The organism is Saccharopolyspora phatthalungensis (assembly GCF_014203395.1).
Lineage (GTDB): Bacteria > Actinomycetota > Actinomycetes > Mycobacteriales > Pseudonocardiaceae > Saccharopolyspora > Saccharopolyspora phatthalungensis.
The window spans coordinates 3,701,964-3,813,205 of record NZ_JACHIW010000001.1 but is presented as its reverse complement, the minus strand read 5'-3'; the positions used below and the strand labels follow the sequence as shown (position 1 = coordinate 3,813,205).

General features: G+C 66.9%; 118 protein-coding genes, 1 tRNA gene and 5 pseudogenes (1 of these 124 only partly in view). 50 read left to right on the top strand and 74 right to left on the bottom strand.

All coding sequences use genetic code 11. The annotated features are described in order from the left end of the window. Window positions 1–135: 135 nt before the first annotated feature. A complete protein-coding gene (locus tag BJ970_RS17745; RefSeq protein ID WP_184727276.1) occupies window positions 136–657 on the bottom strand; it encodes an NUDIX domain-containing protein in 522 nt (173 codons plus the stop codon). A 508-nt stretch (window positions 658–1,165) separates the two neighbouring features. On the opposite strand from BJ970_RS17745, the gene BJ970_RS17740 reads away from it, so the two are divergent. From BJ970_RS17740 to BJ970_RS39510, 9 genes are all read left to right on the top strand, one after another. Then, a complete protein-coding gene (locus tag BJ970_RS17740; protein ID WP_184727275.1) occupies window positions 1,166–2,065 on the top strand; it encodes a phosphotransferase enzyme family protein in 900 nt (299 codons plus the stop codon). A gap of 269 nt (window positions 2,066–2,334) precedes the next feature. Next, the gene (locus BJ970_RS17735; RefSeq protein WP_184727274.1) at window positions 2,335–3,171 is read left to right on the top strand and encodes a 5'-3' exonuclease; all 837 of its coding nucleotides are present in this window, start codon (window positions 2,335–2,337) and stop codon (window positions 3,169–3,171) included. Window positions 3,172–3,372: 201 nt separating this feature from the next. Beyond that, window positions 3,373–3,696, top strand: coding sequence for a transposase (locus BJ970_RS17730; protein ID WP_184727273.1), 324 nt, complete (start codon window positions 3,373–3,375; stop codon window positions 3,694–3,696). Next, complete coding sequence (locus BJ970_RS17725; protein ID WP_184727272.1) at window positions 3,696–4,436, top strand: IS3 family transposase; 741 nt, start codon at window positions 3,696–3,698, stop codon at window positions 4,434–4,436. Before BJ970_RS17730 ends, BJ970_RS17725 begins: the two co-directional genes overlap by 1 nt. 85 nt (window positions 4,437–4,521) lie before the next feature. After that, window positions 4,522–5,604 (top strand): tyrosine-type recombinase/integrase, encoded by a 1,083-nt coding sequence (locus BJ970_RS17720; RefSeq protein WP_184727271.1) that lies wholly within the window; start codon window positions 4,522–4,524, stop codon window positions 5,602–5,604. Continuing rightward, window positions 5,573–7,477 carry a tyrosine-type recombinase/integrase gene (locus BJ970_RS17715; protein WP_184727270.1) on the top strand — a complete coding sequence of 635 codons (1,905 nt, stop codon included), beginning with the start codon at window positions 5,573–5,575 and terminating at the stop codon, window positions 7,475–7,477. Before BJ970_RS17720 ends, BJ970_RS17715 begins: the two co-directional genes overlap by 32 nt. Beyond that, window positions 7,474–7,773 carry a DUF6262 family protein gene (locus BJ970_RS17710; RefSeq protein ID WP_184722820.1) on the top strand — a complete coding sequence of 100 codons (300 nt, stop codon included), beginning with the start codon at window positions 7,474–7,476 and terminating at the stop codon, window positions 7,771–7,773. Before BJ970_RS17715 ends, BJ970_RS17710 begins: the two co-directional genes overlap by 4 nt. Window positions 7,774–8,086: 313 nt before the next feature. Then, on the top strand, window positions 8,087–8,569 hold the full coding sequence (locus BJ970_RS39515; protein ID WP_312864299.1) for a hypothetical protein: 483 nt from the start codon (window positions 8,087–8,089) through the stop codon (window positions 8,567–8,569). Next, window positions 8,566–9,090, top strand: a complete 525-nt coding sequence (locus BJ970_RS39510; RefSeq protein ID WP_312864298.1) for a site-specific integrase — start codon at window positions 8,566–8,568, stop codon at window positions 9,088–9,090. The genes BJ970_RS39515 and BJ970_RS39510 overlap by 4 nt, the downstream gene beginning before the upstream one ends. Window positions 9,091–9,128: 38 nt before the next feature. Here the strand turns inward: BJ970_RS39510 and BJ970_RS17700 are convergent. The 3 genes from BJ970_RS17700 to fbp all read right to left on the bottom strand — a co-directional run bounded on the left by BJ970_RS17700 (window position 9,129) and on the right by fbp (window position 11,707). Continuing rightward, window positions 9,129–9,203, bottom strand: a tRNA-Val gene (locus BJ970_RS17700). A 553-nt stretch (window positions 9,204–9,756) separates the two neighbouring features. Further along, on the bottom strand, window positions 9,757–10,557 hold the full coding sequence (locus tag BJ970_RS17695) for a lysylphosphatidylglycerol synthase transmembrane domain-containing protein (protein WP_184727269.1): 801 nt from the start codon (window positions 10,555–10,557) through the stop codon (window positions 9,757–9,759). Between the two features lie 34 nt (window positions 10,558–10,591). Then, a complete protein-coding gene (fbp, locus tag BJ970_RS17690) occupies window positions 10,592–11,707 on the bottom strand; it encodes a fructose-1,6-bisphosphate aldolase/phosphatase (RefSeq protein WP_184729182.1) in 1,116 nt (371 codons plus the stop codon). Between the two features lie 159 nt (window positions 11,708–11,866). On the opposite strand from fbp, the gene BJ970_RS17685 reads away from it, so the two are divergent. The 3 genes from BJ970_RS17685 to BJ970_RS40025 are packed head-to-tail and all read left to right on the top strand — an operon-like array spanning window position 11,867 to window position 13,743. Next, window positions 11,867–12,688 carry a universal stress protein gene (locus BJ970_RS17685; RefSeq protein ID WP_184727268.1) on the top strand — a complete coding sequence of 274 codons (822 nt, stop codon included), beginning with the start codon at window positions 11,867–11,869 and terminating at the stop codon, window positions 12,686–12,688. A gap of 47 nt (window positions 12,689–12,735) precedes the next feature. Further along, a complete protein-coding gene (locus tag BJ970_RS17680; protein WP_184727267.1) occupies window positions 12,736–13,560 on the top strand; it encodes a universal stress protein in 825 nt (274 codons plus the stop codon). Between the two features lie 12 nt (window positions 13,561–13,572). Then, on the top strand, window positions 13,573–13,743 hold the full coding sequence (locus BJ970_RS40025) for a hypothetical protein (protein ID WP_376775052.1): 171 nt from the start codon (window positions 13,573–13,575) through the stop codon (window positions 13,741–13,743). Here the strand turns inward: BJ970_RS40025 and BJ970_RS17675 are convergent. From BJ970_RS17675 to BJ970_RS17620, 12 genes are all read right to left on the bottom strand, one after another. Then, entirely contained in the window at window positions 13,673–13,903 is a 231-nt protein-coding gene (locus BJ970_RS17675) for a hypothetical protein (RefSeq protein WP_184727266.1), read from the bottom strand. The two genes, BJ970_RS40025 and BJ970_RS17675, sit on opposite strands and share 71 nt — an antisense overlap. Beyond that, window positions 13,900–14,787: a universal stress protein gene (locus BJ970_RS17670; protein ID WP_184727265.1), complete on the bottom strand. Its 888-nt coding sequence runs from the start codon at window positions 14,785–14,787 to the stop codon at window positions 13,900–13,902. The genes BJ970_RS17675 and BJ970_RS17670 overlap by 4 nt, the downstream gene beginning before the upstream one ends. Window positions 14,788–14,875: 88 nt before the next feature. Further along, the gene (locus tag BJ970_RS17665) at window positions 14,876–15,268 is read right to left on the bottom strand and encodes a universal stress protein (RefSeq protein WP_184727264.1); all 393 of its coding nucleotides are present in this window, start codon (window positions 15,266–15,268) and stop codon (window positions 14,876–14,878) included. Window positions 15,269–15,401: 133 nt separating this feature from the next. Beyond that, window positions 15,402–16,010: an Rv1733c family protein gene (locus tag BJ970_RS17660; RefSeq protein WP_184727263.1), complete on the bottom strand. Its 609-nt coding sequence runs from the start codon at window positions 16,008–16,010 to the stop codon at window positions 15,402–15,404. A 303-nt stretch (window positions 16,011–16,313) separates the two neighbouring features. Then, window positions 16,314–16,550, bottom strand: coding sequence for a hypothetical protein (locus BJ970_RS17655; protein WP_184727262.1), 237 nt, complete (start codon window positions 16,548–16,550; stop codon window positions 16,314–16,316). 210 nt (window positions 16,551–16,760) lie between these two features. Further along, window positions 16,761–18,161 carry a wax ester/triacylglycerol synthase family O-acyltransferase gene (locus BJ970_RS17650; protein WP_184727261.1) on the bottom strand — a complete coding sequence of 467 codons (1,401 nt, stop codon included), beginning with the start codon at window positions 18,159–18,161 and terminating at the stop codon, window positions 16,761–16,763. Between the two features lie 119 nt (window positions 18,162–18,280). Continuing rightward, a complete protein-coding gene (locus BJ970_RS17645) occupies window positions 18,281–18,523 on the bottom strand; it encodes a hypothetical protein (RefSeq protein ID WP_184727260.1) in 243 nt (80 codons plus the stop codon). A 581-nt stretch (window positions 18,524–19,104) separates the two neighbouring features. Further along, on the bottom strand, window positions 19,105–19,371 hold the full coding sequence (locus tag BJ970_RS17640; protein ID WP_184727259.1) for a hypothetical protein: 267 nt from the start codon (window positions 19,369–19,371) through the stop codon (window positions 19,105–19,107). A 313-nt stretch (window positions 19,372–19,684) separates the two neighbouring features. Further along, a complete protein-coding gene (locus tag BJ970_RS17635) occupies window positions 19,685–20,341 on the bottom strand; it encodes a hypothetical protein (RefSeq protein ID WP_246470897.1) in 657 nt (218 codons plus the stop codon). A gap of 459 nt (window positions 20,342–20,800) precedes the next feature. After that, window positions 20,801–21,055 (bottom strand): SHOCT domain-containing protein, encoded by a 255-nt coding sequence (locus BJ970_RS17630; RefSeq protein WP_184727258.1) that lies wholly within the window; start codon window positions 21,053–21,055, stop codon window positions 20,801–20,803. A 21-nt stretch (window positions 21,056–21,076) separates the two neighbouring features. Then, the gene (locus tag BJ970_RS17625) at window positions 21,077–21,961 is read right to left on the bottom strand and encodes a universal stress protein (protein WP_184727257.1); all 885 of its coding nucleotides are present in this window, start codon (window positions 21,959–21,961) and stop codon (window positions 21,077–21,079) included. Beyond that, window positions 21,958–22,917, bottom strand: coding sequence for a nitroreductase family protein (locus tag BJ970_RS17620; RefSeq protein WP_246470896.1), 960 nt, complete (start codon window positions 22,915–22,917; stop codon window positions 21,958–21,960). Before BJ970_RS17620 ends, BJ970_RS17625 begins: the two co-directional genes overlap by 4 nt. A 639-nt stretch (window positions 22,918–23,556) precedes the next feature. On the opposite strand from BJ970_RS17620, the gene BJ970_RS17615 reads away from it, so the two are divergent. Beyond that, window positions 23,557–24,267, top strand: a complete 711-nt coding sequence (locus BJ970_RS17615; RefSeq protein WP_221467210.1) for a hypothetical protein — start codon at window positions 23,557–23,559, stop codon at window positions 24,265–24,267. Between the two features lie 102 nt (window positions 24,268–24,369). Here BJ970_RS17615 and BJ970_RS17610 read toward each other — a convergent pair whose 3' ends face one another. Next, complete coding sequence (locus tag BJ970_RS17610) at window positions 24,370–25,710, bottom strand: phosphoribosyltransferase (protein WP_184727256.1); 1,341 nt, start codon at window positions 25,708–25,710, stop codon at window positions 24,370–24,372. Between the two features lie 673 nt (window positions 25,711–26,383). Here BJ970_RS17610 and BJ970_RS17605 point away from each other — a divergent pair. Further along, a complete protein-coding gene (locus BJ970_RS17605) occupies window positions 26,384–26,578 on the top strand; it encodes a ubiquitin-like protein Pup (protein ID WP_184727255.1) in 195 nt (64 codons plus the stop codon). Between the two features lie 279 nt (window positions 26,579–26,857). After that, window positions 26,858–27,076 (top strand): DUF3303 family protein, encoded by a 219-nt coding sequence (locus BJ970_RS17600; protein ID WP_246470895.1) that lies wholly within the window; start codon window positions 26,858–26,860, stop codon window positions 27,074–27,076. 147 nt (window positions 27,077–27,223) lie between these two features. On the opposite strand, the gene BJ970_RS17595 is transcribed toward BJ970_RS17600, so the two are convergent. Continuing rightward, window positions 27,224–28,201: a nitroreductase family protein gene (locus BJ970_RS17595; protein WP_184727254.1), complete on the bottom strand. Its 978-nt coding sequence runs from the start codon at window positions 28,199–28,201 to the stop codon at window positions 27,224–27,226. 182 nt (window positions 28,202–28,383) lie between these two features. Then, on the bottom strand, window positions 28,384–28,695 hold the full coding sequence (locus tag BJ970_RS17590) for a hypothetical protein (protein WP_221467209.1): 312 nt from the start codon (window positions 28,693–28,695) through the stop codon (window positions 28,384–28,386). Window positions 28,696–28,926: 231 nt separating this feature from the next. Between BJ970_RS17590 and BJ970_RS17585 the strand changes: the two genes are divergently transcribed. From BJ970_RS17585 to BJ970_RS17570, 4 genes are all read left to right on the top strand, one after another. Further along, complete coding sequence (locus tag BJ970_RS17585; protein ID WP_184727252.1) at window positions 28,927–29,334, top strand: Hsp20/alpha crystallin family protein; 408 nt, start codon at window positions 28,927–28,929, stop codon at window positions 29,332–29,334. 86 nt (window positions 29,335–29,420) lie between these two features. Next, window positions 29,421–29,708 carry a universal stress protein gene (locus tag BJ970_RS17580; RefSeq protein WP_184727251.1) on the top strand — a complete coding sequence of 96 codons (288 nt, stop codon included), beginning with the start codon at window positions 29,421–29,423 and terminating at the stop codon, window positions 29,706–29,708. Continuing rightward, window positions 29,677–30,507: a universal stress protein gene (locus BJ970_RS17575; protein WP_184727250.1), complete on the top strand. Its 831-nt coding sequence runs from the start codon at window positions 29,677–29,679 to the stop codon at window positions 30,505–30,507. The genes BJ970_RS17580 and BJ970_RS17575 overlap by 32 nt, the downstream gene beginning before the upstream one ends. A 16-nt stretch (window positions 30,508–30,523) precedes the next feature. Continuing rightward, complete coding sequence (locus BJ970_RS17570) at window positions 30,524–31,357, top strand: universal stress protein (RefSeq protein ID WP_184727249.1); 834 nt, start codon at window positions 30,524–30,526, stop codon at window positions 31,355–31,357. A 169-nt stretch (window positions 31,358–31,526) separates the two neighbouring features. Here the strand turns inward: BJ970_RS17570 and BJ970_RS40020 are convergent. The 6 genes and pseudogenes from BJ970_RS40020 to BJ970_RS17540 all read right to left on the bottom strand — a co-directional run bounded on the left by BJ970_RS40020 (window position 31,527) and on the right by BJ970_RS17540 (window position 41,559). Then, window positions 31,527–34,256 (bottom strand): annotated as a pseudogene (locus BJ970_RS40020) (AMP-binding protein). 226 nt (window positions 34,257–34,482) lie between these two features. After that, a complete protein-coding gene (locus tag BJ970_RS17560) occupies window positions 34,483–36,018 on the bottom strand; it encodes a DUF1254 domain-containing protein (protein ID WP_184727248.1) in 1,536 nt (511 codons plus the stop codon). 523 nt (window positions 36,019–36,541) lie between these two features. After that, complete coding sequence (locus tag BJ970_RS17555; RefSeq protein WP_184727247.1) at window positions 36,542–37,960, bottom strand: RtcB family protein; 1,419 nt, start codon at window positions 37,958–37,960, stop codon at window positions 36,542–36,544. 62 nt (window positions 37,961–38,022) lie between these two features. Further along, window positions 38,023–39,234 carry a site-2 protease family protein gene (locus tag BJ970_RS17550; RefSeq protein WP_184727246.1) on the bottom strand — a complete coding sequence of 404 codons (1,212 nt, stop codon included), beginning with the start codon at window positions 39,232–39,234 and terminating at the stop codon, window positions 38,023–38,025. A gap of 25 nt (window positions 39,235–39,259) precedes the next feature. Further along, entirely contained in the window at window positions 39,260–40,141 is an 882-nt protein-coding gene (locus BJ970_RS17545; protein ID WP_184727245.1) for a universal stress protein, read from the bottom strand. A gap of 80 nt (window positions 40,142–40,221) precedes the next feature. Continuing rightward, entirely contained in the window at window positions 40,222–41,559 is a 1,338-nt protein-coding gene (locus BJ970_RS17540; RefSeq protein ID WP_184727244.1) for a phosphoribosyltransferase, read from the bottom strand. 247 nt (window positions 41,560–41,806) lie between these two features. Here BJ970_RS17540 and BJ970_RS17535 point away from each other — a divergent pair, with 247 nt between their 5' ends. Continuing rightward, entirely contained in the window at window positions 41,807–42,634 is an 828-nt protein-coding gene (locus BJ970_RS17535; RefSeq protein WP_184727243.1) for a universal stress protein, read from the top strand. A gap of 35 nt (window positions 42,635–42,669) precedes the next feature. Here the strand turns inward: BJ970_RS17535 and BJ970_RS17530 are convergent, their stop codons facing one another. Further along, on the bottom strand, window positions 42,670–44,541 hold the full coding sequence (locus BJ970_RS17530) for a S9 family peptidase (protein ID WP_184727242.1): 1,872 nt from the start codon (window positions 44,539–44,541) through the stop codon (window positions 42,670–42,672). Window positions 44,542–44,829: 288 nt separating this feature from the next. Here BJ970_RS17530 and BJ970_RS37050 point away from each other — a divergent pair, with 288 nt between their 5' ends. From BJ970_RS37050 to BJ970_RS40015, 3 genes and pseudogenes are all read left to right on the top strand, one after another. Next, window positions 44,830–45,357, top strand: a complete 528-nt coding sequence (locus BJ970_RS37050) for a hypothetical protein (protein WP_221467206.1) — start codon at window positions 44,830–44,832, stop codon at window positions 45,355–45,357. A 44-nt stretch (window positions 45,358–45,401) separates the two neighbouring features. Beyond that, window positions 45,402–46,403, top strand: coding sequence for a sigma-70 family RNA polymerase sigma factor (locus BJ970_RS17525; RefSeq protein ID WP_221467205.1), 1,002 nt, complete (start codon window positions 45,402–45,404; stop codon window positions 46,401–46,403). After that, window positions 46,396–46,518 (top strand): annotated as a pseudogene (locus BJ970_RS40015) (ubiquitin-like protein Pup); the annotation flags it as partial. The gene BJ970_RS17525 and the pseudogene BJ970_RS40015, both read left to right, overlap by 8 nt. Before the next feature lie 64 nt (window positions 46,519–46,582). Here the strand turns inward: BJ970_RS40015 and BJ970_RS37930 are convergent. Beyond that, on the bottom strand, window positions 46,583–46,846 hold the full coding sequence (locus tag BJ970_RS37930; RefSeq protein ID WP_246471856.1) for a hypothetical protein: 264 nt from the start codon (window positions 46,844–46,846) through the stop codon (window positions 46,583–46,585). A gap of 38 nt (window positions 46,847–46,884) precedes the next feature. Between BJ970_RS37930 and BJ970_RS37925 the strand changes: the two genes are divergently transcribed. Next, entirely contained in the window at window positions 46,885–46,971 is an 87-nt protein-coding gene (locus BJ970_RS37925; RefSeq protein WP_312864454.1) for an Hsp20 family protein, read from the top strand. Between the two features lie 58 nt (window positions 46,972–47,029). On the opposite strand, the gene BJ970_RS17510 is transcribed toward BJ970_RS37925, so the two are convergent. Further along, window positions 47,030–47,965 (bottom strand): ribose-phosphate diphosphokinase, encoded by a 936-nt coding sequence (locus BJ970_RS17510; RefSeq protein ID WP_184727240.1) that lies wholly within the window; start codon window positions 47,963–47,965, stop codon window positions 47,030–47,032. A 368-nt stretch (window positions 47,966–48,333) separates the two neighbouring features. Between BJ970_RS17510 and BJ970_RS17505 the strand changes: the two genes are divergently transcribed. Then, window positions 48,334–48,630: a DUF3303 domain-containing protein gene (locus BJ970_RS17505; RefSeq protein ID WP_184727239.1), complete on the top strand. Its 297-nt coding sequence runs from the start codon at window positions 48,334–48,336 to the stop codon at window positions 48,628–48,630. 93 nt (window positions 48,631–48,723) lie between these two features. On the opposite strand, the gene BJ970_RS17500 is transcribed toward BJ970_RS17505, so the two are convergent. The 4 genes from BJ970_RS17500 to BJ970_RS17485 all read right to left on the bottom strand — a co-directional run bounded on the left by BJ970_RS17500 (window position 48,724) and on the right by BJ970_RS17485 (window position 51,120). Further along, window positions 48,724–49,173 carry a hypothetical protein gene (locus BJ970_RS17500; RefSeq protein ID WP_184727238.1) on the bottom strand — a complete coding sequence of 150 codons (450 nt, stop codon included), beginning with the start codon at window positions 49,171–49,173 and terminating at the stop codon, window positions 48,724–48,726. Window positions 49,174–49,279: 106 nt separating this feature from the next. Further along, the gene (locus BJ970_RS17495; protein ID WP_184727237.1) at window positions 49,280–49,666 is read right to left on the bottom strand and encodes a hypothetical protein; all 387 of its coding nucleotides are present in this window, start codon (window positions 49,664–49,666) and stop codon (window positions 49,280–49,282) included. Between the two features lie 194 nt (window positions 49,667–49,860). Continuing rightward, entirely contained in the window at window positions 49,861–50,661 is an 801-nt protein-coding gene (locus tag BJ970_RS17490; protein ID WP_184727236.1) for a ribosome hibernation promotion factor, read from the bottom strand. Window positions 50,662–50,691: 30 nt separating this feature from the next. Beyond that, window positions 50,692–51,120: a DUF2267 domain-containing protein gene (locus tag BJ970_RS17485; protein ID WP_184727235.1), complete on the bottom strand. Its 429-nt coding sequence runs from the start codon at window positions 51,118–51,120 to the stop codon at window positions 50,692–50,694. 211 nt (window positions 51,121–51,331) lie between these two features. On the opposite strand from BJ970_RS17485, the gene rtcA reads away from it, so the two are divergent. Together rtcA and BJ970_RS17475 are read left to right on the top strand one after the other, a co-directional pair. Then, on the top strand, window positions 51,332–52,378 hold the full coding sequence (rtcA, locus tag BJ970_RS17480; RefSeq protein WP_184727234.1) for an RNA 3'-terminal phosphate cyclase: 1,047 nt from the start codon (window positions 51,332–51,334) through the stop codon (window positions 52,376–52,378). 157 nt (window positions 52,379–52,535) lie between these two features. Then, on the top strand, window positions 52,536–53,375 hold the full coding sequence (locus tag BJ970_RS17475; protein WP_312864297.1) for a universal stress protein: 840 nt from the start codon (window positions 52,536–52,538) through the stop codon (window positions 53,373–53,375). Window positions 53,376–53,532: 157 nt separating this feature from the next. Here BJ970_RS17475 and BJ970_RS17470 read toward each other — a convergent pair whose 3' ends face one another. From BJ970_RS17470 to BJ970_RS17450, 6 genes are all read right to left on the bottom strand, one after another. Beyond that, window positions 53,533–54,462 (bottom strand): alpha/beta fold hydrolase, encoded by a 930-nt coding sequence (locus tag BJ970_RS17470; RefSeq protein ID WP_184727233.1) that lies wholly within the window; start codon window positions 54,460–54,462, stop codon window positions 53,533–53,535. A gap of 243 nt (window positions 54,463–54,705) precedes the next feature. Next, the gene (locus tag BJ970_RS17465) at window positions 54,706–56,058 is read right to left on the bottom strand and encodes a wax ester/triacylglycerol synthase family O-acyltransferase (RefSeq protein ID WP_184727232.1); all 1,353 of its coding nucleotides are present in this window, start codon (window positions 56,056–56,058) and stop codon (window positions 54,706–54,708) included. Between the two features lie 19 nt (window positions 56,059–56,077). Continuing rightward, a complete protein-coding gene (locus BJ970_RS17460) occupies window positions 56,078–58,198 on the bottom strand; it encodes an adenosylcobalamin-dependent ribonucleoside-diphosphate reductase (protein WP_184727231.1) in 2,121 nt (706 codons plus the stop codon). A gap of 59 nt (window positions 58,199–58,257) precedes the next feature. Then, window positions 58,258–59,322 carry a putative PEP-binding protein gene (locus BJ970_RS37920; protein ID WP_312864296.1) on the bottom strand — a complete coding sequence of 355 codons (1,065 nt, stop codon included), beginning with the start codon at window positions 59,320–59,322 and terminating at the stop codon, window positions 58,258–58,260. Further along, the gene (gene ppsA, locus BJ970_RS37915) at window positions 59,288–60,697 is read right to left on the bottom strand and encodes a phosphoenolpyruvate synthase (protein WP_246470892.1); all 1,410 of its coding nucleotides are present in this window, start codon (window positions 60,695–60,697) and stop codon (window positions 59,288–59,290) included. The genes BJ970_RS37920 and ppsA overlap by 35 nt, the downstream gene beginning before the upstream one ends. A 25-nt stretch (window positions 60,698–60,722) precedes the next feature. Beyond that, on the bottom strand, window positions 60,723–61,142 hold the full coding sequence (locus BJ970_RS17450; RefSeq protein ID WP_184727230.1) for a CBS domain-containing protein: 420 nt from the start codon (window positions 61,140–61,142) through the stop codon (window positions 60,723–60,725). A gap of 842 nt (window positions 61,143–61,984) precedes the next feature. Between BJ970_RS17450 and BJ970_RS17445 the strand changes: the two are divergent. After that, window positions 61,985–62,584, top strand: a pseudogene (locus BJ970_RS17445) (hypothetical protein). Window positions 62,585–62,605: 21 nt separating this feature from the next. Here BJ970_RS17445 and BJ970_RS17440 read toward each other — a convergent pair. The 3 genes from BJ970_RS17440 to BJ970_RS17430 form a co-directional block, all read right to left on the bottom strand. Further along, window positions 62,606–63,292: a hypothetical protein gene (locus BJ970_RS17440; RefSeq protein WP_184727229.1), complete on the bottom strand. Its 687-nt coding sequence runs from the start codon at window positions 63,290–63,292 to the stop codon at window positions 62,606–62,608. Further along, entirely contained in the window at window positions 63,289–63,543 is a 255-nt protein-coding gene (locus tag BJ970_RS17435; protein ID WP_184729177.1) for an SHOCT domain-containing protein, read from the bottom strand. The genes BJ970_RS17440 and BJ970_RS17435 overlap by 4 nt, the downstream gene beginning before the upstream one ends. Window positions 63,544–63,813: 270 nt before the next feature. Then, window positions 63,814–64,167, bottom strand: a complete 354-nt coding sequence (locus BJ970_RS17430) for a carboxymuconolactone decarboxylase family protein (protein ID WP_184727228.1) — start codon at window positions 64,165–64,167, stop codon at window positions 63,814–63,816. A gap of 231 nt (window positions 64,168–64,398) precedes the next feature. Here BJ970_RS17430 and acsA point away from each other — a divergent pair, with 231 nt between their 5' ends. The 7 genes from acsA to BJ970_RS17395 all read left to right on the top strand — a co-directional run bounded on the left by acsA (window position 64,399) and on the right by BJ970_RS17395 (window position 73,090). Further along, the gene (acsA, locus tag BJ970_RS17425) at window positions 64,399–66,171 is read left to right on the top strand and encodes an acetate--CoA ligase (RefSeq protein WP_184727227.1); all 1,773 of its coding nucleotides are present in this window, start codon (window positions 64,399–64,401) and stop codon (window positions 66,169–66,171) included. After that, entirely contained in the window at window positions 66,168–67,160 is a 993-nt protein-coding gene (gene pdhA, locus BJ970_RS17420; RefSeq protein ID WP_184727226.1) for a pyruvate dehydrogenase (acetyl-transferring) E1 component subunit alpha, read from the top strand. Before acsA ends, pdhA begins: the two co-directional genes overlap by 4 nt. Next, entirely contained in the window at window positions 67,157–68,137 is a 981-nt protein-coding gene (locus BJ970_RS17415) for an alpha-ketoacid dehydrogenase subunit beta (protein ID WP_184727225.1), read from the top strand. The genes pdhA and BJ970_RS17415 overlap by 4 nt, the downstream gene beginning before the upstream one ends. Further along, complete coding sequence (locus tag BJ970_RS17410; protein ID WP_246470890.1) at window positions 68,100–69,437, top strand: dihydrolipoamide acetyltransferase family protein; 1,338 nt, start codon at window positions 68,100–68,102, stop codon at window positions 69,435–69,437. The genes BJ970_RS17415 and BJ970_RS17410 overlap by 38 nt, the downstream gene beginning before the upstream one ends. Then, window positions 69,437–69,691, top strand: coding sequence for a phosphopantetheine-binding protein (locus tag BJ970_RS17405; RefSeq protein ID WP_184727224.1), 255 nt, complete (start codon window positions 69,437–69,439; stop codon window positions 69,689–69,691). The genes BJ970_RS17410 and BJ970_RS17405 overlap by 1 nt, the downstream gene beginning before the upstream one ends. Window positions 69,692–69,729: 38 nt before the next feature. Continuing rightward, on the top strand, window positions 69,730–72,075 hold the full coding sequence (locus tag BJ970_RS17400; RefSeq protein WP_184727223.1) for a heavy metal translocating P-type ATPase: 2,346 nt from the start codon (window positions 69,730–69,732) through the stop codon (window positions 72,073–72,075). Window positions 72,076–72,193: 118 nt separating this feature from the next. Then, a complete protein-coding gene (locus BJ970_RS17395; RefSeq protein ID WP_184727222.1) occupies window positions 72,194–73,090 on the top strand; it encodes a universal stress protein in 897 nt (298 codons plus the stop codon). Window positions 73,091–73,118: 28 nt separating this feature from the next. On the opposite strand, the gene BJ970_RS17390 is transcribed toward BJ970_RS17395, so the two are convergent. The 7 genes from BJ970_RS17390 to BJ970_RS37910 form a co-directional block, all read right to left on the bottom strand. Further along, the gene (locus BJ970_RS17390) at window positions 73,119–73,403 is read right to left on the bottom strand and encodes a DUF1540 domain-containing protein (protein WP_184727221.1); all 285 of its coding nucleotides are present in this window, start codon (window positions 73,401–73,403) and stop codon (window positions 73,119–73,121) included. Between the two features lie 90 nt (window positions 73,404–73,493). Further along, entirely contained in the window at window positions 73,494–73,763 is a 270-nt protein-coding gene (locus tag BJ970_RS17385) for a DUF1876 domain-containing protein (RefSeq protein ID WP_184727220.1), read from the bottom strand. Window positions 73,764–73,777: 14 nt separating this feature from the next. Next, complete coding sequence (locus BJ970_RS17380; RefSeq protein ID WP_184727219.1) at window positions 73,778–74,044, bottom strand: DUF3040 domain-containing protein; 267 nt, start codon at window positions 74,042–74,044, stop codon at window positions 73,778–73,780. A gap of 96 nt (window positions 74,045–74,140) precedes the next feature. Next, on the bottom strand, window positions 74,141–74,452 hold the full coding sequence (locus BJ970_RS40010) for a SpoIIAA family protein (protein ID WP_376775051.1): 312 nt from the start codon (window positions 74,450–74,452) through the stop codon (window positions 74,141–74,143). Further along, the gene (locus BJ970_RS17370; RefSeq protein WP_184727217.1) at window positions 74,361–75,473 is read right to left on the bottom strand and encodes a lysylphosphatidylglycerol synthase transmembrane domain-containing protein; all 1,113 of its coding nucleotides are present in this window, start codon (window positions 75,471–75,473) and stop codon (window positions 74,361–74,363) included. The genes BJ970_RS40010 and BJ970_RS17370 overlap by 92 nt, the downstream gene beginning before the upstream one ends. 280 nt (window positions 75,474–75,753) lie before the next feature. Continuing rightward, window positions 75,754–75,972, bottom strand: coding sequence for a universal stress protein (locus tag BJ970_RS17365; RefSeq protein WP_184727216.1), 219 nt, complete (start codon window positions 75,970–75,972; stop codon window positions 75,754–75,756). 272 nt (window positions 75,973–76,244) lie between these two features. After that, window positions 76,245–76,451 carry a hypothetical protein gene (locus BJ970_RS37910; RefSeq protein ID WP_246470888.1) on the bottom strand — a complete coding sequence of 69 codons (207 nt, stop codon included), beginning with the start codon at window positions 76,449–76,451 and terminating at the stop codon, window positions 76,245–76,247. Between the two features lie 25 nt (window positions 76,452–76,476). Between BJ970_RS37910 and BJ970_RS17355 the strand changes: the two are divergent. From BJ970_RS17355 to BJ970_RS40005, 6 genes and pseudogenes are all read left to right on the top strand, one after another. Further along, window positions 76,477–77,091: pseudogene (locus BJ970_RS17355) on the top strand (universal stress protein); the annotation flags it as partial. 9 nt (window positions 77,092–77,100) lie between these two features. Further along, the gene (locus BJ970_RS17350) at window positions 77,101–77,820 is read left to right on the top strand and encodes a universal stress protein (RefSeq protein ID WP_184727214.1); all 720 of its coding nucleotides are present in this window, start codon (window positions 77,101–77,103) and stop codon (window positions 77,818–77,820) included. A gap of 180 nt (window positions 77,821–78,000) precedes the next feature. Then, a complete protein-coding gene (istA, locus tag BJ970_RS17345) occupies window positions 78,001–79,701 on the top strand; it encodes an IS21 family transposase (RefSeq protein WP_184727213.1) in 1,701 nt (566 codons plus the stop codon). Further along, entirely contained in the window at window positions 79,698–80,519 is an 822-nt protein-coding gene (istB, locus tag BJ970_RS17340; RefSeq protein WP_184727212.1) for an IS21-like element helper ATPase IstB, read from the top strand. The genes istA and istB overlap by 4 nt, the downstream gene beginning before the upstream one ends. A gap of 7 nt (window positions 80,520–80,526) precedes the next feature. Next, a complete protein-coding gene (locus tag BJ970_RS39500) occupies window positions 80,527–80,775 on the top strand; it encodes a hypothetical protein (protein WP_184727211.1) in 249 nt (82 codons plus the stop codon). Window positions 80,776–81,034: 259 nt separating this feature from the next. Next, window positions 81,035–81,169 (top strand): annotated as a pseudogene (locus BJ970_RS40005) (universal stress protein); the annotation flags it as partial. A 49-nt stretch (window positions 81,170–81,218) separates the two neighbouring features. Here the strand turns inward: BJ970_RS40005 and BJ970_RS39495 are convergent. Together BJ970_RS39495 and BJ970_RS17320 are read right to left on the bottom strand one after the other, a co-directional pair. Continuing rightward, a complete protein-coding gene (locus BJ970_RS39495) occupies window positions 81,219–82,076 on the bottom strand; it encodes a universal stress protein (protein ID WP_312864294.1) in 858 nt (285 codons plus the stop codon). A 41-nt stretch (window positions 82,077–82,117) separates the two neighbouring features. After that, window positions 82,118–82,636 carry a universal stress protein gene (locus BJ970_RS17320; protein ID WP_184727209.1) on the bottom strand — a complete coding sequence of 173 codons (519 nt, stop codon included), beginning with the start codon at window positions 82,634–82,636 and terminating at the stop codon, window positions 82,118–82,120. A gap of 120 nt (window positions 82,637–82,756) precedes the next feature. Between BJ970_RS17320 and BJ970_RS17315 the strand changes: the two genes are divergently transcribed. Then, window positions 82,757–84,088, top strand: a complete 1,332-nt coding sequence (locus tag BJ970_RS17315) for a transposase (protein ID WP_184723093.1) — start codon at window positions 82,757–82,759, stop codon at window positions 84,086–84,088. A gap of 193 nt (window positions 84,089–84,281) precedes the next feature. On the opposite strand, the gene BJ970_RS37040 is transcribed toward BJ970_RS17315, so the two are convergent. The 3 genes from BJ970_RS37040 to BJ970_RS37030 are packed head-to-tail and all read right to left on the bottom strand — an operon-like array spanning window position 84,282 to window position 85,439. After that, a complete protein-coding gene (locus BJ970_RS37040) occupies window positions 84,282–84,902 on the bottom strand; it encodes a hypothetical protein (RefSeq protein WP_221467202.1) in 621 nt (206 codons plus the stop codon). Next, entirely contained in the window at window positions 84,838–85,191 is a 354-nt protein-coding gene (locus BJ970_RS37035; protein WP_221467201.1) for a hypothetical protein, read from the bottom strand. The genes BJ970_RS37040 and BJ970_RS37035 overlap by 65 nt, the downstream gene beginning before the upstream one ends. A gap of 14 nt (window positions 85,192–85,205) precedes the next feature. Next, complete coding sequence (locus BJ970_RS37030) at window positions 85,206–85,439, bottom strand: NADH-quinone oxidoreductase subunit NuoE family protein (protein ID WP_221467200.1); 234 nt, start codon at window positions 85,437–85,439, stop codon at window positions 85,206–85,208. 337 nt (window positions 85,440–85,776) lie between these two features. Between BJ970_RS37030 and BJ970_RS17305 the strand changes: the two genes are divergently transcribed. After that, window positions 85,777–86,268, top strand: coding sequence for a hemerythrin domain-containing protein (locus BJ970_RS17305; protein WP_184727208.1), 492 nt, complete (start codon window positions 85,777–85,779; stop codon window positions 86,266–86,268). Between the two features lie 106 nt (window positions 86,269–86,374). Beyond that, window positions 86,375–86,824: a hypothetical protein gene (locus BJ970_RS17300; RefSeq protein WP_184727207.1), complete on the top strand. Its 450-nt coding sequence runs from the start codon at window positions 86,375–86,377 to the stop codon at window positions 86,822–86,824. Window positions 86,825–86,947: 123 nt separating this feature from the next. On the opposite strand, the gene BJ970_RS17295 is transcribed toward BJ970_RS17300, so the two are convergent. The 6 genes from BJ970_RS17295 to BJ970_RS38890 all read right to left on the bottom strand — a co-directional run bounded on the left by BJ970_RS17295 (window position 86,948) and on the right by BJ970_RS38890 (window position 92,602). Next, window positions 86,948–87,124 (bottom strand): universal stress protein, encoded by a 177-nt coding sequence (locus BJ970_RS17295; protein WP_312864293.1) that lies wholly within the window; start codon window positions 87,122–87,124, stop codon window positions 86,948–86,950. Between the two features lie 201 nt (window positions 87,125–87,325). Further along, on the bottom strand, window positions 87,326–90,061 hold the full coding sequence (locus tag BJ970_RS17290) for a cation-translocating P-type ATPase (RefSeq protein ID WP_184727205.1): 2,736 nt from the start codon (window positions 90,059–90,061) through the stop codon (window positions 87,326–87,328). A 5-nt stretch (window positions 90,062–90,066) separates the two neighbouring features. Beyond that, on the bottom strand, window positions 90,067–90,714 hold the full coding sequence (locus BJ970_RS17285; RefSeq protein WP_246470883.1) for a hypothetical protein: 648 nt from the start codon (window positions 90,712–90,714) through the stop codon (window positions 90,067–90,069). A gap of 310 nt (window positions 90,715–91,024) precedes the next feature. After that, entirely contained in the window at window positions 91,025–91,510 is a 486-nt protein-coding gene (locus BJ970_RS17280; protein WP_184727204.1) for a universal stress protein, read from the bottom strand. A gap of 130 nt (window positions 91,511–91,640) precedes the next feature. After that, window positions 91,641–92,228, bottom strand: coding sequence for a hypothetical protein (locus BJ970_RS17275; RefSeq protein WP_184727203.1), 588 nt, complete (start codon window positions 92,226–92,228; stop codon window positions 91,641–91,643). After that, window positions 92,225–92,602: a hypothetical protein gene (locus BJ970_RS38890; RefSeq protein WP_184727202.1), complete on the bottom strand. Its 378-nt coding sequence runs from the start codon at window positions 92,600–92,602 to the stop codon at window positions 92,225–92,227. Before BJ970_RS38890 ends, BJ970_RS17275 begins: the two co-directional genes overlap by 4 nt. On the opposite strand from BJ970_RS38890, the gene BJ970_RS40000 reads away from it, so the two are divergent. Beyond that, complete coding sequence (locus BJ970_RS40000; protein WP_184727201.1) at window positions 92,601–92,861, top strand: CBS domain-containing protein; 261 nt, start codon at window positions 92,601–92,603, stop codon at window positions 92,859–92,861. The genes BJ970_RS38890 and BJ970_RS40000 overlap by 2 nt on opposite strands. A gap of 273 nt (window positions 92,862–93,134) precedes the next feature. Here BJ970_RS40000 and BJ970_RS17260 read toward each other — a convergent pair whose 3' ends face one another. From BJ970_RS17260 to BJ970_RS17240, 5 genes are read right to left on the bottom strand one after another with little or no spacing between them, the layout of a single operon-like run. Continuing rightward, the gene (locus BJ970_RS17260; protein ID WP_184727200.1) at window positions 93,135–94,547 is read right to left on the bottom strand and encodes a Ni/Fe hydrogenase subunit alpha; all 1,413 of its coding nucleotides are present in this window, start codon (window positions 94,545–94,547) and stop codon (window positions 93,135–93,137) included. Next, window positions 94,544–95,341: an NADH-quinone oxidoreductase subunit B family protein gene (locus BJ970_RS17255; protein ID WP_184727199.1), complete on the bottom strand. Its 798-nt coding sequence runs from the start codon at window positions 95,339–95,341 to the stop codon at window positions 94,544–94,546. Before BJ970_RS17255 ends, BJ970_RS17260 begins: the two co-directional genes overlap by 4 nt. A gap of 1 nt (window position 95,342) precedes the next feature. Continuing rightward, a complete protein-coding gene (locus tag BJ970_RS17250; protein WP_221467199.1) occupies window positions 95,343–96,161 on the bottom strand; it encodes an FAD/NAD(P)-binding protein in 819 nt (272 codons plus the stop codon). Then, window positions 96,158–96,628, bottom strand: coding sequence for a cyclic nucleotide-binding domain-containing protein (locus BJ970_RS17245; RefSeq protein WP_184727198.1), 471 nt, complete (start codon window positions 96,626–96,628; stop codon window positions 96,158–96,160). Before BJ970_RS17245 ends, BJ970_RS17250 begins: the two co-directional genes overlap by 4 nt. Beyond that, entirely contained in the window at window positions 96,625–97,797 is a 1,173-nt protein-coding gene (locus BJ970_RS17240; RefSeq protein WP_246470882.1) for a 4Fe-4S dicluster domain-containing protein, read from the bottom strand. Before BJ970_RS17240 ends, BJ970_RS17245 begins: the two co-directional genes overlap by 4 nt. A 131-nt stretch (window positions 97,798–97,928) precedes the next feature. On the opposite strand from BJ970_RS17240, the gene BJ970_RS17235 reads away from it, so the two are divergent. Further along, a complete protein-coding gene (locus tag BJ970_RS17235) occupies window positions 97,929–98,432 on the top strand; it encodes a hydrogenase maturation protease (protein WP_184727197.1) in 504 nt (167 codons plus the stop codon). Between the two features lie 569 nt (window positions 98,433–99,001). Here the strand turns inward: BJ970_RS17235 and BJ970_RS17230 are convergent. The 10 genes from BJ970_RS17230 to BJ970_RS17185 form a co-directional block, all read right to left on the bottom strand. After that, window positions 99,002–99,382 carry a hypothetical protein gene (locus BJ970_RS17230; protein ID WP_184727196.1) on the bottom strand — a complete coding sequence of 127 codons (381 nt, stop codon included), beginning with the start codon at window positions 99,380–99,382 and terminating at the stop codon, window positions 99,002–99,004. A gap of 219 nt (window positions 99,383–99,601) precedes the next feature. Continuing rightward, a complete protein-coding gene (locus BJ970_RS17225; RefSeq protein WP_184727195.1) occupies window positions 99,602–99,853 on the bottom strand; it encodes a hypothetical protein in 252 nt (83 codons plus the stop codon). Beyond that, window positions 99,840–100,286: a hypothetical protein gene (locus tag BJ970_RS17220; RefSeq protein WP_184727194.1), complete on the bottom strand. Its 447-nt coding sequence runs from the start codon at window positions 100,284–100,286 to the stop codon at window positions 99,840–99,842. Before BJ970_RS17220 ends, BJ970_RS17225 begins: the two co-directional genes overlap by 14 nt. Then, window positions 100,283–100,831 (bottom strand): hypothetical protein, encoded by a 549-nt coding sequence (locus BJ970_RS17215; protein ID WP_184727193.1) that lies wholly within the window; start codon window positions 100,829–100,831, stop codon window positions 100,283–100,285. The genes BJ970_RS17220 and BJ970_RS17215 overlap by 4 nt, the downstream gene beginning before the upstream one ends. Further along, the gene (locus BJ970_RS17210; protein ID WP_184727192.1) at window positions 100,828–101,835 is read right to left on the bottom strand and encodes a thiopeptide-type bacteriocin biosynthesis protein; all 1,008 of its coding nucleotides are present in this window, start codon (window positions 101,833–101,835) and stop codon (window positions 100,828–100,830) included. The genes BJ970_RS17215 and BJ970_RS17210 overlap by 4 nt, the downstream gene beginning before the upstream one ends. Further along, a complete protein-coding gene (locus BJ970_RS17205; protein WP_221467198.1) occupies window positions 101,817–103,037 on the bottom strand; it encodes a lanthionine synthetase C family protein in 1,221 nt (406 codons plus the stop codon). The genes BJ970_RS17210 and BJ970_RS17205 overlap by 19 nt, the downstream gene beginning before the upstream one ends. Continuing rightward, a complete protein-coding gene (locus BJ970_RS17200; RefSeq protein ID WP_184727191.1) occupies window positions 103,034–106,105 on the bottom strand; it encodes a lantibiotic dehydratase in 3,072 nt (1,023 codons plus the stop codon). The genes BJ970_RS17205 and BJ970_RS17200 overlap by 4 nt, the downstream gene beginning before the upstream one ends. A gap of 43 nt (window positions 106,106–106,148) precedes the next feature. Continuing rightward, the gene (locus BJ970_RS17195; protein ID WP_312864291.1) at window positions 106,149–106,343 is read right to left on the bottom strand and encodes an FxLD family lanthipeptide; all 195 of its coding nucleotides are present in this window, start codon (window positions 106,341–106,343) and stop codon (window positions 106,149–106,151) included. Between the two features lie 25 nt (window positions 106,344–106,368). Further along, complete coding sequence (gene fxlM / locus BJ970_RS17190) at window positions 106,369–107,634, bottom strand: methyltransferase, FxLD system (RefSeq protein ID WP_312864290.1); 1,266 nt, start codon at window positions 107,632–107,634, stop codon at window positions 106,369–106,371. 523 nt (window positions 107,635–108,157) lie between these two features. After that, window positions 108,158–108,517, bottom strand: coding sequence for a hypothetical protein (locus BJ970_RS17185; RefSeq protein ID WP_184727190.1), 360 nt, complete (start codon window positions 108,515–108,517; stop codon window positions 108,158–108,160). A 246-nt stretch (window positions 108,518–108,763) separates the two neighbouring features. On the opposite strand from BJ970_RS17185, the gene BJ970_RS17180 reads away from it, so the two are divergent. The 4 genes from BJ970_RS17180 to BJ970_RS37025 all read left to right on the top strand — a co-directional run. Then, a complete protein-coding gene (locus tag BJ970_RS17180; RefSeq protein WP_184727189.1) occupies window positions 108,764–109,093 on the top strand; it encodes a hypothetical protein in 330 nt (109 codons plus the stop codon). After that, window positions 109,074–109,607, top strand: a complete 534-nt coding sequence (locus tag BJ970_RS17175; protein ID WP_184727188.1) for a DUF6879 family protein — start codon at window positions 109,074–109,076, stop codon at window positions 109,605–109,607. The genes BJ970_RS17180 and BJ970_RS17175 overlap by 20 nt, the downstream gene beginning before the upstream one ends. Before the next feature lie 12 nt (window positions 109,608–109,619). Beyond that, complete coding sequence (locus BJ970_RS17170) at window positions 109,620–110,474, top strand: helix-turn-helix domain-containing protein (protein ID WP_184727187.1); 855 nt, start codon at window positions 109,620–109,622, stop codon at window positions 110,472–110,474. A gap of 362 nt (window positions 110,475–110,836) precedes the next feature. After that, window positions 110,837–111,242 carry the 5' portion of a GAD domain-containing protein gene (locus BJ970_RS37025; protein ID WP_312864452.1) on the top strand. 215 nt of this gene lie beyond the right edge of the window, so the window shows 406 of its 621 coding nt (coding positions 1–406); its start codon is at window positions 110,837–110,839; its stop codon lies off the right edge, out of view.

The window sequence follows — 111,242 nt, the reverse complement described above, 5'->3', positions numbered from 1 at the left end:
GGTGGAGACTTCCGGCCGTCGAGCCACAGCCATCCTTCCCAGTACTGCAGTCATGGCCGACATCAAGATTTGTATAGCCGCAACAGATCAATTTCGCACCAACCAACGTTGACGAGGCGTCAGAGGGGCGCTGTTTCAAGTGCCAAGTTCGAAATAATTGGCCCGGCTAGACGTGGAGTTCACAGCACGGCGCAATCGGTCTGCAACGTCTCGGTGGACCTTCGTCAGTGCTTCGGCGGTGGGCATGAATGCGTAGTCGCCAATTTCCTCGGGATCGGCGATGCGGAGCTGTGCGCGCTGATCGGTGTCAAGCGTGCCACCGAACACGAAAACCAGTTGGTCATCCCAGGGTCCTTTGGGTGGCTCCCAGTCGATGATCAACGGTCGTGCCGAGACGGTGATAGGCACCCCGAGTTCTTCCTCGAACTCGCGGGCGGCCACGGCCCTGGGCGGTTCGTTTTTCTCTGCCATGCCGCCGGGAAGGTCCCAGAAAGCCTTGTAGGTGGGGTTGACGAGAAGGATCTGTCCCTCGTCGGCAACGACAAGCTTGGCGCAGACGCGTTTTCCCGCCTGAACCTGTTCAGCGTTGCCCTGGCGTAAGTACTCCCATCGAGCACTGCCTGGCTGCGGGCCTGCATCGGGATGCCAGCTGGTCATCGTTGTGCTCCTGCACTTTCCTGGTATCGAGCCAAGACGCTCGTAACCGACCGGTGGCTAGAGTACGGCGTGAGTATGTGGACTAGATGGTGTAGCTGGTGGCGGACGCGCGCGGAAGTCAGCGTTGGTGCCACGCTGGTTACCGAGCCTGCGAGATCGGCGGCCTCGTCGATCTGACGAGCCGTAATGAGCACACGCTCGTCTGGCCGGGCCTCGTCCCCCGCGCCGCGCACCATCCAGCCCGCGATCTCACTTACAGGTGCTGCGGCGCGAAATACCTCGGTGGAACAAAGATCTACGTCGAGTGGGCGACCGCGATCACGTGTTCAGCAGTTGCACAAGCGCCGGGTACATCGCCCCACCGCCGAGAAGGATCAGCCGAACCGGCACGGAACCCGTAGTTGCCAGTGAGGCAAAACCCGACTTGTAGCGTCGCGAGCGCCGAGTGACTGCACCATCGCATCGCAGTTAGCCTTGAGGCGGTGTACTTGTAGTGGGAGGCATTGGGATGACCGCCACCCGGTTTACTCGTGATTCGGCCCGACGAATCGCGAGGTTGGCTTGTGAAGAGGCTGCTCTGCGTGTCGCGGACAGCGATCTTGCGTTGATCCGTCTGGGCGAGAACGCATTGTTCAGCGTCGCCAGCGAGGGTGTCGTGGTGCGTGTCGGGCGAACGCTGGATTACTGGCCGGAAGTGGCACGGGAGGTCGCGGTTGCGCGCTGGTTACGCGCTGAGGGCCTGCCCGCCGCCGAGATCGTTGAGGAGATCGACCAACCGCTTGCTGTGGACGGGCATCCGGTGACGATCTGGCGCTATATCGCGGGTGAACCTGCTCCGTACGAGAGAATCGGAGATCTGGGCGTGCTGCTGCGTCGCCTACATCTACTTACACCTCCCGCTGAGCTGATGGCACACGACGAGGATGTTCTCGGCCGGGTACAAAGGCGGGTGGAGTCTTCTCCGATCGCCGAGCCTGATCGAAATTTCTTGCTGCGGCGGCTCGTTGAGCTTCGCGAGGAGGTAGCCGACCTCGACTACACCCTGCCACCCGCGTTGATCCACGGCGACGCCCATATCAAGAACGTGATGGTATCCGACGGAAGGTCGATACTGATCGACTTTGAGGGCGTTGCCTACGGTCAGCCTGAGTGGGATGTGGGGATGACCGCGACCGAGTACAGCACGGCAGGGTGGTGGCGCCCCGATCAGTACGAGGCGTTCGTTGAAGGCTACGGCTTCGATGTCATGCGGTGGCCTGGGTTTCCGACCGTGCGCTCGGTTCATGAGCTGAAGATGACGACGTGGATCATGCAGCGGGTCCGCGACAACTCCGACATCGCCGAAGAATTCGCGAGCAGGATGCGGACAATCCGGGACCGAGTCCCGTCGGCGTGGAGCCCTTGGTGAATTCAGTACCTTTTTCCGTGCCGATCGTTCACCTCGCGTACCTGCCGCGACTGGTTCATGCCCGTCGTCGAGCCCGGCACCCCGGCACGGCAGAAGCGGGACATCGACCTCGACGCCCTCTGGGCCGCCGCAAGCAGGGTCACGGTTACCGAGCCACTACCCATGTGGTTCTCCTCCATCGATTTTCGATCGGCTACTCCTCCGGCTGTCCATGTCGTCGTGGGCACCCGGCTGCCGCGGTCACAGGCTTTCGCATACAAGGAGGATCCGTGCCCGCCACCGCACCGCCCAGGCTGTACGTCGACGGCCACAACCTGCTGCACCGCGCCGCCTTCGGGTTTCCCTCCCGTATCAGGTCTCGCAGCGGACGGGACATCACTCTCGTGTTCGGGTTTTTCGCCCTCGTGCGCGCTGGCGCACGCAGCCTTGAGGAAGCTCCGGAGATCATTGTCGTCTTCGACGGCCAGGAAGGCGCCGCAGACCGCCGTGCTCTCATGCCCGGCTACAAGCCGCCCGTTGCCGGTGACGAGGAGGTCTTTGCCGACCTACCGCTCATCTACAAGGGCCTGGAACTGCTGGACATTCCCTGTGCTGAACACCCGTGTCAGGAGTCCGACGACATCATCGCCTCCTTCATCGCCGCGAACCCAGAGCGCGAACACGTGATCATGTCTACCGACAAGGACTTCTATCAACTGCTCTCGCACCAAGTGTCCGCATTGAACACCCAACGACGCGCGGACCGGCGGCGCATCGACGCAGACGAGGTCTACGACACATACGCTATTGCACCACATCAATGGTGCGACTACCGCGCGCTCACCGGAGACAAGTCAGACAACGTTCCCGGAGTCCGTGGAATCGGCCCCAAGACAGCAAGCCGACTCCTCGCTGACGGAGCCCATCTCGAAGACCTCGCCAAGGGTGATCGCCTCACCGGCCGCACCGGAACCGTGATCCGAGAATGCTGGGACGACCTTCTTCTCTGGCGAACGCTCATCCAGCTCCGCACCGACATCACCCTGCCAGCCGTCACCAGTCCGGGCGCACCTACTACTCCGTTCACCGCACCAGAAATCGTCGGCGAACTTGGCCTGTGGAACTAAAGCCCGTGGGAACGCAGAATCTCAGGCGGGCTTTCCTGTCAGCTCGGAGCATTCCGCAACTCACCGCTGGCGAGGTGGCGTTGGGGAGCAGTGTCATAGAAGACGGAGAGTTTTCTCGAATGCGCGATTCACCGCTTGAGGTTCCCCCGGGGTAGTGGACACCACGTTGGCAGGATTGGTTCCTGCTGGAAGGATGTCCTCATGCCTCCTCGTAAGCGTCGGTCGTTCACGGCCGAGTTCAAGGTCGAGGCTGCGCATCGTGTGATCGATTCCGGCCGCACGATCGCTGAAGTAGCTCGTGAGTTGGGTCTCAACGACGGGTTGCTGAATAACTGGGTCAAGGATGAGCGGCGCAGGATCGCCGCGGCCGAGGTCCAGGGCGAGAAACCTTTGGAGGCGGCGGAGCGGGCCGAGTTGCTGCGGTTGCGCAGACAGGTCGCCGAGTTGGAGAAGGACAACGCGTTCCTGGTAAAAGCCTCGGCGTACTTTGCCGCGATGCAGAAGAAACCCAACGGTTCGATCTGATGGCCAAGTACGCCGGCCCCGACACGCTCGCCGAGACCGGCACCGACACCAACAGCGGTGGAGGCAAGGCCGGGCGGTTCTCGGTGCGTCGCATGGCGCGACTTCTGGGCGTGTCGGCCTCGGGCTACTACGCGCATGTCAAACGCGCGGCGGCAACCGTGCTGACACCACGCGCACAGCGCCGGGCGGACCTCGAGGTGAAGATCACCCAGATACACAAGGAGTCCGGCGGCACCTACGGGTCACCCCGCATCACCGCCGAACTGCGTGCGCGGGGCGAGGTGGTCAGCGAAAAGACCGTCGCCAAGATCATGGCCGGCATCGGGATCGAGGGCATCAGCCCGCGCACATTCAAGGTGAAAACCACCGTGGCCGACCCGCATGCGTCGTTCCCACCGGACCTCATCGACCGGGAATTCGACCAAGGCCGCCTGGACGCGGTGTGGCTGACCGATATCACCTACCTGTCCTGCGGTGAGGGCGAGATGTATCTGTGCGCGGTCCGGGACGGTCATTCCCGGAAAGTGCTCGGCTACAGCATCTCCGAGCACATCGGCTCGGAGATGGTCACCGAGGCCATCGACGCCGCTGTCGCTACCCGAGGCGGCCGGTGTCGTAGCACGATCCTGCATTCCGACCGTGGCGGGGAGTACACCGGTGGCCTGACCGTGCAGGCGTGTTTCCGGCACGGGCTGCGCCGGTCGATGGGCGCGACCGGGATCTCCCTCTTAACCGGCTAATGGTTGTGTTTGTCCAGGTCAGCGACACGCTGCGGTAGTGGTACTTGCCGGTTGGCTGCGTTCATGGCTGGTACGTCTGTTCCTTATGGGTATCGAGGCCGGTCTTCGGCTTGAGGAACGGGACGGTGGCTGGGCGTTGGCCGGGCCGGCCGCGTCGCGGTTCGGGTTGGTGGATGAGTACCTGGCGTATTTGGCCGATCGGAACTATTCACCGAAGACCGTGCGTGCCTATGGATACGACCTGTTGGCGTTCTGCCGGTGGCTCGTCGTTGAGGAGCAGCCGTTGCCGGAGGTGACCACGGAGGTGTTGTTGCGGTTCTTGCGTGCCTGCCGGGAGGCTACGGTTGCGGGCAGGCCGGGGCCGAACGTGGTCACGTTGTCGGGCCGTCGGATGGATCAGTATGCCCCCACGACGATCAATCGGCGGTTGGCGGCGATCTCGGGTTTGTTCGCGTTCGCCGCGATGCGGGATCCGGACGTGAAAAACCCAGTCCCCAGAGGCAAGGAGGCCCGCTGGCTGGTAGCGGGTGAGCGCAGCGGGATGCTCGCGCACACCGTCCGTCGGCCGAAAACCCGTTCGTCGCTTCGGCTCCGGGAGCCTCGTCGTCTGCCCACGGCGCTGTCGCAGTCGGATGCGGCGGAGCTTCTGGCGAGTTTTCATGCGTGGCGGGACCGGGCGATCGCGGGCTTGATGCTGTATTGCGGGCTGCGTTCCGCCGAGGTGCTGGGCCTGGACGTCGTCGACGCCGATATCGGCGGCCGATGGCTGCGGGTGGTCGGTAAGGGCCAGCGGGAACGCCGGGTCCCGCTGGATGCCGACGTCGCTTCGGTGATCCAGGTGTATTTGCTGGCCGAGCGGCCCGAATCCGCAAGCGCCCGTCTGTTTCTCGTGGCCAAGGGGCCGAACCGGGGCCAGCCGTTGACTGCGGCCGGGTTGCGCACGATCTTCCGCTATCACCGTGGGCTTACCGGCGTCGTCGGCGGGCATCCTCACGCGCTGCGACACACCTTCGGCACCGCCCTGGCCGAAGCGGGGGTCGATCTCGCGGTGATGCAAGCGTTGCTCGGACACGCTCATGTCGACACCACCGCCCGTTACATCCATTTGGCTCCGGCGCATGTGAAAGCAGAATTCGATGCCGCTCGCGATCGCATCCGCTCCCAGTGATGATCTGCACGCCGCCTACTTGGACTACCTGCGGCGGACCGGACGCGGAAACACCGCCTACACGGGGGCGGCTCGGGTGTTCTTCCAGCGCTGGCCAGACCCCGGGCAGTGGGCGGTGCAGCCTTTGGAGACCCGCTTGTCGGCGGGAAGCTCGACCCGGCCGATCATCACGTTCCTGATGCTGCATCGGGTGCTGCAACCGGGCTATGACTATCTGCTGGAACGCAAGCTTTCCAGCATCTGGAGGGAGGTCAAGGATTCACCGCTGGGTCCGGATCTCGATCGGTTCATGGCCGCGGCCGCCGAGCTCGGGTTCACCGAACGGGTCCGGTTCGCCACCGGTTCCCAAGTTCCGGTCCGGCTGCTGATCCAGACTGGACGGTCGCTGGATCTGCTCACCGTGGCCGATCTGGACGAGTTCCGGGCTGCGTGCCAGGAGCGGGAGACGCGAACTGGCAAGGGGCACAGGCACTATCTGGCGTCGGTCAGCAATGCCCAACGGGTGCTGTTTTACTTGGGAATCGTCGATGAGCTGCCACGCTCGGGCGGGCCGGTCCCGTTCGCCGACCGGCTCGCCGACCTGCGGCCGCCGATCCGCGAGACGGTGATCGCCTATCTGGAACGCAAGCGGGCGACCTGTCAGCCCAAAACGGTGTCGGCCTTCGCGACCCGGCTCAAGCACTTCGGGGTCTTCCTGGCCGAGGTCGATCCCGGACTCGGCTCCATCGCCGAGCTGGATCGCCGCAAGCACATCGAGCCCTACCTGAGGTCGCTGGTCGACGCGGTCAACCCGAAAAACGATCAGCCGATCACCGTCGCGGACCGATCCCGGCGAGTGCTCGCGCTGATGGGATTCCTGACCGATATCACCGAGTGGGACTGGCCCGACGCGCCACCCCGCAAGCTGATATTCCGCGACGATGTCCCCAAACTCCCGCACACGCTGCCCCGCTACCTGCCCCTCGACGTCGACCGCCGACTCACCGCAGTGCTGACCGAACACCCCGGCAACGAACTCGCCGCAGCCGCCCTGCGACTGCAACGCAGCTGCGGACTGCGGATCGGGGAACTGCTCGACCTCGAGCTCGACTGCGTCCACGAAGTCCCCGACCACGGCAGCTGGCTGAAAATCCCGCTCGGCAAACTGGAGACCGAGCGCATGATCCCCATCGATGACGACATCCTCGACCTAATCGACCACATCACCGCCATCCGCTCCCACGGACGGCCGATGCCGCACCCTCGCTACCGGCGCCGGGCCCAGTTCCTGTTCACCCACCACGGCCGACGCCTCTCCCAAAGCGCGGTCCGTCACGAACTCGACCGCGCCGCCCAGTCCGCGGGACTCGACCACCTCACCCCGCACCAGCTCCGCCACACCTACGCCACCGCCCTGGTCAACGCCGGCGTCTCACTCCAAGCACTGATGGCGCTACTTGGCCACGTCTCCGCCGAGATGAGCCTGCGCTACGGTCGGCTGTTCGACACCACCGTCCGAGCCGAATACGAACGAGCCCTCGACCTCGCCAAACAACAGGCCCGCACCCCCACCACCGGCACGATCAGCCTGCCACTGGCCGACATCACCGGCGGAGCCGACTGGAAGAACACCCCATTGCTCAAATCCCGTCTGGCCGGCGGGTTCTGCCTCCGCGCACCCGCCCAAGGCGCCTGCGCCTACGCCAACATCTGCGAGCATTGCCCCAGCTTCCACACCGAACCCAGCTCGCTGCCCATCCTGGCCGCCCAACGCGTCGACGCCGAAGCACTCGCCCGCGACGCCGAACAACGAGGCTGGATCGCCGAAGCCCAACGCCACCAACGACTCATCGCCCGACTCGACATTCTGATCAACGAGGCCCAAGCCGGATGACCACCACCAGCACCCTGGGCCGCGTCGAACGCGCCTGCGTCCAGCTCCACCACGACGGCCACGCCGTCACCTTCACCGCCGTCGCCGCCCACACCGGGCTGGGCCGCACCACCCTCTACCGCAACCCAACCCTGCGCGCCGTCATCGAGGAACACCGATCTCGATCCGCCACCAGCGGCACCCTCACCAGCCTCACCGACGAGATCACCACCCTCCGCGCCGCCCTCGACGCCCTCGCCACCCGAGTACGCCGCCACGAAGAACAACTCCGACGCCTCACAGCTCGAAACGACTGAAAGCGTTAACCGGCCAACAACCGGAAACCACGATCATTAGCCGGATAATGCTACGACAACGCGGTCGCAGAGTCGTTCTTCGCCACCGCTCAAAGCCGAGATCGGCACCACCGTATGGACCTCGAGAACCGACGCCAGGCGGGACGTCTTCTCCTACCTCGGCTACTACAACCACGACCGTCTACATTCCACACTCGCCCACCGAACACCGCACGAAACCCGCCTCAGCTATCGTCAAGACCACGCCCTCGTGGCATGAAACCCCGGTGTCCGGTCTTGAGGGGCAACCTCACGAGCAAGGAAGGAAGTGGTCATGGCCTACGGCCAACGAGATCCCCACGGCAAGGGTGGCTGGCGCGCCCGGTACAAACGCCCCGACGGCACGTATGGCAGCGAATCGGGGTTCACGTCGAAGAAGTCAGCCAAGAACTGGGGCGAGGACCAAGAAGCCCTGATCCGCCGCAACATGTGGATCGATCCCCACGACGGCAACACCCCGTTCGAAGACTTCGCATCGGTGCTGCTGGACTCCATCGGACCCCGGCTGGAACCGTCGACACTGGCTGGAACCGTCGACACTGGCGAAGTACAAGTCCCATCTGGACACTCACCTGCTGCCACAGTGGGCGTCGTGGCCACTGATCGGGATCTTCAACAGCTACGTGGAAATCGAGAAATGGGTTTCCGAACTGCACGACGATTACGCCGAATCCACGGTGTCGTCAGTGTTCGCCACATTCTCGACGATCAAGGAAGAAAGGACGCACGAAAACCCCCGCCGGAACCAGGTGGGTGACGCTGCCACCGTCCATCGCCGTCCTCTACGAGACGCTGATGGACTCCCACAACGACCCGTTCGTCTTCAGCACCCCGGACGGACATCCTCTGCGGCGGTCGAACTTCCGGCAGCGCCACTGGCGCCCCGTCTGGGACGGTACCAATCCGGACGCCCCCGGTGCCGACGATCACGTTCCGGCGATCCTGTCCTGGTTCACGTTCCACGAAGGCCGGCACAGCCACAACACGTGGATGACCGAAGACGGAGTCCCGGAGGTGGCCCGCCGCGCCCGACTGGGACAAAAGATGAAAGGCATCGCCCGGGTCTACGACCACATCACCCCAGCGATGACGAACCACTTGCTCGGAGCGCTTGAAGCCCGCTGGACGGCCTCGGTAGCCGCGCTGACAGCCGCCGAGCGAGCCCAACTGATGCTGCGGTTCCCGTGCCTCCGGGAACCCACTGAAACGACGAGCGGCGAACATACTCAAGATCAAATCGCCGAATCGTCGCCGAATGATCAGTCAGCAGCAAGCTGACCACCTGAGAAGCAGGGCCGCCGACCTGCACAAAACTTTGGTGCGCGATACTGGGATTGAACCAGTGACCTCTACCGTGTCAAGGTAGTAGCGAAAACCGCCCTGACCTGCGCAAACGGAGAACCGGCAGGTCGGGGCGGTTCCGTTGTGAACCGTTGGATGCGGTTCAGTGCAGTTCAACGCAGTTGGCTCCTCCCAATTTCCTCCCAAGTTGTCGCTCCCACCGCGTACATCCGGGACCAAAGTACCGGGCCTGATCGAACGGGCGGCGCTGGCTCGCGCGCGATGTGAAGCCAGCCAGGGCTGGACGACATGGGCGTCCAGCCCTCACGATGCGCCCCGGTTGCTTCCCACACTCGACCGGTACCGCCACGGCTGCACCAGCGAAGTTGACCGGATGAGTGATCGTCATGGGGTCCACACGTTTGCGCTACACCAGTCAAAGCGACACGCACTACACCGCCTACTACTGGGACCTCCGCAGCCAGCAACTCTCTGCGGGCACCTTCACCCGGACGTGCGATGCCGAGCGTGCGTGGCGATGCGCGGAAGCGCAGATCGCCGACGGCAAGTTCGTCAACCTCGCAACTGGGCGCCAGCGCTTCGCTCGCTACGTCACCGAGTCTGGCTGTCCAAAAACGTCATGGAACTCAACACGCGCCGGAGCTACCAACAGATCACCCGGAAATACCTGCTGGAGGAGTTCGGGTCGATGAGGATGAACGAGATCCTGCCCGTCCCAGGCGCGGCGGCACGTACGGCAGAACGCGGCAATCGCCGTCCCGGCCAGGCCAGTGTCCGCAGACAGCGGGACAGCACCGACGGGCGGGTCACCACATGCCAGCACGCCCAGGAACCGACGGCAATACCGCGGCGAGCGATGCGGCGGCGCTGCCCCGCCAACCCGGTGCCGAGAAGGCCGACGAACATCAACATGATCGTCGCGACTGTGCCGGCCAGCACCAGCGACCACGCTGCTAGAGCAACGTCCACGTTGCGTTTGCGCAGCTGGTACGTCGCGTACACGAAAACAGCCGCATTACCCACCGCTGGCACCGTGGTCGACAGCGCGTTCTCGGCGAAGTTGATGGCCTGAATCGTCCGCGTCGGAAGGCGAACGCGATCTGCGGCCAACAGGTGCCGGTGCAGTTCGGCGTACACCGCCAAGGCGCCGATGTTCAACAGGACGGCCGTGCCGACCCACCACCACCTGAGATGAGCGAGTTCGGGGCCGAGACGATCTGCTTCGTGCGCCCGCGCGGGCACCTGCCACCCAAGCACGCCCAACCCGACCAGCACCAGCGTCCACTGGGCAATCGCGCACCCGCCGCCGAACTTCCATTCCCTCCGGCCACGCCTGGATTCGGTTTCCGTCCCGCGATGGCCTCCGGCGGTCGTACCGCAGCAGCGGTCCCACCCGGAAACTCCTCGCGGCTCGGTTACCTCGTCACCGATGCAGCACATCATCCGGGACAGGCTGTCTGTGCATGCTGCGTGTGGATCAGCGTGGTGCGGGCACCGCCGCCGGCATCGCTTGCCACCGGTCGGCCAGGCGCTTCTCCAGCTCGGCCATGGTGGTGTACTCCAGGTCTTCCAGCGGCAACCGGTGCGGTTCGAATGGTCCGTGGCGGCGCAGGTAGTCCATCACCTCGTTGGTCTGCGCCCGGGCCCGGTCGAACGACGGGTCGTCGAACAGATCCCGCGGCCCGATCAGCTTGCCCTCATGCACCTGGAACCCCAGAGCCACCACCCGTGGCGGACCGTCGAACCGAGCAGGATGCGCGTCGTCGACGCTAACCGGCATCATCGGCGCGTGGTGCGACCCGCGCATGCACCCGCCCGCGGTGTAGGCGAAGGAGAACGGTTCCAGCACCTCACCCAGCGCGGGTAGCCCGGACTGGCAGCGCACGATCATCACCGGATCGTCCTTGCCGACATACTTGCCCGCGATCAGCGACAACCGCTGCGTCGAAGTCGCCACCGCCTGCTCCTGCAGGGTCTTGGACTCCACCGAGTGGATCACGTACCTCGCCGGGGCACCGATGAACATCAGCATCTCGTAGAGCTCGCTCGGGCAGTCGAACCAGATCCGCTTCTCCTCGTACAGGTCGTAGACCTCGAACCGGAACCCGGCGTGCATCTTCGCATCGATCACCAGACCAGCGGTGTTGAACGGGTCGGCGAACATCTTGTACAGCGGCAGATTCCACGCCCCGGGCTCGGTCTTGTCCGCCAGGAAGCACACCACCGGCTCGCTCGGGCGTTCGGTGAACTCCAGCTCCGCATAGCCCGGTCCCATGCCGCGCAGATTCCCGCTAAAGGCATCCGACAGCAGATCCTGACCCGCGCCGTACAGACCGAGACGCTTGGCGATCTGCGTGGTTTGGAGGAACACGTCCCAGGCGAAGGAGTGCACCTCCTCCGCATCGGGGCCGTGCTCGTGCATCATGATCAGCGACAGGTCGTCGCCGCAACTGGCAGCCTTCCCATCCAGCAACAGACGATCGCCCACCGCCGTGCTCAACGCGTCCTGCGCCGCACTCATCATCTCCGGGTGCACCGCGGAATGGCCGACGAACCCGCCGGTGTCCGCCTTGATGATGCTCAACGTGACCATGCTGTCCTCCCACTCCCGCGAATCCGAGGTCACCCTCCGCCACATCGCCTTCGGTCACTAGGGTCGACCGGCCTTATGCCCCGGTCACCATCCGGGGTACCCAGGAAGCTGCACGCGCGGGCGGGCACGGCGCCCAGGATTCGTATGGGGGCGATCAGAATGTCGGATACCCCTGTGGTTGTGGGAGTGGACGGCTCCAGCTACTCCATCACGGCGGCGAAGTGGGCTGCTGGTGAGGCTGAGGCGCGGCGGGCGCATCAACTGCGGTTCGTGATGGTGACCGAGGATCCGCTGCGCGATGACGAGGCGTGGGAAATCATCGGATCGGTGGTCGACCAGCTCAAGTCCGGGCACACGGGTCTGGAGGTCTCGTCGGAGGTCGAACATGGCCACCCGGCCGACGTGCTGGTGCGCCAGTCCGACGGTGCGCAGCTGGTCGTGGTCGGGTCGCGCGGCCAAAGCGCGCTGAGCGCGATCCTGATCGGATCGGTCAGCTTCAAGGTGGCCATGCACGCGCACTGCCCGATCGTCGTGGTCCGAAGCACAGCAACATCGGGCGGGCCGGTCGTCGTCGGATTGGACAACTCCCCCTACAGCCGCGCCGCACTGCGGTACGCGTTCGACGCCGCAGCCCGCTACGAAGCCGAGCTCGTGGCGATGCGGGTGTGGCGAGACGTCGGCTACGCCCCGAGCGTACCGACACTCGCCGAAGAGATGACTGAGCTGCGGGAGGAAGCGCAACGCGGCCTAGCCGAACAGCTCTCCGGCTGGTCAGAACGCTACCCGGATGTGCAGGTCCACAAGGTCGTACAACGCGGGCACCCGGTGGCCGAGCTCGCTGCCGCCGCCGACCAGGCGCGTCTGCTGGTCGTCGGACATCACGGCCGAGGTGAGTTCAGCGGGTTGCTGGGCTCGGTGGCGGCCGGGGTGATTCAGCACGCCCCGTGCCCGGTGGCGGTGGTCCGCGGCGAGCACGGATGAAAAGGGCCAACGACCGCACTCCGGGATTCGTGTTGGAGGAGATCGGTATGGGGGTTCATGGACCGGTCGTCGTCGGGGTGGACGGCTCCGAGTGGTCGAAGTTGGCCGCTGAGTGGGCTGTGCAGGAAGCAGACCTGCGGAAGGCAGTGCAGGTCTGCTTCGTGATGGCCACCGAAGACCCCTCATTGGACGAGACCGCCCGGGACACCGTTGGACCATTGACGGAAGGTCTTGCCGACCGCCATCCGACACTAAAGATCTCGTCCGATGTCGTACACGGAGAGCCCGCAGACGTGCTGCTGCGCTGGTCCGCCGATGCCCAGTTGCTCGTGGTCGGTTCGCGGGGCCGAAGCAGCTTGGGGGCGACGCTGCTGGGATCGGTCAGCGCGAAGGCGGCTACCCACGCGCAGTGCCCGGTCATCGTGATCCGCGGTCGTCGGGACACCGGTCCGGTGGTCGTCGGTTTGGACAACTCCCCGCACAGCAGTGCGGCGCTGAAATTCGCTTTCGACTCCGCTTCGCGGTACGGGTGCGAGCTGAGGGCGGTGCAGGTGTGGCAAGACCCCGAATACGCACCGGTCGTGCCGCGCCTGGGGTGGGAGTTGATCGATCTGCGTGCGGAAGCGGTGCGCGGTCTGGCCGAACAACTCGCGGGCTGGACCGAGTCCTACCCGGACGTGACCTTCCACAAGGTCGCACAGCGCGGACATCCGGTCGCCGAACTCGCCGCTGCGGCCGATGATGCGCGCCTGTTGGTCGTCGGGCACCGCGGCCGGGGCGGATTCACCGGGCTGCTGTTGGGATCGGTGGCCGCCGGTGTCATCCACCACGCTCAGTGCCCGATCTCCGTCGTTCGCGGCGTGAATCCCTGAGGAGGGCAGCCCGTGGTGGTGGGCGTCGACGGCTCGGATGGCTTCGAGAGAGTAGCTACCTGGGCTGCCGCAGAGGCCGCTCGCCAACACGCCTCGTTGCAGATGGTCGTCGTCATCGTACGGGGGCCGCGAAGTTGCGCAGCGCGGTCGCCCGATGGTGGCGCTGACCGATGCGGCGCGTGATGCGCGGCTGATGCGCGGCTGCTAGCTCGTCGTCGGGCACCGGGGCCTCGGCGGGTTCGACGGCCTGTTCCTGGGTTCGGTCGCAGCTGATGTGCGTGCACCACGCGCCGTGCCCGGAAGCAGTCGCCCCGCCGCCCCAGAGGAAGCTGACGCGTCTCACCCTGCACGCAGCACCGCCACGGGGCAGGGGGCTCGGTTGACGACGGCGTGGCTGACCGAACCGAGCACGCTGCGGCGGATACGGCCGCGGCCGTGGCTGCCGACGACCAGCAGACTTGCGTCCGCTGCTTCGCGGAACAGCGCTTCCACGGGTTTCTCCGGAGTGACCGAACGTCGAACGCTGACGTTGGGATATTGCTCTGCCCAGCCAGCCAAGGATTCGGCGAGCACTTCCTCGGCTTCGTCGCGCACCTCGCTCCACGGGAGCTCCCACTGCCGCACTCGGGCGAAGGAGTCCAGTGGGAGGTCGCTCCAGGCGTGCACCGCCACCAAGTCGCAGCCGTGCCGCGAGGCGAAGTCGTAGGCGAAACCGATCGCCAGCCTGCTGGCCGACGACCCGTCGACACCCACCACGACCGGAGCCGAATCCGGCTGCTCGCGGCCGCCTCTAACCACCACGACCGGCGCGCCGACGCGCCGCGTGAGCAGCTCTGCCGAGGTCGAGCCCAGGACCCCCAGTTCCGCTTCGATCCGCGGGCCACCGAGCACTAGCACCTCGGCTGTCCCTGCGAGCTCGCTGAGCACCCCGGCCGGATCGCCGAACGGGATGTCGCTGCGCACCTCGAGGTCGGCGTCGATCCCGCGGCAGCTTCCTGCAAGCACCTCGAGCTCCCGACACAAGACTTGCTGCAGCGGTTCCAGGATGCCTCCCGCGCCCGGCACCTTGGTCGGGGTATGCGCCTCAAACGGCCAGGTCAGCACGTGCACGAGCAGCAGCGGTCGACGTCGGCTGGACGCCTCATGCGCTGCCCAGCGAACCGCCTTTCGCGATCGCTCAGTCAGGTCGAAACCCACGATGATCGCCTTGCGGCCCCCGACCGTCACCGGACTCGCCTCCCCAACTGTCCTGGGACACCTCCATGGTGGACCGCACGTCGTCGCCCGGCACCTGATCGGAGCTGCCAGAGCGGTGCTAACCCAGCACCCGGTCGATGACAAGCACTTGTTCGATTGGCTCGGTCTCCGCTGGACGCATGCCCATGAGGATGACCAGCACCGGGCACTGCGCCTTGTGGGTGCAGCGCAGTGCCGTGCTACCGAGCACCGCGTCGGCAACACGCCCGCGACCGCGATCACGATCACGATCACCGAGGATCAGCACGGCTGCGTGCGCCGACTTCTCGGCCAGCACCTCGGCGGCGTCGCCCTCGACCAGTTCGACGTCGACCTTCGGTGTTGACTCCTCGCCCAGGCAGTCGCGCACCAAGTGGTTCAGGTCTTGCCACTGCCGCTCCCGGGCGTGGTACGGCCCAACTCGGGGTACATCGTCAGCGGCCCCCAACGCGGCGTGCGACTCCCGCACCATGAGCGCGCAAAAACACCACTTCGTCTGCCTTCTTCCAAAGCCCAACGCAAGGCCCGCTCGTCGATCCGTCCACGCCCACCACAAGGATCTCGCGACGCATCATGAATCCCACTTCCACGCTCATGCCACGTGGTCACCGTTCCTGGCGAGTCCACTTCGGTTCGACGATCTCCCACTCCCGATGCCAGGCCCGCGTGGCGAGCGAGTCCGCGGTCACCCGGGTGAGGAAGAGCAGTCCGAGACACACGGCCTGCCACGCGATCAGAACCATCACGGCGGACGTGACTGCACCGACCAACACCTCAACATCGCTGTCGGGGGCTTCGGTGATGCGGTCGGCCGAATCCACCCACAACGGCACGGTCCCGCCCACCTCAGTACTCGGCGGTACACGCGCGGTGTCCACGCGCGGGAGGCCGTCCATGCCCAGCCACTGGACCTTCGACCACCAGGTGACGGTTTGGACCTCCCGATTCTCGCCGGAAAACCGGGTCTGCGGTGGTTCGACGACAACTGCCGCGACTGAACGAGTGACGGTGACAGCAACGGCCGCCTCGGCCGATTCCCTCGCATGGACGGCGAACCCGGCCCATACCGCAACGGGAATTCCGATCAATGCGGCGGCCAGCAGCACGGCCATGATCGCGGCTGCCACTCGATCCGCCGGGCGTCGCAACGAGTTCGGCGTCGAACGCAGCGCGTGGACAAGCCAACGGAGGTTGTTCCGCAGTGAACCTTCCATTGCCGGCTCCGGGATTCATTGACGTTGATTCCGAGGCTGCTGCATACGTCCGGCCTGGATTAGGGCACTTCGTCACCCGCGGCCACCGGCGTTGGCCCCTCGGCGCCGCCTGCCAGGGTCATGGGCGGCAAGGAGCACTGCGAAGAACCCGATAAGCCCCCAGGCTCTCAGTAGCAGGTGCCGCGTAACCACGCTTTCGGTCCGTTGCTGTCGCAAGCCGCGAGCCCGTAGACGTCTGTGGGGCACCCGCCCGCGACATGCGACGCTATGGGGCGTCGCAGACAAACAACGTGGTTCTCGTGGTCACCGAAGCTCCGCAAGCACAGATGCGACGTGCGCTCGACGTGCGCTCGGTTTCATCTCCTGTAGGTGGAAACGGTCATACGCCACGAGACGATCCAACGCTTTGTCGAGCTCGGCCAGGTTCTGGCGCAACACGGCGGCATGTGCCGGCTCGGTGGTCTTTTCCAACTCGAGCGCCCATTGGGCGCGAATTGTTTCAAGTGCGGCGAGCGTGCCAGCGTAGGGATGGTCCGTCACCGCGTCCCCCTCGCAGCACGACTTCCTCGTCACTACTGGGTAGCACGCCGTTTGGCGGACGGCTAAAGGTTGATCCTCTTCGCTGACGGGTTTCCCGGAACAGCCCGCATCGACACCGCGGAGGTGGCATCCATTCGACGCGGGCCCCGACACGGTGCGGGCGTGGCTCCACCACGGGCGGGAAGCCGTCGGCGCCTTCTTGTCCGACCCTCATGAATGTGCACCCCGCCGGGCGTCTCCTCTGGAGTCGAGGTCGTCGAGTTCGGCGACCGCGTGGGGTAGGGCTTCGCTGAGCTTCTCCAGGTCACCGACAGCGCGCCGGTTGGCCTGCACGCCAATGTGCACTGTGTCGCGGTACTCGGTCACGGCGATGGACAGGGCGTGACCGGCGGCCAGCGGCGCGAGGGGATAGAGCTCGCGCAGCGAGGCGCCGTCCAGCGACACCGCCACATTGGGCAAGGGCACGTTGGTGATCATGATGTCGAACAGCAGGCCAGCGGCGTGGCCTGCCAGCGGGGCGGCGAGCAGTTGTGCGATCGACGGCATTCGGCCGGCGAGCACCGGGAAGGCACCGGGCCCACGCAGCGGACCGGCGTTCTTGTTGCGGTCCATCGCGGCCCGGACGATCTGCAGCCGGGTCGCGGGGTCCGGCTCGCCCACGGGCAGATCGCACAGATAGCCCGACAGCTGGTTGTTGTCGGCTCGCGACTTTCCTCGCGACCGGTGGTTGACCGGGACCAGCGCCCGCAGGGTGAGTCCGTCGACGGGGTATCCGCGGGTGTCCAACCAACGCCGCAGCGCGCCGGCCACGACGGCAAGTGCGACGTCGTTGGTCGTGCCGCCGTGGCGGGCGCGGGTCCGGCGGATGTCGCGTCGTTGGATGGGAATCAACGCCACGCGCCGTGCGGCTGACGCACGAGCATGCAGTGGCGAGTCCAGCGCGGGCACTCTCATGCCGCGCACCACAGACGAGGCAATCTCGAACGTCTGCTGCACGGTTGCCGGGAGATCACGGGCGGCGGACAGCGCGTCGCCGAGCAGTTGGCGCGGTCGGGAGAGGCTTCCAACGGTACGCAAGGCAGCGTCGAGCAAGGTATCCGCGGGTGAGGCGGTGGTCTGTCGCGGTGCCCAGTCGGGGGTGAAGCCGTCCAGCAGCCCGACTCCGGCTTCGATCGCTCTGCAGCCGTCGGCCAAGGCGTGGTGCAGCTTCACCAGGACCGCGAACCGGTCGCCGTCCAGACCAGTGATCACGTGCAACTCCCACAGCGGCCGGTTCAGGTCCAGTGGCTGGGCGCCCAGCTCTGCGACGAGCACGGCGAGTTCTTCGCGACCGCCCGGTGACGGCAGCTGGTGGGTGTGGACGTGGTCCCGGGCATGGAAATGGGCGGGCTCTTCCCAACGCGCGTGGCCGGGAGGCAGCCAGGAGCGGCGGACCCGCAGCTGCAGTCGCGAAATCCGCTGTGCCCGCTCCGCGAGCACCTCCGCCACCCTGTCCGGCTGCACCGGACGCCGCGGTACGAACACTGCGACCGCACCGAGGTGCATCGGCGCCGCATCCTGCTCCAGGCACAAGAACGCCCGGTCGAGCGCGCTGACCCCACCCGTTGTCATCGTTCTCCCTCACCACCGGTGTCCAACTCGAGATTCGTGCATCGCCCACTTCAGTCCACGGGGCGAAATGCGGTTCACCGAAATGAGCGAGTTCCTTTTGGTGAACATTTCTCGCGAACTCAAATGCCCAGGGCCCGGCAAACCCGCGCGGCCAGTTGGTCCGCCAACGTGGCGAGCGGCTGGTCAACTTCCCGATTCGCGCGGTAGGCATCCGCCCACCGCGAGTCGGCCTCCGGTCGCGGTGCAGGTTCATGTCCGCGGACGAGCTCGACGTGATCGAAGTTCACCGACACGAACGCGGCCCCTCGCGTTTCACCCGGCCAGGCGTCACCACTCCGGTGGGCATTGGGCGCAGGACTCATCGCCGTATCCTTCGAAGTAGCCCCGCGCATGGCGCCGCTCATGATCCCGCGCCGCCGCCTCCCCATGAATCGGGGAGGGCGTGCGCTTGCGTTCTTGCTGCGCGCTCGAAGCCGCACATCGCTGCATCAATCGGCGAACCACCATGCCCCTTCTCCCCACGCTCGAATGGCCCCCGGCCCACCGAGGTCACCACCAGTCGTGCACCGCCGAAGAATTCAGAAGGCAATCGATAACGACGACGCGACGCCATAATGCCCAAAGCAGAGTAATTCGAAAATTCGAGTGGCATCGACCTTAGCGAACCAAGCCTGGAACGCAACCGCGACCGCAAAGATCCACCCGTGGCGGTTCCACCTTGATCGCTTCGCTACGTTCCGAAACGTTCCCCTGTTCACCCATAAGTGCGCAATAGGTGGCACCATAAATTCCGCCGAACGGTTTCGATGACGCTACGCGCTCGCTCGGCACGGTTCGGACAGCGTGACCAGATCCAAACTATGACGAACATCCCCGGTCGCGCGAAGCAGTAATCGCCCCCGGTCTGCGGCGACGAACCGTCGAGCACAGACTGGGGACGAGATCAGTGGCTGATCGCCGACGGTTCCGCCGGCTTCGAGCGTTTGAGAACGTAGTAGCCGAGGCACGCGGCAACGGCGACCGGCCAGTCGATGAGATCCACCAATGCAAGGGCACCGATGCCGAGGTAAACCGGTAACCCGTTCTCAGGGAGCACGCGCCGGGCGACATCCACCGGGACCAGGATGGCCGAGGCGATCTGCTCGGCTAGGTCTTGCCGACCTTGCTCCACGCGTTCCTCGGAGGCTTGTTTCTTGGCTGCTGTGACCATGGCTCCTCCTCGCCAGGTCTCCAGGAAAGCCATGCTAACCCACTCGCACTAACACAAGAAGGCTCCCGCAGGACACCCTCGCGGAGGATCAGGATCGGTCCGAGGAAGGCACCTGACGAGATCATCGAACCTGTCGAGGTCTTCGGAGGACGCAGCGATGCGGTGAAGCAGCCCTGCCGTGATCACGCCGGGCGGTGCGTCATCGATTCAGGGTGAGACGGTGCCTGGCCACGACCGATAGCCGCAGCGCATCGGTGGGTCATGACCACCGTCATCGCCTCCGCCCGGGTCGAACCGCCCCGTCGAGACGGTGTTACCGCTGCGCCGTTTCTGTTCCGTGTGCCTGCGTGGCCGCGGTGCGCAGGGTGGCTCGCATGATGGCCTTGACGAACGGCCGCACCGTCCGCCAGTACAGCATGAAGATCCGGCGGCTGATCGGGTCGTCAAGCCTGGTGCGGATGTCGTAGGTGGCCAGGCTGCCGCCGCGGCCGTAGGGGCGCACCGACAACGAGGCCACGATCTTTCCCCTACCGGGTTTGCCGTATGCGAGGAAGTCTTCGTCCGCGACTTCTTCCCAGCGCACGATCGGTGTCCAGAACCGGCCTATCGCACCGAAAACGACTTCCCGGCCGGGTTGTTCGCCGAGCAGCACCCATTCGCCGCGGGCGCACAGGTCGTCGAAGGTCAGACGGGTTGGCACGCGTGGTGGGACGCGGCGCTTGAGCCGTTCGGGCATTGCCCGTGCCCACATGGCCAGATCGGCGATGCGCGAGTGGATGGTGAGCAGGTCGAGGTGGCGCAGGGCACGATACATCGCTTCCGGTGAGGCGTCGATCATCAGGTGCTCGACGGCGCCGACGTCGTAACTCGCTGCGAAGTCATCGACGGTGACCGAGTGTTCGGTGACCTCCCACGACGCGGAGGCGACATCAGAGGGCTGTGTGCTGGTCTTGTTCGTCTTGTCGTTCATCGGCCTTTCTCCCTTCAGCGAAGGAAACGGCGTCCGCGCTGGGCAGGTTTCGCCCACGATGGCGACCGGGCAGTCTGCGTGGTGCGGGACACCCCGAGCGACCGAGCCAAAACCGGGTATCTGGCTGCGGTGGGTACCAGCAACTGAGCCGAGGACGCGGCGCCCCAACTTTTCGACGGGGCTGCCGTAGCGCACTTCCGTGCCCACCTGTACACCCAGGTATTCTCCAGTCCAGCCGGTCAGATTCGCCGCTCAATCGCTGCACGCTTTGTCCACTGTCGACCACGCCGCCAACGCTGCCGGTTCGGTACAGTGGTGGCTTGTGACCGGCGGCGGTCAGCGACTCCGCAGAGCCATCCCGGCCAGCACCACGCTCCGTACCTCTAGATCGAATGTCGAACCGCCCCCAGCACGTTACGTTCTCGGGTACCACCCGTGCCGAAAAACCCAACCCACCTGTCATGTCCGGCGTCTGCGTTCGTCCAGCGCCGTCAGCCGGCGGCGGTACTCCTCTTCATCGATCTCCCCACGGGCGAAACGCTCCGCCAGGAGCTCTTCAGAAGTGACGGTGCCGCGCTCAACTCGCCCGGTGCGTTGGAGGTAGCGGACCAGCGCGACGATGGCCACGATGACCAATGCCCAGAACAGCACCATGCTCACCGTCATCATCGTCAATCCCCACACACCCATGCCGTAGCCGTCCCAGTAAGGCATCGCGCTCTCCTCCTTGCTCGTTCAGCGGGCCACGATGAGCGGACACGGTGCGTGGTGCACCAACTGCTGGCTCGTCGAACCCAGCAGCAGGCCCGTGACCGGCCCACGCCCGCGTGATCCAACGACCAGCAGCTGCGCGTGCTGCGCGTGCTCATGCAGTGCTCGTGCCGGTTTGTTGTGCGCCACGATGTGGCGTACCTCGACGTCGGGGTACTTCTCGTTCCATCCCGCCAGGGTTTCGGCGAGGATGCGTTCCTCGTCGGCCTGGATCGTCGCCCGATAGCCCTGGCTGTGAAAGCTGGACCAGGCCTGCTCGGTGCCGATCGTGTGCCAGGCGTGCACGGCCTCAAGCGCGACACCGCGCATCGTGGCTTCCTCGAATGCCGTCTTCAGCACCGTTTCCTCGTGGGGAGAATCATCCACGCCGACGACGACCGGGGCGTCGGGAGCGGCGGTCGGCGGCTGCCGCACCACCGCGACCGAGCAATGTCCATGTGCGCAGAGGCCGATTGCGGCGGAGCCCACGAACAGTCCGGTGAAGCCGCCGAGGCCGCTGCTACCGACGACGGCGAGTTGGGCGTGCCGTGACTCGCTGATGAGCACGGGAATGGCGCCGCCGGCGCGCACGAAGGTCCGGACGTCCACCCCCGGGGCTGCGGCGGTCGCTTCCTCCTTGGCGCGGTGCAGCCATTGCTGAGCTTGCCGCGCCATGGCGTTGGCGTAGGTCTCCGGGAGCGGCATCGTTGGCAGGTCCGGTAGGTACACCAGTGCGAAGACGTCGGCGAAAACCACGCGTAACCAGGAGCGGCGTCGGTGGGCCTCCGCGGCGGCCCACCGCGCGGCGTTGAGTGCCGATGAGGACCCGTCGATGCCCACGACGACCGGCTTCGCCTGTGCAGTGGTCATGGATTCCCCACCACCTCCGGTTCCGTGGGATAGCCGAAGCGCATCAGCACCTGCGGCACCGCCACGAGTCCGAGTCGCTCGGCCAGTCCGGTCCGGACTTCCGCCAAGTGCAGCGGTTGCGTCATGACCGAGGCGGCCACGCTGCGGCAGGTGGCCTCCAGCCACGCCTGCTCCAAGGCCTGGCCCGCCCGGACATGGTCGCGAGTTTCGTCGGCGTGGGTGCCGACGACAAGCACCCCTTCCCGCTGGATCCGGTCGGCGAGCAGGGCCTCGTCGGGTAGCCGGGTGCGGGAGGTGGTCAACCCGACCGCCGCCAACCCTTCCGCGCCGAACGTGTCCCGGCGCAAACCGCTTCCGCACGGGGTCGTCCACAGGGTCAGCTCGCGTTGGTATTCGGCGTTGTCGTGGAAGACACGGGCCGCGTAGTCCAACAACCGGGCGACGGCCAAAGCCTCGTCGCCGCCGGAAATCCACCGACCGGTCACGCCTGGGGCCGCGAGCGCGTCCTGCACGGCGTCGCGGACGCTTTCGGAGAGCCCCGGAAGGCCGAAGGCATGCCGGTGGCTTCGGCGGTCGGACAGGGCGCGGCGTCGCTGGTCCTCGGTTTCGGTCGGCTGGGCTCGCCGGGTGCCGGTAACGGTGGCGGTCACCAGGCCACCGGTGACACCGATCTCCACGTCGGCGGTCCACCCCAGGCTGCGAATCGCCAGTACCAGGTTCGTCAGCGCCGCCCCGCAGGAGATGCGTCGGTCCCTCCCCTGCGGGTCGTGTTGCGCCAACAGCACCGCCGGGCATTCCCGCAGCACCGCAATCCGGCCGTGGATCGCAAGCAACCAGGGACGGGTGTTATGTACCGACGGTGCACAGTGGACCGCTTCACCCAGTACCGTTACTTCGCCGGCTGACCACACATCCTGCCCATGGCCGCCGTTCATTTCGGTACTGGCGACGCTCATCGAGATCCTTCTTCCTCCGGCTGCCCATCAGCGATGCTGCGGACGAAGTCGACTGCGGTGAGTACGCCGCATACCTTGCATAAAGAACGGCATCGGTGCGGGCGCCGATCACGCATTGGGCGGCGACACCGCTGTCGTTGGGCGCGTCCACCCGGGGGACGGCTTGACCATCACGCACCCACCCCCATCCCGGATAGGGGAGATGGTCACCAAGCTCGCCGCCGGTCAGACACGCAGCTTGCGGATGAACGGATCTTCGGCCTCGCGTGGCTCCAGGCGGATGCGCGCGGCGGGGTGTGCACCGATGCCGCCGAAACGAGGCGATGCCAGATGCTGTTTTGGACGCTTGTTTTTTTGGTAATCGGCTTCAGCAGATCATGTTGGTGGCGCTGCGTACTCGTCTGCGGCATCCATCAGTCCGGCCGGGCTGTCACAGATGCGTCGGTGGCCGGCTGGTGCACGGCCTCGTCCAGCACGCCCTCGGCGCCTCCAGCCGGGATATCCACGTCGGCGGAGATAGAAGCGACCCTGCGCCCCTTCATTTCAGGCAACCGGGGACCTTCGGCCCCATGACAACACGGCTGCCGACCGCAACTGTCGAGACGAATCGGTCTATGTGAGACTTTTGAGGAGGAAACGATGAGTGTGAGCGAAGGCCACGAGATGCGCTGGGGCGGGCTGGCCGGCCTTGCTTCGCTCGTGCTGGCCATCATCGCGGGAATCCTGCTACGCGGTGCCCCGAACATCACCGACTCCACCGACACGATCGCCATGTATCTGGTCACTTCACTTGGCGTGATCATGACTGCGGTCGTGCTCTCGGCCGCCGCGGTGGCGTTGTTCCTGTGGTTCGGAGCCACGTTGGCCACGGCGTTCCGGCTGGCCGACCCCAACAGCGATACTCCCGCCGTGGTGCTGTCCGGGTTCGCCCTCACCGCCACCATCGGATTCATCGCCACCGCCGTCTTCGGCGGCATGGCCTACACGCTGGCCACCCACCCGATGCTGCTCCCGCTCGCTTCCTTGCCCTACACCGCGCTCACCATCGTGGGCACGCTCGCCGGCTTAGCCATCGCCCTGCCGCTGGCCGCGTGCGCCGTGGCCATGGCACGAACCGACGTGTTCCCGCAGTGGATGGCGTGGTTCACCGGGTTCGTCGCCGTCATCCGGGTTCTCGGCGCGATCACCGTCTTCGGGGGCGGTGGGGTGTTGATGCCTGGCAGCGTGCTGACCGCCTACGTTCCCGGCGTGCTCACCGGCCTCTGGATGCTCGTGCTCAGCGGCCTGCTCGTTCGCGAACACCTGCCCACCATCTCTCCGCAACGGCAACAGGCGCCCGGGCCGGCCTGACCAGCCAGCCGGTGCGACCTCCTACACACCGGGCCGCACCGGCTATTTCTTGCCTGCACAGCCGGTAACGCCACCGTCTTTTGCAGTGCCATGGAGTCGGTGTCAGATGATGGGTTGCCTGGCCGGTGTGAGGTGGTCGGTGAACCAGTCGCGGGCGAGTTCGGCGGCTTCGTCGAGGGTGCCTTCCTCTTCGAAGAGGTGGGTTGCGCCGGGCACGATCGCTAGTCGGTTCTCGCACCGCAGCAAGGCTTGGGCCTGTTGGTTGAGCCCCATGATCGCGTCGTCGCGGCTGCCGACGATCAACAGTGTTGGTGCCTGCACCTCGGACAGCCGGTCCGCAGCCAGGTCGGGCCGACCGCCGCGGGAGACGACGGCGGCCACATCGGCTGGTGCCTCGGCTGCGGCCCACAATGCGGCGGCAGCGCCGGTGCTCGCCCCGAAGTAGCCGATCCCGAGGCCGTCGGCCTCGGGCTGGGCGCGCAGCCACGCGGTCACCTCGACCAGCCGACGGCCCAGCAGTTCGATGTCGAACACGTTCGACCGGTCGAACTCCTCCTCGCCTGCGAGCAGGTCGAACAACAAGGTTCCCAGTCCCGCCCGATTGAAGATCCCGGCGACGTACCGGTTGCGCGGGCTGTGTCGGCTGCTGCCGCTGCCGTGTGCGAAGATCGCGATCCCCTCGGCCCGCTCGGCTTCGGGCACGGTGAGGTGCCCGGCCAGGCGCGCCGGACCAGCCTGCACTTCGACCTCCTCATCCCGCACCCACACTTCGGGGTCGGCCGCTGGGGAGACCGCTGGTGCGGGACGGGCCTGCGCCGCCCGGTCGAGTAAGTCCATGACCTCCGCATCCAGGGTTTGGGAGAAATCTGAGTACCACTGACCGATCGCCACGAACCACTCCGGTGCTTCCAGGCACACCAGCTCGTCCGCTACCTCGCCGAGTCTGTCCAGCGCGTCGGGTGCTGCCACCGGCACAGCCAAGATCACCCGCGTCGCGCCCTGTGCTCGAGCGATCTGGCAGGCCACCGCTGCGGTCGAGCCGGTCGCGATCCCGTCATCGACCACCACCGCCGTCCGGCCGGTAACCTCCACCCGCGCGCGATCACCGCGGAACAGCTGTGCTCGCCGGTCCAGCTCGGCACGCTCGCGCTGCTCGACCTCGGCCAACTCCTCGGCGCCGACCCCGGCCCGCCACATCACCTCATCGTTGATGACCCGGACATCGCCTTCCCCGATGGCACCCATCCCCAGTTCCGGGTGGAAGGGAACACCCAGCTTGCGCACCACGATCACGTCCAACGGCGCCTCCAGAGCCCGAGCCACCTCGAACGCAACCGGAATACCGCCCCGTGGTAACCCGAGGACTACGACGTCCTGCCCCCGTAGGTACCGCAGCCGCTGTGCGAGCTTCCGCCCGGCCTCTTTGCGGTCGACAAACGGCATGATGACCTCACCCCCGGATCGCTCCTGCCAAGTGTTCGCCTGCGGGCGACGTCCCGGACAGGGGTCCTTGGTCCTCACCCCCGCGACGACCGGATCGACCAGCGGCGTCCGCCGCAAGGGCGAACAAGGCAAGACCCCTCCACACAATCGGCACTATTTGGGAAGCCATTGCCGAAAACGGGCAGCGCGCCAAGGACCACGTGATCCGGCCCAACCTGCGCCTGGTCATCGCGGAAGCCAAAAAGCACGCACGACGCCGCTCGTGCCATTGTGGGGTCCGGCAGAGGGTCAGGATCAATGCTTCGCGAGAGTGCAAGGTGTCGGCCAGGGCATGTAGTTCTCGCGCGAGCTCGTGGTCCTCCACGACGTCCAGCGCCGGCAGTAGATCCGTGTCGGTGCTGAAGTCGCCGAATGGCGCTCGACATTCCCTCCGCCTCCTGGAGTGCCGGGTTTCCCGCCAAACGTGGTTCACGTTGTTGGGAAATCACCAGCAGTACGAGGCGAGGCCGATCGGCCCTGTTACACCGAATTGGACCGACGGGACGATGAGCGCTGCTAACGCCGAACGATGCAAACCCAAGACCCGATTGAGCGCGCACCTACGTGCCAAGGCCCTCCATCGCTGCTGTCTCAGTAGCACCAGCCCGCGCTCACAGCGAGTGAGGAGACCAGGATGCGCCAGGAGAAGCGCCAGCAACACGGTCACCCCGACGGTGACAACGACACGGCTGAACCAAATCCCACAGGTCAACAGCGGCGAGAGAAGTTGGAAGACGAAACCGAGTCCATGCTGGACGAGATCGATGATGTCCTAGAGGAGAACGCCGAGGTATTCGTTCGGTCATACGTGCAAAAAGGCGGTCAGTAGCCGGTTCGCGAGCACCTCCCGCAGCCAACGCACGTACTCGGAGTGCGACATGACCACATCGAGCAACCCGGTACTGGTCGGGGTGAATCACCATCCGCACAAAAGCACGGCGCGGACATCCAGTAAGCGGAACTGAACCGCCGCCGCCAAGGATGCCCAACTGCTCGTCGTCGGCCACAGCGGTGGTGGCGGCTTGCGCTTGGGCGTGGAGGGCGTTCGGCTTGGACCGGGATTCTTTCGCAGTATCAACAACTTTGGGGGAATTCATGTTGTGGTACTGTGCCGTTTCCGTTGCACCAGAACACCCGTGCGGACGACATGCGGCGCCGTGTTCTCGAACAGTACGAGGCCGGCACCAACAAGCCGGACAAGATCCATGGCTGGTACAACCTGGCCGGCGGCGGTTCCGGACTCCTGCTCATCGACACCGATGACCCGCACGAGCTCACCGATTTTCTCCAGCTCTACATGGATTTGGTGAGCTGGGTCGAGAGATGAGACCGCGGCACGCGTGGTTCCCACCTGGATCTGCAGCCGAATCGCGGTACCGCGTGCGCACTCATGCCACCAGAAGCCGATGCTGACTCGCCACCACCGCGCGCATCAACTCGGCTCCGCGAGTTAGCCTCGGCATGCCCGGACTGCTCAGTGTCGACGATGCGGGTCCGGGTAGCCGAACCTCATCAGCGCCTGCGGCACCGCCATCCCGTCCAAGAGGTCTTCCAGCCTCGTCCTGACCTCTGCCAGGTGCAATGGCTGCGTCATGATCGAAGCCACCAAGCCTCGGCTCGTGGCCTCCAGCCACGCGTCCTCGACCGCCTCACCAGCCCGCACGTGGTCGTACGGCTCGTCGGCCCGAGTGCTGATGACAAGCACAGACTCGCACTCGATCTGTGCCGCCAGCTGGCAGGCATCGGGGACGTGGGGATGGGAGGTGACCAAACCGATCGCCCCGAGCCCGGTCGCGGTGAACGCATCCTTGTCCAGCCCGAAGTCCACCTGCTGCTCAGCCGCACCTCTCGGCGCCGCCTGACACCACATGCTCAGCGCACGCTGGTAATCGGCTTGAAGCACACGCGCGGCGTAGTCGAGCATCCATCCCATCGCCAGGGCCTCGATGTGGCCGGAAATCCACCTGCCGACGACGCCCGGCGAGGTCGCCGCACTCCGCACCGAGTCCCGGATGTCCTCGGACACCGCCCGCGACCCGAACGCCGGGCGATGGGACCGGCGGTCACTAATGGCGCGGAAGCGACGGTTCTCCACCTGCGTCACCACCGCCCGCCGTGCCCCAATGACAGTCGCAGTCACGGCGCCACCAGCAACTCTCACGTCAACATCCGCCGCCCAACCCAGACTGCGCACGGCCAGCACCAGGTTTTCCAAAGCCGCACCACACGAGATTCGCCTGTCGCGCCCCTCAAGATCCTGCTCAGGTAACGGCACCTCCGCCAGTTCACTCAGCACAGCGGTACGCTCCTGCAACGTCAGTGACCATGGCCGGGTGTTCTGCACCGACGGGGCATGGAGCACCGCGTCGGACAGGATCGCAACCTCATCGGCGGACCACGCAGTGCCCGGATTCTCGTATCGACTTCGCCGTCCCACAGGCAGGCCGCTCATTCAAGCCCCTCCCGTCATACCGGATGGCAGCGGCAGCACCAAAGCGCAGAGCCAACTGCCACCGACAACACGGGCCGTCGGCCCACGGCGAGGACCCTCGCGCACTCACCAAGACGTTAAACAGGGCAGATGGTCCCCCACGCCACAGGTGTCGCGCTCACACGCTTTCAGAAAGTCGGTGCCTACGGCATGCGGTCCGTGCCGCCTAACCGCTGCCACACCCGCCAACGCGATCGTGTCGGTGTCGACCTCAGAGAGCCTGCTGAACTCCAGCCCCGCCAGATGATCCGCCTGCGCCGGGTTCGGCAGCCGGTGCACCTGGGCCCGCCATCCTCGGTGGCGAACGCGATCCGCTCATGGTGCAGCACCGCACCACAACTGATCACCAGCTCCCGCCCGGTCGGATCGAGCACCTGCAGCAGCCAGGACCGTTCGAGATACAGGTGCAGCGAGTGCGCCGCCAGCTTCCACCGCCACGGCTGGCTGTTGTGCACCGACGGCGACCGCATCGTCTCTTCGGACGGCTCACTCCTACCGGTAATTCGAGCATCCCCCGCAGCGGTTGTTGTCCCCGTATCCCGAGTTTGAGCGCTGCGCGTCGATCGACGGTTTCTCCCACGGTGGGATGTGGGTAGCCGGACAGAGTCCGGCAGCAACGGATCTGTCGCCCTTCACGGCGTCGATCGGCTACCGGATTTTGGACGCTTATCACCTGGGAGGACGAGATGACCAGTTTGCTGCCTCGGCCCAGCATGGGGATGCCCGACCTGCTCCAATGGTTCGAAACCGAGTGGCCCTTCGGTGAACGGCACCCGATGCGGGTCGAAAGCTACGCTGACAAGGGCGAGTTCGTGGTCCGCTGTGAGCTACCCGGTGTGGACCCGGATAAGGACATCCACATCAACGTCGAAGGCAACCAGCTCAAGATCACCGCAGAACGCAAGCGCGAGGAGCGCACCGAACGACACAGCGAGTTTCACTACGGCTCGTTCAGCCGCACCCTCCTGCTGCCCACCAGTTGCAACACCGAGGACATCAAGGCCGAATACGAGGCCGGAATTCTCACGATTCGCATGCCGCGGCGGGAAGCCGAAGTGCGCAAGGAAATCCCGGTCGCACGGGTCGGCAAGTGACCGGCACGGCGTGGCCGCAAACGGCCACGCCGACGGTACTTCTCCGCCTGCGACCGCTGCGAACCGGCAAGCCCGAGGAGCCGGCGATGACGGAATCAGTTCGTCCCATGATGGCGGGAGTCGACGGCTCCCAGCAGTCGTCCCGCGCCGCCTCGTGGGTCGCAGCCGACGCACGCCGACGGCTGCGACCCCTGCACCTCGTGCTCGTCACCAATGACCCGGCACCCCCGCCGACGCTGAGCAGACCCTGCGCGATCTCACGGAAGCCGCCTGGGGAGTCACCGGGAGTAACAGTGACCGAGGAGGCCTCGGGACACCCCGCCGCGATCCTCATCGATTCGGATGACGACACCGGATGTAGTGGTCGGCGTTGACGGCTCCGACCAAGCGTTGACCGCGGCTGCGTGGGCGGTTGCCGAGGCCGAACTGCGACACGCACAGGTTCGCGTCGTTTTGGTCAACAATGATCCCGCGCGCGATGAGGAGCTCTGGGCATCGATTGAGGACGTGGTAGATCGATTGGCCACCGAGCATCCGAACGTGGGGGTCTGCTCGGAGATCGCGCGGGGCCACCCTGCAGGTGAGCTGGTGCGCCGTTCCGCAGACGCGCAACTGATAGTCGTCGGCTCTCGCGGGCGCAGCGCATGGTCCGGTTCCCTGCTGGGCTCGGTGAGCACCAAGGTCGCCACCCATGCCCACTGCCCGGTGGTGGTAGTGCGCGACCACCTGCTCAGCGGTCCGGTGGTGGTTGGCCTGGACAACTCGTCCCACAGTCGGGCCGCCCTGCGGTTCGCCTTTGACGAGGCTGCGGCGCACGAGACCGATCTGGTGGCGATGCAGGTCTGGCGGGACACCAGGCACGGCCCCGTCGTTCCCCCGCTGGACGAGGAAGTGACCGAATTACGCGACGAGGCGCGGCGCGGGCTCGCCGAGCAGCTCGCCGGCTGGAATGAGGAGTATCCAGATGTCGGCGTCCGCGAGATCGCCCGACGCGGGAATCCGGTCACCGAACTGACCGATGCCGCCCGTGACGCCCAGCTCTTGGTTGTCGGGCACCAGGGGTCCGGCGGATTCTCCGGGCTGCTGCTGGGCTCAGTGGCCACCGGCGTGCTCTATCACGCTCACTGCCCGGTAGCCGTGGTCCGCGGTGCAACCCCATCAAGGCAACACTGATCGACGGGAGCGAGCAATGGCGGCAGCGAAACAGCCGGTCGTCGCGGGCGTTGATGGCTCCGATCAGTCCTTGCGGGCAGCGTTGTGGGCTGCGGACGAAGCGGTCCACCGTCAAGCGGCTTTGGATCTCGTCATCGTCGTCGACGAACCGGCACGCACCCCCGAGGCCGGGAAGATGGTGCAAAAGGCCGCCGAGCGGTGCAGCAACACATCACCGGCGCTGGCCATCACCGAAGAGGTCGTGGTCGGTCACCCCGTCGAAGAGCTGGTGCGCCGCTCCAGGCAGGCGCGGATGATCGTCGTGGGCTCACGCGGGCGCGGTGGCTTCTCGACCGCGCTGCTGGGCTCGGTCAGCACCGCCGTGGCCATGCATGCCGAGTGCCCGGTGATCGTGGTGCGCGGCGAGGACGCAACCACCGGCCCCGTCGTCGTGGGAGTCGACGACTCCCCGGCCAGCCAGGCTGCGTTGCAGTTCGCCTTCGCCGCTGCAGCCCAGCGCAAGACCGAGTTGGTCGCAATGCAGGTGTGGCACGAGAAGGGCTTGCTCGCCGCTGCCGTACCTGCGGCCGATCGGGATCAGATCCAGTCGCGCATTGAGCGTTCTCTCAGCAAGCAGGTTGCTCGCTTGACCAAGGCGCACACCGACGTCCGGATTCATACACTGGCCCAACGCGGCCACCCCGTCGCCGCCCTGGCAGACGCGTCCCGCGACGCACAGCTACTGGTTGTCGGCCACCGGGGAGGCGGCGGATTCAGCGGCCTGTTCCTGGGTTCTGTAGCCGCCGGCATTCTGCACTACGCTCCGTGCCCCGTGGCGGTGGTTCGCCCCAGCCAACCCGACCAGCAGTAACCCACGGCCTCTTGCGAACGAAGAGGCTTGCCCATCCCTGCAGCTTCACCAGCGTCCCCTTGGTGAGCCCGGTGCAGTCGCTGCACCGAGGCGGGCTGCTCGGCCCGCACCGCCGCAACCGCCTCACCAGGCTGTGTCGACGGTCGGAGTGACATTCCGCCTGGTGTTGCTATTGGCTTCGGTCAGGCTCACCGCAGTGCTCAGAGATCGTGGTGCGAGCACAGCGTTCCAGTCGGATGGCGGCATCCCAGTCCGAACCTGTCGGGTAGATCGGTTCGCCAATGGTCACGTGGACAGCGCCGTGATGAACGAAACGGTGCTGACCGGGCGGGTAGATGTCGCGGGTACCGTGAATCGCTACTGGGATGACTGGCCGCCCGCTGCGTGCGGCGATGACGAAGGCTCCCATGTGGAAAGGTCGCAAGCCCGGGACCGGGAACAGCCCGCCCTCGGGGAAGATGACGAGCCGTTGGCCTTCCCTTGCCACACGGGTCAGGCGGTCGGTGTCGGCCACGCCCTGCTCGCGGTCGGGCCGCTCAACGAACAAGGTACCCACACGTCGCAGCAGAAGCCCGATCACCGGTTTCGCGGCGAAGACTTCGCCCGCCACGAACGTGTACCGGCCGGGCAATGCTGCGATGAGCGCGATGCCGTCGAGATAGCTGGGGTGGTTGGCGACCACGACGCAAGCGGGGGTGCGTACGAGTTGGTCGGTGTGGGACACGATCAGCTGCGTACCGGTGAGGCGCGCCAGGCCTCGGGCGGCCCGGCGGGCGATCAGCGTTGCGGTCGTGGGGAACAGCGCCGCCGCGAGCAGCGTCGGCCCACCAACGGCGACCGCCAGGAACCAGCACCAGACCGTGAAGGCCGCACCACCCACCTTCCGCCCAGCCCGGCGGAACCTGGCGGCTGTCGCCTCCACACGAAAGCTGGCCCACTGCCACCACAGCGGACGGGCTGGCGAGTCCATTGCTCCCCGCTCGTAGGATTGACGGCTGGCGGCGCGGCGGATCTTTCCGCTGGAGGTCTTGGGCACTGTGCCTGGTGGCGCGAAGACGATATCGTCGGGTACCGCGCCGAGAAGATCAATCGTCGTGGCAGCGATGCGTTCGCGCAGTCGGCCGAGTGCCGCTGCCTCTGTCTGGCGGGTCTCGGCGAGCACAACGAGGCGCTCGGCGTTGCCGGTGTGTCTGGTGCTGGCGAACACCGCGACGCAGCCCTTGCGGATTCCGGGGAGGTCACCAACGGCTGCCTCGAGTTCTTCGGGGTGCAGGTTGCGTCCGGCCCGGATGATGAGGTCCTTGACCCGTCCGGTGACGTAGAGTTCGCCGGCATCGAGGTATCCGAGATCACCGGTGTCCAGCCAGCCTCGACGTACCAGGGCCTTGGTCTCGCGCGGATTGTGGAAATAACCCTGGGTCGCCGATGGCCCCCGGAACTCGATGCGGCCCTCGCGCCGGTCGCCGAGTTCGTTGCCTGCGGTGTCGACAACCCGAATTTCGTGGCCCACGAGCGGCACGCCGCATGCCACGAACCGCAGCGGATCGGGATCGTCCGCAGCGGCCCGCAATGCCCGTCCCGAACGCACGAACTCCTCTCGGACGACCCGATCCACGACCGGCCCACGCTCCATCGGCGGAAACGTAAGACCCACGCATGACTCGGCGAGCCCATACACGGGAGTCAGCGCCTGCCGGTGGAACCCGTAGGGCCGGAAACGCTCCGCGAACCGCATCAGGGTGTCCGCGTGCACCGGCTCGGCACCGTTGAACGCCACCCGCCACGAGCTCAGATCCAGCCCTTCCAACTCGGACTCCTCGATCTTGCGCAGGCACAGCTCGTAAGCGAAATTCGGTCCCGCAGACAGCGTTCCTCGGTGGGTGTGGATGGCCCACAACCATCGAGAAGGCCGGGACAGAAAGGTCGACGGCGGCATCACCACCAGCGGAAGTCCAAAGTACAGGCTGGACAGCCAGGCCCCGATCAAACCCATGTCGTGATACAGCGGAAGCCAACTGACGAACACGTCAGCGGTGGACACCTACGCGGCCTGCGCCATCGCCCGGATATTGGACAGCAGGTTGGCATGGGTGAGCACCACCCCCTTGGGGTTGCCGGTACTACCCGAGGTGTACTGCAACAACGCCACATCGGCAGCGTCCCGCCCGACTTCGTTCGCCGCACCGTCCTCCGCCAGCTCGACGGGCGTGACAACGTGCCGCAGCGAGGCGACATGGCCACGCACCAGCCGCCCAAGCCGGGCAGCCCCGGGATCGGTAACCAGCAAGGTCGCCCGGGCATTGTCGAGGATGGCCACCTGACGACGCAGGTGGTCGGCCAGCTGCGACCGCCGCATCGGAGGGTAGATGGGCACCGGCACCCCACCGGCCAGGAGCACCCCGGCGAAGCTGGCGAAGTAGTCACGCCCCGTGGGGAGCATGAGCGCCACCGCATCACCGAGACGAAGCTCCCGGGACTGCAAGCCCGCGGCCACACGAGCAGCGCTGCGTTGCAGATCACGATAGCTGAGTACCTCGTCGGCCTCCTCGTGGACGATCCGCACATGCTGCCGGTCCGGGTGAACACCGACGTGCCACGCCAGCGCTCCGGTCACAGTGGCGACCGTGTCAGGAATCCGTTCAGCTGGGGACGGCAGCGCATACCGCCCGTGCCGCAAGTGAAGGACACCCGTCCGCGAGGCGCCCCGAATGGCCTGAAGGAGATCGCGAGGTGTCTCGATGACGCCGAGCGTGCCCACCGGCAGGCTGACGCCGAAGACGCCCTCGACACGGGACAACAGCTCAGCGAGCGCAAGGCTGTCGAGCCCAAGCTCACGGTCAAAACCGCTGTCCAGCGTCGCCGCCGCAGCAGCGTCGGCCGAATGACGCTCGACCACCATTTCGCGAACCACAGCCAGCAGCAACTCCCCCTCGCCCGGAGGAACTGCCGGTTCGACTGGGCTCATCACGGTCCTTCTCGTCGCCGTCGTGCGGGTTGTCAGGCGCTGGGCCGCCTGGCCGGTGCGAGGTGGCTGCCCACCCACTCGTGGGTAAGCCCGGCAGTGGCTGGGCTTGGTGAACCAAGCCACCCATTTGGAGGAACCGATCCAGCGTTATCGGCGGCAGCTAGTCGGGGATGCTAGTGAGCGGTGGGCACTCCCACCTGGCGTCGATCACTTCGGTGTGGGGCCGGTACATCCGGAGGACTGGGAACCAGGTGCCCGTCTTGGGGATGGGCAGCCAGTTGGCGTCCTTGCTCCCGCCAGGCGGCTCGGACTGCAGGTGCAGCGTCAGGCCACCGTCCGAGTCGATGGTCAGCCCTGGGGTCCGGTCGCCGATTGAGTAGCAGTCGGCCTTGTTGGGCACGAGGTTCATGTCCTCTCCGTAGACCGTCACCGACCAGAACGCGTCCACCGGAGGCAGGTGGTCCTCGTCGAAGTGGAGCTCGTAGCGTCCGCCGCCGGTGAGTTTGTTGCCCTCGGCGTCTTCGAAGTTGACCAGGTAGACGGCCTCGGCAGGATCGTTGGCGGTGATGCCGATCAAGGACTGGTCGGCTGCGCGCTTGAGGAAGTCGTCGCCGAAGCGGCCCATCTGCGGTGGGGGATAGCGCCATCCGTTGACGAAGTGCGCCCAGTCCCCGCTGAAGATCTGCTGCTCCAGCATCGGGCCTCCCACGGCGGCGGCACGCATCAACCCATCCTTGACCGCCTGCGGTTGTTCCTCCACATCCAGGCCGGGCCCCACGCCGATTTCCGCGAACTGCCTGAGCAGAACCTCGTGGTGAACCGGTGGGGGATTTTCGGCGAGCATCGCGTTGAGCGTCTTCCACGGCCCCAGGGGATCTTCGGACGCTTCAATCGGTTTGAGCACGTCACGCCGTTGCGGAACTCTTGGGCGCTGCTTGCCGAACTGGCTGAGCGGAACCAGGCGGTACTGCCGCTGGAGCGCTCGAACATGCGGCACATCTTCCTTTCCGCTCACCAGTGTCCGGCCGAGGACGAGGATCCACGGGCTCGGAGCGCTCTGCAGCCGCCGCACCTCGCGGGGGAGGTCACCGTCCCAGCCAGGCCCCACCAGAGCGAAATGGCCAGCACGCGGTCCGGTGGTGCGCTGGCCGACGTAGTCGAAGTTGTCCGAGGTGATGCCCACGAGCTCGAAGGTGAAGTACCGGTCGCCCATGTCGGGATGGGAAAGGATGACCGGCTCCTCGCTCAGATCGACCCACGCCAGTGAGTAGAGGGTGTCGTTGTTGGGGCAACCGCCGTCGCGATAGGTTGCGTCGATGAGCCGCTGGGCGTGCCAGAAATGGTTGACCGGTGCATACGGAACAACGGCAGGATCTCGTTCCTGCGTCACCCAGTTGTATCGGATCCGGGCGTTGTAGATGTAGGGAAAGCCGTAGACGAAGGCTTGTTCCCCGAGGGTGTAGGCGTACTCGCGACGCCAGTCGTCGATGTGGCCCGTCACGATCGGCGCTACCGCCCGCCAGAGCGTCGGAAGTTCCCTCGGCAGGCGGACTGCCTGATCGATCACTGCTTTGGGGTGCGTGATCGCGTGTGCGGCGGCCCTGCCGGCGGCATTGGCCGCACGCGTCACAGCAGCCGTCGCACCGACCGGATTGCCGGATATGCGCTCCCACACGTGCTGCCTCGCAGCAGACATCAGGTCCCCCTCCACATCGTTTCCGCTGACGACGGCGCCCCTCGCCGGTAGCAAAGAAGAACGAGCCCTAACCCGCTCCCGGCACCAGCCAGCAGCGTGCGCCGCGCAATTGGCCGCGACAAGGGCCGAAGGCCACACCTACCCAAACATCGGCCTGCTGCCCTTTCGCGAGCGCCACAAGGCCTGTGCAGCCGCCGATCGCCCCACTGCGCCCGGGCAACCTGGATCCCTGACGTGATCAGCACGCTCAGCAGGCCAGCCTCGGCGAGGTCGGCACCGCCGGAGAAGACCTGCAATGCAATGGCGCCTCGTACGGCCAGGAAGCCCACCACGAGCGTTAACCACGGCACCGAATGCCCGACGGCTGCGACGCTCAAGGACAAGCTGAGATAGTCCAGCACCCAGCTCAGCGCGGCGAGCATGGTGATGACCATCCACGGGACCGCCATTCGGCAGAAGGCCAGGCTTGCGAGGCAGATTCCAAGCGATCGGCGGCGGGACACGGACTTGAGCGGCTGTTCGCTCATCCTTTGACAACGCCGAGGGGGACCAGCCGCGCCACCGGTTTGGCCAGCCCCGCTTCGTGACAGGCACGCACTACTTCGTCGACGTCTTTGTAGGATTCCGGCGCTTCTTCCACAAGTCCCCGGGTCGACGCACCCCGTACGAGGATGCCGGCGGCGGCCATTTCGCTACGGAGTTTTTCGATGGGGATGTGGCGTGCGGCAGCGTGCCTGCTGAGCACTCGGCCTGCCCCGTGACAGGCGGAATGGAAGGCCGGACTCGCTTCGACACCGACCAGCACGTACGACGCGGTGCCCATCGACCCGGGAACCAGCACTGGCTGACCGTACGGTGCGAGGTCAGCGGGCAGTTCCGGGTGGTGTGGTGGGAATGCACGGGTGGCGCCCTTGCGGTGCACGCACAGGGTCCGCAAGTGACTGTCGACCGGATGTGTCTCGATCTTCGCGAGATTGTGCGAGACGTCGTAGAGCAACACCAACTCGCCGAGCCCGGCCGCGGCGAACGCCTCTCTGATCGCATGGGTGAGGGCTTGCCGGTTGGCCATCCCGTAGTTGGCCGCTGCGGCCATGGCGGCCAGGTAGCTTTCTCCTTCCGCGGACGGCACTGGGACGCACGCGAGTTGGCGGTCGGGAACGTGGATGCCGTAGCGGTGCATGGCGGTGTCCATCAGTCGGACGTAATCAGTGCATACCTGATGTCCCAGGCCCCGTGAACCGCAGTGCACCAGGACGCACACGGAACCGGTTCGCAAGCCGAACGCCTCGGCGGTCGCCGGGTCCAGGACCTGGTCCACGGCTTGGACCTCGGCGAAGTGGTTGCCCGAGCCGAGGCTGCCGACCTGCCGCGCGCCGCGTTCCCGAGCGCGCGTGCTGACCTTCTCGGGGCCCGCACCAGGCATCGTGCCGCCGCTCTCGCAACGTTTGAGATCATCCGGGGTCCCCATGCCACGGGCTACCAGGTGCGCGGCGCCTGCCACCAAGATGTCATCGAGTTCGTCGGCGCTGCATCGGGGCAGCACCCCGCCAGGCCCTGTGCCACGTGGGATCATTCGTCCCAATGCGTTCATCAGTTCGCCGAGTTCGCCGCACAGGTCGTTCCTGTGGATCTGCGAGACCAGCAAGCGGACGCCGCATGAGATGTCGAAGCCTACTCCGCCCGGGGAAACGACGCCCTCGTCTTCGATGTCGGTTGCCGCAACGCCACCGATCGGGAAGCCGTATCCCCAATGCACGTCCGGCATGGCGTATGAGGCGTCCACGATTCCTGGCAGGCACGCCACATTCACCACTTGATCCAGGGATCGATCGCCGACGGCAGCGGGCAGCAACGACCTGGTCGCGAACACCACGCCCGGCACTCGCATCTGCCCTTGACGCGGCAGCAGCCACCGGCACCGGCCTTGCGGAACAAGCTCCACCAATGCGATTCACTCCGATCGGATTCTGCGGGCACGACCCGATCCGGGATTCGACTTGGACGTCATAGGGGCCGTTGCTGCCCCGGGAACCACCAGTCCGGTGGCGGGGGCTTGGTGTCGGGCTCCCAGGTGAGATCGGCCCCTGCGGGCAGCGCAGCGGTGAGGCTGTGGTCGGTCAGGACGCGGGCGATGTCGGAGGGCGAGATGATGCCGCGGAGTTCGCCCGCGCTGCAGACGAGGATTCGGCCCCGGCTGGTTTGGGTCATGCGAGGCAGCACGAGTGCCAACGGTTCCTCCGGCTCGGCCACCGCGATCTTCTCCACGGGGCAGGCCACCTGCCCGAGCGTGGTCCGGCCGCGGGCCTGCACCGGCACTGCACGAAGGTGCTGGAGGGTCACCAGACCTCGCAGCTGTTCGTGCTCGTCGAGCACCGGAAACGTGGAGTGCCGATGGGACACGACGGCATCGCGGAAGAAATCTTCCACCGACTGTCCCGCCTCCACAGTCTCGACCGGGCTGGACATCACGTCCCCGACCGAGATCCCAGCCAGGGCCACACCGATGCGGGCCTGGCGTTCCTCAGCGGAAGCCATGTTGACGATGAAAAGGCCCACCAGCACCAACCACAGCCCGCCAGTGCTGCGCCCCAGCACCTCGGCGAGGCCCGCGAAGATCAACAGGAACCCGAAGCCGCGTCCCGCCCACGCCGACCACACCGCCGCCCGGAACCGATCACCACTCAACGCCCACAACACCGACCGCAACACCCGGCCGCCGTCCAGCGGTGCCGCAGGTACCAGGTTGAACACCGCCACCACGGCGTTGAGCACCGCCAGATAGCCCAGCACGGCCACGATCAACTCATCGGCACCCAGCCGAATCGCCATCCAATCGCCCGCGCCGAACACCAGCGCGAGCACCGCGCTGGAGGCCGGACCGACGACCGCGATGCGGAAGTCGGCTCCAGCAGTGCGCGCCTCGCCCCGAAGCCGCGCCACCCCACCCAGCAACCACAAGGTGATGCCCTCCACCACGACCCCGTTGCGTCGGGCGACGACCGAATGCGCGAGCTCATGAACCAGCACCGAACACACCAACAGCACCGCGGAGACGATCCCGGCGAGCGCATAAGCAAGTGGCGCGTGTCCGGGAAAGGCGGCCGGTAACCAATACACCCCCAGGCCAACGGCCACCAGTACGACGATGCCCACCACGCTCCAGTGCAAGCCGATCCGCACCCCGGCGAACCGTCCCAACGGAATCGTGTCCCTCATCGGCACCACCTGGCCTTCGACCCCTTCATCCGCGGAGCACCGCGACAGTGCACGGCGCGGCGTGCACCACAGCGTGACTGACCGACCCCAGCACAGCCCGGCGGGCCGGGCCCCGACCACGGCTGCCGACAACCAGCAATTCCGCGCCCCGCGAAGCCTCGACGAGCGCTTGCGCCGGGCGCTGGACCGTGACCACTTCGCGCACCGCAACGTCGGGATGGCGTTCCGCGCATCCCGCCAAGGACCGCGACAACAGCTCCGAGGCTTCCCGATGCGCCTCATCGTGATCGAGATCCCATGCCAGCGCGTAATCCAGGGGCAGGTCGCTCCAGGCGTGCACAGCGACCAAACGGCAACGATGCCGGGAAGCGAAGTCGAATGCGAAGTCGACTGCACGGACGCTGTTCGGGGAGCCGTCCACGCCCACGACCACAACCTGCGGGGATTCCTGCCCGGTCTGATCGCCGCCGCGGGTGATGACCACGGGCCCACCTGTCTGGTGAGCGAGCAACTCGGCCGCGGTCGAGCCGACCAGGACCAGATCCGCGCTGCCGATGCCCGAGGAACCCACCACCAGCAACTCGGCGTGCTCGGACTTCCCCGCCAGCACCTCAACCGGGTCGCCGGAGAGCATTTCGGTGCGTATCTCCAACCCGGGCGCGATCTGGAGGCACTGTTGCACGACCGCGTTCAACTCCCGCCGCATGGCCTGTTGAACGGGCTCGTGGGACTCTGACTCCCCTGACCGTCGAGAGCGGGTGAGTTCCAGCAACGGCCGGGGGAACACGTGCGCCAGCAGCAGCGGACGACGCCTGCTGGCAGCTTCCCGAGCCGCCCACCCCGCAGCGTGGCGGGACGCCGTCGAAGCATCGAGCCCCACGACGACCTCATGACCAACTTCCGACACCGGACCGGCCTCCCCCGGTGGACCAGGAATCGACGCGATGAGCAGAAAGAACCCTGCGCTCGGGCACCGATCGTTGCGACTCAGGCCCTGCGCCCGACTGCCGCGAGGTGGCTGGTGAACCAGTCGCGGGCGAGTTCCGCAGCCTCGTCCAGAGTCCCTTCCTCCTCGAACAGGTGGGTCGCTCCCGGCACGATTGCGAGTTGGCTCTCGCAGCGCATCAGGGCGTGTGCTTGCTGGTTGAGTCCGAGCACCGCGTCATCCCGGCTACCCACGATCAGCAGTGTCGGAGCCTGCACCTCGGCCAGCCGCGCAGCAGCCAGGTCCGGCCGGCCGCCGCGGGAGACCACGGCTTTCACCAGGTCCGGCGCCTCGGCAGCCGCCCACAGCGCTGCCGCAGCTCCGGTGCTCGCGCCGAAGTAGCCGAGGCCGAGGCGTCGGGCTTCCGGCTGGGTGCGCAACCACCTGGTCACCTCGACCAGCCGAGACGCCAGCAGTTCGACGTCGAAGACGTTCCTGCGGTCGAATTCCTCGGCCCCTGCGAGCAGGTCGAACAGCAACGTCCCCAACCCGGCGCGGTTGAGTTTCCCGGCCACGTACCGGTTGCGGGGGCTGTGCCTGCTGCTGCCGCTGCCGTGCGCGAACACCACGATCCCCCGGGCTCGCTCGGGCACGCTCAGATGTCCCGCCAGCCGCACCGGACCGACCTCGACCTCGACCTCTTCATCCCGTAGCCAGGCGTCGGGATCCCCGGCCGTGGTTTGGGTCGCGGTGGGCGTGGGATGGGCCTGCGCGGCCCGGTCAAGCAAGTCGACCACCTCCGCGTCCGAAGTTTGGCTGAAGTCCGCGTACCACTGGCCGATCGCCCAGAATCCCACGGGTGTTTCCAGGCAGACCAGTTCGTCCACGGATTCCCGCAGCCTCTCCAGCGCACTGCGCGGGGCTACCGGCACCGCCAACACCACCCGCGCCGCGCCCTGCGCGCGAGCCACGCGGCAGGCCACCGCAGCAGTGGAGCCGGTCGCGATCCCGTCATCGACGATGAGCGCCGTCCGCCCCGACAGCTCCGCCCGCGCGCGACCCTCCCGGAGCCGCTGGGCCCGCCGGTCCAGCTCGACGCGCTCCCGCTGCTCGACCTCCGCAAGCTCATCGGGCCGCACCCCGGTCCGCCACATCACCTCGTCGTTGATGATGCGGACATCGCCTTCTCCGATCGCCCCCATCCCCAACTCGGGGTGGAAGGGAACACCGAGCTTGCGCACCACGATCACGTCCAGCGGGGCGTCCAGTGCCCGGGCCACCTCGAAAGCGACCGGAACACCACCCCGCGGCAACCCCAACACCACCACGTCCTCGTCGCGCAGGTGCTGCAACTGCTCGGCCAGCCGCCACCCCGCATCTCTCCGGTCACCGAACGGCATGCCGTCACCTCCCACGGCTCCCCGCCCAGTGTTGGCCTGCGGGCATCGCGCACGCAGTGGCCCAACGTCCCTTTCCGCACTCGGACGGCGTCCGCTGGGCATGCGCATCCGCATGGCTACTGGCAACGTCGTACACGGTCCACCGGATCTGCAGCAGCGGCCGGTTACCACCGACGGCGGCGTCGTAGCGGTGGCGCGTCGGACGGATGCGAACGATCCACGCGCCACTGAGGAAACGAGGTGGAACATGGCAACACCGAGCAGACCTGTGCTCGTCGGGGTGGATGCCTTCCCGGCGTCATCGGAAGCCGCGTTGTGGGCGGTGGCGGAGGCCGCGCTGCGTCACGCGGACATGCAACTCGTGGTCGTCAACGACGACCCGACCCTGGAAGAGAATCTCCGGCAGCGGCTGCAGGACGTGGCCGGCCGGTGCCGCGAGCACCGTCCGCAAGTGGCCATCTCCGAGCATCTCTGCCGGGGCCGCCCCGCTGCGGAACTCATCCGGCGCTCCAGCGAGGCGCAACTGCTGGTGACCGGATCCCGCGGGCGGGAGGAACCGGCCGGATGGCTGGGCTCGGTGAGCACCGCGGTCGCCACTCGCGCCTACTGCCCGGTCACCGTGGTACACGGGCCCCACACCGAGTTCACCAGCGGTCCGATCGTCGTCGGTTACGACGACTCTCAGCACAGCGGTACGGCCCTACGGTTCGCCCTCGAGGCCGCGATCTTGCACCACACCGATGTGCTGGCCATTCTCGTCCTACGCGACATCCGGAACGAATACCCCTGGACGGAGCAGTCCATCATCGACATCGACTGGAAACGCTGGCACGACGAAGCACTGGCACACCTCGGCAGGCAACTCACCGAACGCACCGAGGACTACCCGGGTGTCAGCGCCCGGGCAGAAGTGCGGCGCGGTTACCCGATCGAGGAGCTGGCCGAGGCCGGCAGTGCCGCCCGAATGCTGGTCGTCGGCCACCGCGGCACCGGCGGTGCCCCCGGTCTGCTGCTGGGATCTGTCGCCTCCGGTGTGCTCCACCACGCACCCTGCCCCGTCACCGTCGTCCGCTGAGCCCCGCCTAACCGTGATCAGGTAACGGCGCTGCCTTAGGGCGAGTGCAGCACCAGCGCGGAACTGCCCGCCGGTGTGAAGCCAAGGATCTGGCCATAGAAGGCCATTTCGGCGTCCAGTGCGCGGCTGATGGGATCGGCCCGCCGGAAATGGTGGCCCTCGCCGGGAAAGACGAGACGGGCACGCGCGACACCGTTGCGTCGCAGGGCTTCGTCCAGCAGTCGGCTCTGCGACGGGGGAACGACCTCGTCGCGGGTGCCGTGGAGCATGAGCACCGGACGACGGATGCTCCGCAGCCACGATGGGTCTCGCTGCAGGGTCGAATCGGCGGCCAGTGCTCGCAGGTGGTCGGCCATCCTGCGACTTCCCTGTTCGGCAAGCAGTGGAAGGTCGGCTACACCGGCGTAGATCGTGCCGCCCGCGCAGAGATTCGTGTGCGCCAGCACCCCCAGCGCAGTGGCACCCCCGGCACCGACCCCGCGCACGAGCAAACGCGCCGGGTCCGCACCGCGCTGCTGGACCAGCTCTCGACCGACAACGACGCAATCCTCGACATCGGCGATGCCCCACCGTCCGTAGATCTGCTCGCGGTAGCCGCGCCCGAATCCCGACATGCCTCGGCAGACGACGTCGGCGACGCCGACACCACGGCTGGTGAAGAACAGGACGACCGGATCGAGCATCCGCGTCGCGCGGTCGGCGGGCCAATCCCGCAGGAACAGCACGTAGGGAACCCGCTCGTTAGAGGGTGCGCGCAGGTCGGGGTTGTGCGGGGGATGAACGACCGCGTGGACTTGGTGGCCGTCGCGTCCAGCGAAGGTGGTCCACTCCGCTGGGGCACACCAGCCACGCGCTGGGGTCGGCATCGACCGGCGCAGCACCCGGCGTGCTCCGGTGCTGGCATTGACCACCACGACGGCGGCGGGCTGCACGGGGGAGCCGGCAACACCTGCGATCACATTGCCGGATGTGCGCAGCCGGGGCTGGTATGCGGTGTATGGCAGGTCCAGGGGCTCGAGGGTACCGGTGTCGGGGTGCAGCAGATCCAGGCGCCAATCGCCCGTACCGTGCAGCATCGCCAGCCGTCCGTTCGCGAGCCGGCCGTAGGTAGCCAGGCCGCCTTCCCATTGCGGCCAGCCGAACTCTTCCGGCCAACACGCCAACGGCCGCAGTGCTCCATCCAAGCGCACCTCGTACGGGTTCCACCAACGTGACCGGTCGGACACCGCGGAGAGGGCACCCGGGCCGATCCACTCGGGCTGGAACACGGACTCGCCGAGCCCACCCAACACGCTCCACGCCGGCGAAACGCCCTCGGACGTGACCGGCCCGACCCACAACCGACACCCGTCCCACGGCACGTGCGGGTGTTGCCACGCAAGCCACGCCAGCATCGACCCGTCAGGAGACGGACGTGGCGATCCGATGCATTCCTCTGTCCTCAGCAGTGTCCGGACCGCATAGGCGCCGTCCAGGGACACCGACACGATTGCGCGCTCAGATCGCCTTTCACGCACGCACCACACGCTCCGGCCATCCGGACCACGCACGAGATCACGGTACGTACCGGGTGACCCGGCGGTCAGGGTCTGCACCTGGCACGCGCGGCGCACCAGGTGCAGACCATCGTCGTCGGCCACGACCAATGCCCGGCCGGCCACGGGGAGCCAGGATCGGAGATCGTGCTGAGCCCCCAACGCCGCCAATTCCTTGCCGAATACCTCGGTGGCCTCCCCATCAAGCGCGCACTGAACAATTGCGCTACGCCCGTCTTCTTCCGGCCGGGTCTCCTCCCACCACAACACGCCATCTGCGCCCAACGCGACAGAACGCACAGCGACCGCGCGCGCCGCCGCACGAGAGGTCATGGCGGACTGCCACGTTCCGTACGGTGCCGAACCAGCCATCGCGATCGCCCTCCGCTCACCGCTCGCCGCTCACGCGTTCGGCCCTGCCTGTTCGCAGCACAACAGCCAGACAGGCCGCCGGAACAAGGGGACGAAGTCCTCTCTCACGACCGCCGCGTTGTCACGGCGGCAGGAAGCGAGTGTTCCCCGCAAGCGCCAGCCAGACCGAACCCGGCCTCGGGCAGCGCGCGCCCACTTCCGAGGGTGGTGGCCTTCGCCCCTGGACGGACCATCCAGCCGCTGGCGACGGTGCGGTAGCAACGAACCAAGCGCGAGGAGGACGGCCGGATGACCAAGATCGCTCTCGCCGGACACCGGCATCTCACGCCCGAGACCGCCGAGCTCGTCGACGAGGCGATTCGCGACGAGCTACCCCGCCTGGTCCAGGGCAGCCACCGCGACATCGTGGGCATCACGTGCCTGGCGCCCGGGGCGCAACTACTCCTCGCCCGGGCAGTTGCCGATCTCGGGGGCGAGCTCGAAGTGGTCGTCCCCACCGCGAACTACGAGGAGCAGTTGCCTGGGGGCTCCCGCGCGGAGTACCAATCCCTCCTTGCCCATTCCCGCAGACTGCACCGCCTACCTGCCGCCGAGTCAGACGAAGCGGCCTATCGCGAGGCGAATTACTTCATGCTTCTGCTCGCCGATCGTCTCCTCGCGGTCTGGGACGGCACCAACCCTCACGGGACGGATGCCACCGCGGCCCTCGTCTCCGCGGCACGCGCGCGGGGGCTGCCGCTTACCGTCGTCTGGCCGCCAGGCGCCAAGCGCAGCGGCCAACGACACAGCTCTTCGCGTACCAGCGCCGACCGCTGATCTTCCGAACCACTCACCGCGGCAAACTGCACGGGGGGATCCTCATGAACACCACTCGACACCCACCACCAGCCGAGCGCGTCGAACCTCCCGAACCTGACCACGGTGCGGATCTGGTCGCCAAGTACCTCTCCCAGATCGCCGCGATCCCGCTCTTGACCGCAGGTCAGGAGGTCGCGCTGGCCAAACGCATCGAGGCCGGCGTGTACGCCGCGCACCTGCTCACCGACCACGAAGCAGCGGGCGGCAGGCCACGCGACCGGCACGCCCTGGAGACCATCGCCGAAGACGGGCAACGCGCCAAGGACCAGCTGATCCGCGCCAACCTGCGCCTGGTCGCCGCCGAGGCGAAAAGGCACGCACGGCAGAGCATGTCGTACCTCGACGTGGTGCAGGAGGGAAACCTGGGCCTCATTCATGCGGTCGAGAAATTCGACTACACCAAGGGATACAAGTTCTCCACCTATGCGATGTGGTGGATCCGCCAAAGCATCCGGCGGGGCATGGCACAACGCGCCAGAGCGATCCGGCTCCCCAACCGACAGGTGGAGGAACTGACCCGGCTCGCCCGCTGCGAAGAGCACCTCCGCGCGCGCCTCGGCGAAGAACCAACGGTCGACGAACTGGCACAAGCCGCTGGGATCACCGCAGCCAAGGTCACCGAACTCCGCGCACTCGCCCACATCTCGCTCAGCCTGGACACCCCGGTCGGTGACGACGGCGAAGCCACCGTCGGCGACCTGATCCCGGACACCGACGTGCTCCACGCGCTCGACGTCGTCGAATACCACGAACTCGCACGGGAAATACGCATCCTCGTCGACACCTTGCCGCCTCGCGAATCCCTCATCCTGAGCTTGCGGTACGGCCTGCAGACCGGGCAGCCGGCCACCGTCCAAGACGTTGCCGCCCGCGTGGGTCTGAGCACCGACCGGGTCCGCCAACTGGAGAAGCAGGCGCTGAAGGAGTTGCGTGATCCGGAACGAGTCGGACCGGTGTTGTCCGGGAAACACCGGCTACCCGCACCGCGACGACGACCTGCCTGAACCGAGCCCGACAGGCCAGCTGCGGCGGGAGGAAATGGAGTATGAAACAGAATCCATGCTGGATGAGATCGACGACGTCCTCGAAGAGAACGCCGAAGCATTCGTCCGTTCCTACGCGTTCCTACGTCCAGAAGGACGGCCAGTAGTCGACTCGTTGACCAACCGGGCAACGGGGTTCGTCAGCGGCCCTCATCGAGCTCCTGCCCACGCATGCGCTCGGACAGCAGGTCGAGGAACCAATCCATGGCCTCTTCAACGAGAACAGCTTCGGCCGCATCCCCGGACGCACGTGCCATGTTGCGTACGCGGTACGCCTCGGTGATGCGGGCGCACAGCTTCTCATTCGTCAGCTCCCACGGCACCCGAGGCTCGTCAACACCCACACCCACCACCTGAATCCCGAGCAGAGCACCAAGCTGGCAACTCGTGTCGAACGCAAGCATCCCGTCGTTCCACTCCCGGCGAAGTCGACACCGAGAACATCGAGGCCACGCTCGAAGACGGGGTGCTTTCGGTGCGCGTGCGCAAGGCCGAGGAGTCCAAGCCACGCAAGATCGAAATCAAGTAGAGCTGCGAGCGCCGACCTGGAGCCGGGGGGTTGCCCCGGCTCCGGGCAAGGCGCTCCTTCAGCTCCAAGCGAGGAGATCGTCCACGCTCTGGTTCTGGTGCAGACGGCTGATGGCATCCGCAAGCAGCGGTGCAACGGAATGAACCTCCGGCCGGAGGGTGGTCAGCTCACCCGGAGTCAGGGTGTCGGTGACGAGCAGGGTGCGCAGTGGTAGTGCGACGAGCCGGTCGGCGGCGGGGCCAAGTAGGGGGCCATGCGTGGCTGCCACGGTGATCTCGGGCAATGCGCCTCTTTCCAGCAGGACGTGGACCGCTGCTTCTATGGTGGCGCCGGTACTGATCATGTCGTCCACGACGAGCACGGGCCTCGACGCGACATCGCCCACCAGTTCTTCGGCACGCACGGTCGAACCGGTTTGTCGGGTCTTGCGGACCACGGCCACCGGCGCCCCCAGGAAAGCGGCGTAATGCTCTGCGAGCTTCACCGCACCGAGATCCGGTGCTACGACCACCGCTTCGCCGACTACGCGCTCCGCTCCCGCAGCCGCCAGCCCCGGCACCGCGGTCAGCATCTCGACCGGTATTCCGCACATGGCCTCGAGCGACTTCGTGTGCGGGTCCACGACGATCAGCCGGTCCGCTCCCGCACCCGCTATCGCGTCGGCGACCACCCGGGCACCCACCGATTCGCCCGCTCGGCTACGCCGATCCTGGCGCGCGTACCCGAAGTACGGCACCACTGCGGTCACCCGTGCCGCGTCCGCGCGCCGACACGCGTCGAGCAGCAGCAGGAGTTCCACCACGTTCTCGTTGACCGGAGGCCCAGTGGGCTGGACCACGTAGACATCCGCGCCGCAGGCGCAGTCGACCACCGGCCGTAGCTCGCCGTCGGGAAATCGCTCGACCGAACATCCGGCCAAGCGTGCCCCCGATACCTCCGCGATGGATTCGGCGAGCGGGCGGTTGGCCGTTCCCGCCACGATCTGGGCTGTCATCGCATCTGAGCTCCGTCGTGCCTGGGCAAATCTGACGTGCCGGCTTCACCAGGAGACGCCGTATCGACGACGGCGACACAGGCAGCCCGTCCACGAGCCAAGCGGCAGGAAGCAGCGGCTCACGTCAGTTTTCCCATCCTGGAAGTTCAGAAGATGCCGCGATAGAGCAGAAAGCCCATGCCGCAGATTCCACGACTAGGTGCGTCCCGAGCCCTCGGACTCTTGCCACTCGGCGAATCTCGGGCGTGCCCGGGGAAGGACCGGCGCGTCGGCCAGGCTGCGGTGGGGCGGGCCTGCGGATAGCGTGGAGGGCGATCCGGGTCGATCCGCGATTCCTCGGCTAAATCAACTTCTTTTGGGGGACGATCATGTTGTGGTACTGCCGCTTCCGGTGGCATGAGAACACGCGTGCGGAGGACGTGCGGCGTCGCGTTCTCGAACAGCACGAGGCGGGTACCAACAAGCCGGACAAGATCCGTGGTTGGTACAACCTGGCTGGCGGTGGCTCGGGTTTCCTCCTCGTCGACACCGACGACCCGCACGAGCTGACCGATCTTCTCCAGCCCTACATGGATCTGGTGAGCTGGGACGTGCACGCGATCTACGAACTTCGCTACCAGCAGATGATCGACGAATTTCGCCAGCAACTCCAAGCGACCGCATGACCGGCAACCGCAACCAATACCCGGACGTCGGCGCCGCCGCATGTGCAGGTTGACCAGGTCCGGGTTTCCGCAGCGCCGAGTGGCAGCGTCGGTTCATGGAGCGATGCGAAGCGAGCGTCGTTCTGCGGCCTCCATCGAGACGTACAGGTGCCACGCCGTCGTAGCCACGTCGTTTTCCCAGAAGCGCCCGATAACCCCGGCCGCGGACCGCCCGTCGTCGGCCGAGATCGGTCTCACTCGGTCGAACACGGGATGCAGCTCTGGACTGGGGTGGGTCACGATCTCAAGGAGGTAGTCCACGAGCCGCTGGAGGGGGATCCAGCTGTGCGGGGCGTGCGGGATGTCTTCCGACCAGGTCTGGAACATGTTGTCCCAGACCACCATCAGCTCCGCACCGAGGACACGGCGGAGTTCGCGGACGAAGTCTTCGTCCAGTGCGTGCGAAGCACTGCCGCGGGAGTGCGGCAGCAGTTCCAGAAGATCGAGCAGGCGAGCGACGTCGGGATGCTCGGCAGGGTCGGTCGTGAAGATGTTCGCGGTCATGGTGGCTGCTCCGTGGTCCCAGCGATCTCGGCGCTCGCCGCAACGAGTATGCGGTAGCCGCGCATGGCAACTACGAGAAACCCGAGACACAACACCGTGCACCCGGTTACGAAACCAACAGCCGGTGCTGGCCCGACTCGACTGCCCGGAGCAACTCGGACCGCGACACCCGGCGCGGTCCGCATTCGCACGTGGCCGGCAGCGCGTCGTCCGCCATCGCGCCTGTTCCCGGATCGAGCACGTCCACGACTTCCACCCCGGGCACCGCATCGTGGTGTGCGACGTCCACGAAGTCCCTCGAACCATGGGAGTGCGGCCCGCTCCGCGCGACGTAGACCAGACCCACATCCGTGTCGTAGACGGTCGCCACGTGGTGGCTCTCGGCGCACTGCACCCGCAGTTTCACACTCCGATCGGGCTGCACGAGTGCTTCCACGGCTACGTGTGCTGCCGCCCGGCGAGCCTCGGGTGTTGCGAAACCCTTCTCCACCACGGTGGACTCCTCCGACAAGGCCTGCCCGGGGGCGGCTCCCCGTCTTATGACGTTGGGTCAAGCAAGGCCAACAAGCCTTCGCGAAACCATCTGCCCCCGGAAGGTCACCGGGTTTGCCCAGCGCTTTCAGCATCACGGCCGGGTACCGAGCCGTAAAGGGGCCAGAAGTCCCCGCGCAAGCCCGGACCGGTCTGCTAGTCCGAAGGCGTGATCAGTCCGTAATGGCCGTCGTAGCGGTGGTAGAGCAAGGCTCCACGGCCGCGTTCGCCGTCCAGGAAGAACAGGAATGGAAGGTCCATCGCACCCAATCGCTCGGCGGCTTCGGCGGTGCTGAGCACAGGCGCGCGCCGTTCGCTGACGGTCACCGGGACGGCGTGCTCGGCAAGGTGGTCTGGGTCCGGGTCGATCTGCGCCAGGCGGTATCCGCTCGGCGTGCGGTACAGCACGCTGTCCTGCTCGGTGCCGAGCTCGGTGAACAGGTGGAAGTCGTAGTCCATGACGTCCATGTCGAACTCGGCCTCGTCCACGCCGCAGCGTGCGAGGGCGAAGGTCTTGTGGCGGATCACTTCGCGCTCGTCGACCGGGCGCGGGAAGTACGGGGGGCGGTGCGCCGACTCGTCACCGTGACGCCACTCGTGCGGTTGCGCCGATGTCGTCCTGCCCCGCCGCGCCTGCCAATGCCGGGCGACTCGCTCCAGGCTGCGCTGGAGGCGTTCCTGCAAGCGGTCGATGGCCTCCTCGGAGGTGGGCGCGGAAACCTGTGCCCGCACCAGCCGCCCGTTGACATCGAGGTTGGCCTGCGCGGTTGCTCTCGGTGACGCTGCCGGATCCCGATGACGCGACACACGCACCCGCGCGTACAGCACGGGCTCGTGCGCGAAGCGAAAGACGGAACGGACTTGCTGCTCGGCGTAGTCGGAGATCTCGCTAATAGGTTCATCGCTGACCTGCACGTCGACCGGAACATCCGGCGAAGCTCGTGGTCGAGCCACCATCACAACTCCAATCCAGCCCGTCGGTCGGCTTCAGGCCGCCGGGCGCAGCAGTGCGCGGATGTCTTCCGGGAGCTGGTCGAGCACCTTGTCGACCTGTCCGGGCGAAAGGTGCCGGAGAGCCACCGCAGTGATCGCTGGGGCTGCCCGGTGCACGTCCGTGACGGATATGTTCGCCTCCCGCGCGAATCGGGACAGGTACTGCTGAGCGTCGTACTTCTCCGGCACCGCGCTGGGATTCCAGCCGTCGTAGTAGACGCCCCGCAGCAGTTCCGGAAGCTGCGCGGCGAAATGCGCGGCGGCTTCCACCGGCAGCCGATCCCGCAGCACGTGCAACCACGCGCGCAGAACCCGGTAGGCGAAGTGCCGGTCGTCGGTGTCGAACTCGTGGCTGACGTCGTGCACCCACGTGCTCGCCGTCTGCACCGCGTGGTCGAAGAGCGGAGTGTTCGCCGTCGGCACGGTTGCCCCTCCTTCCCATCCGATTCCGCATCCAGGCTCCACATCGAGCGGAGGCACGATGAAGAGGCGGAAGTCCACGGGCCCAGCGGTGACCAATTCCCCCTGCCAATCCAGGATGACGTCAGCACACTCGTGGCTATGACTCACCCGGTCCGGGACCGAGACAGGTGCGGTCGAGCGCACCGCGACCGATTCGGCTGGTTCAGGGCTCGTGATCGGCATTGATGGGTCGCTGTACAGCGGCAGTGGCAGCGTCGTGCGCCAGGCCGTGGCCTACGCGGGGCTCACCTGCCAGCCGGTGAGGATATGGAATGCGCGAGCCCGCCGCCCCCATCCTGGTTTGCGTCCGCAACACGTGCGTGCCGTGGAGGCCGTTCGCGACCTCGTTGGGGGCGCGCTGGAGGGCGCCACAGTCGGATCGCGCACGCTCGCATTCTCTCCCGGTCGCTTGATTCCCGAGGGACGCTACGCCTGGGACGTGGGGACGGCCGGATCGGCGACCGCACTGGCATTGGCCGTGCTCCCACTGCTTGTCTGCCGCGGGCGAGGAGTCGAACTCGAGATTCGCGGCGGCCTGTTCCAGGACTCCGCGCCCTCGGTGTTTCACCTCCAGCATGTGCTCCTGCCCCTGGTCGGCCGCGTCGGCGTGGACGCGGAGCTGGAACTGGTCCGCCCTGGCTACACCCCCATCGGGGGAGGCATCATCCGTCTCATCGTGCACCCTGCCCCACACGGGCTCCATCCCGTGACCCTTGACCAGCCTGGCAACGTGCGCAGCCTGTGGGGGATCGCGTTGTCCTCGCACCTCGAGTACCGACACGTATCCGCCCGGATGGCCAACGCCGCAGGCGGCGTCCTCGCCGCGGAAGGATTCGACGTCGAAATCGAGCAACGCAACGATCTCACCGCAGCACAGCCAGGTGCAGCATTCGCACTGTTCGCCGACCTCACCCACGGGGTGCGCCTAGGAGCGGACGGCGCCGGCGCCCCACACCGGCGAGCCGAGCACATCGGCGCAACGGTCGCTCGCCAGCTGCTGCACGAGATCGCCAGCGGAGCCACGACGGACCGCTTCACCGCCGACCAGATCCTCCCGTTCGCGGCGCTGGCATCCGGCGACAGCATCTTTCGGATACCCTCTGTCACCGAGCACGTGACGACAGGACTGTGGTTGGCGTCGCTGTTTCTCGGCACAGGGGCGCGCGTGACCCACGACCGCATCGTCATCCACGGCTCCGCCGCTCGGATCGCCCACTGACGCTCCTGCCACCCATCGAGCGAGCTGTGCTGACCCGGGGCTCCTGTTTCACTTCCGACACCGCAGGGGTATTCGCGGTGTGCCAGGACGAGCGGTGCCAGCGCGCATTCACCGTCCGCACGCCGTAGCGGTAAGCCTTGAGCGCGGGGAGTCGACCGTGACAGATCGAGCACGTTCCATCGTTGTGGGGGTGGACGGTTCCTCGCACTCGGCGGCGGCTGCCTCCTGGGCGGCAGAGGACGCGCACCTACGGCTTCGGCCACTGCACCTGGTGATGGTCGACAACAACTGGGCGCGTACCGCTGATGCCGAGCAAATCGTGCAGGACTTGGCGGACCGTTGCCGAATGCAGTCACCGCAGGTGACCGTCACCGAGGAAGTCGTTCCCGGACACCCTGCCGAAGTCCTCATCAGCCACTCCACCCGAGCCGACATGATCGTCGTCGGATCCCGCGGGCGTGGTGGCTTCGCCGGTACACATCTGGGGTCGGTGAGCAGCAGCGTGGCCATCCACAGCTCGTGCCCGGTCGTCGTCGCACGCACGGAAGCCGGGGCCACCGGCCCTGTCGTCGTCGGCTTGGACACCTCCCCCCTGAGTCGGCATGTGCTCGAGTTCGCCCTCGAAGCCGCCGCCGTGCGGAAACTCGGTCTCGTCGTGATGCAGGTGTGGCGAAGACCCGAGCACGATGACGTCTTCGCCACACCGATAACACTGCCCAGCCCGGCAGACATCGACGAGGCGATGCGACGACGCCTCGCCGAGCAAGTGGCCGGGCACGGCGAGAAGTACCCGGACGTGCGAATCCGTAAGGTTGCCCAGCACGGTCATCCCGTCTCGGCGCTAGCCGAGGCGTCCCGCAAGGCCGAGCTCGTCGTCGTTGGTCACCGTGGGCGAGGCGGATTCAAAGGGATGCTCCTCGGTTCCGTTGCCAGCGGGGTGCTGCATCACGCCCACTGCCCCGTTGCCGTCGTCCGCATCCCGAGTGCGAGCGACTGACGGGCGCCAGGATCGGCAGGCACGGAAGCTATCCGGTCCGCGCAATTCCTGAGCGGCTGCTTTCGACGGGCTGCCTGGCGTCGGTGCGACATGTCGGCGGAATCCAGGACTTGAGCAGTGAGCACGCACCTACGCCAGCGGATTCCGCGATGCCGAGTCAGGTAGGCGCGTCTGTTGCCCGACTTGCGTGCTCGCTTGGCGAAGGTGGCGTCTTGTGCTGGGCGACGCCTGCGACGAGCCGTTGCAGCTGCTCGTTGACGCGTTGTGGCGACTCCAGGATCAGCAGGTGGGCCGCGCCGGCAACAGCGACCAGTTCGGCACCCAGGATTTCCCGTGCGAGTGCTTCGCTGTGGCTTATCGGAGTAATGGTGTCGCGGTCTCCGACAAGAATCAGGGTGGGCACCTTCCCGAGTGCCGACACGACCGTGCGTTTGTCGAACGTGTCGAGTTCGGGGAAGAACTCAGCGATCACCGCGATCGGGGTCGAGGCCATCGCACGCGCGGTCAGCTCGGCAACGGGCTGCAGGACCTGCGAGCCGAACAGGTAGCGCTGGGTGAGCCGAAACGAAGTGCGGCTGGTGACGCGGCGAACGGTGTCGACCATGTGCGACTGCCTGCGCAGCAGGGACAAGCTCGTCCGAACGGCTTGGTGAAGCAGGCGGGCCGCCGGTTCGGGCAGACCCAGGGTGACACCGGACAGGCCACCGGCTGAGGTGGCGATGAGAGTGGCACCCACGATACGGTCACCGAACAGCTCCGGATGGGACTCCGCAAGCCCGAGGATGGCCATGCCGCCCATCGAGTGGCCGACAAGCACCACCGGACCGTGTGGCGCGGTCGCTTGCATGACCGCGAACAGGTCCTGGCCGACCTGGTCGATGGTGGCGTTGGCGGGTGTTGCCCAACCGGACCGGCCGTGTCCGCGCTGATCCCACAGCACCAGCCGCGCCTGGTCTGCCAGGGCCGCGCGCTGGAAGTGCCAGCTCCGCGAGTCGATCATGTAGCCGTGGCAGAAGATGACGGTCACGTCGCCGGCACCGCAGTCGACGATTTCCGCGTGCAGCTGCACCCCGTCGGATGCCGTCACGGTGAGAATTTCCGACGCCTCCGGCACCTGAACGGCTGGGGCGAACGCTGCATTATCCGGTTTGGCTTTGGACGAGTTCCTGAACCACCACACTGCACTCCACCCCCGAGCGATTCATCAGAAACAACGTCCAGGTCAGGCCGAATGTTCCCCTGCGACCATGTCACGCCTCGCACCAGTTCAGAGCTCGTTATTGACATTGCTCGCCGTGGCCAAGAATTGTGCTCACTTCCACTCTGGTGTTCAGGTGTGTCTTGCGAGCTTGTCCAGTTCCTGCGGTAGCGAGTCGGCGAAGTCCGCGAGATCGGCCATGACTTGCGGGTCGGTATTGACGCCCACGCACATGGCGTCTCCGTAGCTGCAGGCGGCGATGCCGATGATGTGTCCGGGGGCAAGTGGCACGAAGGGATACACCTCGTGCAGTTCCGCGCCTTGCACGGCCAGCGTGATGGCGGGCAGTGGGACATTTGAGACGACGAGGTCGCACAACAACGGAGCGCCGCGGGCGATCACGGGCGTGACGATCCGGTGCACGACGCGTGGGAGGTGTTCGGCGACGACGGGGAACGCGCCAGGTCCTCGGCACGGCCCCGCCGCCTTGCTGCTGTTCATCATCGAGCGGATCTCGTGCAGTCGCTGAAGCGGATCGGGCTCTCCCACCGGTAGCTCGCACAGATACCCGGACAGCTGGTTGCGGCCGGACGCCGAGGATGGCGACTGGCGGCGGTTGACCGGCACCAATGCCCGCACGGTGCGTCCGTGCAACGTGCGGTTCCGCCGCTTGAGCCACTCACGTAGTGCTCCGGTCACCAGTGCCAAAATGACATCATTGATGGTGCCGCCGTGCAGCGCTCGAACGTGCTGGAAACGGGACAGGCTCAATCGAGACATCGCGACCCCCCGCCGGGCCGAGTGGGTGCCCACCAGGGGCGAGCCGGGGTCAGGCAGCCGCATGCCGCCGAGAACGGCGGAGACGATTCCCGCCGACTCGTAGATTCGCTTTCCCAGGTGGGCGATCTTCGTGGCGCCATCGATCCACCGGGCTGGGTGGGTCAGCGCCGCACTGGCCGAGCGCGCAGCAGTCCGCAAGCTTGGGCGGTCCCCGCTGCACGATGCCGATGGCCGTACCGGCGCGGTGAACCCGTCGAACAATCCCAGACCCAGCTCGACTGCCCCGGGCCCGTCGCAGACGGCGTGATGCAGCGTGGCCAGCACGGCGAAACGACCGTCCGCCAACCCGATCACGTCCAGGTGCCAGAGGGGGTGGGCCGGTTCCAGAGGGCGGGCCATGGCCTCGGCAACGACGGCGGCCAACTCGTCCGAATGCTTGAGGTGGTGCACGGCGAGGTGGTTCTCGATGCGGAAGTCCGGGGCCTCGGTCCACACCGCCCCTCCCGGAGGGCACCACGTCGGCTGGGCACGTTGACGCAGCGCTGCCAGCCGCCCCGCCCGCTCACCGAGCAGCGTCGCCACACTGCGGACCTCCCCTGATGGTGGAGCGCCGAACACCAGCAGAGCACCAAAATGCATCGGTGTGGTCTCCCGCTCCAGGCACAGGAACGCCACGTCCAGTGCCCCCAGTTGCTGACGTGCCATGGACCTCACCATTGCCAGGTCAGAATTCGCAGGTGTGCGCGGCGCAGCCACCCACGAAGGTGGTATCGACGCGCAATGGCGGTTCGGCGGCGCGGTCTTCCGGGGAGACGAGGGTGAGGACCTGGTGTGGGCGGCTGCCGTAGCGGTAAGCGGTGATGCCCTTGACTTTGGCTCGCCAGGCTTCCAGGAAGATCTTCCGGACATCGTCCACGGTGGCGCTGGTGGGCAAGTTGATGGTCTTGGACACGGCGGCGTCGACGTGCCGCTGGACCGCGGCTTGCATGCGCAAATGCCACTCGGGGGCGATCTCCAGTGCGGTAGGAAAGGCGGCGCGCACGTCCTCGGGGATGCGGCGATTGCCGCGCACCCCGCCGGTGCGGGCGATCTCGGTCAGCAGGGCGTCGCTGTAGAAACCGCGGTCGCGCGCGAGCCGTTCGAAGCAGGGATTGCTCTCCAGCAGGTGTCGGTCGAGGACGTTGCGGGCATAGGCGATGGCGAACATCGGCTCGATTCCTGCGGTGGTGCCGGCGATCAGGGAAATCGTGCCGGTGGGCGCGATCGAGGTGAGTTGCGCATTGCGCACGGCGACGGAATTGGCCGGAGCGCTGTCGGCGAAGGCGGGGAAGGCGCCGCGGGACTCGGCCAGCCGCGCTGAGGCTGCGTGGGCCGTGTCCTGAACGTGGCGGGCGATCCGGCCTGCGAGTCGCACGGCCTGGGCGCTGTCGTAGGGCACGCCGAGGGAGGCGAGCATTTCGGCCAGGCCCATGAACCCCAACCCGATCTTGCGGCTCGCCCTGGCCGCTTGTTCGAGTTCGTCGAACGGATAGCGGCTGACGTCGATGACGTCGTCGAGGAACCGCACCGCCACCTCGACGATGTTGGTCAGGCGGTCCCAGTCCATACGCCCGTCGGCGGTGCAGTGGGCGAGGTTGATCGAGCCGAGGTTGCAGGATTCGTAGGGCAGCAGCGGCACCTCCCCGCACGGGTTGGTCGCTTCGATGCGCCCCAGGTGGGGAAGCGGGTTGGCGCGGTTGATGGTGTCCAGGAACAGCAGACCGGGATCGCCGCATCGATGCGCGGACTCGCACATGGCGTCGAAGAGGTCCGCTGCCGGCACTCGGGCCGTCGTTCGCCCGGTGCGCGGATTGACCAACCGGTGCGTGCCGTTGGCCTCGACAGCACGAAGGAAAGCATTGCTGACCGCGACGGAGAGGTTGAAGTTCTCCAATGCTGCCGAGTCTGCCGCCTTGGCGGTGACGAATTCGTAGATATCCGGATGGGAGACGTCAAGAACGGCCATATTGGCGCCTCGCCGGCGGCCGCCCTGGCGCACCACGTCCGCAGCAGTGTCGAAGACCCGCAGAAACGGCACCGGGCCGCTCGCGGTACCGCCGGTACTGGCCACGAGGTCACCGGCAGGACGCACTCGGGAGAACGCATACCCGGTTCCGCCACCGGCCTGTTGAATGATCGAGGCGTATTGCAGGGCGGAAAAGATCGACCGCAGCGAGTCCTCCACGGGCAGCACCACACAGCCGGACAGGAACCCGAGGGGCGTGCCCGCGTTCATCAACGTCGGCGAGTTCGGCAGGAAGTCCAGGCTGCGCAGCAACGTGGAAAACCGCTGCGCCCACTGCTCCGACGCCCCGGCTTGGTAGGTGTCCTCGGCCGCCGCGACGAACGTCGCCACCCGATCCAGCATCTCTCCCGTCGATTCCACCGGATGACCATGCGCGTCGCGGCGGAGGTAGCGCTGCCGCAGTACGGTCACCGCGGCCAGGCTGAGCTTCAGCTCATCGCGCACCCGTAGGAGCGCTTTGGCTTCGCGCAGTTCCGCGCGCCGCTGGCGATACACGACGTAGGCGCGGGCGATCTCGTGCTGACCCTCAGCGACCAAACGCCGCTCGACCGCGTCCTGGATCTGCTCAACCGTCGGAACCCGGTGGCGAAGCTGGCCGCCCAACCCGTCAGCCACCGCTTCAGCCATGCTCCCGGCCAAGTGCCCGTCCCCGTGGCCGACTTCGCGCGCGGCGCGGGCGATCGCTGCTTCGATCCGCTTGACGTCGAAGTCCACCAACCGGCCGTCCCGACGGCGTACCTGGGTCGGCCAACGCGACGCGTGGTGCCCTGGCTGGCTCATGCCTTCGAGTATCACCTGCCACTCTCGCAGTCGCCCAACCGCAAGCACCCGCGCGGATCTCAGTGGATGCGTGCGGCTTCCGCGATGGTCGTTGCCTCCCCATCGGTCGACGGCTCCTGTCGCAGTTCGCGTTCGGCGACGGCGATGTTGTCCTTCACGGCAAGGAAACTGTCCGGTGTGACCGAGATGGAGTCGATGCCGGCGCGGACGAGCAGTCGTGCGAAGTCCGGGTCGTCGCTGGGGCGTTGGCCGCACAGGCCCACCTTGCGGTGCTTGTGGTGCGCGGAGTTGATCAAGGTTTCGATGCTTCGTCGGACAGCCGGGTCACGCTCGTCGAACAGGGGTGCCAACTGCTCGGCGTCCCGGTCGACGCCGAGGGTGAGTTGGGTGAGGTCGTTGCTGCCGATGGAAAAACCGTCGAAACGGTCGGCAAAGTCCTCGGCGAGAATGATGTTGGACGGGATCTCGGCCATGACATAGACCTGCAGACCGTTGCGACCGCGGCGCAGGCCGTAGTCGGCCATGGTGGCCAGGACACGATCGGCCTCGTCCAGGGTGCGGCAGAACGGGATCATCACGATCGTGTTGGTCAGTCCCATGCCGTCTCGCACCCGGCGCAGTGCCCGGCATTCCAGGCCGAAACCCTCCCGATAACCCGCGCCGTAGTAGCGGCTGGCGCCCCGCCAGCCCAGCATGGGGTTTTCCTCCTCGGGCTCGAACGCCTCGCCGCCGATGAGCCGGGCATACTCGTTGGTCTTGAAGTCACTCGTCCGCACGATCACCGGGTTCGGCCACCACGCGGCGGCGATGCGGGCGATGCCGTATGCCAGGCGCTCGATGAAGAACTCGGTCTTGTCGGCATAGCCGCGGGTCAGCTCACTGATCCGGTTCCTCGTGTGGGCGTCGGTGAGCTGGTCGAACCGGACCAGCGCCATGGGATGGATCTTGATGTGGTTGGCGATGACGAACTCCATGCGGGCCAGCCCCACGCCATCGGCGGGCAGCCGCCACCAGCGGAAGGCCGCCGACGGGTCCGCCACGTTGAACATGACCTTGGTTTTCGTGGCGTGAATCGCGCCGAGTTCGATCTCATGCTCGTCGTAGCCAAGAAGCCCCGCGTACACGTGCCCCGTGTTCGCCTTCAGCGCAACAGACGGTGATCTGCTGGCCCTCACTGAGGGTGCTGGTGGCGTTGCCGGTCCCGATGACGGCGGGCACCCCCAGTTCCCGGCTGACGATCGCGGCATGCGAAGTGCGCCCGCCACGGTCGGTGACGATGGCCGCCGCCCGTTTCATGATCGGCTCCCAGTCCGGGTCCGTGGCGCCGGTGACCAGCACCGAGCCGTATTCGAACCGGTCGATCTCCTCGGCGCTGCGCAGGTTGCAGACCGTGCCGGCGGCGATGGCATCGCCGATGGCCAGCCCGCTGACCAGCCGCGTACCGCGGGTGGTCAGGCGGTAGGAGCGCAGCGTCGACGCTTCTCGCCGGGCGTGCACGGTCTCCGGTCGTGCTTGCACGACGGCGAGTTCACCTCGGCCGTCTTTGGCCCATTCGATGTCCATCGGGCGGCCGTAATGCTGCTCGATCAGCGTCGCCCACCGCGCGAGCTGGAGGATCTCGTCATCGCCGAGAACGAACGACGCCTGCTCCTGCTCCGTGGTCGGCACGGTCGCTGTCGGCTCACCGCCGCACCTGCCGTAAATGATCTTGGATTGCTTGCGGCCGACCTGCTTGGAGATCACCGGGACCAACTCGCTGCACTCCAGCAGGGGCTTGAAGACCAGGTACTGGTCGGGGTCCACCTTGCCCGCGACCACGGATTCCCCCAGACCCCACGAGGCGTTGATGAGCACGACCCGAGGGAAGCCGCTGTCGGTGTCGAGAGTGAACATCACCCCGGCGCCGGCTTGGTCGGAGCGGACCATTTCCTGGACGCCGATCGACAGGGCGACCTTCAGGTGGTCGAAGCCGTGGTGTTCGCGGTAGGAGATAGCCCGATCGGTGAAAAGCGAGGCATAGCAATGCTTGCAGGCCTCCAGCAGCGCCGATTCTCCCGTGACGTTGAGGAAGGTCTCCTGCTGACCGGCGAAACTGGCCTCGGGAAGATCCTCGGCAGTGGCGCTGCTGCGCACCGCCACATCAGGATCGCCGCGGCGCACACGGTCACCCAACTGCCGGTAGGCACTGGTGAGCGCATCCACCAGATGCGGCGGCAGCTCGGCACTTCCGATCATCCCGCGGATGGCCTCGCCCGCCTCAGCCAGGTCGGTGCCCTCGCGCCATGCAGTGATCTGCTCGCGGATGCGGCCCCGCAGGTCGTTGGCGTCGAGGAAATCCCAATATGCCTGGGCCGTGGTGGCAAACCCACCGGGCACCCGCACCCCGTGCACCGAGAGGTTCCCGATCATCTCTCCCAAGGAAGCGTTCTTACCACCCACCAGTGCCGTATCAGCCGAGGAAAGATCCTCGAACCAGCACACCACAGCCCGCTCAAACATGTAGCACCCGCTCGCCGCCGAGGAGTCAATGAGCCACGTGCTCTGCCGCGATGACCTGCGCCAGACTGCCGGTCTGCCGCGAGAAGATCACCATCAGATCATCCAAGCTCACAACACCCTTGAGGTTGCCCTCAGCGTCAACGACCGGCATTCGGCGGCATTCACCCGAAGCCATCTGCTGCGCGGCGTCAAAGAGATCCGCGTCCTCGGACAGGGAAACGACGTCGCTCGTCATCACTTCGCGCACAGGAGTGCTGGGCGAGAGTTCCCTCGCGATACCGCGGACCACGATGTCACGGTCAGTGACGATGCCGACGACATGGTTGGCGTCATCGACGACAACGACACTCCCGACGCCGTGGCTGTCCATCTGTGAGGCTGCTTCTGCCAGCGAAACCTCCGGTCGGCAGCTCACCGGCGAACTCAAAAACTCACGCAAGCTCATGGGAACCTCCCCTTCGGTTACTACGGGCAGCCGACCACAAGCCAGCGGCTCGAGCTAGAGGCGAAGGCCCCCGAGGAAGTCCGTGCACCTCCGTGTGCGAGCAGGTTCGGGCGCGGGCCAGCATTTCACGGCAGGTGTCGTGGACGTCGCCGCTCTCATGCAGGCCGCGACCGTATCCTGCGTGCGCGGCAAGTTGCCGTTGGGCGGCACCGGGAAGTTCGCGGGGGATCTGGTCGGTGCGAAGCAGGACCGCTCCCATGCGGTCGGCCAGCGCTCCGGCCACAGCTTTTTTACCGGTGCCCGGCAGTCCTCCCACCAGGATCAGCCTGATCTGCCCGGCGTGCAGATGCCGCAAAGCCGTGGCGGCCAGCCGCTCGGCGTCCGCAGCCGCCTCCGACACACCCCGCGCGTGGCAGGCACGCGACCTTCGCTCGGACGAACGCCCGGTAAGCCACATAGTGGTGCGCCAAGGATGTCGTGCTGCGAGAGGCGGAGAACTCGCGATACCAAGCAAGGAATCCCGCGCCAGGCCAGTAGCGCCGAGCCGTGAGTCACGGGTGCGCGAGCGACGAGCACCGGACACCGGCGCCATGTGCAATAGCATCCCGGTCATGCCGCCCTGTCACCGGCTGCCCACGACGATCAGCCGTGCGTTCGCGGCGTGATCGACCAGGCAGCACTGGCCAATCCCGTTCACCACGCACAACGCCTCGCTGTCCGGGTACATTTTCTGCCAGGCGCTCGGCGAACACCGCGCGCCTTGGTCGCGTCAGCCCGGACGAGTACTACACCGCATACCCCGGGATCGACCGGGAATCGACAACAACGCCTACACCAACATCATGCCCGCCTGGCTGTGCCGCACCGCCGTGCACGTCCTGCACGAGCTCACCGACGACCGCAGGCACGAACTCACCGACCAACTGGAAATCCGGCATGGCGAGATCGACCGCTGGAAGCGCATCGCGCAACGCATGTTCGTGCCGTTCCACGGAAACGGCATCATCAGCGAGTTCGAAGGCTACGACCGCCTCGCCGAACTCGACTGGAACGCCTACCGCCGACGCTACGGCGACATCCAGGAGCCTACATAACTCTGAGCCACAAAGTCTGACGCGCGACACGCCTCGACCGCATCCTCGGCGCCGAGCGACGACCCGAACCGCTACCAGGCATCCAAGCAAGCCGATGTGCTGATGCTGTTCTACCTCCTGTCGGCCGAAGAACTCGCCGAAATCCTCACCCGGCTCGACTACCCCGTTCCTAGCATTCCCGACAACATCGAGTACTACCTCCAGCGCACCAGCCACGGATCCACCCTCAGCTCGGTCGTGCACGCCTGGGTCCTCGCCTGCGGCCGTCGGCACCAGGCAATGGAATTCTTCGGGGGGACGACGGGACTGATCAACCCGCTGGGGCACCGCACCGGCGGGCTCCCCTGAATCCGGCATCGCCCGCGTCCGCTAGGGCTGCTGGGCGGGGGCTTCCTGCATGGCGATGAACTGTCCGTGCCAGGTGTGGTACCAGACGGCGCCGGTCCGGGCGTTGACCGACATCATCCCGACGATCTGATTGTCGCGGACGGTGTGCAGAGTGTAGTAGCCGGGGAATGCGGTGGGGTCGGTCGCGTGCAGGCGGGTGTGGTTCTGCGACAGCCATTGGTCGGCGATCTGCTGGGCTTGCTCGGTGGTCACGGTGGACGGACCTGTCTGAGCAGGCGCGGGCATCGTCCCGTGGGCGGTATTCCACATCATCGCCGGCCCCGGCTCCAAGAACACCGAGACGCTGGCGGGGTCGATGAGGACCTCGGTGGCACCACGGCCTCGGGAGTCGAGGAGTTCAGCGTAGTAACCGTTGCTGAACTGCATGATCTCGCCGGCGTGCAGGTCGCGCTGCTGTCCGAACTCGTCCGCGGCGCGGCGTGCATCGGCGAAGGTGCGCACCGCCACGACCCCGGGCACACCCTGGCCCGGCAGGCCACCGTTTCCCGGCATCATGGGCATTCCGTAGCCGGGCGGCGCGGGCTCGGTGGTACTTCCTGCCCACCACACGTTCGCCCCGCCAACGATCCAGATTACCGAGGCGATCAGGGCCGTGACGGCGAGGACGAGAACGGTCAGCGGTAGCAAACGGCCGTGCACCGCGGTCATCGCGGCGGAGCCCGGTGACGTTGGGTCAGCGCTTCCCGCGCTTGGCGGTAGGTCTCCTCGTCGATCTCGCCGGCGGCGAATCGCCGATCCAGGGTTTCCTCCGGCGTGTCTCGCCGATCATGGTTGCCCGCACCGCGGAGGCCGCCCCGGACCAGCCAGACGACAGCCCAGACGATCAATCCGACCAGCACGAGCCACACCAGCGGCATGAATACCATCCACGCCATCCCCGGCCCATAACCCCACATCATCGCGGTCACCTTCCAACAGCACCAGCACGCGCAGTGCAGGCTGGTACGCCTCGAACCCGGGAGGTAGAGGCGTTAGCCACTTTGTCGCGCGCTCTTCGCAAGCGTCAGGCAGGGCCGTTGGAGTGGACGGAATCCGCATAGGAATGGCAAGCGTTCCCGGGGATCGGGCCGCTCGCCGATCTCGGCAAGTGCGCTGGCATCAGTCGCCCGGAAGTCAGCTCATCAGGGCGCCGAACTGCCGGGTCGTCGGAACCATGATCAGCCCCGACTTCATTGAGCGCGCGCGGTGTGGAACTCGATGACGGCGGCGTAGGCCCGTGCGCCGTAGACGGTGCCGGGACCGCCGTTCATCAGGAAAGCGACGCCGATCACCTCGGCGGCCTCCGCCGGTGTCGCACCGCGTTGGACGGCGGCGTGGGCATGCGCGGCGATGCAGCCGTCGCATTCTTTGCTCACCGCGATGGCCAGGGCGATCAGCTCTTTGGTCTTGGCGTCCACCACACCCGGGGCAAGCGCGGCGTCGTGCAGTTGCTTGTAGCCGTCATACACCCCCGGTATCGCCTGCCGCAGTTCACGAGTGGGAACGCGCAGCTCGTCCCGGACTGCCGAACCGTAACTGGCCATACTGCTTCCTCCCAACCTGCCTTGAGAACACGTGCCTCTCGGTTCAGGATGCGTTGGCCGACCGGCCTGGGATGCGGTCGTTGGTCCCAGTCAGCGAAAGCATGCCCTCAAACAGTCCGTTCGCACTTCAGTTCTCCTTCGGAACGACCGCTGCCCGTGAGAGCCGTTGGCCTCTAGCGGCTGCGATGTCCGCCGGGCTTGCCTGGTCAGGTGAACCGGAGAAGGGGCCCGATGCGGTGGGAGCCGATCAGCAAGCCGACCGAGCTGCGTGCCTGGTCGAACATGCCCGACTACGAGCAGGTCCGACGTGCATTCGACTGGACGGCCGCGCGCTCGCAGCTGTCCGGCTTGCCCGGCGGCCGGGGCCTGAACATCGCCTACGAGGCGGTGGACCGGCACGCCCTTGGCGGGCGGGCGGATGTCGCGGCATTGCGTTGCGTGGACAAGCAGGACCGCGTGACGGAAATCAGCTACGGCGAGTTGCGGGACCGGACCAACCGCTTCGCGAACGTCCTGCGCGATCTCGGGGTCGGCAAGGGCGAGCGGGTGTACACCTTGCTCGGGCGAGTTCCCGAGCTGTACGTGGCAGCCCTCGGGACTTTGAAGGCGGGCTGCGTGCTTGCACCGCTGTTCTCTGCGTTCGGTCCGCAACCCGTTTACGACCGGTTGCAGATCGGCGAAGGAGCTGCGCTGCTGACGACGCCTCGGCTTTACCGAAACAAGATCCGGCAGCTCCGCGCGGATCTCCCACAGCTGCGGCACGTGCTGCTGGTGGGAGACGGCGCAGCCGAACCCGGAACCATCGGCTTCGCGAACGCGCTCGCTCAGGCCGGTACCGAGTTCGAGATCCCGCCGACGTCGCCGGAGGACTGGGCGTTGCTGCATTTCACCAGCGGCACCACGGGCCGTCCCAAGGGAGCCGTGCATGTGCACGGCGCGGTCGTCGCACATCACACCACCGCGGCGTATGCGCTGGACCTGCGTCCGGATGACGTGTTCTGGTGCACCGCCGATCCGGGTTGGGTCACCGGGACCTCCTACGGGATCATCGCTCCCCTGACGCACGGCGCCACCGTGGTCAGCGACGAAGGTGAGTTCGACGCACGGCGCTGGTACCGCGTGCTCGCCGAGCAGCGGGTGACCGTCTGGTACACCGCGCCGACCGCTTTGCGGATGTTGATGCGGCACGGACCGGAGTTGGCCTCGCGATACGACCTGTCCGCCTTGCGCTACGTGGCCAGCGTCGGGGAGCCGCTCAATCCCGAGGTCGTGGTCTGGGGCCAGGAGGTGCTGGGGCTGCCGGTCCACGACAACTGGTGGCAGACGGAGACCGGCGCGATCATGATCAGCAACTATCCGGCCGAGGAGGTCCGACCCGGCTCGATGGGGCGACCGGTGCCCGGCGTCGAGGTCGGATTGCTGGAGCGCGGCGAGGACGGCCGGGCCCGCGTCGCGCACGGGAAGGTACACGAACTGACCGGTGCCGACGTCGAGGGCGAACTCGCGTTGCGGCCAGGGTGGCCCTCGATGTTCCGCGGTTACCTGCACGACGAGGCCAGGTATGCGGCGAGCTTCGCCGATGGCTGGTACCTGACCGGGGACATCGCGGCGCGGGACTCCGACGGCTACTACTGGTTCGTCGGCCGGGCAGACGACGTGATCAAATCCGCTGGACACCTCGTCGGGCCGTTCGAGGTGGAAAGCGTTCTGATGGAGCATCCGGCGGTGGCCGAGGCCGGGGTGATCGGCAAGCCGGACCCGGTGGCCGGGGAACTGGTAAAGGCATTCGTGTCGCTACGCCCCGGGCACGCCCCCAACGACGAGCTGCGGACGGAGCTGCTGGCCTTCGGCAGGCGTCGGCTCGGTGCGGTGGCACCGAAGGAACTCGACTTCGACGCCGATCTCCCGCACACCCGCAGCGGCAAGGTCATGCGCCGCTTGCTCAAGTCGCGGGAGTTGGGGCTACCCGAAGGAGATCTGTCCACATTGGAGAAGGCGCGATGAACCGGCGCAGATCACCGGCAGCAAGCGCAAAGACCAAGCAGCGCACCGAGTTGCTGCGGCAAATGGTGCGGATCCGACGTTTCGAGGAGCGCTGCGTCGAGCTCTACAGCGCCGCGCAGATCCGCGGATTCATGCACCTCTACATCGGCGAGGAAGCCGTCGCGGTCGGGTTGTTGCAGACGCTGAGCCCCGACGACGCCGTGGTGTCCACCTACCGCGAACACGGCCACGCCCTGGCCCGCGGCGTACCGATGGTCTCGGTGATGGCGGAGATGTTCGGCCGAACCACCGGATGCAGCCGAGGACGCGGCGGATCGATGCACCTCTTCGACGCCTCCCGCCGGTTCTACGGCGGAAACGCGATCGTCGGCGGCGGGCTGCCGATCGCGTTGGGGCTCGCGCTGGCCGACGCGATGTTGAGCCGTCCGCAAGTGACCGCGTGCTTGTTCGGTGATGGCGCCGTCGCCGAAGGCGAGTTCCACGAATGCCTGAACCTGGCTGCGCTGTGGCGGCTGCCGGTGCTGTTCTGCTGCGAGAACAACCTTTACGCCATGGGGACCGCGCTGGCCAGGGCGCAGGCCGAGACCGACTTGGCGCTGCGGGCGAGCTCCTACGGAATGCCGTCCTGGGCGGTCGATGGCATGGATGTGGAAGCCGTTGCGGCTGCGGGCAACCGCGCGGTGGAGACCATGCGCGCCAGTCCGGGCCCGTGCTTCCTGGAACTGCGGACCTACCGGTTCCGAGCGCATTCGATGTACGACGCCGAACGCTACCGGGACAAAACCGAGGTGGAGCACTGGAAGCAGTTCGACCCGATCGACAAGCTCACCGCCCGCATGTACGACGACGGTGAACTAGCCGACGAGGCGGTTAAAAAGCTGGAGTCCGAAGTGGACAGCGAGCTCGACGATGCGGTGTCCGAGGCTCAGGCCGGTCCGCTGGAACCGGTCGAGGACCTGACCCGATTCGTCTACACCGAGCGGCCATGACCACCACGCACACCACCTACCGCGAGGCCATCCGCGAGGCGCTGCGCGAAGCGCTCCGCGACGACGAGCGGGTGTTCCTCATGGGCGAGGACGTCGGTCGCTACGGCGGATGCTTCGCCGTCAGCCTTGGTCTGCTGGAGGAGTTCGGCCCGGAACGCATCCGGGACACCCCGCTGTCGGAATCGGCTTTCGTCGGCGCGGGTATCGGTGCGGCACTGGCCGGGATGCGTCCGATCGTGGAGATCATGACCGTCAACTTCAGCCTGCTGGCCCTGGACCAGATCCTCAACAACGCCGCCACCTTGCTGCACATGTCCGGTGGGCAGCTGGGCGTTCCCCTGGTCATCCGCATGACCACCGGAGCCGGGCGCCAGCTCGCCGCTCAGCACTCCCACAGCCTGGAGGGCTGGTACGCCCACATCCCCGGGCTGCGCATCATCGCCCCGGCCACCCTGCCGGACGCCCGCGGCATGCTGCGCCCCGCACTGGAGTGTCCGGACCCGGTGCTGATGTTCGAACACGGCTCGCTGTACAACGCCGCGGGTGAGCTCGACGAACCGGCCGAACCGGTGGACATCGATACCGCGGCCATCCGCCGCAGCGGCGACGACGTTTCGCTGATCACCTACGGCGGCACCCTGCCAACCACGCTGACCGCAGCCGAACAACTCGCCGCCAACAACATCCAAGCCGACGTCATCGACCTGCGCACGCTGCGACCGCTGGACGAGACAACCATCGTCGACTCCGTACGCCGCACCAACCACGCCGTCGTGATCGACGAAGGATGGCGCAGCGGCAGCCTTTCCGCCGAAATCACCGCCCGCATCACCGAGCACGCCTTCTACGACCTCGACGCCCCGGTGCAACGAGTGTGCACCGCGGAAGTCCCCATGCCCTACGCCAAACACCTCGAAGACGCCGCGCTACCGCAAGCCGATGACGTGGTGGCCGCAGCACAGCGGGCGGTGGGCTGAAATGGCCGAATTCCGGATGCCATCCCTGGGCGCGGACATGGAGCGGGGCACCCTGGTCGAATGGCTCGTCCACCCTGGCGACACCGTCCACAAAGGAGACCTCGTCGCGGCCGTGGACACCGAGAAGGCCACCATCGAAGTCGAATGCTTCGACACCGGCATCATCGACCGCCTTCTGGTGGAGCCCGGCCAGACGGTGCCGGTCGGAACCCCGCTCGCAGTGATTTCCGCAGGAGCCCAGGGAGCTCCGTCCGGTCCCGCACCAGCCGAACCCGCGGCGGAGAAGCCCCCGCCGCCGCGCAAGCACAAGGCCGCTCTCGCCACTCCCCCAGTGCGCAAACTCGCCGCGCAGCACGGCATCGACCTCGCGGCCGTCCATGGCACCGGCCACGGCGGTGCCATCACGCACGCCGACGTGGAAGCGGCAATCCAGCAACGCACCGAACCGCACCTCACGGCACCCGCTGCCGCGCGACAACGAATCTCGCCGTACGCGCGACGGCTGGCCGCCGAACTCGGCGTCGACCCGAGTCTGGTGACCGGAACCGGCGCAGACGGAGCCGTTCGAGCACGCGATGTCCGCGCCGCCGCGCAAGAGCCGACCACCACTGCGCCAGCACCGAGCGTGAGCCGCGGATCTACCGCCATGCGGCAAGCAATCGCGGCGCTGATGACGAAGTCGAAACACGAGATCCCGCACTACTACCTCACCAGCACCATCGAACTCAGCACTGCACTGGAATGGCTGCGCGAGCGCAACCGCCGCGCCCTGGTAGCCGACCGGATCGTGCCCGCCGCGCTGCTGCTCAAGGCCACCGCCCTCGCCGCACGCGACGTCCCCGATCTCAACGGCCACTGGATCAACGACCACTTCGAACCCGCGGACGCAGTGCACCTGGGCGTCGCAGTAGCGCTGCACGGCGGCGGTCTGCTCACCCCCAGCATCGTCGACGCTGAACAATTGCCCCTCACCGAAATCATGCGCCGCCTGCGCGAACTGGTCTCCCGCGCCCGCACCGCCCACCTACACTCCTCAGACACCACACCGGCCACCATCACCGTGACCAACCTCGGCGATCTCGGCGTCGAATCCGTACAAGGCGTGATCTACCCACCGCAGGTGGCACTCATCGGATTCGGCGCGGTAGTGCATCGACCATGGGCCGTCGGCGACCTGATCGGGATCCGCCCGATCGTCACCGCAACGCTGTCCGGCGACCACCGCGCAACCGACGGCGCCACCGGCGGCCGCTTCCTCACCACCATCGACACGTTCCTGCAACACCCGGAGGAACTGTGATGCCCCAGCCGACCACACCACAGCACGCCCGCGGCCTCGTGCGTGATGCGCTGCTGAAGGCCATGCCCGGAGCCGACCTCGACGAGCTGGACGACCACGAAGACTTCCGCGATGCACTCGAACTGGACTCCCTGGACTTCCTCACCTTCGTCGAAACCCTCGGCAATGCCAGCGGAATCCGCATCGACGAAGAAGACTACGACAAACTCACCACAATGGACTCCGCAGTCGACTTCCTCACCTCTTGGTCATGACGCCGGAGCCAGCTCCGGCCGTTGGAGGTGTGCCGCTCATGTCCGAACCACGCTCAGCACCCAGTTGGCAGAACGTTGCACGCCGCTTTCGGCCGTGGCTTGAGCCAACGCTCCTCGCGGTCACGACGGGCGCGTTGCTGCTCGGCGTCATCGCCTGGGCGGTCGGCGCCGCCAGCACGGCCGACGCGGCGTGGGTGGTCGGAACCGCGGTTGCGATCGTGCCCGCGCTGACGTGGATGGCGCTCGCGCTGTGGCGCGGACGTACCGGGGTCGATCTCATCGCCGTGCTATCACTTGGTGGCACCCTCGTGGTGCACGAGTACCTCGCCGGATCGCTGATCGCGGTCATGTTGGCGTCCGGGCAAGCCTTGGACTCCGCGGCGCAGCGCCGGGCCTCCCACGATCTGCGCGCCTTGCTGGAACACGCGCCGCGGTTCGCCCATCGATACGCGGGTGACGCGCTCGAAACGGTAGTCGTGGACCAAGTGCGTGTCGGCGACCTGCTGCTGGTGAACCCCGGCGAGGTCGTGCCGGTGGACGGCCAGGTCGCAAGCAGTGCCGCAGTCCTCGACGAATCGGTGCTGACCGGCGAGTCCGCCCACGTCGAACGCACCGCCGGAGAACCCGTGCGCAGCGGGGTCGTCAACGCCGGCTCCGCGTTCGACCTGCGGGCCGGCGCGACGGCCGAGGAAAGCACTTACACCGGAATCGTGCGGTTGGCACGGGAGGCCGGTGCCGAGCGCGCACCCGTTGTTCGCCTCGCCGACCGGTATGCGACGTGGTTCCTGCCCCTGGCCTTGCTCCTGGCCGGTGGCGCTTGGCTGATCACCGGCTCCCCTGTTGGCGCCGTTGCCGTGCTGGTGGTCGCCACTCCGTGCCCGCTGCTTTTGGCGGTGCCGGTGGCGATCGTGTCCGGCATGTCCCGGGCCTCCCGGATCGGCGTGATCATCCGCGACGGCGCAGCACTGGAGAACCTCGGCCACGCCACCACCGTGATCGTGGACAAAACCGGCACCCTGACCGCAGGACGCCCGGCCGTCGTCGACGTCATCGCAGCACCGACCGTCGACGCATCGGAGGTGCTCCGGATCGCCGCCTCACTCGACCAGGCATCCCCACACGTCCTCGCCGACGCCATCGTCGCGCACGCCCGCAAACAGCACCTCGCGCTGGTCCCGCCGCGCGACGCGTCGGAACAACCCGGACGGGGAATGAGTGGCATCGTCGACGGCAGGCGCGTCGAAGTCGGCAGACTCGCACTACCGGAGAGCAGACCCCGTTGGGCCGACGTCGCGCTCAACCGAGCCATGCTCGACGCCACCGCCATCGCCTGGGTCAGCTGCGAAGGCGAACTGCAGGGCGCCTTGCTGCTGCGCGATCCCCTTCGCAGGGATGCCCCCAGAACCCTCAGACGGCTGCGGAACGCGGGATTGCACCGCCTGGTCATGCTCACCGGCGACCGCGCCGAACCCGCCCGAGAAGTCGCCACCGTACTGGGACTGGACTGGGTGCACGCGGAGCAAACACCCGAGGGGAAGGTGGCCTGCGTCCGCGCCGAAAGCGAAACGGCGACCTCCGTCATGGTCGGCGACGGGGTCAACGACGCCCCCGCCCTGGCGGCCGCGACGGTGGGAATCGCGATGGGCGCCCGGGGTTCGACCGCCTCGTCGGAGGCCGCCGACATCGTGCTCACCACCGACCGACTCGATCGCCTCGCCGACGCCATGAGCATCGCCCGCCGAGCACGCGGCATCGCGGTGCAAAGCGCCGCCGTCGGCATGGGCCTGTCCATCATCGCCATGGGCGTTGCCGCCGTCGGCTGGCTGCCGCCGGCGGCAGGCGCGCTGCTGCAGGAGGGCATCGACGTCGCGGTCATCGCCAACGCGCTGCGTGCGCTGCGCGGCAGTCGTCGAGGTGAGCTCACCGTGCCGCACTCCACGGAGGACCTGCTGCACCGTTTCGACGCTGAACAGGAAAAGCTACGCGAAACCCTGCCCCTGATCCGCGACACTGCGGACCTCCTCTCCCAAGTCCCCGGCTCGATGAAGGCACTCGTCGCGCTGCGCCGGACTCGGGACTTCCTGGACCAGCGCTTGGTCCCGCACGAGCAAGCCGAGGAGACCCAGCTCTACCCGGCCCTCGCCGCTCCGCTGGGCGGCTCCGAAGCCACCGCGACGATGAGCCGCATGCACGCCGAGATCGACCGGCTGAGCAGGAGGATCGGGACTCACCTGACGCTGGCCGAGTCCTGCGGGCGCATCGGGGACGACCAGATCGAGGACCTCCTCGCCACCCTGTACGGCCTGCACGCCGTGCTCCGCCTGCACTTCGCCCAGGAAGAGGAGACCTATTTCGCACTCGCCGACCCCGACCACAACATCTGACCCGCCCTGGTGGATGGAGACCCGCTCTCGTCACATCCAGCAATCGGAGCGCTGGTCTGCATCCCCGGTGCAGCGCGCGCATCCTGGCGGTACGGCGGAGTTGTGGGGGGTGGAGGGCATGCGCCCGTTGCAGGCGGACGCGGCGGTCGCGGGATTCGATGGGTCCGCCGAGTCGCAGCGGGCGGTGTGGTGGGCGGCGCTTGAGGCCACCACACGCGGCCAACCCTTGCTCTTGGTGCACGCATTCGCCGTTCCGCTGGAGGAACTGACCCGGATCCACTTGCCCAGTGAGGCGGTCACGCTCGAACCGATGCGTGATGCGGCAGAGCGGGCGGTGGAGGACATGGCCGCTGAGTGCCGCCAGAAGCTGCCCGGGCTGGACGTGTGGACCGAGGTGCGCTTGGGGCATCCCGCCACTGTGCTGACCGACGCCGCTGCCCGCGCGAGTGTGCTCGTGCTCGGCTCGCCGACGCTCAGCCGCACCCGACGAGTGCTACTGGGCTCCACTGCCGCCGAAGTGGTGCGCACCGCGTACGTCCCGGTCATCGTGGTACGCGGCGAGCCGGAGCGTGCGCAGGCCCTCACACCGGAGTTCGACCGGGTCGTCGTGGGTGTGGACGGCTCCGAGTGCAGCGCGCGTGCGATCGAGTTCGCCTGCGACTTCGCCGCCCGCCACGACGCCGAGCTGACGGCGATCCTCGCCTACACCGAGCAGCCGCCGGACATGCTGCCGCCGAACCGGGGTTGGCGGTTCGACTCCGACACGATCGAGGCCTGCCGCCGGGAACTGTCCGAATCCCTCGCCGGTTGGGGCGAACGCTACCCGGATCTCGTGGTGCACCAGGAAGTCATGGCGGTCGAACACCCCGCAGAGGCGTTGCTCGCGGCCGCCGTCGACGCCGATCTGCTCGTCGTCGGAACGCACGGACGCGGCATCATACGGACGGCGTTGTTCGGCTCGGTCAGCCACGCAGTGCTGCACTACGCCCCATGTCCCGTCGCTGTCGTTCACTGATCACATACCACCGGGCTGGCTACGAGCATCAGACGGGTTGGTACGTCAGGCAGTCCACGATGTCTTCCTCATAACCCACCGTGATGCCGGGGGCTTGGCACTCGAGGTTGACGTTGTAGCGGCAGTCCGTCATCTTGCAGGCACCGACGTGACCGACGGCATCGGGATCGCCTCCGGCGACGGAGGCACTGCAGAAGGTGTCACATTGGGCGTGCAACGGATCGCCGATGGTGATCGCCAGCGCGTGGCAGGTCTCGTTCCGGTTGAACGCGCAATCTGTTGCGGTGCACTTGTTCACGAGCGGCATTTCCATGGCTTCCCCCCTTCATCAAGATCCTGCCGTAAAAGCGGCCGGTCTCCTCAACTGCAGCAATGAGATTCTTGCGTCCCAGCAGCCACAGCTCTAGCTGTGCAGGTGCGCAGGCTCGCCGGTCAGCTGTTCGACATCGGCAGTCGCGGCGCGCAGCAGGTGATGGGCAAGTTCGAACAACGACCGGGCCGCGGCGATTTCGGCACCGACCTCCGGAACGTTGACGTCTTGGGGGTCCCGCTTGGCCAGCCCGGTGCCCCGCAGATCGGTCGCGTCCCGGGTGTGCAACTGCGCCTGGGCGTAAGTCCGGTCTTCTTCCTCGGTGAGGTAGATGTCGACCGACCAGTGCTCTGTCGTGGGCATCGCGAACCCCCTTGTCATTCGGCCTGGATCTGCCAGCTCTCGGACGCGAACAGTGCTGCGGCGAGAGTCCCGGCGACGAAGAATTCGGCACCTTCGTTGAACACGACGCACAGCAGGGCGAGGAAGGCCGCCACGACCCCGAGAGCCCGGCGAACCGTGAACCACGCCAAGACCTTTGTGAACGGACGCACATGGGCCATCCTGCGCGCGAACTCCGGGTCTTGGGAACGCAGCTGCCGCTCGATCTCCTCGAGAAGGCGCCGTTCGTAGCGTCTCAGCATCGGAACCTCCCGAGATGCACCGAGCTCTACGAGGAAGATGATCGCGAGCCGAGGAGGGGACAGCTAGAGCACATCGGCCCCCGTCCCCAAGACGTCTCAGGTGCCTCGCCCAGTAGTTCCTGCCGCCCACGTGATCGCATCGTCGATCTCGTCGTATCCGAAACTGTTCACATCGGCCTGCACGAAGCGCTTGGCGATATGCGCTACCAGACTCGACAGTTTGCTGTCCGCCGACAGCGCCACACGCTTGACCTTGCGGTGATGGTCGCGCACGAATCGCACATGCCACGACAGGCAGGCGACACGCCCGCACCCCTCAGTTCGTAATGCGGTAGTTCGCCAGACCGTTTGACCGGGATCGCGTTGTGCGCCTCGGTGACGCGGGGACGGCGGGTGCTTCCGGTGCATGCATGTGTTCGCGCCGAGGGGCGAGGTGGATCTGGACGGCGTAAACGACCCAGCCCAGCGCCGCCAGGCCGAGCCAGTTGATGGCCCGGTAAACGAGCACAGTCGCCATGGCAGGTGCAGCCGGAATCCCCGACGCGATCAGCACACCCAGCAAACCACCCTCGGCCAGGCCTGCTCCGCCGGGGAAGATCTGCAACGCGATGGCGCCCTGCACCGCCAGGTATCCCAGCACGAGCGTCGACCACGGAATCGGATGCCCGAGTGCCACGACGCTCAAGCACAAGCTGAGGTAGTCCAGGATCCAGCTCAGCGCCGCGAGCGCGACAACGGCCACCCACTGGGGCCCGCTGGGGCGGAGCAGTCCGATCCGGTCCGCCAGGCGTCGCACGGTTGCGTCGGGATCGGTCGTCCAGGCGCGTCGGCACGTTCGGCAGCGGCCCGGAAGCCGCCGTCCCAGCCAGGTCAAGGCCAGCAGGCATCGGCGCAGCGCCGAGGGGCGGGTCACCACCGCCCAGCACACCCATGCAGTGAGGACGACGACGCTTGAAAGCGCACCAGCGACGAGCGGCGAGATTTGCCCGGTTCCGCCTGCACCAGCGATACCAAGCAGCATCAACAAAACCGTCGCAATGGCCCCGGACAACACCGCCGACCACGCTGCCAAAGCGACATCGACGTTGCGCTTGCGCAGCTGGTAGGTCGCATAGACGAACCCGACCGCATTGCCCACCGCCGGCAGGGTGGTCGACAGCGCGTTCTCCGCGAAATTGATCGCCTGGACGGTCCGCACCGGCAACCGCACGCCACCAGCGATCAACAGCCACCGGTGCAGCTCCCCGTAGGCGGCCAAGGACCCGACACCCAGCAGGACCGCCACGCCGACCCATCCCCATCGGAGATGCGCGAGTTCCGCACCAAGGCGCCCCGCCTCGCTCGCCAGTACGGGCAGCTGCCACCCCAGGACCCCCAGTCCACCCAGCACCACCGCCCACTGCGCGATCGTGCGGACCCGCTGTCGCATCCTCGTTCCCCGTACTCCTCCAGCGGAGCAGCGAGGCCCAGCGAACCACGGCGACCTTCCCCGCTGCTCGGGTCGACGCCCCACGATGAAGGGCGGAGCCAGCACCGCATCAGGGTCCAACGACCCCACACCATGCGCTGTTCGCGGCGAGCCGCGAACAAATCCCCTACCCCCTCCTGGTATCGAGTGAGGATTCTGGTGGGGCGTCGCCGGCGACCGAGCGATCGGAGTGGATGAGCAGGTGCCTTGCAGCACGTCGTCGAAGACGCCCCGAGTCGGCCTAGGAGACTTCAAGGCTCGGGTGGTCGCCTGCGATCTGGTCCACCACGGGCCTGAGGATTTCCCATGCCTCGTCGTCCCACATCGGGTCACCGGACGCCATCACGACGTGCAGTTGCTTGGCGGGCCGCAGATCGGCTTCTCCAGCAGCCCATCGAACGGCCGTCAGCGACAATTCGGAGCCATCCACTCCGACGACAACCCGCCCCCTCGACTCCATGCCAAACCTCCCGCTGCCTGTCTCCTCGGTACCCCGGGCCAGCTTCGACACATAAGGCCACTCGGCCCTAGCGATGCCGTGGGGCGAACAGTGAGCTGGCCGACTGGCTGCCGGTTTCGGTGCCTTGGCTCGGCCATGCCGGGTTCGGTCGACAGTGGTGGTGTGAGCCTATGGCGTCGCAGGCCAGCGCAGGGGCGTCGTTGATGCCGTCGCCGACCAATGCCGATCCGGCGGCCTGCTGTCTGCAGGCGGCGAATCTCGTCGGCCTTGTGCTAGGGCAACACCTCGGCGAGCACTCGACGCACCCCTACCTGCCCGGTGATGGCGGCGACGGTGCGGGCGTTGTCTCCAATGATCACCACAGCCTCGATCCCTAGCCGGCGCAGGTCGGTGATCGCCGCGGCGGAGCCCCGGATTTCCCGGCGATCGAACATCAGCTCAGCCGGTACGCCCACGACGGCGATGTCAACCACGGTCATGGCAAGCCTCGGGAAACATCTCTTAGTTAGCTCGGACGTCGTGCCCGGCGACCCCGCGGACGTTCTGCTGCAGTTCTCCGACGGTGCCGAGCTGGTAGCGGTCGGTTCACGCGGACGAAGCACACTGGCCGCGACCTTGCTGGGCTCGGTCAGCGCCAAGGTGGCTACCCACGCACGGTGCCCGATCGTTGTGGTCCGAGAGCTCCGCGACAGCGGCCCGGTCGTCGTCGGGCTGGACAACTCCCCGCACAGTGGCGCCGCGCTGCAATACGCGTTCGACGCCGCGTCCCGGTATGAGTCCGAGCTGGTGGCCATGCAGGTGTGGCAGGACATCGAGTACGCGCCGGTCGTGCCCCGCCTGGAGTACGAGCTGGCCGATCTGCGCGACGAAGCATTGCGCGGGGTGGCAGAGCAACTCGCCGGCTGGGCCGAGTCCTACCCGAATGTGCCTGTCCGCAAGGTCGCCCAGCGGGGACACCCGGTCGCCGAGCTCGCCGCCGCAGCCGAAGATGCTCGGCTGCTGGTCGTCGGGCACCGTGGACGCGGCGGGTTCACCGGGCTGCTGCTGGGATCGGTGGCCGCCGGCGTGCTGCACCACGCCCCGTGCCCGATCGCTGTCGTCCGCGACGCGAAAGGTTGAGGGAGTGCCATGTCAACACCGGATCAGCCCGTCGTGGTGGGCATTGACGGATCGGACAGCTCGATCGCGGCCGCCTCTTGGGCCGCCGCGGAAGCGGATCGCCGCCACGCACCGTTGCACGTCGTGATCATCAACGACGATCCGGCCCGCGCCGATTACGCCGAGAAGGCGGTGCAGAAGGCCGCGGCGAAATGCCGCGCCAACCGGCCGAATCTTGCCGTGACCGCCGAAGTCGCGACCGGCCATCCGGTCGAGGTGTTGTTGCGCCAGAGCGCGAAAGCACAGTTGGTGGTCCTCGGTGCGCGTGGGCATGGCGGGTTCACCGACGCTCTGCTGGGCGGGGTGAGCGTCGGCGTGGCCACCCATGCGTCCTGCCCGGTCGTCATCGTGCGCAAGGGCATCCCCACCACCGTGGGCCCGGTGGTCGCGGGTGTGGACGATTCACCGTGCAGCCAGGAAGCACTGCGGTTCGCGTTCGCCGCCGCGGCACGGCTGGGCGCCGACCTGGTCGCGATGCAGGCGTGGCACGAAGAAGGCCTGCTCGCCGTGCCGTTGACGCCCGCCGACCGCGAACAGGTGGAACGGGAAATCGCGCAGTCGCTGGGCAAGCAAACCGCTGCCCTGCGCGAGGAATTCCCGAAGGTCGGGGTCCGCGAGGTGGTCCAGCGGGGACACCCTGTTGCTGCTTTGACCGACGCGGCCCGCGATGCGTGTGTTTATGCCGGGTAGTTCCGGCCCCGGTTGTCCGGTGAGTTCTGGCCCCGGCTGAGTTCGTCCGGTGGGTTTTGGCCCCACCGTGTCCGATGTGGACACGCCCACGATGGTGTGAAGGACCGGTCTTCCCCCGTTGGTACGGGCAACGATGTGCGCCTTGAATCCAAGCGGTCGTGTCGGAGGCCGGAGTTGTCGTTGTCGCGCGTTGAGTTGTTCGCACGCATACGCCGTGATCGGCGGTTGGAGCCGGACCTGTCGGTCCGGGCGTTGGCCGAGCGGTATGGGGTGCACCGCCGGACGGTGCGGGAAGCGCTGGAGTCTGCGGTGCCCAAGGAACGGAAGAAGCCGCCGCCGCGCCGCTCGGTGCTGGAGCCGGCTTATGGGTTGATCGACGAGATGCTGCGCGCGGATCTGTCGGCGCCGCGCAAGCAGAAGCACACGACCGCGCGGATCTACCAGCGGCTGATCACAGAGCATGGGTTCACCGCAGCGGGCCGGACCGTGGTCTACGAGTACGTCGCCCGGCGGCGGCCGGAGCTGGTGGCCGAGCTGCGCGAGGAACAGCGGCACCTGCAGGGCATGGTGCCCCAGCAGCATCAGCCCGGCGAGGAAGCCGAGGTCGACTTCGCCGACGTGTGGGTCCGCGTCGCGGGCACGGTGCTGAAGTGTCACCTGTTCACGCTGCGGCTCAGTTTCAGCGGTCGCGCGGTGCACCGCGTGTTCCTGTCCGAAGGGCAGGAGGCGTTCATGGAAGGCCACGTCGAGGCGTTCCGGGCGCTGGGCGGGATCCCGACCCGCCACATCCGCTACGACAACCTGCGACCCGCGGTCCAGCGGGTCTGCTTCGGCCGCTCTCGCGTCGAGTCCCAGAACTGGGTCAAATTCCGTTCACACTTCGGTTTCGATGCCTTCTACTGCATCCCGGGCAAAGACGGCGCGCACGAAAAAGGCGGCGTCGAGCAGGAAGGCGGCCGGTTCCGCCGCACGCATCTGGTCCCGGTCCCGGAGGTCGCCAGCCTGACCGAGCTGAATGAGAAGATCGCCGCGATCGACCTGGCCGAGGACGAGCGGATCCTGCACGGACAACGGGTCAGCATCGGGTTCAACTTCGCCCACGAGGCCGAGCTGCTCGCGCCGGTCCCGTTCGAGGAGTTCGACACCGGCAGCACGCTGACCCCGAAGGTCGGCCGGGATTCGCGGATCACCGTGCGGCAGTCGCAGTACTCGGTGCCGGCGCGGTTCATCGGCCGGAAAGTGCGAGTCTCGTTGCGCGCCAACGAGGTGCTGGTGTTCGACCGCACCACGATCATCGCCCGGCACGTCCGGCTCACCCGCCGCGGCGAGTCGCATGACGAGCTGGATCACTACCTGGAGATCCTGCTCGGCAAGCCCGGCGCGCTGGCGGGGTCCACCGCGCTGGCCACCGCCCGCGCCGAGGGCACCTTCACCTCGGCGCACGAGGCGTTCTGGTCGGCCGCTCGCGCCGCGCACGGCAACGGCGACGGGACCCGTGCGCTGATCGAGGTCCTGCTGCTGCACCGCCGCCTGCCCGCCGAGGCGGTGATCACCGGCATCACCACCGCGCTGGACGCCGGGTCGACCAGCCCGGAGCTGGTCGCGATCGAAGCCCGCAAGGCCGCCGCCAGCACCGCCCGCGACCAGCCGCTGCTCGACGATGCCGACCTGTCCGACCTCGGCATCGACACCACGGTGATCCCGAAGATCATCGACGACACCCCTGATCCCCGCGAGCACGCCCCACCCACGCCGGTGAGCACCGCTGCACCGGTGATCTCCCTGCGTTCGCGCCGGGAACTGCCCGCGACCTCGACCCCGCTGCCCTCGGTGGCGATCTACGACCAGCTGCTTCGCCGCACGAAAGGCACCTCCGCATGACCGCCACCCTGCCCGCGCCCACCACCTCTGCCACCGCGGCGACCGTTCCGGCCGTCGCGCCCGGCGTCGACAGCATGGACGCCCTGATCGACCAGGCCTGCCGCACGCTGCGGTTGCCCACCATCGGCTCCCGGTTCGAGGAACTCGCCGCCGCGGCATTGCGGGAACAGGCGTCCTACAAGGCGTTCCTGCTCACCCTGCTCGACGCCGAATGCGAGCACCGCGACGAACGCCGCAAGATCCGCCGCGTCCGCGAGGCGAACTTCCCCCGCTCGAAGCGGCTCGACGACTTCGACTTCGCCGCCAACCCGAACGTCGTTCCCGAGGTCATCAACACCCTCACCACCCCAGGCTGGGTCAACGCCGGGCAGCCGCTCTGCCTGATCGGCCAGTCCGGCACCGGCAAGTCGCATCTGCTGATCGGCATCGGCACCGCGATCGCCGAATCCGGGCTGAAAGTCCGCTACACCACGACAGCGAACCTGGTCAACGAGCTCGCCGAGGCCGCCGACGACCGGCAGCTGACCCGCGTGCTCAACCGCTACAGCAAGGTCGACCTGCTCTGCTTGGACGAATTCGGCTACCTCGACCTGGACAAGGCCGGCGCGAAGCTGCTGTTCCAGGTCTTCACCGACCGAGAGGAACGCAGCGCGATCGCCATCGCCTCCAACGCCCCGTTCTCCGAATGGGACCAGACCTTCACCGACAAACGGCTCTGCTCCGCGATCGTCGATCGGCTCACCTTCAACGGCAACATCATCGAGACCGGCGCCGAGTCCTACCGGCTGCGCGCCACCCAGCAACGCCCGCGCGGCTGACCCGCTGATGCCGCAACTCTGGATCGGCGACGAACCACCCGACGACCTGTCCGTCGCTGACCCGGCCGAGGGGCCGAGCCGGTCGCACCTGCTCGAGCTCCTCGGCGTCTGCGCGGACTTCCTCGGCACCGCCAGCCCCGCGGTGCACCACGAGCTGCGCGTGTTCCTCATCGCCCGCGGAGATCACGCCATCGCCGGGCTGCCCGCGTTCCTCGACCAGCTGGCCCTCACCGCCGCCGCTCAGCCAAGGCCCTAAACGAAAAAGGGCCGACTGCTCACGGATCCAGCCTTGTCGGAGGCGGAGCCATGAACACCCGGCGAGCAGAACGCTAGCTCTCCACCCCGTTCACCGGAGCGCACACCACTCGGCACCCGCGAAGTTTCACCCATCCAGGGGCGGGGCCAAAACTCGCCGGACACCGTCAGCCCCCGGCGGCCCAGCCCGCCGGACACACCCGGCACCGGAGCCTGAACAACCCGGACCAACGGGTCCAGAAAACACCGGCAAAAACAATGCGTGCTTGCTCGTCGTCGGGCACCGGGGCGGCGGCGGGTTCGACGGGCTTTTCCTGGGCTCGGTGGCCGCGGGCGTCTTGCACCACGCTCAGTGCCCGGTGGCTGTCGTCCGTGCCGCGGGAGGAGCGTCGTGAGCGGCATTCCCCTGCCCTGGAGCAGGACGGGGAATGCCAGTAGGCGCCGTTACCCGGCGCGTAGGACCGCGACCGGGCTAGAGGCTCGGTTGACGACCGCGTGGCTCACCGAGCCGAGCAGGCTGCGGCGGATGCGTCCCCGCCCATGGCTGCCCACGACCAGCAGGCTCGCGCCCTCGGCTTCCCTGAACAGCGCCTCGGCGGGCTTTTCCGGCGTCACCACCCGCCGAACGGTGACATCGGGATACCGCTCGCCCCAGCCCGACAGGGAGGAGGCGAGCACTTCCTCGGCTTCTTCGCGCACCTCGCCCCAAGGCAGCTCCCACTGCTGCACCCGGGTGAAGGGGTCCAGCGGCAGGTCGCTCCAAGCGTGCACCGCAGCCAGTTCGCCGCCGTGACGGGAGGCGAAGTCGTAGGCGAACCCGATGGCGAGCCGACTGGCCGGCGATCCGTCGACGCCGACGACGACCGGCGCCGAATCGGGCTGCTCGCGGTCGCCGCGGACCACGACGATGGGAGCGCCGGTACGCCGCGTCAGCAGTTCCGCCGACGTCGAGCCCAGCACCCCGGCCTCCTCCTCGATGCGCGGCCCGCCGAGCACCAGCACCTCGGCCTCCCCCGCCAAGTCCTCCAACACCTCCGCCGGATCCCCGAACGGCATGCTGCTGTGCACTTGCAGCTCCGCGTCGATTTCCCAACAGCCGTCGACCAGTTCCGCGAGTTCCTGCCGCAGGATCTTCTGCAGCGGCTCCAGGACGTCACCTTCGCCTGGCACCTTGATCGGGGCGAGCTCTTCGAACGGCCACGTGAGCACGTGCACGAGCATCAGCGGATGACGTCGGCTGGATGCCTCGCGTGCAGCCCACCACACAGCTCGTCGGGACGGCTCCGTCAGATCGAGCCCCACCACCACTGCTTGTGACTGGTCTCATTCATCCCGATCTCCCCTCACCGCTGACTCGCCCTAATCAAGCGCGGGATCGAGGGAAGCCGCGTCGGCCTGCGCATGTTGCTCGGCCCGCTCCGGGATTTCCTCGGGGAGACCAGCACCGGGCATCGTGCCTTGTGGATGCACCGCAGTGCCGTGCTGCCCAAAATCGCGTCGGCGCCCCTCCCGCGACCACGATCACCCAACACCAGCATCGTGGCGTGAGCCGACCGCTCGGCCATCACCTCGGCAGAATCACCCTCGACGAGTTCGATGCGGACCTCCGGCGTCGTGGTTCCGCCCATGCAGCCGCGCACCACGTTCTTCAGGTCTTCCCAAAGCTGTTCCCGCAGGTGGTGCGGAGCCAGGCCAGGACGCATCAACATCGGGCCCGCTCCGGCGAGAACAACGTGCGACCAAGCCATGACCGCGTGCACCGGAACGCACCGCTGCCTTCCTTCAGCGAGGGCCCAGCGCAGCGCTCGCGCGCTCGCGTCCGATCCGTCCACTCCCACCACGAGAACCTCATAGCCGGCCACGGTTCCCCCCTCGCACTCCGGCCTAGTAAGTACGGGTAGTGGTTGATCCGGAGTTCATTGCGCAGGTCTCCTTCTTGTGAGTGTTCGGGTTCTGGACCAGTTGCTATCGAGGAGGATGCTGTGCCTCATGTCAGGGCGCTTACGCGCGGTGATCGTCGTCGGAACGAGCGGCTGACCCGGTTGCGATCGATCGTGCGCCGCGAGTTCGCGGTGGTCGCAGTCGATCTGGCCTCGGCCAAACAGGCGGCGGTGGTCGCCGATCACGATTCGCGGGTGCTGGGCCGACGCATGTTCAGCGGGGATGCGTGGGTGATCGATGACATCCTGGACTGGGCCGGGCCGGTCGCCGCCAAGGCGGGGTTCGCCGGTGTGGTGCTGGGGTGCGAGCCGACCGGGCATCGCTGGAAGCCGCTGCTGGACCGGGCCCGCGCTCGCGGAGTTGAGCTGGTGTGCGTGAACCCGATGCTGGTGCACCGTGGCCGGGAGGAAGAGGACTTCACCCGCGACCGGTCGGACTTCAAAGACGCCACGATCATCGCCAAACGCGTCACGGAACTGCGCTGCTACGTGCCCTATGTGCTGGAGGGGCACTGGTGTCGCCTGCGGCATCTGGGGGCTCGCCGTGCCGATCAGCTTGTTGCCGCGGGGTCGGCCCGGCAGCGTTTGCGTGATCTGCTGGAGTGTGCCTGGCCTGCGGTGCTGTCCACCGCGAGCAAGCCTTTGGACACGCTGACCTGGCGGGTGGCCATGGCGGTGTCCACCGACCCGGCCCGGATCATGGCGATGGGCTTTGATGCCTTTGCCGCGGCAGTGCGTGACGAACTTCCCCGCTGGGGTGGCAGCCGCCGCAATCTGCGCATTCTGCGCGCGATCTTCGACGCCGCTCGCACACCTGGCGGGGTTGCTACCGAGCAAGCCGCGGCCTGCGAACGAGCGGCCTACGCACTCGACGACTGGCACCATGCCCTGGGGCAGCTCGCCGACGTTGAGGCCCGCATGATCGAGGTCCTCGACACCCTGGAACTGTCCACGTTGGTCACCACCATCACGGGGTTGTCGGTCGTCGGGGCCGCCGCCATCCTCGCCGAGACCGGCGACCCAGCGCGCTTCGACTGTGCCCGAACCTGGGTCAAGCATGCGGGGTTGTGCCCACGTGCCAACGAATCCGGGAACTTTCACGGCATCACCACGGTCTCCCGCCGCGGCCGCCCCGGACTGCGCACCGCCGCTTGGCGGGCCATCTGGGGCGCACTGACCCACAACCCGGTCTACACCGCCCGCTATACGCACCTGACCACCCGTGAAACCAACCCGCTGCGCCCGGGACAAGCCCGCACGGCCCTCGCAGCGGCACTGCTGCGACAGCTGTTCGTGGTCGTCACCCGCCGGGTGGCCTGGGATCCGGCGGTTGCCGCCGGCACTACGAAGGAGGTGGCGCCGCAGGCCGCATAGCGCGACACTGGCCATGGGCGGGGCGAACCCGACTCCTCCTTGGGCAGAACCCGGAACTGAGCAGGGGCGCCCCGCCCACCCTCCACCCAAGCTCGGATGAGGGCTGTTGGGACAAACCCGGTTGTTCGCTAGGTCGAGCACGGAGAGTGGGCGCAGGCACCCGCCACCCCGGCCAGTCACGCCACCCACCACATCACCACCCACCATGATCAACCCCGCACACCCGCGGGGACACTGCCGCACACCCAAAACCGGAAACATCACCAATTGACTTCGCCCTCATAGGCTGCTCAGTTCCCGTCTGCGCCGGTACGCCGCGCCGGGCATAGGCGGCACCGCCGTGCGCCACGATCCAGGGCACGGCGGCCAGCGTCTCGACGTTGTTGACCACGGTCGGCGCATCCCGCAATCCCTGGTCGGTCGGATACGGGGGACGGGAGCAGCCCCGGCCTCCCTCCAACCCGTCGATCAGCGCTGTCTCCTCGCCCGCCACGTAGGAACCGGCTCCCGCCACCACCCGCACATCCAGCGTCATCTCGCTGCCGTGTACCCGCGCCCCCGGGTGTCCGTCGGCGTAAGCGCGCTCGACTGCCTCCCGCATCCGGCTCAGGGCCTTGGGGTACTCCGAGCGAACCAGCACCACCGCCTCGCGGGCGCCGCAGGCGAAACAGGCCAGCGCCAGCCCCTCCAGCACCCGGTCCGGGTCCTCCTCCATCAGCAGCCGGTCGGCAAACGACCCCGGATCCCCCTCATCCCCGTTGGCGACCACCACCGCCCTCAGGCGGCCACCGGTTGCCGCCCACTTCGCTGCCACCAGGAATCCCCGCCCCGCTACGCCCCCGCAACCCGGACACCTCTACCTCGGCCCGAATCTCGTCGGGCGAGCGCGCCGCCACGGCCTGCGGCCACACCTGCCAGCCAGGCTCACCCACCAGCACCCCACCGAGCAGCACCGGCTCCCCGGTGGCATCAACCGCCGGAATGCCCGGGGCCCGCGGTACGGCGCGTCCAGCAAGCTGATCGGCCAGCCCGGCACCGGTGCACGGCTCGGCACCGTCGGGCCCGTGTAGCAGTACCAGGCCGCGCACCGCCTGCAGCGACACCGCACCATCCGCCCTCACCCAGCGGAGACACCCAGCTCACGCTCCACCTCGCCCAGATGCCGCCCACCGCGAGCCGCGAAACACGCGGTCCCGGTACACACCCGCACGTGGCGGCGGCCGTGCGGCGCGGCCAGATCCGCAAAGTAGCTGGCGGGCCCCAGGCCCGAGGCATGGAGCAGACCAAGGCGCACCCCGGGCGACCACGCCTGCGGCGGGTCCGCCGTACCCGCCCGCTTCGGCCAGCTCATCCGGCAGCTTTCCCCGACCCGACCGTGGCGCCCTAACCCCATCCTCACCACCCTCTCCTAGGCCCGCATCCGGGACCGCTCCTTATGGAGCGAGAGCCGTCGAGGCTCCGTAGCCTGGGGACAAGGGGCACGACTGCGAGATCTTTCGGAGATGCTCTGGGATCATCTCCGGCGCAGGTCGGCCGCCCCGGCGAACCTCCGATAGCCACGACAATGCGGCGATCCGGCCCGTCGCCTCCCCCCTGCCCGCCTGGAGCTGGGCCGGGCCAGCCGGCCACCGGGCCGTGAGACAGGCACCACCGTCTTCGACCTGCGACACCGACCCGAGGAGGAGATCGTGACCACGCTGACCCAGCAGCTGCACGACGAACACGCGCACCTGCTGCCACACATCGAGACAATGCGCACAGTCGCCGATACCGTGGGCCAAACGACGCCGGAGACGCTCGGCACCGCCCTCACTGACCTCCAGCTCTTCTTGACCGATCACCTCATCCCACACGCCGAAGCCGAAGACCGGACGCTGTACCCGGTGATCGCCCGGGTGATGGGGGCCGCCGAGGCGACCGCAACGATGTCCAGGGACCACGTCGAGGTCGGCCGGCTGGCCCGAGAACTGAGCACACTACGCGAGGCGGTGGACCGGGACGGGCTCAACGACGAACGACAGGCCGCCCTACGACGCGTCCTCTACGGCCTGTACACACTGGTCAAGGTCCACTTCGCAAAAGAAGAAGAGGTCTACCTGCCGCTACTCGAAAAGCGGCTTCCCGCGCCTGAAGCGGAACAGCTTCTCGCCGAGTTGGCGCAAGCCAGCCACCACCAGTGAGCCCCTGGGCAGGCCCGCACCGCGCTTGTCACGACTGCACCATCTTCCGGCTGAGCGGCACGGTGGCATAGTCGCTCTCTCCGTCCGCGACCTGTCCTCGACGGACATGCATCGGTTCGTGCGCGCCTTCGCTCCGGCGACCGCGCCTCCGTGGCAAACCCGCAGCGACTTCGACGCCTTCCACGCGCTGGCCCGCGGGTTCGCCGAACTGGCCAAGAAGCATCTCGGCACACGCGAGATCTCGTCGCCGCACCGCTGCTGCAACGACACCCCGGACGAAATGACCACCCAAGGTGGCACCGTCCAGGACTGGGCACGCGGCGAAGCACCGCCGACACCCCGTGTCACGATGCCCAAGCTCATCGTCGTGGAACGAGATTGCGGTGCCGTAGCCGAGAAAATGGCCGCGCTGGGACCACTCGTCGACGCGCTTGGCGTGACCACGAAGGGTTGGACCGTCAAATCCGATCAGGAAGTCGAGCACCTGCGCCAGGTCAACGGCGAGATCCGCTGCGGGGTCGCGGACGGCCGTTCCTCGCATCAAGGCCGAATATGAAGCCGGCATCCTCACCATCCGCATGCCTTGACACGAACTCGCAGGACGCAGGGAAATACCGTGGCACACAAGGGAAAATGAACTAACGTAGCGTGTCCCGAACGGGCCACGCCTTCTTTTGCGTCAGACGGCGTGGCGGACGACGACTGGGCACGGAGCGTGGTGCACGCAGTACTGGCTCACCGATCCCAGCAGCGCTTCGACGAACCCACCGTGCCCGAAATGCCGCACAACCCGCAGATCCACTTCCTGTTCGTGCGCTGCGTCCAGTAGCGCCCGGGCGGCGTGGTCTCGCACCACTCTTTGTTCCACCGGGACCCGCGTCGCTAGCAGGGCGCGGGTTTCATCGACGGCCTTCCCGCAATTCCCGTTTCGCGTTGGCGGCAACATCGTCCCCTGGCATCGTGAGCGCCACATCGAGGAGAGTCGGAATTCCGCACGCGATCAGCGCAATGACGCGTCCGCCGCTGAGCTCGGCATACTTCGCCATGGACGGTGTGCTCAGCGGTAACGCGATGGTAGTGTGGACATCTCCGGTCCCTGAGTCCGAGCAGCAGCATGAGCACGCCCTCGGCCGCGGTAGAACTCGTCGACGGCCCACACGAACACGGGGAAGGGAAGCATGAGCGCGAAGGCCCATGCCGGCGGGGGCGCCGTTCCGAACACCGTTTGCAGCGGGGGGAGGTAGACGATCGCGGCGGCGAAGAGCAGTTCGAACACGCATCCGCCGAGCAGCAGCTTGTTGGTCGTCAGCCCGATATCGCGGAGTGCGGCGTATTGCGTGCGGGAAGCGAACGCGGTGCCGAGCTGGCAGAAGACGATCCCAAGGAAGGTGACCGTCGTTGCTTGCTGGTATGCGTGCTGGAGGTCCGGGTTCGCCGCGACGTCCGAACCTGGCCACCACCCCTCGGCGAGGAGCACCGCGAAGAACCCGATGAGCACGAGAATCCCCGATGCCACACCCATGATCCCCCACGCTCGCAGGAGCAGACGCCGCGTGACCACGCTCTCGGCCCGTTGCCGAGGCGGTTGGTCCATCAGCCCGGGCTCCGCTCGTTCTCGGCCCAACGCCAGCGCAGGCAATGTCTCGGTGCCCAGATCGATCGCGAGGATCTGCAGCACGGTCAGGGGTAGCGGAATCGCGCCGCCGGACAGCGCGAAGAGCAGGAACGGCAGCACTTCGGGTACGGCGTGGGCGAAGATGTAGAGGATGAACTTACGCACGTTGTCGTAAACCCGGCGACCTTCTTCGATTCCGCTGACGATGGTGGCGAAGTTGTCGTCGGTGAGCACAATCGTCGCCGCCTCACGGGCCACGTCCGTCCCGCTGGCCCCCATCGCCACACCGAGATCAGCCCGGCGCAGGGCAGGCGCGTCGTTGACGCCGTCGCCGGTCATGGCGACCACTTGCCTGCAGTGGTGCAGGGCGTCGGCGATGCGCAGTTTGCTTTCCGGCGCGGCCCGGCAGAACACGATCTCCTGACCACTGGTCAGTACCTTGTCCAGGTCGGCCTCGGGCATCGCGTCCAGCGCAGTTCCCTCGACCACGTGATCGGCACCGATACCAACCTGCCGAGCGATCGCCGCCGCAGTGCGACCGTTGTCGCCGGTCACCACGTGCACCCGAATCCCAGCCGAGTGGCACGCCTCGACCGCGGCAGCCACTTCCGGCCGCGGCGGGTCGATCAGCCCCACCAGCCCGAGCAGGCACAGACCGGATTCAGCCGCGCCACGGTCCGCTGGCACCACCGTGCAGGACCGGTTGGCCACCGCGAGCACGCGCAGACCGCGATCAGCCATGTCGTTCACGACATCGACCAATGCGGCCCGCAAGCCGTTCGTCAAAATCTGTGCCGCTCCCCTGGCGGGCAACGCACTGGTGCACCGCGCCAGAACTTCCTCCGGCGCGCCTTTGACATGCGCGACGAATCCACCGTCGGCAGGGTCCACAGTGGTCATCCGCTTCAGGTGTGGGTCGAACCGGAACAACCGTGCTCGTTGCGCATCCCGCGTCTCAGCGTCAAGCCGCACGCCCACGGAATGCGCGAAATTCAGCAAGGCCAGTTCCATCGGATCGCCGGACTCGGTGCGCTCGTCTGCTGTTGTGCACCGGGCCAGCGCCGCAGCGAACTCCGCGCGGGGCGTAGCCTGGACACCGGATCCGTCCCGCGCTTCCACGACCCTCATGGCGTTGCGCGTCAAAGTACCGGTCTTGTCCGTGCAGATGACCTCCGTCGAACCTAACGTCTCCACCGCCGACAAGCGTTTGACCAGCGCTCCGCGCCTTGCCATGCCCCGCACCCCGGCCGCCAGAGCGAGCGTGATCGTCGGCAGCAACCCCTCGGGGACGTTGGCCACGAGCAGTCCGATGGCGAACAAGAACGCTTGTGTCCAGGTCAAACCGGCGAGCACGCCGAGTGGGAGGAACGCGACGGCGACCCCGGTGGCGACGGCCGCGATCAACCACGCGACGCGACGCACCTGGCGTTCCAGTGGGCTTTCGGCCAGGCGTACCCGTGCCGACAACGCGGCGATGCGACCGAGCTCCGTGTGCCTCCCGGTCGCATGCACGACCGCCTCCGCAGACCCGCCGGTGCACACCGTGCCACTGAAGATCAACAGCGGCGACGAATCCAGCGGCCGCTGAGCTGTGTCCGGGAAGTCCGCCGCCCGTTCCACCGGGCTGGATTCGCCGGTCAGGGCGGAGGCGTCGATTTCCACCGCCCCGCTGAGCAACCTGGCATCGGCGGGCACCCGGTCACCCTCACTCACCAGCAACACGTCGCCGGGGACAACTTCAGCGGCCAGCACCGACTGGGCACGGCCGTCGCGCCGTACCTGGCTGTGCTGCGGTAGGTACTCGCCGAGCGCCTCGACGGCTTGCTCGGCCTGCTCTTCCTGCCAGAACGCGAGCGCCGCATTGAGCACGATGACCGCCACGATCGCCAGCGCGAGCTCCCGGGTGCCCGCGATCCAGGCCAGCACGGCAGCAATCCACAGCAGCAACGCGAGCGGATGGGTGAACTGCCGCAGCAGTGCCGCCGGCCACTGCCGTGCTTTGTGGTGCGGCAGTTCGTTGGGACCGTGCACTTCAAGCCGGCGCCGTGCTTCTCGCGCGGTGAGTCCTTCACCGCCGGTGCGCAAGTCTCTGAGCAGCCGCGCGGCCGCCTCACGTGGGTCCACTGCCGGCAGTTCAGTGTCTCGACCAGCAGTTCGGACGTGATGTGGGTGCGCCACCGCGACTATTTCTGTGCGCTGCTCGCCTGCTTGGCCGCGGTACGAAGCGTCGCTCGCATGATGCTTCGCACGAAGGGCGACACCGTGCGCCAGTACATGCCGAACACCCAGCGGCTAATCAGGTCGTCGAGCGTCGTGCGGATGTCGTAGGTCATCAGGCTGCTGTGACGCCCGTAGGGGCGCACGGACAGCGAGGCCACGATTTTGCCCCGCCGCGACCTGTGGTACTGGGCGAAGTCCTCGGCCGACACCGATTCCATACGCACGATCGGTGTCCAGAACCGTCCCGCCGCGCCATAGACGACTTCCCGTCCCGGCTGCTCGCCGAGCAGCACCCACTCCCCACTGGCCACCAGGTCATCGAAGGTCAACCGGGTCGGCACCCGTGGCGGCACTCGCCGCTTGAGCCGTTCCGGCAGGTCACGCACCCACATCGCCAGATCAGCCACCCGCGAATGAACGGTGAGCAGATCGAGGTGCCTTAGGGTGGTGTACATCTTCTCCGGCGGAACATCGGCGACCATATGCTCCATTGCGTCGAAGTCCGGTTCGAGGGCGAAATCGTCGACGGTCACAGACCGGTCGGTGACCTCCCACGCCGGGGAGGTGACATCAGGTGGCCGTGTCCAAGTGTCCTTGATTTCCTCGCTCATCGGCCTTGCTCCTAGCCCTGGAATCGAGTTTGGGCTCTTGCCAGCCGGCACCGCGAACCACAGCCACCGGGCACTCGGTGCGGTGCAGGGCCCTGTGCGCAGTTGCCCCCCAGCCCGACTCCCTCCACGATGACCGACCACCAGCAGCTGCGCCACCGAAGCCGCGCGGGTCAGCTCAACGGCGGGATTCCCGCACCGCACGTCCACACGCACCGGCACACGCAGGAACTTCTCCTCCCACTCGGCCAGACACTCGACGAGGTCACGCCGGACATCGTCCCCACTGGACCAAAGCGTCGGCGGCGCTGGTTCACCAGGAGTACTGACCAGTCGTCGGACGCCGCACGTGCACACGTGCAGGGAGGCCCAACGAACCGCCGCCTCCTAGAAAGCAAACCAGCCCTGGGGCAAAGCAGGTGCGCCGCTGGCGAATCACCACTGGGCAATGCGCGCCCATCGCGGCGGCCATGCTCACCGACCCCAGCAGCACCTCCGCTACCGCGCCCCTGCCACGCGAGCCCACGACCAGCAGCTGGGCATCGGCCGAACGCCGAACAAGTTCCTCCGACGGGAACCTAGACACGACCTCGTCGACGATGTCGGCCTCCCGATGCCCGCGACGACACCACTCACCAGTGCTGCGCGCCACGCCCCACGCCTCGTCACGGCCAGCCGTATCGCTGATGGTCAACAGACGCACTGGCGCACGCCGCAACACCGCCTCATCCATCGCCCACAACGCGGCGGTCGACGCCTCCGGTGAATCGTCGACACGCACCAGCACCGGACGTTGCATCGCTCCTCTCCTGTTCCCGCTTAATGTCAGCACGCCACGACGCGGCATGTCGGCCCACCAGGACGCTCGGTCGCGATCCCAAAGAGCAGGTCCGACGCACTCGCCAATCCCAAGACGCCATCGCGGGCGATCATGGCGAGGTGGTGGACACCACGGCGATACATCTCCTGGAGGGCGGCCATTGCTCCAGCTCGTCGAGCCGCACCGCGACAACTGAAGTGCTGGCGAGTTCGTCCGCCCTGCTCATGCTGAACCTCGCTGGACGGATCCGGGGCCGACCTTCGCGTGTCCGGTGAGACATCCGGTAGGGGAGGTTCCCGGGCGGTCCTGTCCCGGTAGGCCAGCACGTCCAGTTCTCGGCGGGCTGCCTGCGCTTCGGCCCGTTGCAGCGCCAGTACGGCCGGTCGGCGAAGGACGACACCACCTGCAACTCCTGCTCGTCGAACGCCGCACTGCCCGCGTCGCGCACCGCCAGCAGGACCCCCGGAGATCGCCTCGCCAGCGCGCATCGGAACCGCGAGAGCGGGCCCGAACTCGACGTTGATGCCGCCGGTCGGGTCGAACTCCAGCCGAGAACGTTACGCGGAAATCGTTCGCGGAACACTTGGCCGGAGGTGGACCCGGTGGCCGGAATCTTCCCACCCACCAAGTCATCGATGCCGGCCCCCGCGCACACGGCGATGGTCAGCTCGCCGATTTCCGCTGGCTCCCCCCTCATCCCCAGGAACCACGAGCAGGGTGTACTCGGCCCCGGTCAGCTCCAGCGCTCGCTCCGCGATCAACTGCAGAGCATCGAGCGGATCCGTTCCCGCCCAGTGATTCCGTAGTGATCTCACCCGTGGCATCCAGCCAATGTTCCCGCCTGCGCACCTCGTCGAACAGGCGCGCGTTGTCAACCGCAATGTCGGCTGCGGCGGCCAGCGCCAGCGCCACCGCCTCGTCGTCCTCGCTGAAGACCCCACCACCACGCTTTTCGGTCAGGTACAGCCGCCCGAATGCGCGGCCCTGCTGAACCTGCGGTTCGCGGTCCGCCGAGGAGCGCCAGGCTCGACTCGCTGCCGCCCTGGCCGGAGTCGAAGTGCAGGACGTCATGTCCAGCCCCGTCGAGACAGCGAACGCCGACCAGTCGGTAGAACAGTTCCTCCACGACGTCCTCGTGCATAGGCGGCACTCCGCCCTTCCGGTCCTGAATGATCACGAACAGCTGCGTGGGCAGGCGACGCTCCACCGCCTCCGCGCCGTGCCATCGGAGGTGCGCCGCGAGACCACCCTGCGGCAGGTGGCCTGCCCGTGGACGAGATCGCGACAGCCGAGCCCGGGGAGCCCCTCGCGCCCGTGCTGCCCCGCATGACCCGAGCCAGCCGAGGCCGAATCCTGGTCCAGAGCTCCGCGGCATCATCTCCCCTTCCGACATCACCCGCGTTCTGACCAGCCACAGCCTCGCGGCGACACTGCCCGTGGGGGCCGACCTCTCCTGGGAGGCCGACACGAAGCCCCCACCGTCGGACTGGTGGTACCCCGGGCAGGTGTCCCGACCGTGGTGAGCGTTCCCAGTTCAACGGCCGAGCCGCGGTCGTGTGTTCGTGCCGCCCAGTCCGTGCCATCGGCGTTCCAGCGGCCGCTGTCATCGCTGAGAGTCACGGCCGCCGTCCCGGATCGAGGCCGATCGGCCTTCTCGAAGGACGGTGAGATTAAGGAAGTGGGCTGAGCAGGAGATGCACGGGTCGTGGTTGCGGATGGCCTTCTCACATAGGAAGGCCAACTCGGCATCCGTTGGTTGCCCACTGCCCAGGCGTTCTTGTACGAGTCGAAGCAGGTCGTGCTCGATCGCGCCCTGGTTCTGGGCGGTCGGTGGGACGATGCTCGCGTCGGTGATCGTTCCGTCGTCACGCATGCTGTAGCGGTGGTACAGCATGCCCCGCGGTGCCTCCGTCGCTCCATAGCCGGTGCCGGCGCGCGGGGGGACGTCGACGCAGGCCCGCGGCGTCGGTTCGTAGGCGTCGATGATGCGCAGTGCCTCGTCGACCGCGTAGAGCACCTCGATCGCTCGGACGACGATGCTGCGGAATGGATTGCGGCACACCGCGCCCTCACGTGGGTTGCCGAGCCCGGCGTCCTGGGCTGCCTCGAGTGCGATCGGGGACAGCCAGCGGCCACTGATCGCGTAGCGGGCGAGCGTGCCCGTCAGGTGACGGTGCCCGTCGAGACGGGAGTGCAGCGCGGTGGAGTGTGGCACCTGGGTCTCGACGACGTGGTCGTCGAACTCGCAGACGTCGAAGGTGCGGGTGGGCAGCGCGCGGTTGGTGTCGGCGGGCAGTCCGGCCCCGCTCGGGCTGATCATCACCGTCGGGGTGCCCGATTCGATGGCGTAGGTGCCGGGTTCGGCCAGAGCCAGCAAGTCGTGGTCGCATCCGGCGTCGGGGAAGTCGAAATCCGCCACCCAGCGCGCAGTCGCCGCGGCATCGTCCCGAGCGCGGCGCAACTGCTCGGCCAACGGGCGCAGCTCGGATGGGGTGGGGAGGCGGTGGAAGCCGCCGAGGCGCGCGTTGATCGGGTGGATCGCGCGCCCACCCAGCAGTTCGACGATCGCGTTGCCCGCCTGCTTGAGGCGAAGGCCGCGTTCGACATCGGCGTGGTGGGTACGGGCCAGATCGGTCGCGCTGTCCGCTCCGAGGAAATCCGGTGCGTGAAGCAGGTAGATGTGCAGGGTTTGGCTTTCGATCCACTCGCCGCAGTACAGCAGCCGGCGCAGTGCCGCCAGCTGGCCGCCCACGACGACACCGCAAGCGTCCTCGATTGCTCGGCACGCGCTCATTTGGTATGCGACCGGACAGATACCGCATACGCGAGCGGTGATGTCGGGTGGCTCGCGGTAGGAGCGTCCGCGCAGGAACGCCTCGAAGAAACGTGGGGGTTCGTAGATCGCCAGCCGAGCCTCCGCGACCTCGCCATCCTGCAGGCACAAATACAGCGCGCCCTCGCCTTCGACGCGAGCGAGAGCGCCGACGCGCAGCACCTTCGACGTATGGTCGGTCACTGGCGCAGTTCCTTTCGCGAAGCTGCATCGAACTCCGGGGCGGCGGTGTTGAAAGTTCGCAACACCCGTACCACGTCGAGGGTGTTCATCCCGTCTCGGCGCAACAGCGGGATGAACGCGCCGAAGTTGGTGGAGTTGGACGGGCCGAAGCAGCCGTAGCAGCCGCGTCCATAGGTGGGGCAGAGCGCGCCGCAACCGGAATGCGTGACCGGGCCGAGGCATGGCGTGCCGTGCGCGACGGTCACGCAGACATTGCCGCGCCGCTTGCATTCGAAGCACACGCTGTGCGCGGGCACGTTCGGCGTGCGTCCAGCGAGAAACGCCACTATGACCTCGATCAGCTGCCCGCGGTCGATCGGGCAGCCGCGCAATTCGAAGTCGACGGGGACGTGCGCGCTGATCGGAGTGGAGGTAGCCAGGGTCTCGATGTAGTCCGGTCGGGCGTAGACGACGGCGAGGAACTCGGCCACGTCGGCGTAATTGCGCAACGCCTGCACACCGCCCGCAGTGGCGCAGGCACCGATGGTCACCAGTCGACTGGAGACGTTGCGGATGTGCTGGATCCGCTCGGCATCGTGCTGCGTGGTCACCGAGCCTTCGACCAGCGACAGGTCGTATGGTCCTGGCCCGGGCGCGCTGGATGCCTCGAGGAAGTAGGAGATCTCCATGTTCTCCGCGATGCCAAGCAGCTCGTCCTCGCAGTCCAGCAGGGTCAGCTGACAGCCGTCGCAGGACGCGAACTTCCACACGGCCAGTTTCGGTCGCCTCGCGCGGTGGTCGGGTTCAGCAGACATGTCACAGCTCCCGTACTGCGAGCAGGGACTCGGCATACGTCCAGCTCACGACAGGACCGTCGCGGCACAGCAGCAGCGGTCCGAGTTGGCAGTGGCCGCAGTGACCGGTGCCGCAGTGCATGGTGCGTTCGAGCGCGACGCGGATCCGGTCAGGTGGAACGCCTCGATGGACCAGGTCGCGGGCAGTGGCCCGGATCATCACCTCCGGTCCGCAGAGGAACGCCGCGGTCTCCTCCGGGTCAAAGGTCGCCCGGTCGAGCATGGTGGTGACGACCCCGACATCACCGGTCCACGCCTCATCGGGCCGGTCCACAGCGACCAGGACTCGGGCCCCGGCCGCCTGCCAGCTGCGCGTCTGAGCGGTGTAGAGCAACTCGCCGGGGGCACGCGCTCCGATCAGGACGTTGAGCCGCCCGTACAGCTCGGGCTCGGCCAGCGCCTCAAGCACCACCGTCCGCAGCGGCGCCAGCCCGATACCACCTGCCACGACCAGCAGATCGCGTCCGCGGCTGCGGGGCAGGTCCCAACCGGTGCCGAACGGACCGCGCACACCAACCATCTGGCCAGGCCGCACCCCGTGCAGCGCACTGGAGACCGCCCCCACGGCCCGGATGGTGTGCGTCAAGCGATGCCCGTGGATACCGCTGACCGACACCGGGATGTCGCCGATGCCGAAGGCGTACACCATGGCGAACTGCCCTGGAGAAAACGGGGGCAGCGCCGAATTCGCCGGCTCCAGGACGATCGTCGCGGTGTTCAGCGTGTCGTCGGTGCGCTCCACGACGCGGTACGGCGATGGAAGAGCCACCATGGCGGTCATGCCCTGCTACCGCCGTCCTCGGTGCCTCCGACCGCGTAGAGGTCCAGGAGGCGCAGGCGCGCGGCCTTCAACCTCCGTGCGACCACTTGGGCAACGCAGTCGGTCAGCGCCAATCCGAACGCGGGATCCGCATCGCGTGCGTCGCGCACCTGCTTCGCGTCGAACTCGTACGCCCGCACCGGGCTGCGCGTTTGCGCCCCCAAGTGCCAGCGATACGGCTCGAACATCCAGGACCAGCCGAGCAGTTCGTCATCACCAATGGTCTCCACGACAACAGGGCCGCGGCCCGGGATGTGGATATCGAGCGCGACCCGTCCCGAACGGATGATCCAGAACCGGTCGGCCTCACCGTCCTCGTCGAAAATGCGGATTTCAGCAGGGAAAGAAGTCTCGTGGGCAAGTCCGAGCAGCCGCTCGCGATGCTCGGGTGGCAGCGCGCCGGCAAAGCCGTGCCGAACGACCGTCACGATGGCTCCTCGTCGAATGCGGCGGACTCCGATGCGGAGGCTGCTCTCTCGTTGTTCAGCGCGTGGGCTTCTTCTGTGATGTCGATGCCGACCGGGCACCAGACGATGCACCGTCCGCAGCCGACGCACCCCGAGCTGCCGAACTGGTCGTACCAGGTGCCGAGTTTGTGGGTGGCCCACTGCCGGTAGCGGCTGCGCTGCGAGGCTCGGACCGGGCCGCTCTGAAGGTGGGTGAACTCCAAGTCGAAACAGGACTCCCAGCGCCGCCACCGCTCGGCATGGTCACCGCTGAGATCGGTGATGTCCTCGACCGTGGTGCAGAAGCAGGTGGGACAGACCATGGTGCAGTTACCGCAGGTCAGGCAGCGTGACGCGACGTCGTTCCAGCGCTCGGCCGCCAACGTGTCGCGCATCAGCACGTGCAGGTCGACCGCCGGCATGGTGCGGCCCATGCGCCCTGCGGCGTCGGTGACTCGTTCGTGCGCCGCGGCCCGGGTGGTGTCGTCGGCCGGGCGGCGCGGCAGTTCAGCCAGCACCGACTCGCCCTCCGCGCTGCCGGCCCGGGCCAGGAAGCGATGCCCTTCGTCGTCGAGCACCTCGGTCAGCACCAGGTCGTATCCGGGACCAGCGGCCGGCCCGGCGTCCATGGACGCGCAAAAACACGTGGCACCCGGCTCGGTGCACTCCACCGCCACCAGGAAGGCCCGCTCGCGCCGCCCGCGATAAGCAGGGTCCGTGAACTGTCCGCCGGTGAGCACCCGGTCCTGCACCGCGATGGCCCGCAGATCGCACGGGCGCACGCCGAAGAACGCATACGATGGGGGCGACGTGGTGTCCTCAGTCACCGTGAAATCGCCGTCGGCGCCGCGTTCGGCGGACCACTCCCGTACCCGTTGCGGGTGCAGGAACGTCTTCCACGACTGCGGCCCCGCGCTGTTCGCGAACGCGGCACCGTCCTCGCGAGCACGCAGCCGGTAGTAGCCAGCCTCCAGCTCGACGCCCCAGCCGTACGGGAGCTCGTGGCCGCTGGATATCTCGGCCAGCACGATGGCCCCATCGCGAACGGTGGGTCCGATGACAGTTCGGCCCCGACCGGCCAGAACCGAGATCAACGCGTCCAGGCCAGTCGAGTCGATCACTGCGGTGGAGCCACCGCTGTCCGTCATCATCCACCTCCCGGCGCCGAGAGTGCCGCTGGCGAGATTATGGCGACCCACCGGCAACCCCGCATGGCAGCCACAACCGGCGGCCCACACCATGACCCGAGGTGGCCGGTACGAACGGGTGAAGGGAGAAGCGCATGCATGTCCCTGCCCGGATCGCTGTCATCGGGGTCGGCAACGAGTACCGTCGCGACGACGGCGTGGGCTGGGCCGTCGTGTCCCGGATGAGTGAACGTGCGCGGAGCCGACCGCTGCCAGGCGAAACGATCCTCACTGCGTGCGACGGCGACCCCGCCCGTCTGATCTCCATGTGGGAGGACACCCACCTCACCATCGTGGTAGACGCGGCACACGCCCACCCCGCCCACCCCGGCCGCGTACACCGGCTGCAGCTCGAAGGCGACCAGCCATGGCAGACGGGCAGCGAGACCAGTTCGCACGGACTCGGCCTCGGCGACGCGGTCAAACTCGCCCGCGTACTGGACCGGCTGCCGCGACAACTGGTCGTCTTCGCAGTCGAATGTGCGGAGACCGGTCTTGGCTCCGGTCTGTCGCAACAGGTCTCGGACGTAGTGGAACCCCTCGCGAAGCGAATCGAGGAAGAGATCGAACACGCCGTAGTCCGCGCGATCAGCGGCTGAGGTCCGATTCTCCGCAATGTTCGGAGATCGCGGGACGGGCCGCTAGTTCCAGTTCGATCGCCGCGGCGGTCCAGTGCCAGGAAAGAGGAGCAGCGCCAGATCCCTTGTGGCCGCGGTTCAGCCACGCCTGCACAGCTCGACCTCACCTGCGGAGTCCGTCGACGCTGGGTACGAGTGCTGCCCTACCTGCTCGGCATTCCTCCGATCGCTGAGACCACGTCGTGGTGGCAGCAACCCCAGCCCGACCGGCTGCTGCCGCCGTGGTCGGCAGTCGTAGCTATCGCCCGTCGAGTCATCAACCGCGGCAGGTAACCCCCGATCGTCCTGTCCGATCCGCTGCCCTCACGGCAGCCCCCGAACGGATCGGTCAGGACTCAGCCACGGCGGCTGGCTCTGTCGAGACCCCGCCCTTGACTGGGGCCGCCGTGGCGTCTGAGTCCCAGATGAGCGCGCGGTGTCCCTCTCCCACCGCCTGCTCCAGAGGAGACGACGTCCCCGAGGGAAGATTGGAGTTGATCGGCCGTGTCAACGGCTGTAGAGCCCCCGCCCACCTGCCACCCCAATTCCGATCACACCGCGCTGACCTCGCCCTCGGGACACATGTGCACCACGTGGGAAATCGTCCCGAACACTGGTGGTTGGTTCGGAATGCAACTGCGGCTACGTCTGGCCGCCGGCCAACCGCAAGCAGGAAGGCGGTCGGCGATGACGGCCGCCATGCGCACGCCGTCTGCCCCGACTCCGGCTGTCCGCCGCCGGCAGCGAGCCACGTTGCACGCCCGATCTTCTACGTGGCCGACCCGTGGCAGGACTGGAAAGACCTCGATGATCGCGTCGATGCCCCAGTCGGACTCGTTCTGTTCGCGGAACTTCCAACCAAGCTCGCCGACAACCAGCAGTGCCACCCCGTGCACGCCTACCCGACCCACCCGGTCGGAACTCGGTCCCATATCCGCACCGTACCGATCAGGTATGGCCAGTCCTGCCACATACGCCGCTACACCGGTTTCGCCGAGTTGTCCGGCGCCAGTGAATCTGTCAGCTCGGGGCTCGAATTCACCTGGGCACTTACAGGTGGGAGGTGGGCTCGTAGGTCGTCAGGGGCGAGCTGGCGTCGCCACCCCCGGCCGGCGTCTGGCTCGAACTACCGCGATGTCTGCTATCCCCTTTTACCAATGGCTTCCTGCTGCTGCGATCAGTTCATCGAGCTTGGTCATGCAGTTCCGGATCTGCTCTGTGCCGTCCTCCCGGGCCTTGGCGACGATCCCCCGTAAGTGAGCTTCGTCGCGGCTCGTGCGGAGAACTGCTAAGACCTGCTGCTCTGCGGAATCCATCCTCGTGCGGTATTCCTCGGCTGCGTCGTGGGGCAAGGTCTCCCGTACCCCTTGCAGCGCAGCGAGTAGCTCGTCAACGCTCGTCATCGATGTCGCGCTCGGCGATCACCTCGACGCTGAATCCTGTGTGCGGAATGGCGCCAGCCAAGTCGGTCTGCTCGATGGCGCGGGTGATGCCGTCGACCGTCAACCGGATGGCTTCTGTGGCGTCTCTGATTTCGAGGGCTTTCCAGAAGGTCACCGCCTGCGCTTCGGCGTCGACTTGCGCGAGCAAGGGAGTCAAGCCGGACCGCTCGAACCAGGAAGTCGCCAGCCTCTCCAGATCCGCACGTGGGTCAGGGCACCCGGTGAAGACGCGGGTGATTCCGATGAACCACGCCGAGCCTGTCTCGGTTCCGTGACCGGTGTGCGGGTCAGACAGCTGCGCGTACAGGCGAAGGTCCGCCGGCTCGGTCTCGCCGCCGCTGACCATCAGCCACTGCGTAGGCGTGTCGGTTGGCGTGGGCGATTCAGAGGTCACGTGTTGTCCTTCCGGTTGTTCTTTCGGATCTGCTCGGTGAGGGCGCGCAGTTTGCGGTTATTGGTTGCGGTGCTGGGAGTCGACGAGAACACGTACGGTCCTTCGCCAGCCGGCCCCCAGACCTTGAGGTGGTTGCCACCGGTTTTTTCGACCGCCCACCCCTGACTGGTGATCTCCCGCATATACCGGTTCATGTCCTTGTCCGAGGTCTTCGGGGGCGGCTTACCACGCAGTTCCTGTACCTTGCGGCTGACTTCGCCTGGCAATGCCGCTTCACCTGGCGCTCCCTGATCAGCGAGCTGAGCAGCCTTGTCCTCAAGTGCTCGCTCGACCCAGTTCAGCACCTCGGCCAGCGACTCGACGAGGCCGGAGCGCAGGCTGTTGGCCTCGAAGAGCACTTCCTGCTCGCGACAGCTGGTGCCTAACGTTTCGCGGAGAAGGTCCGTCACGGTCGCAAGGTCACTGTCGAGTCGTGTCACGACGTCCTTGGGAAGTTGAGCAATCACCACCCGTAAGGCTGCTGCGGCTGCCTGCACGCTGCTCACACGACCTCGCTTCCGGCGATTACTCCGGCAGCGGTGTGGGCCAGGATGGTTTGCGTTGGCAGCGTCAGCCCGAGCCGATTCCAGTGGAAGATCACATGGTGGGCAAGGACGCTGCGAATGCCCCTGTGCAGGGTTCCGTCGTTACCAGCTGTCGCCAGGACGCATCCCGCGTCGTGAAACGCGTTAGCCCAAGGCGCGAAGGCCGTCAGCGGCCCTTCGTTGCCAAACAACGGGCCGGCGGGCCGCGGATCGTGGGTGAGCAGCGTGGCGAGCTGGGTGGCCAGTTCGGCTGAACTGGCAACGTCGGCGGGCTTCGGCCGTGTTTGGGAGACGCGGTGCCAAATGTCGCCGCACTCGAACCATTCCTGTCCTGCTCCGCGGAACATCGCTGTGCACAGCAGGATTGAGAGTTCGCGTCGGCCTATGGCGGGCTGCGATTGCCGGAGGTAGGCCAGGATGTGGTGGCTATCCGCGCTGAACAGCTTGTGTGCGATGGCCATTCCCGGTTGGCCGCCGAAGGCCATGGCCTCGGGTTCGTAGCGGGTTCGGCGCCAGGAAGCGAGCGCGCCTGAGGTGACGAGTTCGTCGAGGACGGGTTCCACGGCGGCGGCCGTGTTGCCAGGTGTGATTCGCACGCGTAGGCCAGGAGTCTTGCGGATGAACCACCATGCGGTGATATCGCCGGTGTCCTGTAGTTGCTGTAGCCGAGGGGCCAGGATGGCAGTCATCGTGTGCTCGACGCTGTCCCCGGTGGGGAGTTCGAGGGAGACCTGATACCAGTCGTGCTCGGCGTGGGCTTCTAATGCGGCAAGTCCGGCTTGCTGGTAGGTCTGGCATGCGTCGGCCAGATCGGCAGACTCGATGTCTTTCTCGGCCGCAACTTGGTCGAGTGGAGTACCGCTGAGCACCGCGAGCACGGCCTGTGCGATCTCGGCAGGCGTTGCCGTCGCGGAAGAACAGGGCATGTTCTTGCGACGATCGGAATTCAGCTGATCAGTAGCCATGAGTCCCATCCGGAGAGAGGCGCAGCGTTGCGGCTGGCGGTGTGCAGGGCGAGGCCGAGGCCGGCTGCGCCTGTCAGGAACCCGGCATCCTCGCCGGTCGCGCGGAGATCGACGTGCCGAGTGAGCTGGCGGGCCAGGTGCGGTAGCTGGAGGCTGATCGCGGGGGTGAGCGCGTCCTGGGCGGTGCGCCAGGCAGTTTGGTAGAGCCCGGACCAGCCGTGGCACAGGCTGGTGTCGCCGATCAGAGCGAGTTGAGCCGGATCGGACAGGCACGCCGCCACGGTCTGTTCGGCCATGCGTTGTCGTGCTGTGTCGGGAAGAGCGAGCGCGGCGAGCTGGTGGGCGCGTCCGATGCCGGGGGTGCCGTAACACCAGCTCGGCCGGGGCGGTTCGTGCTGGTGTAAGGCTTCTGCGTTGAGTTGGGATCGGGTGATCCATTGGGGCCACCAGGAGCCGCTGTCGCTGTTGTGACGCCAGGTGTCGAGGTAGGCGCAGATGCGTTCGATGGCCTCGGGCTGGCCGGGCACGGTGACGCCGCGCCGCTGGGCCGTTGCGAGAAGAGCGAGCGGGCCGCTGATGCCGTGGGCGAGGCCGAAGTTGGCGTGCCCTCCGGGGGCGGGCAGCTTGGGGTCTGGGTCGTGGGAGACCCACCATCCGGGAAGCGTGGTGCCGTCGAGTTGCAGCGGGTGGGTCAGTCGTACGAGGTAGTCGAGAATCCGTGCGAGTGCGTCGTTTCCCGGCTCTTGCTCCAGAAGAAGTCGTCCGATGCCGGTCAGCCCGCGGAATAGGTCGTACTCGTCGAAGGTTGCGGTTTCCCTGCGGTTGATCCGTGTCAGGGCGGCGTCGACGCGACGGTGGGCTGAGGCGATGACGGCGGGCAAGATTCTGTTCAACGCTGCCGCGTAGGCCGGGATCTGGTCGGCTGCTGCGTGCAGCATGGCGCAGATCGCGGGAGCACCGAGATACAGCGATGCGTCGTTGCTGTCGATGACGCTGTCCGCGGTGGCGGCCTTTACCCACGTGTGGGCTGAAGTCCAGGTTCCCGCGTTGGTATGGGCTCGTTCGATGTGCAGAAGTGCGATCCCCGCAGTTCCCCGGGACAGCGACTGCACCTGCCAGAACTCGTCGGCGGCAGGCGGCATCGAAGTTGTCAGCTGGTCGACGAGCTGGCCGGTGAGGTCGTCGGTGGGCTGGGCGATCACGGGTATCCCCTGCCCAGCAACGCGAGCTGGCGTTGGGCGACGACGCGCGCGAGCCGGTTGGTCAGACGTTCGGTACCGGGATCGACGCCCACGCCACGGAGGTGGTGGTCGTGCAGCAATGTCCGCAACACGATTGCGGGTTCGGGGCCGCGACGATGCTGGTCGCGGAAGGCGGCCAATGCGGCTCGCCGGCGCTGCCACGCGGTGGCCACGGGGTGACCGGCGGGGATCATGCTCAGCTCGGGCAGAGAACCGATGGCCGTCAGACGTAGTGCGGCCTCGCGTAGCGAGCGGTCGAGCTTTCCGTGTTCCTGCGGGATGAGTTCACACAGCCAGCGATAGCCTGCTTCGGGGCTGGGGGCCAGGGACGCGGCGATGTCGGCCATCGACGCAGCCGCAGCAGCCTGGATGGGCGGTCCGGTTCCGCTGGCCCAGTGGAGTTGGGCCAGCGCCACGGCGGAATCGGCCGCGAAGACCTCTTCGGCCGCCGCCTCGTTGGCTGGCCCGTGGCCGAAGGTTCCCGGCGGCTGGTAGGTGCCGAGTGCGAGATCCGCAAGCAGACCGGCGTCGCGTAGCTGTGCGGCCCAGTCGGCGAGCCGCGCGGCGGCTGCCCCGTACTGTCCGGGATCGTGAAGCCGGAGAGACAGCACGAGGTATTGGTCGCTGTCAGGGCGGGTGCTGTCGTGATGCCGGGAAAACCACCATCGTTCCGCGTGGTCCTCGACGGCATGGAGTAAGTGCGGCAGGTACGTGGTGAGGATGTCGTTGAAGCGCCAAGGGTGGCCGCGCAGGTCGGCGCGAAGCACTGCGGTATTGCCTGGAAGGTGCGCGTCGGAGCGTGTGATGGTGTGGTGCGCTGCCGTCCGGGGACGGTTATCAACGGGGCCGGCAGCGGTCAGTGGGACGAGGAATTCGCACACGCGCCCCGCCCAGGCATGATCCTGATGGTCACCGCTTTCGCGCACGATCACGTTGCTGCTGCGATCCAGGCGACGTCGCAACAGCATCCGGTCGTGCCGGTCGTCCAGATCCAGCGGGAGGCGTTGCTCGCCTTCCACCAGCAGCACCGATGCGGGAACCTGCCACCGGTCACGCCACTCGGCCAGCGCGATGTCCCAAGTGGACTCTTCCGCGTCGGTCTGGGGCAGGTCGACTGACCCCAGTCTCCACTGGGCCGGCGACAGCACCGTGCGGCCGTAGCGCACGCGAGGCAGGAAGGGCATCTCCCGGGCGGCTCCGAAGTCGAGCAGTCCGTAGAAGCCGCAGCGCGCCGACGGGACTTCGGCCAGAAATCGCGCCAGCGGCGGGGTCTGCGCCGACGTCTCTAGTGCGTGCAGCACCCACGGCCGCACCCGCTGCCCGGTGGACAATCGCACCAGGCTCAACCCTTGATGATCTGCAGTAACCGCGAGATCGTCGATATCGATCTCCGAGCCATGGTTGCCGTGGTGCTCGGACAACGACAGGACCTTCGGTAGCAGCTCTGGTACGCGGGTGATGTTCTCGTTGTGCTCGCGACGCGGCGGAAACGAGAGTTGCGCCGCGATGGTGTGCTCGCCGCCCGGTTCGTAGGTCCCGGCTAGGCGGTGTCGATCGGCGTCTGGCAGCACGTGCGCGAACCGGCCGGCCATGCTGCCGGCGTGCATCGCTCCGGTGACCCACAGCTGGAACCGTCCCCGTGCCAGGGCGTCGGAGGAACGCGCGTGGAGTTGAAAGGCCAGCTCGACTCGTTCCGGAGGGACCATGTTGTCGTGGTCGCCGACCCGGAGACGGTCGATCAGTTCCTGGGTCAATGTGATTTCGCGTTGGCCGTCCGCCGTGGCGCGCTGGATGAGGGCCAGCAGTGTGCCATCGCGTTCAGTCAGGAGGTGAGGGCTGTGTAACCGCGGGGCGCCAAGCCAGCCGGCGGGAAACCCCAGCCCGGAGTCGGCGATGACGTCACGCACGGCCACCTGCGTTCCCGCGCCGTAGCGGTCAAGGAAGCGGGCGTGGAAGTCGCGCCAGGCGGGTGTGCCGAACGGGTGCTGAGTCAGGCGCAGCAATGCCGTGGCCGCAGACTCAGCCTCCTGCAGCACCACGTCGGGCACCGTGAGCTGGTCTTGCAGTGCGACGTCGACGGCGAGGGTCTTCTCGGCATCGCGCACCTCCCGCATCCGCTCGGCGGCGCCCGCCAACGCGGCCAGCGAGGACGGCTCCGAGGGGGCATCGCAGGGCAGTTCATCGCGGATGGTGGAGAGCTGTTTGATCAGGTCTCCGAGGTCTGGCAAATCACCCGCATCGGCGGCCTCAAGCTCGGCGATCAAATGCGCCAGCGCGTCCACAGTGGTCATTGGTGCGCGCAGATTGGTGATCAATGCTCGACGGGAGACCAGATCAGTCAGTAGGGAGTAGATCCGGTCGGATGTGGCGTGGGGAATTTTCTCGGCGATCCTGTGGGCCACTGCCGCGAGCGGTCTCGGTGTGTCTGCTGCGGCCAGCGCCGCATGTACCGGCTTGGACAGGCGGACTGCGACGTCCAGCGCGGCGGGTTTCCCCGGCTGGGTTTCGTCTGGCCGGGTCGGTATGACAAACCGGTCGCCACGAATGAATCCGGCGTTGTTGACCACCACGGACAGCCGTTTCAGGAGGTCGGTGCGCTGTTCCAGATCGTCGACGATGCGGCCCAGCCATCGCGCATCCGCCCGAGCCGTGATCCGGTGAGGTTCGTGGCGTAGCGGAGTGGGAGCGGTACCCACTGACGCGGCGGCCACCCCGGCGAAGAGGCCGAACGGGGTGGCGCGCCGCTGCCAGCGGCGCAGATACGACGAGACCGAGCCGAGCAGGCTCACGAGCCGGCGGTTCTCGATGACCTCGCCAGCGAGCACGGCGTCGATCTGCTGGGACAGCACCGGACTGGCCACCTTCAGCGCGGCCCGGACCTCCGCGCGGTGCCACAGCCGCGCCAGCCACTCCCGGCAAGCCGCGCTGTCACCGTCGAGGTCGTCGGGCAATTCCAGTCCACCGGGGTCGGTGCTGGCACGCGCCAGCACGACACCCGTGCTCCGGTAGAAGGTGGTCCGAGAGCCCACTGCCGCCTCCTGCATCAGACATTCTTATTGGGAGGAAGGGAAATCAGAACGGGTTCTGGGCGACCTGGCTGGTGCAAGCACTGCCGCAGGTCGTCCCGCCGCAGTTGTCGCTGGTGTCGCACGACATCTTCGCCAACGGCAGGCTCGCCTCCACCACGCTCACATCGAGCGTGAACTCGTCGGTCTCAGGGGCCGGTGCCGTGTCAATCCCGTCGGCTAGTGCCAGTGACAGAGGCACGTGATCACTCTCCTTATGTTGTTCCTCAATTTCCCTGGTCCTCGGCGGTATTAGCTGTGGGCCAGGAGACCGTGACGCGGCAGTGCCGCTTGTCAATGACGAGTCCTTCGGGCAGACGCTCGGCGGGAGCGTCCTTCGGCCACACCGCGAACGCGGGTCCCGGACCGTGGCGCTGATCGTGGCCCCAGACGCGCACTTGTTCGGCCATCGCCTCCGCCAGCACGCCAGCGTGCGGGCCGAACGCGTGCACCCCGAACTCGGAGACCCCCGGCCCTGCACGGCGCGCGGTCAGGTAGGCAACGGAGTCGTCCTGGACCGCTGTCGGGTCGAACCACATCACGTCGGGATCGACCAGCGCTTCCTTCTGACTGGCCTCAGCCGCCAGACGACCGAATCCGGTGAACACGGTGGCCAGCCAGAGCTGGAGAGTGTCGAACGACTCGGTGCCGGCGATGGTCACGCCAGACCACACATCGACGCGCGAGGTGTCGAGCACGCCGTCCAACTTGGGCGGCTGGTCTCCGGGCCAACCGTCGTCGAAGCGGACCAGGACTTTCTCGTCGCGCAGGGACAGCAACTGTTCCGCGTTGGCTCCCGCGCCCTGCATCTTGACAAAACCGCACACGTCGGCGGATTGGCTTTCCAGGTGGTCGCCGGTCCTTTCCAGGGCCAACGAGCGGGTCAAGCCCCGCATTCGCAGAGGAACCACGATGCAGCCCTCCGGCGCGAGTTGGTCGAGCCATGCAGGCGGGATGTCCCACGCTCCGACCGTGACGATGATCCGGTCGTAAGGTGCGTGCGTCGGCACGCCGTTCTCCGCATCCGCGGTCACCACGTTCACACCCGAGTAGCCGGTCTGATCCAGCAGGCTGCGGGCGCGGTCGGTCACATCGGGGTCAATGTCCACAGTGGTGGTCGTTCCGCCCGGCCCGGCCAGCCAGCTCATCATCGCGGCATTCACACCGCCCGACCCGATCTCCAGCACATTCATGCCGGGGCGGATGTCGGCCTGCTCCAGCATGCCGGCTTGAAGCTGCGGCGAGGAGACCGTACTGACCGGCACACCGTGCTCGTCCCACTTCACATGCACGGCGCCCATCGGGTCATAGACCTCTTCCAACGGTGTGTCCAGCGTGTACCAACGCCGGTCAACCGCGCGGAAAACCTCGGCGACCCGATCGCTTCGGATCGCCCCCATCTCCCAGAGCTTGCCGATCATTTCCTCCCGCAGAGCCTCGGCCCGCGAGGCATCGCTAGCAGAATCCGCTTTCATCTCACGAAGTGAATTCACCTGGTTACTCCATCTATTGCCGCAGTCATTTCCAGGACTGAATCGACGTTGACGCTCTATCTGATCGCCCCGGCCCAGCCCGATCACTCCATTGGTCAGCGCTAGGAATGGAGACCCACGTGCGGCCTGAGCGGGCGAGTCAGCCACGGCGACTCTCCCATCACGGAAAGTGTTCACACGGATACTCTCCCAGGACGGTTTTCGGTGGGACTCACGACGGAAACCGGTGACCAGCACGAGACGTAGCCCTACGTGGCCTGCGTACCGCCGTCGACGGGCGTTCGTGCGGCGACGTTCCGCTGGCTCGTGATCGTCGATCGCCGGTCGACTGGACTGCCCTGCAACCAACAGGTGGGGCAGTACCGCTGACTCGGGCGTGGCGGCGCAGGAACACAGGCGGCGCCACAGTCTGCAAGCCCGAAGTAGCGCAGGGCGGCGTAGAGGCGTCGTGAATTGGCATGGCGCACGCGATGGACCAGGTATCCGGTGAAAAGGCCAGGCCAAGCCTCGGCCGAGTCCGGCACTATCCCGCACCCGGAACCCACAGAGCACTCGACGGCCGACGGGTTCGGCTCGGCGCGGCGGGCGTGTCGGGCGGCGGCAGCTCCAGCAACGCAGTGATGACCTCCTCAACCGCTCCGTGCGCCTGCCACAACGGGTCGCCGTCGGGGTAGTCCTCCACTCGGAATCGGGCAGCGATGGCTTTGTCGGTGTCCCGGATCGTGTAGCTCTCCACGACCCCGCCGTACTGACGCTCGGCGTAGATGGCGGCGAGTTCCTGGCGTTCGAGGTCGGGCAGGTGGAGGAACTGGAAGCCTTCATCCATGCTGCGCCGAATCGCGGCGATGTGTGGTGCTTCCTCGTCAATGGATGTCCCGTGCATGTCGCTTCCTTGAGGTCGAAGCGGCGACCCTGCCGAAGATGGGGGCACCGGTTCCAGGCCACGTCAACTGATCAACACGACTGACAGAGACGCTACGGCCCAGCTATGAGAAGAGACCAGAAGTTTGCTCCAGTTTGCTCGAAGACCTCCTTCTCTTGCGGTAAGTTGTTGACGGATCGTCGCAGGTGAAGCCACTATCTATCCGTTCAAGCAAACTGCCGCACGTCCCTGGTGGAAGGGGTAGTCATGCAGCTAACGTTCCTCGGCAAGGAGACGCAGGGTGGTGGCTCACCGACTTTGTACGCGACCGACCACGGCACATACGTCGTGCAGGGGTGGAAGGTCAACGGGCACCCGACACGGGTCGAGATTCCCCACCGCCTACTTGGACACGTCGAGAAGGGGAAATGCCTGGGCGCGCACCTCGACGACACCGGCCGCGGGAGCTTCATCCTCACCGGCGAACCAGTGATCGACGCCGAGGCGTTGGCTCAGATGGACATCCCGGGACACGAAACCTGCGTCGAGGTCCCGAAAAACAAGGAGGTTTGGGTCAGTGGAGCTACTACAGGGTGAAGCGTTCGACGCGCTCTTCCGCGATTTCGAGCACGACGCGTTCCACCTTGAAGTCCAGGACACCTACCACACGCCGGAGGAATCGGGGCCGTTTCACCTGTTCCTCACCGGCCAGCACGACGACTTCGCGTGGTTCCAGCCGTGGCTCGATCTCGTCCGCAACGCCACTCAGGCCGGACGTGTCATCCGGAGAACACGAGTGGTGACGGTGCCCCACCGCGACTACACGCGATGGGGGCTCACCGTGGCCGAGCACAACACCGCCGCAGGAGAAGATGTCCGATGGCTTCCCCGACATCTGATCAACCCAGACGAGTTGTCGGCAGATGACTTCTGGCTCTTCGACGACAAACTCGTCGTGTTCACGGTATTCGAGCCAGGTGGCAGGTTTGCCGGCGGCGCGGCCAGCACCGATCCTGTCATCGTGAACCACTGCCGCACGGTGCGCGATCGAGCCTGGGAGCTCGCGATCCCGCACCGTCGCTACCTGGAGACCGAGTACGTCACCGCCTAGATCGGGGACCTCGTGACGCACTCCCTTCACCAGGCACGTCAGGCACTCGGCCAGCAGCTGCGCGACCTTCGCAAGGACGCGGGGCTCACTGGCCGAGGCTTGGCAGGGCTCGCCGGTTGGCACAGCTCGAAAGTCTCGAAAATCGAGTACGGCAAGCAAACGCCCTCCGAAGACGACATTCGCGTCTGGTGCCAGCAGACCTCGGCCGATAAGCAGATCCCTGACCTGATTGCCGCCGTCCGCAATATCGAATCGATGTATGTGGAATGGCGGCGCATGCTCAGCGCCGGAACGAAACGCCGCCAAAACGCTTCACGACGGCTAGAGTCCGACACGAAACTGATGCGGTGGTACGAACCGGTTCTCGTTCCTGGAATACTGCAAACAGCAGAATACGCCAGCGAAGTCATGCGTCGAGTGATCGGATTCTACGACATTCCCAACGACCTCGAAGCCGGCGTCGCCGAGCGAATGGAACGCCAGACCATTCTATACCGAGGTGATCACAGGTTCCACTTCATCCTCGCCCAACAGGCGCTGAACACGATGGTGGGCAGCGTGGAAACCATGATTGGCCAGCTCGACCGGCTTCTGGCCGTCATGTCGCTGCCACGAGTCGCCTTCGGCATCATCCCGAATCAGGCTGAGTACCGCGTACCCACCAATCAGTTCATCATCTTCGACAACCGACTTGTCCACATCGAAACGGTCTCCGCTGAGCTGAGCATCAGTCAACCGCGAGAAGTCGCGCTCTACAACAAAGCCTTCCAACAACTCTCAGAACAGGCGGTCACCGGCTCAGCGGCACGGACACTCATCACCAATGCGCTCGACCGCCTCTACACGCAGCAGAACCTGGATGAGTAGGCGACAACATAAGGACTAGTCTGCGCGGGCGACAGTTCGACATCTTCCACCGCGCCACGCCTCTCACAGGCGAGGCCACGAAATGGCCCTCCAGCCGCTCGTTAACCTCAGCTGGCTGACCGCCTGCGGCGGTGATCTGCCACCGCGCGTACAGCGCCCCGCAGAAGAGCAAGAGCAACACCGCGCCCAGCAGCAACCGAACGAGGCGTTCGGGATGCCCGCTCCACAGTATCGCCGAGGGCAGACCCGGTCATGGGAGAGGGCGACCGCGCTCGGCATTCCTGAATGGCAACCGTGGCAATGCATCCCGTCGTGATCGACGAAATCCGTGCCAGGCTCGAACTCGTTGACGTCTCTCCCACATCTTCGCCGACAGCGAATTCCGCGCCTTCGCCAGCAAACACGTTCGTGCCCTTTCGGTTCCCGGCTGCGGCGACAAGCCACGTTCGTTCTTTGACCAGATGCAGGCGTTCGCCATCGAGACGACGCCTCTGGCGTGGATTCGAGTCGATGACAACGGCAAGCTCACCGCCCCGGTCGCCAAGTTCCTCACCGAGGACGACGCACAGCAGCTTGTCTCCGAGACCACGGGCGAACCAGGGACGGCGGTCTTCTTCGGCGCGGGTGACGAGGAGGACGTCGCCAAGGTGATGAGCAAGGTCCGTGTCGAGGCAGCCAAGCGAGCCGACCTCTTCGAGGAGAATGCATACCGGTTCTGCTGGATTGTCGACTTCCCGATGTACGAGAAGGTGAGGACGGCGCGGTCGA

Excerpts from the sequence above, each read along its gene's own strand:
- BJ970_RS17365 (WP_184727216.1), bottom strand. The coding sequence starts at position 75,972 with ATGGAGTCGAGGGGGCGGGTTGTCGTCGGAGTGGATGGCTCCGAATTG.
- BJ970_RS39500 (WP_184727211.1), top strand. The coding sequence starts at position 80,527 with ATGCCGCAACTCTGGATCGGCGACGAACCACCCGACGACCTGTCCGTC.
- BJ970_RS37910 (WP_246470888.1), bottom strand. The coding sequence starts at position 76,451 with ATGACCGTGGTTGACATCGCCGTCGTGGGCGTACCGGCTGAGCTGATG.
- BJ970_RS17275 (WP_184727203.1), bottom strand. The coding sequence starts at position 92,228 with ATGAGGGGGGAGCCAGCGGAAATCGGCGAGCTGACCATCGCCGTGTGC.
- BJ970_RS17300 (WP_184727207.1), top strand. The coding sequence starts at position 86,375 with ATGCATCGGTTCGTGCGCGCCTTCGCTCCGGCGACCGCGCCTCCGTGG.
- BJ970_RS17440 (WP_184727229.1), bottom strand. The coding sequence starts at position 63,292 with ATGACCGCGGTGCACGGCCGTTTGCTACCGCTGACCGTTCTCGTCCTC.
- pdhA (WP_184727226.1), top strand. The coding sequence starts at position 66,168 with ATGAACCGGCGCAGATCACCGGCAGCAAGCGCAAAGACCAAGCAGCGC.
- BJ970_RS17285 (WP_246470883.1), bottom strand. The coding sequence starts at position 90,714 with ATGAGCGAGGAAATCAAGGACACTTGGACACGGCCACCTGATGTCACC.
- BJ970_RS17730 (WP_184727273.1), top strand. The coding sequence starts at position 3,373 with ATGCCTCCTCGTAAGCGTCGGTCGTTCACGGCCGAGTTCAAGGTCGAG.
- BJ970_RS17715 (WP_184727270.1), top strand. The coding sequence starts at position 5,573 with ATGCCGCTCGCGATCGCATCCGCTCCCAGTGATGATCTGCACGCCGCC.
- BJ970_RS17745 (WP_184727276.1), bottom strand. The coding sequence starts at position 657 with ATGACCAGCTGGCATCCCGATGCAGGCCCGCAGCCAGGCAGTGCTCGA.
- BJ970_RS17390 (WP_184727221.1), bottom strand. The coding sequence starts at position 73,403 with ATGGAAATGCCGCTCGTGAACAAGTGCACCGCAACAGATTGCGCGTTC.
- BJ970_RS17450 (WP_184727230.1), bottom strand. The coding sequence starts at position 61,142 with ATGAGCTTGCGTGAGTTTTTGAGTTCGCCGGTGAGCTGCCGACCGGAG.
- BJ970_RS17610 (WP_184727256.1), bottom strand. The coding sequence starts at position 25,710 with ATGCCGTTTGTCGACCGCAAAGAGGCCGGGCGGAAGCTCGCACAGCGG.
- fbp (WP_184729182.1), bottom strand. The coding sequence starts at position 11,707 with ATGGTCACGTTGAGCATCATCAAGGCGGACACCGGCGGGTTCGTCGGC.
- BJ970_RS17400 (WP_184727223.1), top strand. The coding sequence starts at position 69,730 with ATGTCCGAACCACGCTCAGCACCCAGTTGGCAGAACGTTGCACGCCGC.
- BJ970_RS17635 (WP_246470897.1), bottom strand. The coding sequence starts at position 20,341 with ATGAACGACAAGACGAACAAGACCAGCACACAGCCCTCTGATGTCGCC.
- BJ970_RS17380 (WP_184727219.1), bottom strand. The coding sequence starts at position 74,044 with ATGCTGAGACGCTACGAACGGCGCCTTCTCGAGGAGATCGAGCGGCAG.
- BJ970_RS17540 (WP_184727244.1), bottom strand. The coding sequence starts at position 41,559 with ATGCCGTTCGGTGACCGGAGAGATGCGGGGTGGCGGCTGGCCGAGCAG.
- BJ970_RS17505 (WP_184727239.1), top strand. The coding sequence starts at position 48,334 with ATGTTGTGGTACTGCCGCTTCCGGTGGCATGAGAACACGCGTGCGGAG.
- BJ970_RS38890 (WP_184727202.1), bottom strand. The coding sequence starts at position 92,602 with ATGACGTCCTGCACTTCGACTCCGGCCAGGGCGGCAGCGAGTCGAGCC.
- BJ970_RS17685 (WP_184727268.1), top strand. The coding sequence starts at position 11,867 with ATGTCGGATACCCCTGTGGTTGTGGGAGTGGACGGCTCCAGCTACTCC.
- BJ970_RS17605 (WP_184727255.1), top strand. The coding sequence starts at position 26,384 with ATGCGCCAGGAGAAGCGCCAGCAACACGGTCACCCCGACGGTGACAAC.
- BJ970_RS17410 (WP_246470890.1), top strand. The coding sequence starts at position 68,100 with ATGACGTGGTGGCCGCAGCACAGCGGGCGGTGGGCTGAAATGGCCGAA.
- BJ970_RS17680 (WP_184727267.1), top strand. The coding sequence starts at position 12,736 with ATGGGGGTTCATGGACCGGTCGTCGTCGGGGTGGACGGCTCCGAGTGG.
- BJ970_RS40000 (WP_184727201.1), top strand. The coding sequence starts at position 92,601 with ATGTCCAGCCCCGTCGAGACAGCGAACGCCGACCAGTCGGTAGAACAG.
- BJ970_RS17725 (WP_184727272.1), top strand. The coding sequence starts at position 3,696 with ATGGCCAAGTACGCCGGCCCCGACACGCTCGCCGAGACCGGCACCGAC.
- BJ970_RS17720 (WP_184727271.1), top strand. The coding sequence starts at position 4,522 with ATGGGTATCGAGGCCGGTCTTCGGCTTGAGGAACGGGACGGTGGCTGG.
- BJ970_RS17415 (WP_184727225.1), top strand. The coding sequence starts at position 67,157 with ATGACCACCACGCACACCACCTACCGCGAGGCCATCCGCGAGGCGCTG.
- BJ970_RS17350 (WP_184727214.1), top strand. The coding sequence starts at position 77,101 with ATGTCAACACCGGATCAGCCCGTCGTGGTGGGCATTGACGGATCGGAC.
- BJ970_RS17560 (WP_184727248.1), bottom strand. The coding sequence starts at position 36,018 with ATGTCTGCTGCGAGGCAGCACGTGTGGGAGCGCATATCCGGCAATCCG.
- BJ970_RS17395 (WP_184727222.1), top strand. The coding sequence starts at position 72,194 with ATGCGCCCGTTGCAGGCGGACGCGGCGGTCGCGGGATTCGATGGGTCC.
- BJ970_RS17595 (WP_184727254.1), bottom strand. The coding sequence starts at position 28,201 with ATGAGCGGCCTGCCTGTGGGACGGCGAAGTCGATACGAGAATCCGGGC.
- BJ970_RS17225 (WP_184727195.1), bottom strand. The coding sequence starts at position 99,853 with ATGACGAGCGTTGACGAGCTACTCGCTGCGCTGCAAGGGGTACGGGAG.
- BJ970_RS17575 (WP_184727250.1), top strand. The coding sequence starts at position 29,677 with ATGACGACACCGGATGTAGTGGTCGGCGTTGACGGCTCCGACCAAGCG.
- BJ970_RS17580 (WP_184727251.1), top strand. The coding sequence starts at position 29,421 with ATGACGGAATCAGTTCGTCCCATGATGGCGGGAGTCGACGGCTCCCAG.
- BJ970_RS17665 (WP_184727264.1), bottom strand. The coding sequence starts at position 15,268 with ATGGTGCGGGAGTCGCACGCCGCGTTGGGGGCCGCTGACGATGTACCC.
- BJ970_RS17710 (WP_184722820.1), top strand. The coding sequence starts at position 7,474 with ATGACCACCACCAGCACCCTGGGCCGCGTCGAACGCGCCTGCGTCCAG.
- BJ970_RS37050 (WP_221467206.1), top strand. The coding sequence starts at position 44,830 with ATGACCAAGATCGCTCTCGCCGGACACCGGCATCTCACGCCCGAGACC.
- BJ970_RS17240 (WP_246470882.1), bottom strand. The coding sequence starts at position 97,797 with ATGATGACGGACAGCGGTGGCTCCACCGCAGTGATCGACTCGACTGGC.
- BJ970_RS17510 (WP_184727240.1), bottom strand. The coding sequence starts at position 47,965 with ATGACAGCCCAGATCGTGGCGGGAACGGCCAACCGCCCGCTCGCCGAA.
- BJ970_RS17625 (WP_184727257.1), bottom strand. The coding sequence starts at position 21,961 with ATGACCACTGCACAGGCGAAGCCGGTCGTCGTGGGCATCGACGGGTCC.
- BJ970_RS17525 (WP_221467205.1), top strand. The coding sequence starts at position 45,402 with ATGAACACCACTCGACACCCACCACCAGCCGAGCGCGTCGAACCTCCC.
- BJ970_RS17435 (WP_184729177.1), bottom strand. The coding sequence starts at position 63,543 with ATGATGTGGGGTTATGGGCCGGGGATGGCGTGGATGGTATTCATGCCG.
- BJ970_RS17490 (WP_184727236.1), bottom strand. The coding sequence starts at position 50,661 with ATGGTGGCTCGACCACGAGCTTCGCCGGATGTTCCGGTCGACGTGCAG.
- BJ970_RS17740 (WP_184727275.1), top strand. The coding sequence starts at position 1,166 with ATGACCGCCACCCGGTTTACTCGTGATTCGGCCCGACGAATCGCGAGG.
- BJ970_RS17465 (WP_184727232.1), bottom strand. The coding sequence starts at position 56,058 with ATGGCACGTCAGCAACTGGGGGCACTGGACGTGGCGTTCCTGTGCCTG.
- BJ970_RS17645 (WP_184727260.1), bottom strand. The coding sequence starts at position 18,523 with ATGAGTCCTGCGCCCAATGCCCACCGGAGTGGTGACGCCTGGCCGGGT.
- BJ970_RS17185 (WP_184727190.1), bottom strand. The coding sequence starts at position 108,517 with ATGCACGGGACATCCATTGACGAGGAAGCACCACACATCGCCGCGATT.
- BJ970_RS17460 (WP_184727231.1), bottom strand. The coding sequence starts at position 58,198 with ATGAGCCAGCCAGGGCACCACGCGTCGCGTTGGCCGACCCAGGTACGC.
- BJ970_RS17280 (WP_184727204.1), bottom strand. The coding sequence starts at position 91,510 with ATGCAACGTCCGGTGCTGGTGCGTGTCGACGATTCACCGGAGGCGTCG.
- BJ970_RS17620 (WP_246470896.1), bottom strand. The coding sequence starts at position 22,917 with ATGAGCGTCGCCAGTACCGAAATGAACGGCGGCCATGGGCAGGATGTG.
- BJ970_RS17640 (WP_184727259.1), bottom strand. The coding sequence starts at position 19,371 with ATGGTCACAGCAGCCAAGAAACAAGCCTCCGAGGAACGCGTGGAGCAA.
- acsA (WP_184727227.1), top strand. The coding sequence starts at position 64,399 with ATGCGGTGGGAGCCGATCAGCAAGCCGACCGAGCTGCGTGCCTGGTCG.
- istB (WP_184727212.1), top strand. The coding sequence starts at position 79,698 with ATGACCGCCACCCTGCCCGCGCCCACCACCTCTGCCACCGCGGCGACC.
- BJ970_RS17550 (WP_184727246.1), bottom strand. The coding sequence starts at position 39,234 with ATGAGGGACACGATTCCGTTGGGACGGTTCGCCGGGGTGCGGATCGGC.
- BJ970_RS17370 (WP_184727217.1), bottom strand. The coding sequence starts at position 75,473 with ATGCGACAGCGGGTCCGCACGATCGCGCAGTGGGCGGTGGTGCTGGGT.
- BJ970_RS17570 (WP_184727249.1), top strand. The coding sequence starts at position 30,524 with ATGGCGGCAGCGAAACAGCCGGTCGTCGCGGGCGTTGATGGCTCCGAT.
- BJ970_RS17250 (WP_221467199.1), bottom strand. The coding sequence starts at position 96,161 with ATGACCGCCATGGTGGCTCTTCCATCGCCGTACCGCGTCGTGGAGCGC.
- BJ970_RS17405 (WP_184727224.1), top strand. The coding sequence starts at position 69,437 with ATGCCCCAGCCGACCACACCACAGCACGCCCGCGGCCTCGTGCGTGAT.
- BJ970_RS17500 (WP_184727238.1), bottom strand. The coding sequence starts at position 49,173 with ATGACCGCGAACATCTTCACGACCGACCCTGCCGAGCATCCCGACGTC.
- BJ970_RS17615 (WP_221467210.1), top strand. The coding sequence starts at position 23,557 with ATGAGTGTGAGCGAAGGCCACGAGATGCGCTGGGGCGGGCTGGCCGGC.
- BJ970_RS17230 (WP_184727196.1), bottom strand. The coding sequence starts at position 99,382 with ATGGGACCGAGTTCCGACCGGGTGGGTCGGGTAGGCGTGCACGGGGTG.
- BJ970_RS17210 (WP_184727192.1), bottom strand. The coding sequence starts at position 101,835 with ATGGCTACTGATCAGCTGAATTCCGATCGTCGCAAGAACATGCCCTGT.
- BJ970_RS39515 (WP_312864299.1), top strand. The coding sequence starts at position 8,087 with ATGGCCTACGGCCAACGAGATCCCCACGGCAAGGGTGGCTGGCGCGCC.
- BJ970_RS17650 (WP_184727261.1), bottom strand. The coding sequence starts at position 18,161 with ATGACAACGGGTGGGGTCAGCGCGCTCGACCGGGCGTTCTTGTGCCTG.
- BJ970_RS17180 (WP_184727189.1), top strand. The coding sequence starts at position 108,764 with ATGCAGCTAACGTTCCTCGGCAAGGAGACGCAGGGTGGTGGCTCACCG.
- BJ970_RS40010 (WP_376775051.1), bottom strand. The coding sequence starts at position 74,452 with ATGCACCGGAAGCACCCGCCGTCCCCGCGTCACCGAGGCGCACAACGC.
- BJ970_RS17535 (WP_184727243.1), top strand. The coding sequence starts at position 41,807 with ATGGCAACACCGAGCAGACCTGTGCTCGTCGGGGTGGATGCCTTCCCG.
- BJ970_RS37030 (WP_221467200.1), bottom strand. The coding sequence starts at position 85,439 with ATGAGCTGGCCGAAGCGGGCGGGTACGGCGGACCCGCCGCAGGCGTGG.
- BJ970_RS17255 (WP_184727199.1), bottom strand. The coding sequence starts at position 95,341 with ATGTCTGCTGAACCCGACCACCGCGCGAGGCGACCGAAACTGGCCGTG.
- BJ970_RS17530 (WP_184727242.1), bottom strand. The coding sequence starts at position 44,541 with ATGGCTGGTTCGGCACCGTACGGAACGTGGCAGTCCGCCATGACCTCT.
- BJ970_RS17235 (WP_184727197.1), top strand. The coding sequence starts at position 97,929 with ATGCATGTCCCTGCCCGGATCGCTGTCATCGGGGTCGGCAACGAGTAC.
- BJ970_RS37930 (WP_246471856.1), bottom strand. The coding sequence starts at position 46,846 with ATGCTTGCGTTCGACACGAGTTGCCAGCTTGGTGCTCTGCTCGGGATT.
- BJ970_RS17585 (WP_184727252.1), top strand. The coding sequence starts at position 28,927 with ATGACCAGTTTGCTGCCTCGGCCCAGCATGGGGATGCCCGACCTGCTC.
- BJ970_RS17695 (WP_184727269.1), bottom strand. The coding sequence starts at position 10,557 with ATGATGTGCTGCATCGGTGACGAGGTAACCGAGCCGCGAGGAGTTTCC.
- BJ970_RS17660 (WP_184727263.1), bottom strand. The coding sequence starts at position 16,010 with ATGGAAGGTTCACTGCGGAACAACCTCCGTTGGCTTGTCCACGCGCTG.
- BJ970_RS17430 (WP_184727228.1), bottom strand. The coding sequence starts at position 64,167 with ATGGCCAGTTACGGTTCGGCAGTCCGGGACGAGCTGCGCGTTCCCACT.
- ppsA (WP_246470892.1), bottom strand. The coding sequence starts at position 60,697 with ATGTTTGAGCGGGCTGTGGTGTGCTGGTTCGAGGATCTTTCCTCGGCT.
- BJ970_RS17630 (WP_184727258.1), bottom strand. The coding sequence starts at position 21,055 with ATGCCTTACTGGGACGGCTACGGCATGGGTGTGTGGGGATTGACGATG.
- BJ970_RS17385 (WP_184727220.1), bottom strand. The coding sequence starts at position 73,763 with ATGCCCACGACAGAGCACTGGTCGGTCGACATCTACCTCACCGAGGAA.